We start from the raw sequence: 115,343 nt of genomic DNA, 5'->3' as shown, positions 1-115,343 counted from the left end.
GTCAAGGGTGTGGAGTCGCCGGAACGTCTGCTCGACGAAACGTCACTGTTCCTGCACCGTGTGATCACGGAATTGCCCGTCGAAAAACAGAGGATGTTGGAGAAGCTCAACAGTTCCGACGAGGATCTGATTGGCAAGACCGCGCTCCTGGTCGACGACGACGCCCGCAACATCTTCGCGCTGTCGAGCGTGCTGGAGCGGCGAGGTATGAAGGTGTTGACTGCGACAACAGGTCACGAGGCGATATCGCTGGTCGAGTCCAATCCGAAGATCGCGATCGTGCTGATGGACATCATGATGCCGCAGATGGACGGTTACCAGACCGTCGGCGCTATCCGGCAAAATCCGGCCTTTGCGCGGCTACCGATCATCGCGCTGACCGCAAAAGCGATGAAAGGCGACCGCGAGAAATGCCTGGAGGCAGGCGCATCCGACTATCTGGCGAAACCCGTGAACACAGAGCAACTGCTGCTGGCGATCCGCATGTGGCTGCACCGCTGATCGGTGATCGAACATGATGGACCATGAAAAGGTGAACATCCTTCTGGTCGATGACCAGCCGGCCAAGCTGCTGGCTTATGAGGTCATCCTGAAGGAGCTCGGCGAGACGCTGGTCGCCGCCTCGTCGGGCCGCGAGGCGCTCGAGTTCCTGCTCAAGAACGAAGTCGCGGTCATCCTGGTCGATGTCTGCATGCCCGAGCTCGACGGTTTCGAGCTCGCGGCGATGATCCGCGAGCATCCACGCTTCCAGAAGACCGCGATGATCTTCATCTCGGCAATCCAGGTCAGCGATATCGACCGGCTGCGCGGCTACGAGATGGGCGCGGTCGATTACGTCCCGGTGCCTGTCGTGCCCGAGGTCTTGCGCGCAAAGATACGCGTGTTCGCCGAGCTCTACCGTAAGACACGGCAACTTGAGCGCCTCAATGCCGAGCTCGAGGACCGCGTGCGCGCGCGCACCGCCGAGCTTGAGCAGTCGACCACGCGGCTGGTGGAAAGCGAGGCGCGCCGCAGCATGGCGATCGCCGCGGGCAAGATGGGCTCGTGGGACTGGGACTGGGTCAACGGCGACTGGATGTGGGACGAGGGGCAATACAAGATCTTCGGCGTCGACCCGAAATCCTTCAAGCTCACGTCGGACAATATCCAGGCTCTGTTTCATCCCGACGATGTCGAGCAACTCCGCCAGGGCTGGACCGGCTTCGGCAACGGCCAAACCTCCTATGAGGCTGAATTCCGTGTGGTGCGGCCGGACGGCGAGATCCGCTGGTGCGTCGGCACGGCTGCGGCGACCAGCGACAGGAGCGGCAGGGTGGTGCGGGTCAGCGGCGTCACCGTCGACATCACCGATCGCAAGAAGGCCGAGGAACGGCAGAGCCTCTTGACCCGCGAGGTCGATCATCGCGCCAAGAACGCGCTCGCGCTGGCGCAGTCGATCGTGCGGCTGACGCGCGCCCAGAACGTCACCGCCTATGTGCGCGCGGTCGAGGGCCGCATCACGGCGCTGGCGCGCGTTCACACCGTGCTGTCGCTGTCGAGCTGGCAGGGCGCCGAGATCCGGCGGCTGGTGACCGAGGAGATCGCGCCCTATTCCGAGGCCGGGCAGATCCAGATCGATGGCGCGGAAGTGCAGTTGCAGCCCGCGACGGCGCAGACGCTGGCGCTGGCGCTGCACGAGCTCGTCACCAACTCCGCCAAATACGGCAGCCTGTCGGTGCTGTCAGGCCGTCTCGCGATCACCTGGGAGGTGCATGACGATGCGCTAATCCTAGCTTGGGTGGAATCCGGCGGGCCTGCGGTGACCAAACCGAAGCAGAAGGGCTTCGGCACACGAAGTGTCATCGCCAGCATCGAGACCCAACTAGGCGGACGGGCCGATTTCGATTGGCGTGCCGAGGGCCTGATCTGCCGGCTCACGGTTCCGCTCAAGGCGCCGGTTGGAGAGGCGGCGGCTTACCGCGATCTGTCGGCGGCCGAGCGCAAGCCCATGGTCGGTTCTAGGGCCGTGTAGCGCGTCCTCCGAAACAGGAACCAAGCGCCGGACGCTGCGGTTAACGAGGGACAATCGCTTCCGTTCGTAGCCTGAGGTGCTGCCGTGGATGCCCAAACCCGAGAGCGCGGGCCGTCCGTGGAGGAGCCGCGGCAGCTTGAGCGCGCCCAAGAACAACAGTCGCGGCCCGAGCATTCGTCTTCACCGCAACAGGAGACTGACCGCAAGCCGCCGGTGCGCGACCGGTTGCGCGAGCACTGGATGCTTGCGACGGCCGGCGCTTGTCTGCTCCTGATTGCGCTGGTCGGCGGCGTGGCCTACTGGCTCAATGTCCGCCACTATGAATCGACCGACGACGCGTTCATCGCGGCGCGCAGCTTTGCCGTGGCCTCGAAGGTCGGCGGCTATGTCGTCGAGGTCCCCGTCACCGACAACCAGCACGTCAATGCCGGAGATCTGCTCGCGCGGATCGACGAGCGCGACTACAAGATCGCGGTCGATCAGGCCGGCGCGCAAGTCGCGGCTGCCCAGGCCAATGTTGCCAATGTCCAGGCGCAGATCGACAGTCAGCAGGAGCAGATCAAGCAAGCCAAGGCGCAGCAGCAGCAAGCCGAGGCGCAACTGAAGTTCGCGCAGGAGGAGGCCGCGCGGGCCCAAGACCTCGTGGAGAAGGGCGCTGGCACGGTGCAGCGGCAGCAGCAGACGCGCTCCGACCTCGACGCCCAACAGGCCAATACCAGCCGGACCAGAACGGCGGTCACCGCGGCCGAACTCGGCGTCAAGACGCTCGAGGCACAGCTCAGGAGCAGCAACGCATCGCTGGAGCAGGCGCAGACGCAGCTCGATCAGGCCAATCTGAACCTGCAATATACCCGCATTGTTGCGGCCCAGTCCGGACGCGTCGTCAAACTGAGCGGCGCGGTCGGCACCTTTGTGGCGCCGGCGCAGAGCGTCATGATGCTGGTTCCCGACGATATCTGGATCACCGCCAACTACAAGGAAACCCAGCTGACCGACATGCGGCCGGGCCAGCCGGTCGAGGTCAGGATCGATGCTTATCCGGGGCGCAAGCTCGCCGGCCACGTGGCTTCGGTTCAGCCTGGCTCGGGCACCGCGTTCAGCCTGCTGCCGGCGGAGAACGCGACCGGCAATTTCGTCAAGGTCGTGCAGCGCGTCCCCGTGAAGATCGTGGTCGACAACTGGCCGGCGGATGTGCCGGTCGGGCCGGGCATGTCGGTCGTGCCCTGGACCAAAGTGCGATGAGCGACGTCGCCGCAGGCGGCGGCGCATCGTGGTCGCCGGAGCGGTCGGCTGCCGGCGGGCATAATCCGTATCTGATCGCCTTCGTCGTCTCAATCGCAACGTTCATGGAAGTGCTCGACACCACGATCGCCAATGTGGCGCTACGCCATATCGCGGGTGGCCTCGCCGTCGGCCTCGACGAAAGCACCTATGTCATCACCAGCTATCTCGTCGCCAACGCCATCGTACTGTCGATCTCGGGCTGGCTCTCGACCGTGATCGGGCGCAAGCGCTTCTACATGATCTGCGTCGGCACGTTCGCATTCGCCTCGCTGCTGTGCGGATTGGCCTGGAGCCTGGAAGCACTGGTCCTGTTCCGGATCATCCAGGGCCTCGGCGGCGGCGGGATGGCGACCAGCGAGCAGGCGATCCTCGCCGACTCCTTTCCGCCGGCCAAGCGTGGCCAGGCGTTTGCGATCTACGGCGTGGCGGTCGTGGTGGCCCCTGTGATCGGGCCGACCCTCGGCGGCTGGATCACCGACACCTATACCTGGCACTGGATCTTCCTGATCAACGTGCCGATGGGCTTGATCTCGCTGTTCCTGGTCGGGACGCTGGTCAAGGAGCCGTCCGGCGCCGAAGAGGAGCGCAAGGAACTGCTCAAGGGCGGCCTGCGCGTCGACTACGTCGGATTCGTGCTGGTCGCGATCGGGCTCGGCTCGCTCGAATTCGTGCTCGACGAAGGCCAGCGCAAGGACTGGTTCGGCTCCGACATGATCACGGGCTTCGCATTGGCTTCGGCGGTTTGCCTGATTGCGCTGATCCCATGGGAGCTGACGCGTGAGGAGCCGATCGTCGATCTTCGCCTGCTGGGACGGCGCCAGTTCGGATCGTGCTTTCTGGTGATGCTGTGCACCGGCGCGGTGCTGATCGCTTCGACGCAGATCTTGCCCCAGTTGTTGCAGACCGAGCTGAATTATACCGCGCTGCTGGCGGGGCTCGCGTTGTCGCCCGGCGGCATCGTCACGCTGATCCTGATGCCGGTGGTCGGAAATCTCGTCAGTCGTGTCCAGCCGAAATACCTGATCGCGATCGGCGGCTGCATCGTCGCGTTCTCGATGTGGCACCTGACGGGACTGAACGGCGACATCACCTATGGCTACGCCGCGCTGGCCCGCATCTTCCTCTCCGCAGGACTGCCGTTCCTGTTTCTGCCGGTCACGACGGCGTCCTACGATGGCGTGCCGCCGGACAAGACCAACCAGGCGTCGGCGCTGATCAATGTCGCGCGCAACATCGGCGGGTCGATGGGCGTTGCGCTGGCCCAGACCGCGCTGGCGCAACGCCAGCAATTCCACCAGAGCCGGCTCATCGAGCATGCCGCGCCCTCCGATCTCGGGTATCAGCAGACCATCGATACGATGACGCGCTACTTCCAGTCGCAGGGATCGAATGCATCGGACGCCGCATCTCAGGCGATCGCCTGGGTAGGCCAGACCTTGCAGCGGCAGGTTGATCTTCTCGCCTATATCGATGTGTTCTGGCTGCTCTCGCTCATCGGCCTTGCGATGGTTCCACTCGCTTTGATCATCAAGCCGGTCGACCTGACGTCGTCGCCCAGAGGACATTGAGGGAGATTAGAGCAGACGACATTGTGAACTCAGCTAGCGGTCGAACCGCGCTATGACCTGCATAGCCGGAAACGGACACCAGGCGAGGAGCACATGCTGAAGACCAAGCTTGCCGGTGTGACTCTGACAGTTGTCGTCCTCGCAGCGACCGGTATCACCCGGTCGGCCGCCGAGCCTGTGCTGAAAGGCGCCGAGGCGTTTGGTGACTGGCAGCGCGACAGGCCGGGCACGGTGCGTCTCATCGCACCGCGGGACTTGCCCAAGCCAGGCGCCACAGCTTCCAGCAGCAATTCGTCACGCGTCGTGCCGCGCCCCGCATCGGCGATGCCGCAGGTGCCGGCAGGCTTCAAGATCGAGCTGTTTGCGAGCGGGTTGAGCGGTCCGCGTATTGTCCGGACCGCGCCCAATGGCGATATCTTCGTCGTCGAAACCGGCTCCGGCCGCATCCGCGTCTTGCGCAGCCCCGACGGTGCCACCAGGCCGGCGACCAACGAGGTCTACACAACCGGACTGAACCGGCCGTTCGGCATCGCGTTCTTTCCAGGCGGCGACAATCCGCAATGGCTCTATGTCGCCAACACCGACAGCGTCGTGCGCTTCGCCTATCGCAACGGCGATCTCAACCCGTCGGGAAAGCCCGAGACCATTGTCGCAAACCTTCCTCACGGCTACGGCCATTCCACGCGTGACATCGTGTTCACGTCTGACGGCAAGCGCATGCTGGTGTCGGTCGGCTCCGCCGGGAACGCGGGCGAGGGGCTGGGCAGACCTCCGGAGGGCATCGAGGCCTGGAGCCGCGATCACGCGCTTGGCGCTGCCTGGGGATCGGAAACCAACCGCGCGGCCGTGCTGGCCTTCGATCCCGACGGCAAGAACCAGAAACTGTTCGCCACCGGTATCCGCAACTGCGTCGGACTTGCGATCCAGCCCGGAAGTGGCACGCCCTGGTGCTCCACCAACGAGCGCGACGGCCGCGGTGACAATCTCGTCCCCGATTATGTGACGCGGATCCGCGAGGGCGCGTTCTACGGCTGGCCCTGGTACTATATCGGCGCCAACGAAGACCCCGCGCATGCCGGCGCGCGGCCCGACCTCAAGGACAAGGTGACCATTCCCGACGTGCTGTTGCAGGCGCACTCGGCCTCGCTCGGCCTCACCTTCTACACTGGCAGCAGTTTTCCGGCCGAATATCGCGGCGATGCGTTTGCAGCCGAACATGGTTCGTGGAATCGCGCGAAGCGCACCGGCTATAAGGTCATTCGTATCAGATTGAAGGACGGCGTGCCGACCGGCGAGTACGAGGACTTCGTCACCGGCTTCGTCGTCGGCGACAATGAGGTCTGGGGCCGCCCGGTGGGTGTCACCGTAGCGCGAGACGGCGCGCTGCTGGTCTCCGAAGACGGCAACGGCACGATCTGGCGCGTCAGCCACGACTAGAGCGTTTCCCACCGAAGTGGACACCGGTTCGCGCGAAGAAAACGCGTCAAAACAAGAATCCAGAGCTTCGGTTCTGCTTCAATCAGAAGCGAAAATGCCCTAGCCGTTGGTCGACGGCTGCTAGCCTAGTCCGTCCTTGAGGCCGTATTCCTCGTAGATGGTCAGGGGATCGGTATCGGGAAACAACCGGCACTTGGCTTGCGCAAGATGCAGCGTGACGGCTCCGGCCTCACATCTCGCGGTCAGGATCTTCCGGACATCCTCCATATGGGCGCGGGGCTGATGCTTCGACGGCAACTGTTCGAGTGCGACCAGCGCGGTGGCCAGAGCTTCCGTGACCACCCATTCGTCGTGTCCGGTAATTCCCTTTCGCGGCATCACCACACCCTCCGTCGCTCCGGCTGCAACATTGTAGCGCGAGAAGGGTGGGGGCTGTCATCAACCAACATGGCCAAGGCGGCCAGGAACCGGTTGGCACGGCCCTACCACGATGCGTCGCAGGGAACCAGCGTGGCGGCGGCGCGCGGTTGGCTCGCGATCGATCCCAAGCATCTCGTCGGCGAGCGAGGTTTCGACTACGCCAACATCTTCACCAATCCGGATCTTGCCGATCTGGCACGGCCGGTCGCGACCGAACCCGGACGTTTTGCGCGGCGTCTCGACATCGTCGTGCAAGCAGCGAGGCTGGATCGTCGGCGCCTGCTGTCATGGATCGTCGCCTGGACCGGCTTGTCGGCAGCATTGTTGCTCGGCGATGACGATCTGCTCGCCGAAATCAACCTGCAGATCGCAAACCTTGCTACGGCCGAGCTCGACCGGATGGCATAGGCGCGCAGCCGCTACGCCGCGGCGGCGCTGGCTCCGCTCAGCGATACACTCAGGATTCGCCACTTCGATATATCGAAGAAATAGGCAGCCTTGATGCGTGCGGACGCGGGATCCGGCGCCTGAATCGCCGTGTGGAATTTCCGCTCCCCATCGCTCAACGAAATCCGGAATGTCTGCATTGCTCGAACCTCCACGCGCGGATGCTGCGGCAGCGACGGTTAACATCCGGTTTGCTGGTAGCGGTCCGGCGCGGCGCACGCGCGTCTTGTGCGCCGCCGCTCTCATATGAAGCCTACGGCAGCCGCACCATCGTGTCCTCTGCACCAACGACGCGTCCATCCTGCGCTCGCAGCTCGAGCCGGCGCACCGGCAGTCCATTCTTTCGATCAACCAGCAGCACATGCGACTCGTCGGGCTCGAAGAAGAAATCCTCGCCCCACTGCCGGAGCGCGACGAGGAGCGGGAAGAGCCCGCGTCCCTTTTCGGTCAGCACATAGTCCTGATACGGGCTGCCGTCCGCTGCCGGCACGGCCTCCATGATCCCATGCGCCAAGAGATTGCGGAGCCGCGCGGCGAGGATGTTCTTGGCAAGCCCGAGGCTCTTCTGAAACTCGCCGAACCGGCGCTTTCCGTCGAAGGCATCGCGGACGATCAGCAGCGACCACCAGTCGCCGATCGCATCCAGAGGCCGCGCCACACCGCACATCGAGTCCCTGTGGCTCACTCTCTTGGCCATCGCGGTCACCTGTCGTTCCTCACGCCACGCACTGATCGGAGGGGCGGCCCGAAGGACCGCCCGGTCGTGGGTCCGATATACTGGTTGCAAAGTAAAACCTCAAGCGATACACCATGGTTTCAAATTAAAACCATGCAGGCCAAGCCATGATCCAGCCCGACGCCGCCTTTGACGGCACCTTTCCGTTCACACCGCATTTCAGCACGGCGCCGGGCTTCCGGATGCACTATCTCGACGAAGGCCCGCGGGACGGGGAGGTGGTGCTGTGCCTCCACGGCGAACCGACCTGGGGCTATCTGTTTCGCCATCTGGTGCCGGCGCTCAGCATCACCCACCGCGTGGTCGTTCCGGATCACATGGGGTTCGGCAAGAGCGCGACGCCGGCAGAGCGCAGCTACTGGCTGCAGGACCATGTCGACAATCTCGAAGCGCTGGTGCTTGCGCTCGATCTCTCCGACATTACGCTGGTCATGCATGACTTCGGCGGCCCGGTCGGCATGGGGTTCGCATCGAGGCATCCGGATCGGATCCGCCGCATCATCTCGGCCAACGGGCCGACGCCGTTCGGGCAAAGCGACCTGTTCGAGCGCGTCACCGCCAATGCGCTGACTTCGCCGTGGTTTCAATGGATCGTAAAAGCCGAAGCCAATGGTGAGCTCGAGCCAGTGCTCGGCCAACTCGGCTACAACATCCTGAGCACGCTCAAGCTCAACGGCTTCGAGAACAACGCCGTCATCACCGATGCCTGGCTAGCCGCCTACGGTGCCCCCTTCGCTCGTCCGGCCGATTGCCTCGGTGCGATCGGATGGGCCAAAGGCTTTGCGACCGGCGCGCACAGGTTCGAGGCGCCGGATCCCGCAGCCGACCGCGCGATCCGCGGCAAGGCTGCGCTCGCCATCTGGGGCGAGGCGGATCGCACGCTGCACGCAGAGCATTTCCTGCCGCTGTTTTCCGCGATCTTCCCGGCGGCACCGATCAGGCGTCTTGCCGGCGTCGGGCATTACTGTTTTGAGGATGCTCGGGAAGAAATCGTCCGATTGATCGCGGAATTTATCCGGCAGACCTGACTGCAATGCCCTGTCGCATGCGACGGGCAGGGCGCTCACGTCGCCAAATCTCGATTGGCGTGTGCGTGGTTCAGCTCGCGCCTGCGAGAATGACGAGGTTGTTGATGACGGGCGTTGCGCAGAACGCCGCCACAAGGGCAATCTTGGAAAGGCTTTCGCTGCGCCAAAGCAGCGCGATGACGAGGTACGTCAAACCCAGTTTCGGGATCAGCCACCAGGCACCGAGCCAGGCCTGCGCCATCTCCATGAACGGGTTCGCCTCGCCGAATCCAAGCTCCAAAATCCTGTTGGTGGTCGCAAGGTCCGCGCATCCAAGGAGCAGTACGGAAAGCAGCAGCAGTGCCTTGACCCAATTCATTTCAGCCTCTCGGTGCCAAGCGCCAGACCGGTGATGATCCCGCCATTTTAAGCTGATTCGTTAATTGTCTGTTCCGGCAGGAGATTCAACCGCGGCAGCAGGATGAGCGCCCGGCCATTTGGCATGGCCGCTGCTCCGGTCACAGCCTTGCATTTGCTCTAAGCGACTCCAGCGACCCTGACCAACCCCGGCTCGGCTCGCGCAAATCGTCGCTGCGCGAAATTGATCAGCGGAGACTCGATCGTACGCCAGGTGATTTCCGCCAGGATGCAGACGACCGGAAGCGCAAGGCACCCTGCCAGCGGGCGGCCGAGGTCAAAGAACACGTCGTAGACGACCATGTGGAATAGATAGAGCGAATAGCATCTGCGTCCCGGCCACACGAACGGACGGAGCAGCTCTGTCCGTTCCATGTTGGCGCCAAGCCAGACAATCGCGCAGCAAGCCCATGCTGCGATGGAGAGAAAGCCGAAGGGGGCAACCATGACGGCATACGCCACATCGCAGAGCGGCGGCACGCAGGCCAGCACCATCCACAAAATGCGGGAGCGGCAGTAGCCGCGCATGAAGCAGGCGAGAAGGACGCCGCCGAACAGTTCGTCGAGGCGGCCGGGCAGCAGAAACTGCCAGGAATGGTCCGGCAGATAGGCGTGAAACAGCCAGCGCCAGACCGGCGCCAGCAGCACGCCTATCCAAATGGTGCGGATCAGCCATCGGCGCGGCAGCCAGTAAATCAGGATCGGCAGGATCAGGTAGAACTGCTCTTCGATGGCGAGCGTCCAGGTGACGAAGGTCAAATCGGACTGCGGGTAGCCGAACTCCAGCCACGGGATGGCCTGGATGAAGAACAAATAGTAGCCCCAGTGATCCGGCGGCACGAGCGCCAGCAGCAGCCAATAGAGCGGCAGGATCCGAAACGCTCTCCGCCCATAGAAGGACGAGAAATAGCCGGGCTGTTCGCGACTATCCAGCAGGATGCCGCCGATCAGAAATCCGCTGAGGACGAAGAACAGATCAACGCCCAGCATGCCATATTTGAAGCCGAAATAGTGCCGGGCGATGACCATCGAAATGGCCAGCCCCCTCAGCGCATCGAGCGGTTCGGAACGGTCGGACTGAGCTTTGCGTTCCGTGCTCATTGATCGCCGATGGCAGCAATATCCATCTTGCCCCGCCTTCAGGAGGAGCAGAAAGGCTCCCGCACCCGAGAGCGAAGGGCAACCCGGGACTCTACGGAGCTTCCCGGTCGTTGCCGAGCAGTCGCGACCGTCGCTGTGATTTGGCGGAAGGGGTGGGATTCGAACCCACGGTACCCTTGCGGGCACGCCGGTTTTCAAGACCGGTGCCTTAAACCACTCGGCCACCCTTCCAAACCAACAGTTTCAAGTGCTTAGCGGCAGACTCGAAGAGCACGAACCGCGAAATTGGCACCCGATTTGGGCAGCTAACGCGCCAGCATCGCATGGATCGCCGCCGCCTTGCCGTCGTCGTTCCTAAACAAGTGGACGTAGACGCGCAAGGTGATGTCCGGCCTCACATGCCCAAAGCGCATTGAGACAGTAACGTATTACGCTGGCATCGATCAGCTCGGATGCACGGATTGCCGGAGGTTGTGGAACCCGCGTTGGGCTGGGAAGTCGCTCCGGGCCATTCTTTGCCGTAGCGCTTCTTGATCGGCGTGCGTGTCCGCTGCGAACTGGCCGGCGAATTGCGGCCGGATCGATCGGCTTTCGCGTGAGGGGCATGACCTGAGCTTACGCGCAACAATGCCGCCAGACTTAAAATGCTCGCTGGCGGCGTTGATCCTGGCCCCCGGGAAGGATGTGCAAAATCCCGACATATGAGGGGGGTCGGCACAAGGCGTGCCAGGGTTCGCCTCGCAAAACGGGTTACTACCGAAGGGGTATGTGGTGTCGTCTTATACGAACAGATCCGTCCTGGGTGATGTGTCCCCACGGGTCATAAACTTCAGCAGCTCGATTGCGAAACGCTCTTCGGATAAGCGCTGCTCGATGAAGTGAGTCTCGACTTCGCTAAGTCTGGTGCGAAGCAACCCTCGGTAATGCTCGATGTTTTGCTCATGCACGCGCAACATCGCAATCTTTCGTTCGTCCATTTACGCCCCCTGTGTCTCGGAGGCGCTTTCGCGCCGGTTACCGTCATCACTCTACAAGCAAGAATCGACGCCACGATGACTGTCGGTTCGCAGCGACCGTCAAATTCGGAGTATGTGCACATCGGGGATTTCTCACGAAACTGCGATGCCGCCGACGGTGGTTTCGGTCGGGCGTAGCGGGCGCGCGACCAATTGATTTCCAGCAGCGGCTTTTGAACGCCGCCGCCAGCTGAGGTAGCTTTCACCCGGGCAGTATTTTTCCCGGTATCGGTTCCTCCTGGAAGCGCTCTATTCCTCAGCTACGATACGGATGTAGGTGAGGAAATATGTCCTTTGAGCCGATGGCCGCAGCGATCGATTGGCCGGACGCCTATTGATGGCCTTCTGGAAAGAGCGTTTGGACGACTGCGTTCCGTCCGGGCTGAGCGATCTCAAGCCAGTCCTGAACGGGACGTCGATATCGTTCGTACACCGCGTGGAGCGACGACTGCGAATATGGAATTCGATGCAGAGGGCAAGATTGCTTACATGGAGTGGGGCGCTTCAGGCGCGCCACACGGAGATCGCCGATCGATTTGACGATAAGCCGCTTCGAGGAGTTGTTAGGTGCAAGTCATACGGAATGGATTTCTATCGCTTCTGGCCTTGGGAGCGTTGACCTTGGAAGGTCACGCGCAAACGCTGGTCGCATCATTGGAGTGCGATTTTCCGCTTGCCTCTACCGATGATTGGACCATGGCCGCATCGACCCTCCAGTACTACGTCGATACAGCAACGGGCTGGCGAGTGAACCCAGATTCCTTCTCATTCGATGGCCCGACAGACATTACCATCGGTGGAAAGGATCACACGGCTTCGCTTTCGATCACTATTTCCCGGCAGTCAGGCAAGGCTACCAAAACCCTGTCGACGGAACGGAAATCCCTCACAGTCAGCGGGGAATGCAAAAAGATGGACTCCTCCGGACGTAAGTTTTAGGCGTACCCGTCGCCTCGAATGCTCGAGCGTGCGCCATGATTCTGCGAGCAGCGCTCGCTGGAACGGCCCAGGAGCGTTCCTCCCTTCATTTTCGTCATCGTTCGCGATCGCTCGCCCGGCCACCAGGTCGACGGAGGGGTCGTGCTGGCTGACGCCATCCGAGGGGCTATCCGTCGGCCTGCTTTGCGATCGACCTAAGCTGGCCGTCTCAGTTGCCCCAACTCCGACTGCGGGAGATTGCATGCGGCCTCGATGCGCCCTGCGTCGAGGCCGTTTTTATTGCGGTGGCGTCAGAGGTGGACGACGACAAACGCTGCGCTCGCGCGCATGCTTGGGCTACGGGCGGAGTTGATTCGGCCATGATGCTGGAAGCCGTCGTGCCGCTGATGGGACTGGGCGCCTGCGCCTTGCTGCTCATCGCCTTCTGGGGACTTACGTTGCGGTAATAGTGCGACGCAGGACATGGGCTGCCGGATGCGCCCTGCGGGGTACCCCGTGAGACCTCGGCAAGCACGCTCCGACGTCGAGTACAATTCGGGCTGCCGCGGATGTACCGGCGCTCTGCTGAATCGAGGCGGCCTACTGACTGGCGCCCGCGCCCCCAGCAGACGGAATGACGGCCTCAGCAATCCCCATGCTGAGGCCGTTTTCCGTTACGCGGCCACCCTTCCGGATCATTCGGATCGGGCGCCGCCGAACCAACGCGAACGTGGCGAGAACGTCGGAGCGAAGTGGGCCGTCTGCTCGGTCCGCCAGCGGCGAACCGACCGCGTGTGAGCGCGACGACAAGTTGGCCTGCACGCACCACGGTTGACCGCAACCACCGCCATTGGCCATCATGATGTCCATGAAGCGCATCCTCTTCCTTTGCACCGGCAACTACTACCGCAGTCGATACGCAGAGGAGTTGTTCAATCATCTTGCGCGCGGCGAAAACCTGCCGTGGCGCGCCTCATCGAGAGGCGCCGCCGAACGGGGCTCGCCCGACAATGTCGGCGCCATGTCGGTGTTTGCTGATGACCGGCTTCGCGCCAACGGCATCGTTCCGGAGGGCGCGGCGCGCTATCCGCAGCCATGTTCATTGGCTGATTTCGACGGCGTGGACCTGGTGATCGCGCTCAAGGAGGCCGAGCATCGTCCGCTCATCGAGCGGCGGTTCCCCGAGGTCGCCGACAAGGTAACCTACTGGCATGTGCACGATATCGACGTTGCCCAGCCCGCGGTCGCGCTGCCGATGATCGACGATCTCGTCCGCGGCCTGGTTTCATCGCTCAGGTAGTCGGTTCGCGCTTCAGGAAGATCGCCAGCGCATATTCCGCCGGCCGTGCGAGCCTGCCGCTGATGCGCTCGAGGCCACCCACGGCCACGATCTCGAGGCGGCCTTCAGTGACCTTCAACCGGTCGATCGGCACGTCCCGCGCAAGGAATACCTCGCCGCGAAGGGTGCCGCCCGGCGTCGAATGATCCGGTCCGAAATAGCGACCGATCAGCTCAAAACGCTCGGGCGGCAGGTAATAGCCGATCTCCTCGTGGATCTCGCGCACCACGCATTCCAGGAAGGTCTCGCTGCCCTCCCGCCGGCCGCCAAACAGGCTGATCTTGCCGGGATCGGTAACGTGGGGAAGGTCGTCGCGCAATTGCATCAGCAGCCGGCCATCCGTGCTGACGAGCAGGGCGGACGTTCCCTCTCTTACCGAGTCGGTCATTCGCGAATGCTCTCCTGGGAGGTGGAGGGTGCATCAGGACTGACGCTGGGAAAGACCACGGATCTGTGCTGTGGAGATCGGACCGCCCGGCACGTGCTGGGCCGCAATCGCCAGCACTCGAAGACTGAAGCCAAGGTTCGATCGGCGCGCTATGAGGTGAGGGTGGTCAAGGCCGTGTCGCATGGGCGCAGACGGCGCCCACGGCATCATTGGTTCAACCGAAAGCGAAGGCCAGCAGGCTCGAGCACAGCAGCACGAGGCTTGCTGCGGTCAGGGTCAGAAATCCGTCGGAGACCAAATCGTGACTACGCATGATACACCTGCCTTCAACCGATGCTCATCCGAATTGATTAAAGCTTTCCGAACATTCACTCCTGGAAAGAGGTGACGCGTCTTTCCGCCTTCAACGGACTGTCAGGCCCGGTACCGATAGCCTTCCACAGCGTGCGCCAAGAAGATCGCCGCACTCACCAGGCCCATCACCGCTGTAACCGTCTCGATCATCGCAAACTTCCTTTGCGCCCCACGTCCGAGAGAAAACGATTGCAGCCTTGCACAGTCAAAAAGATTCAATTGTTGGAATTGAAGAAGCGCCCCGACTGATGATTTGCTGCAACAGTGTGTCTGATAGCGGGACAGGCGAGGGCGTTTTGGGCGGTTCGGTCTCCGTAGAACAACTGAGGCGACGCAACAGGCAATTTACCAAGGTGCCATAGCGTTAAGGCTCACCCCATTTCCGCCGTGTTCCGGTTGCGATATCTTCACCATCCGGTGCGGAGGTGGGCCGCACAGTGACAGAATCGATCCCGACGCCTCGCAGCAGGCGCGGGTCCGCGCAGAATGGTACTTGGGGCAGATGGGGATTAGACGGCCAGATTCGATGATCCGGACGGCGCGCGGCGCCGTTGCGGTGGCCTCGTGCCTTGTGCTTGCCAATTGCGCCTCCTCGAACCAGCTCAGCAGCCGGATCGATCCCAAATATGGCGTCTCCTCGAGCCCGCGCGTCGTGGCGCTCGGTGACCCCGTGCCGAAGGGCGGCGGCACCTACCGCATCGGCAAGCCCTATGTCGTCGCCGGCCGCACCTATGTGCCGGAGGAGAACGAGAACTATCGCGCCGAGGGCATGGCGTCCTGGTACGGCGATGATTTCCATGGCCGGCTGACGGCCAACGGCGAGGTGTTCGACATGGGCTCGCTCACGGCCGCCCATCCGACCTTGCCGATGCCTAGCTACGCCCGCGTCACCAATCTGAGCAACGGCAAATCGCTCGTCGTTCGCGTCAACGACCGCGGCCCGTACCACGGCAATCGCCTCATAGACGTCTCGAACAAAGCCGCGGAACTGCTTGAATTCAAAGGCAATGGCGTCGCACGCGTGCGGGTCGAATATGTCGGCCGGGCACCGCTCGAAGGTTCCGACGACCGCCAGCTGATAGCGACCCTGCGCACCGGTACGCCGGCGCCGTCCCCGTCGATGGTCCGGGTCGCCTCGGCCCGGCCGTTCGTGCCCGAGATGTCGTCCTCGTCGGGCCGGCTCCGCGGCGACGTTCCGCTGCCAGAGGGGCGGCCCTACAGCCTCGGCAACACCCAGGCCGACTACGCCTCGGTCAACGCCACCTCGGAAATGTCGGCCTCGAGCCGGTCGCACCGCCGTGTGGCGAACAATCCGCGCGAAGTCTCCTACGAGGGTGACGCCCGCTACGCTGCAGCCCCGAGCCCGGCCGCAGCCTATGTGCCGATCGACGCGCGTGGGCCGGCTGAAGTGCTGAGCGGGCGCGGGCTCTACTGAACAAAGCCGCTTACTGGATCAAGTCGTTGCGAATCAGGCTTTTGGCCTGATCACTTCAGAAATGCGATCAGCGCCGCATTGACCTCGTCGGGGCGCTCCTGCTGGATCCAGTGGCCGGCGCCCTCGATGATCAGCTTCTGCCGCAGGTTCGGCAGCACACGTTCCATGTCCGCGACGCGCTTCGCACCGATCAGCCCGGTAATCACCGAATCGTTCGAGCCGGCGATGAACAGCGACGGCTGATGGATCTGGGCGTCCTGCCAGGGCGCGGTCAGCTCCCAATTGCGATCGAGATTGCGGTACCAGTTCAGGCCGCCGCGAAAGCCGGACTCCCGGTAGCCTTCAGCGAATTCGGCGATGTCGGCCTCGGTCAGCCAGGCCGGCAGCGGCATTCCGGCCGGCAGCTTGCCGAGGAAGCCCTTGGCTTCGTCGACGAACATCGAGCTCGGATCGGAGACACCGCGCCCGAGCACCAGCCGCATGGTTTGGGCGATGTCGCGCTCGAATTCGGCCTCGGCCACGCCGGGCGGTTGGAAGTACTGCCAATAGAAATTCGTGACGCCGTTCTCGCGCAGGGTTTCCAACGGACGGCCGCGGCCTCGGAACGGCGGCGGCACGCTGAGGCCGGCGACCTTGGTGAAGATGTCAGGGCGGAACATGGCCGCGTGCCAGGCCACCGGCGCGCCCCAATCGTGGCCGACGACCATCGCCTGCTGCTCGCCGAGCGCAGCCACAAGTGCGACGATGTCGCCGACGGTATCGAAGATCGTATAGGCGCCGACATCGGCCAGGGCGGTGGTCCGGCCGAAGCCGCGCATGTCGGGGGCGACGACCCGAAAGCCTGCCGCGGCGAGTGCTGCGATCTGGTGCCGCCACGAGTAGGACAGCTCCGGCCAGCCATGGCAGAGCACGACCAGTGGGCCTTGCCCGGCCTCGCGCACGAATATGTCGATGCCGTTGGCGGAAATGATGCGGGAGGATGACATTCGCGTTTCCGCCTTGTTTGCCGGTTCTGCTGTCGCTAGCTGGTTCCAAAGATGACGAACAAGGATACGGGCGTTCAGCGCAGCCGGCAATCCAGCCGACCGTGCACAAGCGGCGAAACCTCAGTTGTTTGCGATACTTCCAACTGTTAGAACGCAGTCTTTCAGGACATCGCCGATGGCAGCCCAGACCGCAATTCCCCGCACGTTGTCAGCTCGCGCCGGGCAGTGCTGGCGTGGCCTGGTCGCGGCTGCGGTCGCGCTGGCGATCGGCTGCGGCGGGTTGGTCTATGCCGCCAACCAGAGCGTCCAGGGCGCCAAGAAGGAAGAAGGCGGATTCGACGGCGATGCGCCGACCGCGATCCTGGTCGAGGCATCCTCGGGCAGCGTGCTGTTCGAGAAGAACGCCGACGAGCTGCGCGCGCCCTCCAGCATGATGAAGCTGATGACCGCCGAGGTGGTGTTCGACGCCATCAAGAAGGGCGACATCAAGCTCACCGATGAGTACCGGATCAGCGAGAACGCCTGGCGGCGGGGTGGGGCGCCGTCCGGGACCTCGACGATGTTCGCGGCGATCAACAGCAAGGTCTCGGTCGACGACCTCCTGCACGGCGCGATCATCCCGAGCGGCAACGACGCCTGCATCGCGCTCGCCGAAGGCATCGCCGGTAACGAGCATACCTTTGCGACCGACTTCATGACCAAGCGCGCCCGCGAGCTCGGCATGACCAAGTCGACCTTCGGCAATTCCAACGGACTGCCGGACCCGACCAACAAGATGACGGTGCGGGAACTCGCCGTGCTGGCGCGTCACATCATCCTGACCTACCCGGACCGCTACAAGCTGTTCGGCGAGAAGGAGTTCACCTGGAACAAGATCCGCCAGCAGAACCGCAATCCGCTGTTGAACGCCTTGCCCGGCGCCGATGGCCTGAAGACCGGCTACACCAAGGAAGGCGGCTACGGCATGGTCGGCTCGGCCGTGCAGAACGACACGCGGCTGATCGTCGTGGTCAACGGCCTCGAGGATTCCGAAGACCGCGCCACCGAAGCCAAGAAGATGCTGGAATGGGGGTTCCGCAGCTTCGAGACCCGGGTCCTGATCGCGGCCAACCAGCCGGTCGGCTATGCCCGGGTGTTCGGCGGCGAGAGCCGCTCGGTCAAGCTGGTCAGCCCCGATCCGATCAAGGTGATGGTGTCGAAGAACGGCAACGACAAGCTGCTCGCGCGCGTCATCTATAGCGGACCGGTCAAGGCCCCGATCACCGCCGGTCAGCAGATCGGCGTCGTCCGGGTCTGGCGCGGCGGCAATGTCGCGATGGAGACTCCGGTATTCGCGGCCGATGCCGTCGGCACCGGATCGACGATGCGCCGCGCGCTCGACGGTGCCCAGGAGCTCGTGATCGGAATGTTCCGCGCAGGGGTCGAGAAGCTCTGAGATGGCGGAAGCAGCAGTCCAACGGCCGAGCTTGCGCGGTCGCTTCATCACCTTTGAAGGCGGCGAGGGATCGGGGAAATCGACCCAGATCCGCAAGCTCGCCGAACGGCTCGACGTCGCCAAACTACGCGTGATCGTGACCCGCGAGCCCGGCGGCTCGCCCGGCGCCGAGATCATCCGCCACCTCGTGCTGTCGGGGATGGGCAAACTGCTGGGACCGGAGGCCGAGACGCTGCTGTTTGCCGCCGCGCGCGACGACCATGTCCGTACCGTGATCCTGCCGGCGCTCAACCAGGGCATCTGGGTGCTGTGCGATCGCTTCTTCGATTCCACGCGCGCCTATCAAGGCCAGCTCGGGCAGGTGCCGGCCGGCCTCGTCAATGCCATGCAGCGCGTCACCATCGGCGATCTGAAGCCCGATCTCACGTTCATCCTCGATGTGCCGGTCGAAGTCGGACTGCAACGCGCCGCCATGCGCCGCGGCAATGCCACGGCGGATCGTTTCGAAGCCGAGGGCATCAAGTTCCATCAGGATTTGCGTGACGCCTACCGCCGGATCGCGGCCGAAGACCCGGAGCGCTGCGTGCTGATCGATGCGACGGCGGATCAGGACGTGGTCGCGGCGAGGATATGGGCCGCGCTGCGCGAGCATCTGCGCGCAACGCTCACGGCAGACACACCGGCATGAGCGCACGCAAGGTCGAACAGGAGAGCCCCGCTCGCAACCCGCGCGAAACCGCCGATCTGTTCGGGCATCGCGAGGCGGAGACCGCCTTGCTCGATGCCTATCGCAGCGGACGAATTCCGCATGCCTGGCTGATCGGCGGCGCGCAGGGCATCGGCAAGGCGACGTTGGCCTACCGCATGGCGCGGTTTGTGCTCGCATTCCGCAATCCGAAGTCATCGCAGGTCCAGGCAGCGCCGACGCTGCGGGTCGATCCGTCCGATCCGGTGGCGCGGCAGATTGCCGCCGGTGCGCACGGCGGTCTGCTGGTGCTGGAGCGCGGCCTCAACGACCGCGGCGTGATGCGCACTGTGATTACGGTCGACGAGACGCGCGAGACGATCTCGTTCTTCGGCTCGACCGCCGCAGTGGATGGTTGGCGCGTCTGCATCGTCGACACCGTCGACGAGCTCAATCCCAATGCCGCGAACGCGCTGCTGAAAATCCTCGAGGAGCCGCCGCAGCAGTCGCTGTTCCTCTTGGTCAGCCACGCGCCGTCACGGGTGCTGCCGACCATCCTGTCCCGCTGCCGCAAATTGCTGCTGCGGCCGCTGGAGACGGGCGATGTGTTGCGCGCGGCCGCGGCCGCAACCGACATGGCCCCTGATGATCCTGCGCTGGCTGACGCCGCGGCCGCCTCGGAAGGCAGCGTGGGGCGGGCACTATCGTTGCTCGGTGGCGACGCGCTCAAGCTGCAACAGCGCACCGCCGCGCTGCTGGCGACGCTGCCGAGCGTCGATCCGCGTGAGCTGCATGCACTGGGTGATGCGCTCGGTACCAGCGATCGCGTCGCGCTTGCCGCTTTCATCGACGGCATCGATCGCTGGATGAGCGAGCGCATGCGCACCGGCGACGCCAACGCCAATCTGCCGCGCCTTGCACGGCTGGCGGAGGTATGGGAAAAGATCGTCCGCGCCGCGCGCGATACCGAAGCCTACAATCTGGAGCGCAAGCCGCTGGTTTTCTCGGTGTTTTCGATGCTCGCGGACGCGACCCGATAGACGCCAAGTCTGAAAGCGCACTCGTCCGAAAACTTACTCGTCCGAAGACACATCCGCCTGACAACACTCCCGACAATCTCGTTTCGATCTGCAAAGGATTCCGTGGTGGCGACTGCTAAGAAGACATCGTCGACAAAAGCCAAGAAGACGAAGAAGGCATCGCCCGCTCGCGCGACCAGGAAAGCCACGGCGAAGTCGCGCGCTGCCAAGACCAAGAAGGGTGTGCGCGTCACCAAGAAGGCGAAGAAGGTCGCCAAGTCCAAGACGGGCGCCAAGGGCGTGAAGAAATCTGCGGCCAAGAAGGTCGCAAAAAAGGCCGTCAAGAAGGTTGCCGCGAAGGCCCGCAAGGCGCCGCCGAAGAAGCCAGCCGCTGCAGCCGTGGCTTCGTCCGCAAAGAAGCCTGCGGCGCCGAGAGCTCCGGCTGCCGAGAAGGCTCCCAAGGCGGCAACGGTTCGCGCGCCCAAGCAACCGAAACCCGCAGCGACTCCGCGCGCGTCCGTCCCGGCACCTGCTGCGGACCGCAGCAACGTCTACTACATCACGACCGCGATCGCCTACCCGAACGGCCAACCTCACATCGGTCACGCCTATGAGGCGATCGCGACCGATGCACTGGCGCGCTTCCAGCGGCTCGACGGCAAGGACGTGTTCTTCCTGACCGGCACCGACGAGCACGGGCAGAAGATGATCCAGACCGCGGCCGGCGAGGGCATGACGCCGCACGACCTTGCGACCCGCAACGCTGCCCGCTTCAAGGAGATGGACGAGCGGCTCAACGTCTCGTTCAACCGATTCATCCGCACCTCGGAAGAACAGCACCACCGCTCCAGCCAGGCAATCTGGCAGCGTATGGCTGACAACGGCGACATCTATATCGACACCTATGCAGGCTGGTACTCGGTCCGCGACGAAGCCTATTACGCCGAGGATGAGACCACGGTCGGCGAGGACAATGTCCGCCGCGGTCCGCAGGGCACGCCGGTCGACTGGGTCGAGGAGAAAAGCTATTTCTTCAAGCTCTCGGCCTATCAGGACAAGCTGTTGCACCTCTACGAGAGACAGCCCGATTTCATCGGCCCGGATTCGCGCCGCAACGAGGTGATGAGCTTCGTGCGCGGCGGGCTGAAGGACCTCTCCATCTCACGCACCACCTTCGACTGGGGCGTCAAGGTCCCAGATGATCCCGAGCACGTGATGTATGTCTGGGTCGACGCGCTGACTAACTACATCACCGGCGTCGGCTTTCCCGACGAGAGCGACAAGCACTGGCGCTATTGGCCTGCCGACGTCCACATCATCGGCAAGGATATCATCCGCTTCCACGCGGTGTACTGGCCGGCCTTCCTGATGTCGGCGGGCATTCCCGTGCAGAAGCGCGTCTATGCGCACGGCTTCCTGTTCAACAGGGGCGAGAAGATGTCGAAGTCGGTCGGCAACGTGGTCGATCCCTTCAACCTGGCCGATCAGTACGGCGTCGACCAGGTGCGCTATTTCTTCCTGCGCGAGGTGCCGTTCGGCCAGGACGGCAACTACAACCACGAGGCTATCGTCGCGCGCATCAATGCCGACCTCGCCAATGATTTCGGCAATCTGGCGCAGCGTTCGCTGTCGATGATCGCCAAGCAGCTCGGCGGCGTGCTGCCGGAGCCGGGCGGGTTCAGCGACAACGACAAGGCGATCCTGGCGCAAGCCGACGCCATGCTGGAGACGTCACGGACCGCGATGGCGACGCAGCAGATCCATCAATGGCTCAACACGGTGTGGGCGGTGGTCGCCGAGGCCAACCGCTACTTTGCCGGCGAGGCGCCGTGGGCCTTGGCGAAGACCGATCCGGCGCGCCAGAAGACGGTGCTGTATGTCACCGCTGAAGTGGTGCGCCAGATCGCGATCATGGCGCAGGCCGTGATGCCGGAGTCCTGCGGCAAGATGCTCGACAGCCTCGGCGTCCCTGCCGATGCGCGCAACTTCGCGGCCATCGCGGAGCGGATCAAGCCGGGCACGGTTCTGCCGGCGCCGGTCGGCGTGTTTCCGCGCTACGTGGAACCGAAGACCGAATGAGTGGTTCGAAATTCATGCTGGTCGACAGTCACTGCCATCTCGATTTCCCCGATTTCGCCGACGATCTCGACGGGATCGTCGGCCGCGCCGCAGCGGCCGGCGTCGGCCGCATGGTCACGATCTCGACCCGGGTGAGGCGGCTCGGCGGTTTGCTTGCGATCACGGAGCGGTTTCCCGACGTCTACTGTTCGGTCGGCACCCATCCGCACCATGCCGACGAAGAGGACGGCATTCCCGCGAGCGAACTGATCGAGCTGACCAGGCATCCCAAGGTCGTGGCGCTCGGCGAGGCGGGGCTCGATTATTTCTACGAGCACGGCTCGCGCGAGGCCCAGGAGCGCGGCTTTCGCGCGCATATCGCGGCGGCGCGCGAAACCGGTCTGCCGCTCGTCATCCACACCCGGGAGGCCGATGAGGATTGCGGCCGCATCCTGGAGGACGAAGTCGCGAAGGGCCCGTTCAAGGCCGTGCTGCACTGCTACACCGGCGGTCGCGAGCTCGCCATGAAGGCGATCGCGCTCGGACTGTCGATCTCGTTCACGGGCATCCTGACCTTCAAGAAGTCGGACGCCCTGCGCGCACTTGCTGCCGAGCTGCCGGCCGATCGCATCATGGTCGAGACCGACGCGCCGTATCTTGCGCCCGGCAAGTTCCGCGGCAAGCGCAACGAGCCGTCCTACGTCGTCGAGGTCGCCAAGGTGCTCGCCGAAACCCGCGGTGTCTCGCTCGAGCAGATCTCGCGGCAGACCACCGAAAACTTCTTCCGGCTGTTCTCCAAGGTGCCGGCGCCGAAGGTTGCTGCATGACGCTGACACTGACCATCCTGGGCTGCGGCTCATCCGCCGGCGTGCCGCGCCCGGCGCTCGGCTGGGGCGCCTGCGATCCGAGCAATCCCAAAAACCGCCGCCGCCGCTGCTCGATCATGGCCGAGCGCACCATGGAGCACGGCACCACGCGGGTCGTGATCGATACGGCGCCCGACCTGCGCGAGCAGTTGATCGACGCCAATGTCGAGCATATCGACGCGGTGTTCCTGACGCATGAGCATGCCGACCAGACCCACGGCATCGACGATCTGCGCTCCGTGGTTTTGCATCAGCGCCGCCGCATCCCAGTCTACTTCAACCAGTCGACCGCCAAGGACATCATGGCGCGGTTCTCATATTGCTTCATCTCGCCGGAAGGCAGCGACTATCCGCCGATCCTGACCCGGCATTCGATCGAGGCCGGCGAGAGCCACGCGGTGCAGGGGAAGGGCGGTCCGCTGGAACTCGAGGCCTTCCTGGTGCAGCATGGCAGGATCCCCGCGCTCGGCTATCGCATCGGCGATGCCGCCTACACGCCCGATCTGCACGACATTCCCAAGGAGAGCTGGCCGGCGCTCGAAGGACTCGAGCTCTGGATCGTCGACGGCTTGCGCTATGCGCCGCATCCCAGCCATTTCAGCGTTGCCGACGCGCTGTCGTGGATCGAGCGCTTCAAGCCGAAGCGCGCGGTGATCACCAACATGCATTCCGACCTCGACTACGAGGTGCTGCGGCAGAGCCTGCCGGCCGGCGTGATCCCGGCCTATGACGGCATGCGCCTGACGCTCGATCGGGCAGGCTGAAACTCAGGCCGAGATCGCCTTGGCCGATCCGACCGTGTTGCGCAGCAGGAACTTCTGGATCTTGCCGGTGGATGTCTTCGGGATCACGCCGAACACCACTGACTTCGGCGTCTTGAAGCCCGGCATATGCTCGCGGCAATAGGCGATGATCTCGGCTTCGGTCGCCTTGGCGCCGTCCTTCAGCTCGATGAAGGCGCAGGGCACTTCGCCCCATTTCGGATCCGGTTTTGCCACCACCGCTGCGAACAGCACCGCGGGGTGCTTGTAGAGGATATCCTCGACCTCGACGGACGACACGTTCTCGCCGCCGGAGATGATGATGTCCTTGGAGCGGTCCTTGATGATGACGTAGCCGTGCGCGTCGAGCACGCCGAGATCGCCGGTATGAAACCAGCCGCCGGCAAAGGCTTCCTGCGTCGCCTTCTCGTTCTTCAGATAGCCCTTCATCACGATGTTGCCGCGGAACATGACCTCGCCGATGGTCTCGCCATCGCGCGGCACCTCGCGCATCGTCTCGGGATCGAGCACCGTGACGCCTTCCTGCAGCGGATAGGCCACGCCCTGGCGGCGCTTCAGCTGCGCACGGGCATCGGCCGAGAGTTCATCCCAGCCGGGCTGCTCGGCGCAGACCGAGGCGGGGCCGTAGACCTCGGTCAGCCCATAGACATGGGTCAGCTTGATGCCGATGCGCTCGGCGCCTTCGAGCACGGCAACCGGCGGTGCCGCGCCCGCGATCAGGCCGACGACGGGTTTTGCCTTGCCGCCCTTCGGCGCATCGGGCGCATTGATCAGCGTGTTGTAGACGATCGGCGCGCCGCACATGTGGGTTACGCCGTGCTTCGGGATCAGCTCGAAGATCTTCGCCGGGTCCACCTTGCGCAGGCAGACATTGACGCCGGCGGTCGCCGCGATGGTCCACGGGAAGCACCAGCCGTTGCAGTGGAACATCGGCAGCGTCCAGAGATAGACCGGATGCTGGCCGAGATTGCCGGCGAGAATGTTGCTGACGGCGTTCAGATACGCGCCGCGGTGATGGGTCACGACGCCCTTCGGATTGCCTGTCGTGCCCGACGTGTAGCTCAGCGCGATCGCGTCCCATTCGTCGGCCGGCGGCCGCTCGGCGAAAGCCGGATCGCCTTGCGCAACCGCGGCCTCATACTCGATCTCGCCGATCCGCTTGCCGCCGGCGAAGGTGGCATCGTCGACGTCGATCACGAACGGCTTTGCGCCCTGCATCAGCGTCAACGCCTCCGCGATCACGCCGGAGAATTCGGGATCGACCAGGATGATCCTGGCGCCGCCATGGTCGAGTTGGAACGCGATCGACGCCGCGTCGAGGCGGATATTCAGCGCGTTGAGCACCGCGCCGGTCATCGGCACCGCGAAGTGCAGCTCGTTCATCGCCGGGATGTTCGGCAGCATCGCCGCGACCGTGTCGCCGTGGCCGATGCCGCGGCCCGCAAGATAGGACGCGAAGCGCTTGCAGCGCTCGTAGGTCCGTTTCCAGGTGAAGCTGCGGCCCTCATAGACCGCGCTGACGTGGTCGGGATAGACCGCGGCCGAGCGCGCCAGGAAGCTCAGCGGCGTCAGCGGCACGTAGTTGGCGGGCGTCTTGTCGAGCCCGATCGAGTACTGGTTCTGGGCTGCACTCATGGCTCTATCCCATCCGCAAGGTGCTTTAAAGGAAACCGATCGATATCCAGGGGAAGATGGCAACGATGATCAGGCCGATCAACAGCGCCAGCATGTAACCCCAGATCGGCCTTATACCCTCGGCCGGATCGACGCGCCCGATAGCGCAGGCGGCATAGTAACCGACGCCGAACGGCGGCGCGAACAGTCCGATGCCCATCGCCAGGATGATGATCATGGCGTAGTGCACCTCGTGGACGCCGACCTGGCGCGCAATCGGAAACAGCAGCGGCCCGAACAGCACGATCGCCGGAATGCCCTCCAGCACGCTGCCGAGGATCACGAAAGCCAGGATCGAGACCGCGATGAAGGCTGCCGAACCGCCCGGCAGCCCGGTCATCGCCGCCGCCAGCGCCCGCGAGAAGCCGGACTGGGTCAGGCCCCATGCCATGCCGGTCGCCGTGCCGATGATGAAGAGGATCGCGCCCGACAGGCACGCGGTGTCGATCAGCATCGGCACCAGCCGCCGCCAGTTGAACTTGCGGTAGATCAGAAGGCCGATGAGGAAGGCATAGACGATGCCGATGGTGGAGACTTCGGTGGCGGTCGCGATACCTTCGACCACGGCGTAGCGGATCACGAAGGGCAGCGCCAATGCGGGCAGGGCGAACACCAGCGCCTTGCCGATCTCGCCGCCGGAGGCGCGCTGGACGTGGCTGAGGTCTTCGCCGCGGTAGCGCCACCACACCAGCGCCGACAGCGTGATCGCCAGCACCACGCCCGGCAGCAGGCCGCCGGTGAACAGCGCCGAGATCGAGACGCCGGTGACCGAGCCGATCGTGATCAGCACGAGGCTCGGCGGAATGGTTTCGGTCTGGGCGCCGGTCGCGGCGAGCAGAGCGACCAGATCGCCTGGCCTTGCGCCGCGCTGCTTCATTTCGGGGAACAGCACGGGCGCGACGGCGGCCATGTCGGCGGCCTTCGATCCGGAGATGCCGGAGACCAGGTACATGGCGCCGACCAGCACGTAATGCAGGCCGCCACGGACATGGCCGAGCAGGCTCGCCAGGAACGCGACCATCGCGCGTGCCATGCCGGTCATCTCGATCAGGAGGCCGAGGAAGACGAACAGCGGCACCGACAGCAGGATCAGATGGCTCATGCCCTCGTCCATCCGGCCGACCAAGACCATCAGCGGCGTCCGTGTCGTCAGGGCCAGATAGCCGAAGATCGCCATGCCGAACGCAAAGCCGATCGGCACGCCGGCGAACACGCAGAAGCCGACCACGCCGACGAAGAAGATGATCAAATTGAGATTGCCGAGCGGCCGCAGCATCGGCTGCGCCAGCCAGAACACGCCGATCAGCGCGGCCACCGTCAGCGCGGCCAGCAGGAAGGTCTTGAAATCGCCGACCCGCGCCAGCCGCAGCAGCGCGAACAGCCCCATCAGACAGGTGCCGACCGGCAGCGCCGCCGCGCGCCAGGTGTTGGAGATCTGCAGCGCCGGCGTCGTGATGAAGCTCTCTTCGTAGGCGTATTCATAGGCCGGCCGCACGATCAGGATCAGGAACGCCAGCGCGGCGCAGGTCGCGACCACGTCGAGATAGGCCCACAACTTCGGCCCGGCGCTTGCGACCAATGCTGTCATCCGCATGTGCTCGCCGCGGCGGAACGCGACCGCCGATCCCAGCATCGCGAGCCACAGGAACAGGATCGACGCCAGCTCGTCGGACCAGATCAGCGGCGCATGCAGCACGTAACGCGACACCACGCCGGCGAACAGGATCACGACCTCGGCGACGACGAGGATCGCCGCCGGGATTTCGACCACCCAGCCGAGCGTAGCGTCGATGGAACCGAGAACGGAGCGGCGGCGAGGGGGCTGTGACGCCGCCTCGCCGGCCACGGCCGGCGTCATCTCGACATGAGCCATGGCAATCCTCCTGGCAAGCCTCCCGCGTGATCGATCAGGACAGTTTGCCGACTGACTTCTCGAGCAGATCCCAGGCCTTCTCGCCGTACTTGCTCTTCCACTCGGCGTAGAAGCCGGCAGCGCGGAGCTTGTCGCGGAACGGTCCGACCTCGGGCTGGTTGAACACGAGGCCCTTGCCGGTGAGCTCCTGCTTCACGGTGGCGTTGAGCTTCTCGGTGTCCTCGCGCTCCTTGACGGCGGCCGCGTTGACGTTCTTGGCGACGATGGCCTTGATATCGTCCGGCAGCGCCGCCCAGGCCCGGCGGTTCATCAGGAACCAGAAGCCGTCCCACATGTGGTTGGTCAGCGAGCAGTACTTCTGCACCTCGTACAGCTTCGCCGCCGAGATCAGCGCCAGCGGGTTTTCCTGGCCTTCGACGATCTTGGTCTGCAGCGCCGAATAGACCTCGCTGAAATTGATCGAGGCGGGCGATGCATCGAACGCCTTGAACATCGAGGTCCACAGCGGCGACACCGGTACGCGGATCTTGAAGCCCTTGAGGTCGTCAGGACCGGTGATCGGCTTGGTCGACGACGTGGTCTGGCGGAAGCCGTTGTCCCAGATCTTGTCCATGACCTCGAGGCCGGCCTTGTTGATTTCGCCGCGCACATAGGCGCCGAGCTCGCCATCCATGGCCTTCCAGACCGTGGGATAGTCCGGGAATGCGAAGCCGATGCCGTTGATCGAGGCGGCTGGCACCAGGGTCGCCAGGATCAGGCCGGACAGCGTGAAGAACTCGACGCCGCCCGAGCGCACCTGGCTCAGCATGTCGGTATCGGAGCCGAGCTGGCTGTTCGGAAACACCTGCAGGTCGAACCGGCCGTTGGTCTCGGTCTTGATCGCCGCGGCCATCTCCCGGGCGCGCGCCACGAACGGATGCGACTCCGGCAGGTTGTTGGCGAACTTGTACGAGAACTCGGCCGACTGGGCGCGCGCGACATACGGCGCGCCAATTCCGCCCAGGACGGCGGAAGCGGCGGAGACCTTCAGCAGCGTGCGTCGTGAAAAGCTCATTGGGTTTGCTCCCTCGAGAGGCTTGTTGTTGTTCTGAGATGCCAATCCTATACGGACCTGATGCCGCGGGGTCACCAGCGATCTCTGCACAGCTGGCGCTTATTGCAGCGTCCGTACGTCGCGGCAATATCGGCTTTCTGCCGAGACGCGTGGGCGTGGATTGCTATCGCGGCTGGACCAGCCGGAGCAGCGATCGAGACAAGCCCGGACAGCCGCCAAGCTGCGGGCTGGTGCGAAGATTTCGCACTAAATATCTGATCTAATTGGAGATATAAATATTCCATAATATACCTTATGCGAATTATGGATATGGGAGCGGCCGCCAAGCGCCCGGCCGCTATCCCATTGCTTCGCTCTGGCTCGACCTGATGGATTTTGTGACTCGGACCTGAGCTGATCGATCGTGTCAGACCTGCTCCGGCCGCCCGTACCCCGTGACGCATCGGATCGACCGCTCGAGCAGAACCCCGATCGCCGATCCCACGACGACGTCACTGGCCCAATGCGCCAGCAACAGCACGCGCGTCGATATGAGACAAGCGCCGAGCGCCCGGACGATCCCGCGCTGGCCCTCGGGAAGCTGGCTCGCCGCCGAGCTGATGGCGCCGACCTGAATTGCATGCCCTGACGGAAACGAGTCCTCGGCCCTGCCGGAGATTGGAATGCCGTGTAAATGACCAACGACGGTGAGCCGGTCCGGCCGCTTCTGGTTGAAGACCAATTTGAGCAGATGCGGAACCAGGGATGCGGTCAACGCCGTGACCAGAAGATGGTCACTCGCCCGGCGCCGCGGCTCTGGCTTGCCCCGACACCATAGCCACCATCCAAGTGCCACGGCGCAGACGATATGCTCGTCCGCGGCCCACGTCAGGATTGACGCGGCGCGTTCTGTTGGCGGGGTTGTGCTCCGCGCGATAGCGCGCGCAATGGCAATATCGGGCTGGGTCGGTCGGACCGTGATCGGCATGCATGCCCTCGCTTAACGTCGACGACGGCAACTCTTCAACGTTTCCCATTCGCACCCGTTCCAAACCACGCAAAGCAAAAGGCCCCGCTCAAGCGGGGCCCCGAATGCCGCAGCGGTCACCATTTCTGGCGGCTGTACCAATCATTCACTTCCTTCGTGGCTTGATCCTTGGCATAGCCGTAGCGCTGCTGCAGACGGCCTTCGAGTTGATCCTGCTTGCCGGCAATGACATCGAGGTCGTCATCGGTCAGCTTGCCCCACTGCTCCTTGACCTTGCCCTTGACCTGCTTCCAGTTGCCTTCGACACGATTCCAATCCATCGCGGTTCTCCGTTGAAAGTTGAGACTGTCCAACAGACGCGCCGACGCTTCGTTCCTTGAAAGGCTTGCGGCAAAGCTACGCAATCGATCCGCGGGTGAACCGTCGCAGATAGGAACGAGGTTGCAGAGTGCCTGTTGTTGGGTACGGATCACCCAAACTCACGGAGCCACCAATGTCGGAGAAAGACCTCAGCGCCCTCTTCCTCGATACCCTCAAGGACATCTACTACGCCGAAAAGCAGATCCTCAAGGCGCTGCCACGCATGGCCAAGGCCGCCGGGTCGGACCAGCTGCGTGCCGCATTCGAGAAGCATCATGACGAGACCGAAGGGCAGATCGATCGGCTGGAGCAGATCTTCGATCTGATGGGCAAGCCGGCGCGTGGCAAGAAATGCGACGCCATCGAGGGTATCCTCGACGAAGGCAAGGAGATCATGGAGGAGTACGCCGACACTCCAGCGCTCGATCCGGGCCTGGTCTCCGCGGCGCAGGCGGTCGAGCATTACGAGATCGCACGTTACGGCACACTGAAGGCATGGGCCACCAAGCTCAGCATGAAGGATGCCGTCAAGCTCATCGACCAGACGTTGGCCGAAGAAAAGAAGACGGATGAAGCCCTCACCAAGCTCGCCGTCAGCGCCATCAACGCCGAAGCGGCCTGAGGACATTCGCGATGAAGCGAGCCGTTCTGGCAGCGGCCCTCGACTGTGTGCTGTCCGAGCCAGCGCTGGGCCGCCGACTGCGTTGGCCTATGCCGGCAGCACGATCACCTTGGTCTTCAGCGGCGTTCGCGAATAGAGGTCGATCATGTCCTGACTGAGGAGACCGGTGCAGCCGCTCGTAATGCCGTTGCCGATGGTCTCGGGGTCGCTGGTGCTATAGATCGTGTAAAGCGTGTACGCCCCGTTCTGATAGAGATAGAGCACGCGGGCACCGAGTGGATTGTCGAGACCTCCCGGCATGCCGCGAGCATATTTGCCCGCTTCCGGCTGGCGCGCGATCATCTCCTTGGGCGGCGTCCAGGTAGGCCATTCGGCTTTGCGCCCGACATAAGCCTCGCCGCTCCAGCGGAAGCCATCGCGGCCGACATTGGCGCCATAGCGGGTCGCGTTGCCCTCGCCTTCGATGCGGTAAACATAGTACTTGCCGGGATCGATGATGATCGTACCGGCAGCCTCGGCGCTGTCGTAGCGCACTGTCTTGCGAAAATATTGCGGTTTGACCTTGCTGACATCGACCGCAGGGATCGGGAATTTCTCGTCAGGCACGGGCCCGTAGACTTTCTCAGCCTCGGCCAGGCTCATGTAGTCCGATGCACAACCGGTCAGGCCGAATGCGGCAAGACCGGCAGCGGAGCCGAATAGAAACGCCCGGCGGTTGAGGAACCGCGACCGAAGCCCAGGCAGAGCGCCCTTGCCCATCGCGTCGGCATCGGCAATTCCAGGGTCCATGATCATGATTTCGGATTTTCCAAGCTTCTTCGGAAGGCGTGGCAATCTTATGTGAGAAACACCCCGTTCCGGCACTCTTATGGGGGATTTCGCGCTTTTTTGTGAGCGGAACCTTTCCAGAAAAACCTTAAGAACTCCATCTTGTGTGCCGGTCTTATGCGGGAATCCGCAACGGCCAATGGCTTTGCCTGTTAGTCTGTCCCCGACTCTCGCTCCTTGGAGGCTTGCCGACGATGGCCCGACGTACCGGCAGCGCCGATCTGCCTCTCCATGGTGGCCGCGTGCCGCCATGGCTGGCGGAGCGCATGGCGACCCTGGGCGCGATCATCACGCAGGCGGTGGTCCATCACTACGGCCGCGACGCATTCCTGCAGCGGCTCTCACATCCGTTCTGGTTCCAGTCGTTCGGCGCCGTGATGGGCATGGACTGGCATTCGTCGGGGATCACCACGAGCGTGATTGGCGCGCTGAAGCGCGGGCTCGCGCCAATGCAGGACGAGCTCGGCATCTATGTCTGCGGCGGCCGCGGCAAGCATTCGCGGCGCACGCCGGACGAGCTGACGGCGCTGGGCGAGCGGACCGGCTTCGATGGGGTTGCCCTCACCCGCGCCAGCCGTCTGGTCGCCAAGGTCGACAGCGCCGCGGTCCAGGATGGTTTCGAGCTCTATCTGCACGGTTTCTTCGTCACCGTGGACGGCAAATGGACCGTGGTCCAGCAAGGCATGAGCGACAGCAAGCGGCAAGCGCGGCGCTATCACTGGCATTCCGAGGGGCTGCGCAGCTTCGTCGACGAGCCGCACAGCGCGATCGACGGTCCATCGCAGGGCGAGATCTTCAATCTGACCGACCACCGCGCCGATGCCTCGCGCCAGGCCCAGCTCGATCTGCTCGCCGGCCTCGGTCCCGACGGCATCGCGCGTGAGTATGCCGAACTGACCGAGCAGGTCGAGGCGCAAGGCGACCTGTTGCACCTGATCATGCCCGCCCATCACGACGTGCGCTCGAGCGATGTCTTCATCCGCCGCCTGCACGGCACCCTCGCCGCGGCCGCGGAGCGCGGACCGCTGGACTTCCCCGAACTGCTGCTGACGCCCGGCGTCGGCGCCCGCCACCGTGGAGTCGCTCGCGATGGTCGCCGAGGTCGTCCACGGCACGCCGTACCGTTTCCGCGATCCGGCACGCTTCTCGCTGGCGCATGGCGGCAAGGACCGTCATCCGTTTCCGGTGCCGATCAAGGTCTATGACGAGACCATCGGAGTGCTGAAATCGGCAGTGATGCAGGCCAAGCTCGGCCGCGACGAGGAGCTGCAGGCGCTGAAGCGCCTGGATGACCAGGCCCGCAGGCTCGAGCGCACTGCGACGGGCCCGTCCTTCGACGCCTACGTCGCCAGCGAGCGCGCGCGTTCGCCTGATCTCGACGGCCGCTCGGTGTTCGGCTGGGAGGCCGACCTCGCCGGCCGTGATCGCATCACCAAGCGCTAGGCGCACCCGTTAGCGTCCCCTTAGGCACGGCTTTCGGCCAGAATTATCGGCGTGCTGTTCGAGGGGATTGCGTTGATGTCGCTGGAACGAGAGCCTACTGCTGCGGCGGGAGACTCAGAATGTAGTCTTTGCCTCGCATAATAGCCCCCTGCACGTTTTCTTCACCACCGTTAGCAAGGTCGAAGCCGGCCTTAGATGCCGCAACTCTCTCTTCCGGCGTGCCATGGTGCTGTTTATTAGTGAAGTTGCTATCACCGATCCGATGGAAGGTATCGCCGGACGACCAGAGGCTGATCGAAGAGTTACGCTTCTTCAGGAGGCCGAGATACCAACCTGACAGATAGTCGGCATGGAGTTCTATACGACGAACAGTGCGCTCCGATCCTTGCAGAGCACCCGATAGATTTTGTTGGAATTGACAAATGTGTCCAAATTCATGCGCGGCGATTGCAAGTACCGAAACGCCCTGATCATTGTATCGACGAAACTGATCTTGAAAAAGAGTTCGACCGAATACAACAGATCCGTGCGTTCCAGCAGTATTTGTATCCGGCGATGCATAAGCGTTTGGCGAATTATCATCCGCAAAGAAAGCAAAACTCGGGTTTACTTTGAAGGCGCTTGAAATGCGCGCAAGTGCTCGACCTAGCGCACGATCAAGGTTCTTGTCTCCGGACGTGTTTGTCATATCATCTGAATTGGGAAGCGCACCGAAATCCTTTTCCCCCAGACCAAGAAGCGAAGTTTCACCGGGCAGGAGCCAGCAGCCCGCGATCTCGGAAACTGAGCGAGCGGCACCAAGAGTCGGACAACAACACGCGGCTATAGTGCCTGAAAGGATTGCTCGTCGCGTTAGCATCTATTCGTCCTTGGCGATGGATATCCGAACGCGCTGCTTCTTGGGGTCGGACTTCACGTAGAACTCGACGCCATTCAGGCGGTGGAAAAAGTGAATGCCAGTTTTCGTCGGTTGCCCTCCGCTCGTGCTGGCGGATGGGTAACACCCCTTGATTCCATCGGCGAAAGTCTTTGCTTGGGCATCTGGATCGTCACTAAAAGCAAGCTGCCATTCGCAATTGTAAGAAGAGTCATCTTGGTCGATGTAGCACTCCGAGGCTCCTGGCAGGGAAACAGACGTCCTATATCCACCAGTGCCATCGTCTTCCCCGCGGAATTTCTTGAAACCCTTAGTCGTTTCGTTCGCGACAGCGGTCAAGGTTGAACAAAAATCCGCAGCATTGCTTATGCCGCTCGACATCACGACCGTTACGAATAACGCCAAGCGAGTCACTTTGTGTGCGATCATTGTTGAGGCACAATCATTCCGTTGATGAAACCTGGCGGGACCGGAACGTTACAATAGCAAGGTGTACCAGGAGCCCCTGATTGGAATAGACGGCACCAAAGGGCTGGAGTTTGGCAAATATTGCTCGCCATCGTTTGCTGCGGCTGCGGCAATCGTGGGGGAGGCGATGGTTGATTTGTTGTGTCCGGTGTCGGTCGAGACGGCGGCGGTGATCCGGTGCCGCATTCACCAAAATAACACCCATCCCCACCGGTAGCGGCATTTCCCGGGGTATAAGCGCCAAATTTTTTCTCGGTTGGTTGACTGGCGTTCGGGCTTCCGGCTCCCGGCCATTGAGCGAACGCCGCACCCGAAAACACCAAAACCAACCAAAAAGCCGCAATAGTAATTCTTAGCATTGCTCCCCCAAGCAAGCAGAACGGTCTCATTGTTCGATCAAATGCCAGATTTGTCAATCATAAGTTGCACGAACGAGATCGCCCCGTAATGCTCCTACTGTCCCCTGAAGCGCGGCTTGCGCCGCCCGAGGAATGCTGCGACGCCTTCCTTGTGGTCGTCGGTCAGGCTCGCCAGCGCGAACTGGTCGAGATCCATGTGGCTGGCGAGATCGTCGAGCGCATGCGCCAGCCGGTTGACGGTCAGCTTGGTCATCGCGACCGAAATCGGCGGCTGGGCCGCGACCTTGGCCGCGAGCGCCATCGCGGCCTCAAAGGATTTGCCTGTTTCAGCCACCTGCTCCACCAGGCCCCATTCGTAGGCTTGCTCGGCCGAAATCCGGTCGTCGGCCAGGATCACGGCCTGCTTGGTGCGCGCCGGGCCGATCAGATGCAGCATGCGCGGCACGCTCTGCCAGCTCATGCTCATGCCGAGTGCGATCTCCGGCACGCGTAGATGCGCATCGCGTGCCATGACACGGAAATCCAGCGCGACCGCGAGCGCCAAGCCGCCACCAACGCAAAAGCCCTCGATCGCGCCGATCGTCACTTGCTCCATCTCCTGCCAGGCGCGCGTCAGTCGTGGCCCGAGTTTCAGGTGACGACGCAGCGTGCCAATGTCCATGGTCGCGCGCGAACGGCCTTCGGCATCCTTGAGGTCGAAGCCGGCGCTGAACGATTTGGTGCCGCCGGTCAGTACCACCACCGAAGTGTCGCCATCGTCCTCGAAACTGCGTGCCGCATCGGTCAGTTGCCGCAGCGCTGCCGGCGACAGCGCGTTGATACCGTCGCCGCGGTCGAACCGCACCACGGCGATGCGCCCCTCCGGTCCGAGGCCCTTCTCGATCGTCACATCGTCAACCACGCATACCTCCCTGCTCGCATTGTTGTGTACGGCTTGCCTCGACATAGCACGGCGGTTTCGCCTATTCTCTGGGCATGAGCGAACATGATCATCACCACCACGATCACGACCATTCCGAACTGTCGGAGACCGAACTGCGCGTGCGCGCGCTGGAATCGATCCTGACCGAAAAAGGTTATGTCGAGGCTGCGGCGCTCGACGCCATCGTGCAGGCCTATGAGACGAAGATCGGCCCGCATAACGGCGCCCGGGTCGTCGCCAAGGCCTGGACCGATCCCGCCTTCAAGAAGGCGCTGCTCGAGGACGCCAGCAAGGCGGTCGGAACCCTCGGCCATGTCAGCCGGGTCGGCGACCATCTGGTCGCGATCGAGAACACGCCCGGCCGTCACAACATGGTCGTCTGCACCCTATGCTCCTGTTACCCCTGGGAGATGCTTGGTCTGCCGCCGGTCTGGTACAAGGCCTCGCCGTATCGCTCGCGCGCGGTCAAGGATCCGCGCGGCGTGCTGGCCGATTTCGGCGTCAGCCTGCCGAAGGAGACGGAAATCCGGGTCTGGGATTCGACGGCTGAAACACGCTTCCTGGTGCTGCCGATGCGGCCCGCAGGCACCGAGGGCTGGAGCGAAGAACAGCTCGCCGACCTCGTGACGCGCGATTCCATGATCGGCACCGGCTTCCCGAAGACCCCGGGAGCCCCATCGTGAACGGCGTCCACGACATGGGCGGCATGGACGGGTTCGGCAAGGTCGAGCCCGAGCCGAACGAGCCGATGTTCCATCAGGAATGGGAATCGCGGGTGCTTGCCATGGTCCGCGCGATGGGCGCCGCCGGCGCCTTCAACATCGACGCCTCGCGCTTCTATCGCGAGACCCTCCCCCCGCAGGTCTATCTGTCGAGCTCCTATTACAGGAAATGGCTGCTCGGGCTGGAAGCGCTGCTGCTCGACAAGGGCTATATCTCCAAGGACGACATCGCGGCCGGTCATTCCGTGGCGCCGGCGAAATCGCTCAAGCACGGCAAGTTTTCGATTCCCGATGTCGAGCGCATCATGGTGCGCGGCAAGTTCGGCCGCCCCGCATCGGCGCCCGCGAAATTCAAGGCCGGCGATCGCGTGCGGGCGAAGAACATCCATCCCGCCACCCACACGCGGCTGCCGCGCTACGTCCGAGGGCATGTCGGCGTGGTCGAGCGCGATCATGGCTGTCACGTGTTCCCCGATACGGTGGCCAACGATGCCGGCGAGCATCCGCAATGGCTGTACACCGTCGTGTTCGATGGACGCGAATTGTGGGGATTGGACTCTGACCCAACCATCAAGGTTTCGATCGACGCGTTCGAACCGTATCTGGAGGCGGTCTGATGGATGCCGGCGCCGCCGCGCGCGCGACCAGCGCCGTGTCCAGCATTCCCCGCGATCAGGACGGCCCGGTGTTCCGCGCGCCGTGGGAGGCGCAGGCCTTCGCCATGGCATTGACGCTGCATGACCGCGGCGTGTTCACCTGGCCCGAATGGGCTGCGGCGCTTGCCGATCAGATCAAGCGTGCACAGGCGGCCGGCGATCCCGACACCGGCGAGACGTACTACCAGCATTGGCTGGCGACGCTCGAGCACCTCGTCGCCGCCAAAGGCGTCACGACGCATGAGGCGCTGCACCGCTACCGCAACGCCTGGGACCACGCCGCCGACCGTACCCCGCACGGCCAGCCGATCGTGCTGACGGCCAAGGATTTCGAGTAGCGGTTCAATGTGGTACGGGGGCTCTTTCCCCTTCGCCGGGACGACACTGAATTTGCTACATCGCCATTTTCGGAATAATAGAAGATTACTGCTGAGTTGCCCGACGTGTCAAGTCACCCGCTACGGACAGTCACCCGCGTCGAACGCCGGCAGCCCCCGGCTACTGTGCATGGGGTTGTTTTCGATATTTTGCCGACGCGCCCCTGCGGACGGCGATCGGCCCACGGTTACGGGCTGCCCTGCGCGACGTACTCCCGCCAGCCCTTGGCCCGCAGGCTGCACGCGGGGCATTCGCCGCAGCCATAACCCCAATCGTGCTGCGCGCCGCGTTCGCCGAGATAGCATGTGTGCGAATGCTCGCGGATCAGATCGACCAGCCCTGCCCCGCCGAGTTCATGCGCGAGCCGCCAGGTCGCGGCCTTGTCGAGCCACATCAGCGGCGTGTGCAGTTCGAAGTCCCTCGCCATGCCGAGGCTGAGCGCGGATTGCAGCGCCTTGATGGTCTCGTCGCGGCAATCCGGATAGCCGGAATAATCGGTCTCGCACATGCCGCCGATGATGTGGCGGATGCCGCGCCGATAGGCCAGTGCCCCGGCGAAGGTGAGGAACACGAGGTTGCGGCCGGGCACGAAGGTGTTGGGCAGGCCGTCGGCGCCCATTTCGATGGCGACGTCGCGGGTCAGCGCGGTGTCTGATATCTCCGACAGCGTGGGGATCGCGAGTGTATGGCTGTCGCCGAGCTTTGCTGCCCAGTCCGGCCGCAGCGCCCTGATGCCGTCCAGCAACCGGTCGCGGCAATCGAGCTCGATCGCATGGCGCTGGCCGTAGGTGAAGCCGAGCATTTCGACGCGCGCGAAGCGGTCCAACGCCCAGGCAAGGCAGGTGGTGGAATCCTGGCCGCCGGAAAACAGCACCAGCGCGGTGTCGGAATTGGTCTGATCGGTCATGGAACGCGATTTAGCACCTGATGATGCCGCGGCCAATCCGTGGACAGTGCCCTGTTTCCGGCGTGTTTTGCTGGGATCAGCGGCGACGTTTTGGCATAAACCCAAAACCCCACTCGTGCTGGTGTCCCATGACCCCTTCCCGCGACATTTCCCGCCTGATCGAGATCATGGCCGCGCTGCGCACGCCGGTGACCGGCTGCCCCTGGGATCTCATCCAGAACTTTGAGACCATTGCGCCCTACACCATCGAGGAAGCCTATGAGGTTGCCGATGCGATCACGCGCGGCGATCTCGACGATCTGCGCGAGGAGCTCGGCGACCTGCTGCTGCAGGTGGTTTATCACGCCAGGATGGCCGAAGAGCAGAACGCCTTTGCGTTTGGCGACGTGGTCGAGGCGATCACGAAGAAGATGATCCGCCGCCATCCGCACGTCTTTGCCGACAAGGATGGCAACATCCAGCCGGCCGGCGTCAAGAGCGCCTGGGAGCGTATCAAAGCCGAGGAAAAGGCCGAGCGCGCTGCGCGGCGGACGCCGGAGGAGACCGCGCACACATCCCTGCTGGCCAGCGTGAAGGCAGGCCTTCCAGCCCTGACGCGTGCGATGGAGCTGCAGCGCAAGGCGTCCACGGTCGGCTTCGATTGGAACGACCCGCGCGCCGTGCTCGCCAAGATCCGCGAGGAAGCCGACGAGATCGAGGCCGCGCTCGACCGCAACGACAAGGCGGAGATTGCGGAAGAGACCGGCGACCTGATGTTCGCACTGGTCAACCTCGCCCGCCACGTCGATGCCGATCCGGAAACTGCGCTGCGCGCGACCAACGCCAAGTTCGAGCTGCGGTTTGCGTACATCGAGCAGGCGCTGGCTGCGAAGGGACGTTCACTCGACGACGCGTCGCTGGAAGAGATGGACGCGCTGTGGAATGAGGCAAAGACCGCCGCCGCCGCTGTCGTCCCTGCGAAAGCAGGGACCCATACCGTGTGATCTATCGATAGGTTGACGATATCAGGACCGCGCCAGTCATCGACCGGCGAAGCCCTCGCCTCACAACAACGTCCCGCGCAAAATGACTGCCGCTACGCCGAAATAGATCAGAAGGCCGGTGACGTCGACCAGCGTCGCAACGAACGGCGCGGAGGCGCTGGCCGGATCGAAGCCGATGCGCTTGAGGATGAACGGCAGCATCGAGCCGCACAGCGATCCAAAGGTGACGATGCCGATCAGGGCGCCGCCGACGGTAGCGGCCACCAGCGCCCAATGTGGTCCGTAGTCGAACAGGCCGAGGGTCTGCCAGAGCGTGATCCTGATGATGCCGATCAGGCCGAGAATGGAGCCGAGCATGATGCCGGTCGGCAGTTCGCGGATGGCGACGCGCCACCAGTCGCGCAGCCGCACCTCGTGGAGCGCCAGCGAACGGATCAGCAGCGAGGTTGCCTGCGAGCCTGAGTTGCCGCCGGAGCTCATGATCAGCGGGATGAACAGCGTCAGCACGATCGCCTTCTCGAGCTCGCTCTGGTACGACTGCATCGCAGTTGCGGTCAGCATTTCCGACAGGAACAGCGCACACAACCAGCCGGCGCGCTTCTTGATCATCTCGCCGAAACCGATCCGCAAGTATGGCTCGTCGATCGCTTCCATGCCGCCGAACTTCTGGGCGTCCTCGGTCGATTCCTCGACGATGGCGTCGATGACGTCGTCCACCGTGACGATGCCGAGGATATGGCCGGGGCCGTCGACGACAGCGACCGCGAGCAGGTCGTAGCGCGAGATCAACCGCGCCGCCTCCATGCGGTCGGCCTCGGGCGCGATCATCAGCGGCTTCCGTGCCGGCGCCGCGGTCAGCACATTGGCGTGCGGATCGGCCGAAATCAGGCGGCGCAACGGCACGGCCTGGATCAGGGTCTTCTTGACCGGGTCGATCACGAAGATCGAGTAGACGGTCTCGCGGGTGCGCTCGACCATCCGGATGTGATGCAGCACCTCGGCGATGGTCCAGTTCGACGGCACGCTCACGAACTCGGTGGTCATGATGCTGCCGGCGCTGCGCTCGGGATAGGCCAACAGCCCGGAGATGACGTTGCGGGTATCCGGATTGAGGCCGTTCAGCAGCGTGGTGCGCAGCGGCTCGACCAGTTCCTTGAAGATGTCGGCGGCGCGGTCGTCGGAGACGCCTGACAGCAGCGACACGGCCGCGTCCGGCGGCAACTCGGCGAGGATCTCGCAGGTGTTGTCGAGCCCGGGCAGGTCGAGCACCTCGATCGCCTTCTCGGCCGGCAGCGATTGCAGCAGCTTCGCCGCATCCGCCGGCTCCCGGGCATTGAGGGCATCGACGATCTCCGGCGCCCGGGCGTGAGCGAGATCCCCGTCCCGGCCGGCGATCGTGTCGTGGGTGATGGTTTCGGTGTCCTGCATCGATCGGCCTCGGCTTTGCGTCCGGCAGCGCAATGAACCAAGGCGGCGCAGATTTCAAACGGAAAGTGCGGCGGCACGTCGCAGGCGCGGTCGAGTGCGGTCGCGTCACGGCATCGTCACATTTCGGGAGATCGCGAGGTGCCGTGCCGGCCGGTCAGGCCCGGCTGAACAGTTTCGCGGCGTCGTCCACTGCCTGGCGCGCGGCGGCGATATCCGGGATTTCGTTGTCGTCGTTGAAGCCGAAATAATCGTTTTCGCCGACCGGCTGCACGACGATGCCGTCGCGCCGGCCGAGGACGCTGAGGTTACGGTAGAAGACGCCGTAATTGACATCCGGCTGGGGAATGAGCCAGGCGATCTGGCCGCGCACCGGAACGATGCTCTCGTCATGAAACAACGCACGGGCACCATAGCCGGTACAGTTGACGATGACGGTTTCGCGGATCTTCGAAAGTTCGGACGGGGTGTGCAACTCGATCGGTACGAACACCCCGCCGGCGCGCTGAAACTCCGCTTCGAGCTGACGGTAGAGATCCGTGACATTGTAGGTGAGCGAGGCGCTCTTCCAGGCGTATGGCGCGGGAAACGGATTTGATCCGGCGGCCAGCAACTCCCATCGCGGCGTGAGCGACCTGATCCGGCCGCGCAGCTCGAGGAATTTCTTCTGACCCTCCCCGGCGGCATGCTGACGCCGGTGCGGACGGCCATCGGTGTCCGGCGCATCGTCGGAGAGCAGATAGCGATCGGTCCATTCGATCGGATTGCCGGCAAGGCCCAGATAGCTTTGGTGGGTGGCAAAGGTCGCGCGCGCCATCCGCTCCCAGCGGTCGGCAAAATCGGGCGCGACGTCCGCTTCCATCGCGATCCGCGAGTCCGGCGACCAGTCCCCGGTCGCACGTGCCGAGCGCACCTGGGGGAAGCGCTCCCTGGCGTAGATCGTGACGGTCGCGCCCATCCTCTGGGCCGTGATCGCGGTCGTCAGACCGATCGCGCCGGCGCCGAGCACGGCGATGTTGCGCGCGCTCAATTGCAGGGCGAGCGGCACGGCCTCTTGCGCGGCGCCCCAGGACAGCGACCAGCCGCTGCCGCCGTGGCCGTAGTTGTGCACGACATATTTACTGTCGATCCATTCCGCTTCGATGCGCGGACCCGAGGCGCGGAACGGACGCAGGCATACGGTGACACGAAACATCCGGTCCGGACGCGCAAGGACCGGCCGCAGCGCGGGTGCATCGAGGAATGCGGCGTTGTCGGCAACCCCACGCGTTGAAATCCCTGCGACCGCAGCGCTCGCCAGGCCACCGCCGAGCAATGTTCGACGGTTGAACATCGATCCCCCTTCGATTCCCCTGCCGCCACGGATGTCCGGGACGTTTACGTCCCGTGCGGCAGAGCATCGAATCGTGACATGACGATGTCGCGCTTGGTCTCGTCGACCCGCACCGTCATGTCGAAGCGCTCGCCCTTGAGCTCCTTGTTCAGGACCTCGGCGTTGCGATGCAGCCAGCTGATCCCGGCGCCGTCGGAGGCGTCGATCGAAAGATTGAGCGTGATGCGCTTGGCCGCGAGGCGATCCTCGATCGCGGTCAGGAGCTCCTCGATCCCCTCGCCAGTAACGGCCGAAACCAGGAAGCACGGCCGCTCCGGCGGCCGGCGCGCGGCGATGTTGCGCAGATTGTCACGCTCCTCGGGGTCGAAGCGGTCGATCTTGTTCCAGACCTCGATGATGCGCTCGCCGCCATCGGCGTCGGGATCGATGCCGAGCTGGTGCAGCACCGCCTCGACGTCGCGCTCCTGCGCCTCCGCATCCTCGTGGGAGATGTCGCGGACATGCAGGATGATGTCGGCTTCCAGCACCTCCTCCAGCGTGGCGCGAAACGCAGCTACCAGCTGGGTCGGCAGATTGGAGATGAAGCCGACCGTGTCCGACAGCATCGCCTTGCCGCCATGCGGCAGGTTGAGCGCGCGCAGGGTGGGGTCGAGCGTCGCAAACAGCATGTCGGCAGCCTGCACGTCGGCGCGCGTCAGGCGATTGAACAGGGTCGATTTGCCGGCATTGGTGTAGCCGACCAGCGCCACCACGCGGTACGGCACGCGCTGGCGTCCGGCGCGATGCAACCGCCGCGTCGCCTGCACCTTCTTCAACTCGCCTTCGAGCTTGGTGATGCGTTCGCTGATCAGGCGGCGGTCGGCCTCGATCTGGGTTTCGCCGGGGCCGCCCATGAAGCCGAAGCCGCCGCGCTGGCGCTCGAGATGGGTCCACGACCGCACCAGTCGGCTGCGCTGGTAATTGAGATGGGCGAGCTCGACCTGTAGCGCGCCTTCCTTGGTCTTGGCGCGGCGGCCGAAGATTTCCAGGATCAGGCCGGTGCGGTCGAGCACCTTGGTGCTCCAGGCCTTCTCGAGATTGCGCTGCTGGATCGGCGACAGCGCGCAATCCATCACCACGAGCTCGACCTTGTCGCCGGCGACGAGGCCGTTGATTTCCTCGACCTTGCCCTTGCCGAGATAGGTTGCCGGCCGGATCTGGCTGATCGGTGCGACGACGGATTCCACCACGATGAGGTCGATTGCACCGGCGAGGCCTGCGGCCTCCTCGATCCGCGCTTCATAGTCGCGGACAGACGAATCCGTTTGCGCACCGCCGTCGTCACGGCGCGTGCGCATGTACGGGCCGATGACGATCACCCGCCCGGTGCTCAAGTCCCCCGCCGACCCAGGCCTAGACTTGGTCCGGTCGGCGCCCCCTTCACGATTGAAGGGTTCCAATCAGTTCACTCTCAAGCCGGTGCGTCCTCGCCACCTTCGAACAGCTGAATCGGAGCTCCCGGCATGATGGTCGAGATCGCGTGCTTGTAGACAAGCTGCGAGTGACCGTCGCGCCGCAGCAGCAAGCAGAAATTGTCGAACCATGTGACAATGCCTTGCAGCTTTACCCCGTTGACCAGAAATATCGTCAGTGGCGTCTTTGTTTTACGAACGTGATTAAGGAAGGTGTCTTGTAGATTTTGTGCGCGGTCTGCCGCCATTGTTTTTGTCCCGCAAGCTTGTGCTTCTTTTTATTGAACCGGTTGCGGCTCTCTGACGGAGCCTCCTCCGGCTGCCCGCCTGCCCTGAGATCCCCCTCTGGCAGGCGTAGCGGTAGGATTAGAGGCCACGCGCGCTTTTTAGGCAAGCCGGTTCGCGGTGCAGTCGGTAGGAACACGGTGGCAATTCTAAGAAAGTGCAGGGAAAGAGACGAATATTCTCGTGGAGAGTGGATAAATCCCCCGGTTGTACCGGCCCTGCCCTACCTCGCTGGCCGGCTCAACTGTCCTTTTTTCCCGGCGGGGTGACCGCCGGGGCTTCGCGCCGAGCCGCCGGCAATTGCCGGCCCAGGTATATCAGCGTCAGCCGACCCCGAGCGCTTTCAATTTGCGGTGCAGCGCAGAGCGCTCCATGCCGACGAACTCGGCTGTACGCGAAATGTTGCCGGAGAAGCGGCTGATCTGGGCGATCAGGTAATCGCGCTCGAACACCTCGCGCGCCTCGCGCAACGGCAGCCCCATGATGTGCTCGCCGTTGTTGGAGGTCGGCATCGCCGGCACCATGGAGCCGACGTCCTGCGGCAGCATGTCGGCGGTGATGATCGCCTCAGGGCCGCCGCCGGCCAGGATCATCACCCGCTCGACGTTATTGCGGAGCTGGCGGACGTTGCCCGGCCAGACATGCGACTGCAGCACCGCCATCGCGTCCTGCCCGATCTGACGCTTGGGCAGGCCGGTGGCGGCCGAGATCTGATCCATGAAGTAGTCAATCAGCTCGGGGATATCCTCGCGGCGCTCCGACAGCGGCGGCACCCGGATCGGCACCACCGAGAGGCGATGATAGAGGTCCTCGCGGAAACGGCCCGCGGCGATCTCTTCCTCCAGATTGCGCGCGGTCGAAGAGATGATGCGGACGTCAACATGCACCTTGCTGGTGCCGCCCTGGCGCTGGAAGGTCTGATCGACCAGCACGCGCAGGATCTTGTTCTGGGTCTCGCGCGGCATGTCCGCGATCTCGTCGATGAACAGCGTGCCGCCATGCGCCTCCTCGAGCGCGCCGGCCTTGCGCTGCTGTTCGCCGTTCGATCCCTCGATGCCGAACAGCTCGATCTCCATGCGCTCCGGCGTGATCGCGGCCGCGTTGATCACCACGAACGGTCCTTCGGCGCGTCCCGATGCATGATGCAGCGTGCGCGCGGCGAGTTCCTTGCCGGCGCCGGAGGGTCCGACGATCAGGATGCGGCTGTTGGCCTTGGCGGCGCGGTCGATGGTCTGGCGCAGCTGGTTCATGCAGGCCGAGCGCCCGGTCAGGACGCTGGCCGCCGGCGCCAATTGCTTGAGCTCCTTGACCTCGCGCTTCAGCCGCGAGGTCTCCAGCGCCCGTGTCGCGACCAGGATCAGCCGGTCCGACTTGAACGGCTTCTCGATGAAGTCATAGGCGCCGCGCTTGATCGCGGCGACGGCGGTTTCGATGTTGCCGTGGCCGGAGATCATCACGACCGGCAGATCGGCGTTGTCCTTCTTGATCTGCTCGAGCAGCTGCAGGCCGTCGAGCTTGGAGCCCTGCAGCCAGATGTCGAGGAAGACCAGGTTCGGGCGGCGGTTGGCGATCTCGGCAAGCGCCGAATCGCTGTCGCGCGCGGTGCGCGTGGAGAATCCCTCATCGTCCAGGATACCCGCAACGAGGTCACGAATGTCAGCTTCGTCGTCGACAATCAGAATGTCACTTGCCATGGGTTACACCTGCGTTGTCAGTCGCCCGTCGCGGCTTTGATTTTTGGCTCTTGGCTTGTTGGCTCTTGCGCATTTGGCTCTTGGTTATTTGGTTCTTGCTGATCGGATTTTGGCTCATTGTTGGTCGCCTGTGCCGGGCCGTTGGTCGGCTCTTGCAGTGGATTTTTTTCACTGTCGGGGTCGGATGAAGGCACGTCCGGCCTTTGTTCCTTGTGCTCCGGTTTGTTCTCAGGCTTGGCCGCCTGGCCCGTGACGGCAAAGCGCAGCCGCATCCAGGCACCGCGCTGGCCCTCGCGGAAATCGGACGCGTCCTTGAGCTCGATGCGGCCGCCATGGTCCTCCAGAACGCGGCCGACGATCGCAAGGCCGAGGCCGGTCCCCTTCGCCCGCGTCGTGACGTAGGGCTCGAGCAGACGCGCGCGGGCGACCTTCGGCAGGCCGATGCCGTTATCGACGACATCGATGAGGATGTCGTCGCCTTCGCGCTGAGCCACGACGTCGATGCGGCCTTTGCCGAGCTCCTCGCGCGGCACCTGCTCGATCGCCTCGGTCGCGTTCTTGATGATGTTGGTCAGCGCCTGCGAGATCAGCCTGCGATCGAACTGCGCCGGCAGCGGCGACTGCTTGATGTCGGCCTCGATGTCGAGGTCGGGATGGGCGACCTTCATCAGGAACACCGCCTGGCGCACCACGTCGGCGACGTCCTCGCCTTCCATCACGGGCTTCGGCATCCGGGCAAAGCGCGAGAACTCGTCGACCATGCGCCTGATGTCGTCGACCTGCCGCACGATGGTGTCGGTGCATTGCTCGAAGATCGACTTGTCCTTTTCCTCGGTGATGGTCTTGCCGAACTTGCGGCGAATCCGCTCGGCGGACAGCTGGATCGGCGTCAGCGGGTTCTTGATCTCGTGGGCGATGCGGCGGGCGACGTCGCCCCAGGCCGAAGTGCGCTGCGCGGAGACCAATTCGGTGATGTCGTCGAGGGTGATGATGTAGCTATCGCGCGACTGGCTGGTCTGCTCTGCCGAGACGCGAACCGACAGATTGCGCTCATTGCCGTCGCGCAGGATCGTGACCTGCCCCTGCACCAGGCGCTGCGTGCCCTCGCGCGCCGTCTTCATCATCTCGTCGAGCTCGGGCAGCACGTCCGAGAGCGGATGGCCGAGCGTCTCCGACTCGGCATGCCCGATCAGCTTCTCCGCCGAGCGGTTGAGAATGCCGACGCTGCCGGAGGCATCGACCCCGATGATCCCTGCGCTGGCCGACGACAGCACCGCTTCGATGAAGCGGCGGCGGCTGTCGATGGTCTCGCTGGCGTCGACCAGCTCGTTGCGCTGGGTGCGCAGCTCCTGGGTCATCTTGTTGAAGATCTCGCCGAGCAGCGCGAGGTCGCTCGCCGATTTGTGGACCGGCACCTGGACATTGAGGTTGCCGGTCGAGACCTCACTCGCCGCCCCCATCAGCTGGCGGATCGGCGATACCAGCCCGTTGGCGAAGTTGAGGCCGATCAGCACCGAGGCCATCAGGATGGTCAGCGCGATCACGGCGAACATCAGCGCGAACGCCACCTGGATGCCGAGCCGGCGGGTCTCGAGCTGGGCGTATTCGGCCGCGCTGGTCTGGGTCTGCTTGAGCTGGGCTACGACAGCCGGATCGAGCAGCCGCGCCACGTACAGGAACATGTCGTCATAGGCCCGCAGGCGGACCACGGAGGCGACGTAGTTCTCGGGGAAGACCGAGATCTTCGGCTCGGTCTCGTTGATGTCCTTGAGGATGTCCGGCGGCGGCGCTTCATAGTTCAGGCGGACGCCGGTTTCGGCGCTGGCGACGATCTTGCCGTCCTTGTCCATCAGCACAGCGACCGGCAGGTTGCGCGCCTCGGCGCCGGCCGTCATCAGCTGCAGGAACGTCATGCGATCCTGGTCGTAGAGCGGCCGCGCATGGGCGAGATCGTTGGCCATCGCCAGCGTGTCGCCGTTGATGAGTTGCGCGTGCTCCTGCATGTAGGCGCTGGCAATCGTCAGGGAGTTCTGGATCACCTGCTTGGTGGGGCCGGAGAACAGCCGGTCGAGGCCGCGCTCGATGGTGACGTTGGCGACGATCGACACCAGCACGGCCGGCAAGACCGCGATCACCGAGAACAGGCCGACGATCTGGACGTGCAGCCTTGCCGCCGCCCGGCCCCGCCGCCTCGCCTGCACCATCTGCCAGACTTCCCGGACGATGATGCCGACCAGCAGCAGGATGGTGGCGGCGTTGATCATCAGGAAGGAGCGGACAACCTCGGAAGTCGGTTCGATCGGGGTCAGGCCGGTCAGCACCACGAAGGTCAGGAAGGCCGATAACAGCGCGATCGCAACGGCGAACGGCGCCAGCCAGCGCCGCAGCGGGAAGCCCCGCGCCTCTGCTGTGGGCTCGGCCGTAGACGCGTGTAACGTTGAAGCGGTGGTCTCTGCGCTGGTCATACCGGCAATTGAGCTGAGTGCGATCGCCCGCGGGAATTGCGAACTGATGCAATCATATCACAATGTTGCCGAATTGCGACATTTCCGCGGCGCAAACCGCGGTGCAGCGATGTGTCCTCAAAACCATTTGTGACTAGTCAATGACGGTGGCGAGGCTTGCGCCTGGCCCCGCCAGCCTAGCCGCCGCTGCGGTAGACCTGGATATCGAGGTCGCGGATCTTCTTGCGCAGCGTATTGCGGTTCAACCCGAGCAGGTCGGCGGCCCGGATCTGGTTGCCACGGGTCGCCGCGAGGGCTGCGGTCAGCAGCGGGATCTCGATCTCCTTGAGGATGCGGTGATAGAGACCCGGCGGCGGCACGCCGTTCGGGAAGCCGGAGAAGTGCGAGGACAGATAGGCCTCGACGGCGCCGCCGAGATTGTCGACGCCGACGGTCGCGGTGCTGCCCGAGGTGACGGCCGGCGGCGCTAGCTCGCCGTCGATGACCGAGGCGGTGATGACGTCCTGCGGATAGAGCGCGGCGAGCCGCCGGGCGAGGTTTTCCAGCTCGCGGACGTTGCCCGGCCAGCGGTGCTGCTTCAGCCGCTCCAGCGCCTGGGTGTCGAGCTTCTTCGGCGGCAGCCCGTCCTTCTCGGCGAGCGAGAAGAAGTGGCGGATCAGGTCGGGCAGATCCTCGATGCGTTCGCGCAGCGGCGGCAGCCGGAGCGGCACCACGTTGAGGCGGAAGAACAGATCCTCGCGGAACAGGCCCTGCTGGATCAGGATGCGCAGATCCTTGTTGGAGGCCGCGACGATGCGCACGTCGGTCTTGATCGGAGTGCGGCCGCCGACGGTGGTGTATTCGCCCTGCTGCAGCACGCGGAGCAGACGGGTCTGCGCTTCCATCGGCATGTCGCCGATCTCGTCGAGGAACAGGGTGCCGCCCTCGGCCTGCTCGAAGCGGCCGGAGGCGCGGGTGTTGGCGCCGGTGAACGCACCGCGCTCATGGCCGAACAATTCGGATTCGATCAGGTCGCGCGGGATCGCCGCCATGTTGACTGCGACGAACGGGCCGTTGCGGCGCCGGCCATAATCGTGCAGCGCGCGGGCGACCAGCTCCTTACCGGTGCCTGACTCGCCCGAGATCATCACGGTGAGGTCGGTCTGCATCAGCCGCGCCAGCACGCGGTAGATCTCCTGCATCGCCGGCGAGCGGCCGACCAGCGGGATCGAGTCGAACTCGCCATCGTCGGCGGGACTGGAGACCCGCTCCTTCGGCTCGGCCAGCGCGCGGCCGACGATGGTGATCAGTTCCTTCAGGTCGAACGGCTTCGGCAGATATTCATAGGCGCCGCGCTCGGAGGCGCGGATCGCGGTCATGAAGGTGTTCTGCGCGCTCATCACGATGACAGGCAGATTCGGCCGCATTTTCTTGATGCGCGGCAGCAGGTCGAACGCGTTCTCGTCCGGCATCACCACGTCGGTGATGACGAGATCGCCCTCGCCCTGGCTGACCCAGCGCCACAGCGTGGCAGCGTTGCCAGTCAGACGCACCTCGTAGCCGGCGCGTGACAGCGCCTGGTTCAGGACGGTCCGGATGGCGGTGTCGTCGTCAGCGACAAGTATGCTACCTGCAGGCATTGGTGTTCCTCATCGTATATCCTGAGAGGCAGGCGAGGACGTACCCGGAACGTCATCGCGGTTGCTTTGGTCGTGGTGTTTGGCGGCGTTGTACATCGGCATCAGCACGCGGAAGGTGGTCTTGCGCGGCTGCGACTCGCATTCGATGATGCCGCCGTGATCGCCGACGATCTTGGCGACCAGCGCAAGGCCGAGCCCGCTTCCGGTCTGCTTGGTGGTGACGAAGGGATCGAACAGGTTCGGCAGCAGATCTTCCGGCACGCCTGAGCCGTTGTCCTTGACGCAGAATTCCAGCGGCAGCGAGACCCGCGATTTTTTGCCGGGCACCGACAGCCGCACGCCCGGCCGGAACGCCGTAGTGAGGTGGATCTCGGCATCGGTGCCGAGATCGGCGACCGCTTCGGCCGCGTTCTTCACGAGGTTGAGGAACACCTGGATCAGCTGGTCCTGATTGGCCAGCACCGGCGGCAGCGACGGATCGTAATCCTCGATGAAGCGGACGTTGCGGGCGAAACCGGACTGCGCCAGCCGCTTCACATGGTCGAGCACGGAATGGATGTTGACCGGGCCGCGCGCCACCGGACGGTCGTCGCCGAACACTTCCATGCGGTCGACCAGCGTCACGATACGGTCCGCCTCGTCGCAGATCAGCCGCGTCAGCAGCCGGTCCTCGGAGGACGCCTGCTGCTCCAGCAGCTGCGCGGCGCCGCGGATGCCCGACAGCGGGTTCTTGATCTCGTGTGCGAGCATCGCCGCCAGCGCGATCACCGAGCGCGCCGCGCTGCGATGGGTGAGCTGGCGGTCCATCTTGTCGGCGATGGTGCGCTCCTGCAGCATCACCACGATATGCCCGGGCCGCTCGGTCAGCGGCGCGACGTGCAGATCAACCTGACGATCGCCGCCGATCCGCGGCGTGCCGAGATCGACCTTGTATTCGTTGACCGGCGAGCCGCTCGCCCGCACCTGCTCGATCAGCGCGAGCAGCGGGCTGCCGAACGGCACCAGCTCCTTCAGCGACTGCCGGCGTAAGAACTGCGTCGAGATCTCGAAGAAGGATTCGGCGGCGATGTTGGCGTCGACGATCCGTCCGTCGGGTGCAACCAGCAGCACCGGATTGGGCAGTGCGTTGAGGATGGCCTCGCCATCAGTAGGCACGGGCCGGCGGAATTCCATGGCTGACGTCATGCGGCAGCACTCCAGGCAAAATCGTCGTAGGCGTCCTCGAGCGCGCGATGCACACTGGACGGCTGCTCCGAGGTCAGGATCGCCTGCCGCCAGGTCTTCAGCGTTGCCGCCGGCGCGCAGCTATAGGTCGCAGCGGTCTCCAGCGCCCAGCCCAGATGCTTGCGCGCATGCCTGAGTCCGATGCGCAGGCCATAATGGCTGCAGACCTCGTCATAAAGCGCGCGAACATGCTCGAGCTGCTCGGCGAGCGACGGCGCGGCCTCGGCGACCCCTGTCTCGAGGCGGCGGCCGATCTGGCCGGGCAGCCAGGGCTGGCCCTGCGCGCCGCGCCCGATCATGACGGCGTCGGCGCCCGATATCTCCAGCGCGGCGACGGCCTTGTCGAACGAGGTGATATCGCCATTGACCACGACCGGAATCGTGACGGCATCCTTGACCGCGCGTACCGCGTTCCAGTCGGCCTCGCCCTTGTAGAACTGGCAGCGGGTGCGGCCATGCACGGTGATCATCTGGACGCCTGATGCCTCGGCGCGGCGTGCCAGTTCGGGCGCATTGAGCGAACGATCGTCCCAGCCGAGCCGCATCTTCAGCGTCACCGGCACATTGACTGCGACGATGGTCGCCTCGATCAACGCGACGGCGTGGTCGACGTCGCGCATCAAGGCCGATCCGGACTGGCCTCCGGTCACGTGGCGTGCCGGGCAACCCATGTTGATATCGATGATGTCGGCGCCGGCGCCCTCGGCGATCCGCGCGCCCTCCGCCATCCAATGGGTCTCGCAGCCGGCCAGCTGGACCACATGCGGCCCGATCCCGGCTGCCTCACAACGCAGCTTCGACATCGGCTTGCCGTTCACCAGATCGTCGCTGGCGGTCATCTCGGAGACCACCAGGCCCGCCCCCAGATTGGCGGCGAGTCGCCGGAAGGGCGCGTCGGTGATGCCGGACATGGGCGCGAGGAGAACCCGGTTGCCGACAGCAATATCGCCTATCTTCAATGGGTTACGAGGAGTAGTTTGCACGCCGGTCACAGCCGTCTCGTCGTTCTGTCAGCCACGCCATTGCAGCCGACCTCGCCTATTCTGCGCACAATTCTTGTGCAGTCAAGGCTCATGCCTACGGTTTAGACATTCCTACCACCACTGCAAGTGCACTGCAACAAAATCTGCTTTTCCCACAGTCATCGGCGAACGCTCTGTTTTTGCGCAGCGGTCATGCTAAGGGCTGTGCGCGGTGGTCTCCCGCCGTCCCCCTCAATCCCGATTCGTCTGTCACTGGTTCAACATGCCGAAGCCTGAGCGTACCGCAGCCATCCTTGTCGCAGCCGGCCGTGGACTGCGCGCCGGCGCGGGCGGACCAAAGCAGTACCGGATGATCGGCGGACAGACCGTGATCTACCGCGCCATGGAGGCGTTCTCCGGACATCGCGACGTGTTCGCGGTGCAGCCGGTGGTCAATCCTGACGATGCCGCGCTGTTCGATGAAGCGGTCGCAGGCCTCCGCCATCAACCGCCAACACCGGGCGGCGCGACACGGCAAGCCTCGGTCCATGCCGGGCTCGAGGCGCTCGCCAGCGCGAAGCCTGACATCGTGCTGATCCACGATGCCGCGCGCCCCTTCGTCACCGCAGCCGTGATCTCCCGCGCGATCGCCGCGGCTGGCCGCACCGGCGCCGCGATCCCTGTCATTCCCGTCACCGACACGATCAAGCTCACCGGCGATACCGGCGATGTCGAGGCGACGCCGGAGCGTGCCCGCCTGCGGATCGCGCAGACGCCACAGGCATTTCGTTTCGACGTAATATTGGAGGCGCATCGTCGTGCGGCGCGCGAGGGCCGCAGCGATTTCACCGACGATGCCGCGCTTGCTGAATGGGCGGGATTGACCGTTGCGACGTTTGAAGGCGATGCTGCCAACATGAAACTCACCACCCCCGAAGATTTCGTGCGCGAGGAAGCGCGGCTCGCAAGCCAGCTCGGCGACATCAGGACCGGCACCGGCTACGACGTGCACGCCTTTGGCGACGGCGACCATGTCATGATCTGCGGCGTGCGCGTGCCGCACACCAAGGGATTCCTGGCCCATTCCGACGGCGATGTCGGGCTGCATGCGCTGGTCGACGCGATCCTCGGCGCGCTGGCCGACGGCGACATCGGCTCGCATTTCCCGCCGAGCGACGCCAAGTGGAAGGGCGCCTCCTCCGACCAATTCCTGAAATACGCCGTTGAGCGCGTCACTGCGCGCGGCGGACGGATCGCCAATCTCGAGGTGACGCTGATTTGCGAGCGGCCGAAGATCGGACCGCTGCGCGACACCATGCGGGCGAAGATCGCGGAGATCTCCGGCGTCCACATCTCGCGCGTGGCGGTCAAGGCGACCACCAGCGAGCGGCTCGGCTTCACCGGCCGTGAGGAAGGCATCGCGGCGACCGCGAGCGCCACGGTTCGCTTGCCCTGGGATGAAAAAGGCTGGAGTGCCTGACATGGGCGGCAGCGACGCTCGTGCCCTCTCCCGCGCGCTGCTCGACCTGTGCCGGATGCGCAAGCTGACGATCGCAACCGCCGAATCCTGTACCGGCGGCCTGGTCGCCGGCGCACTCACCGACATTCCCGGATCGTCCGACGTTATCGACCGCGGCTTCGTCACCTATTCCAACGAGGCCAAGCGGGTGATGCTCGGCGTCAAAGCGGCGACGCTGGAGACGTTCGGCGCCGTCAGCAAGGAAACGGCAACCGCGATGGCGATCGGCGCGCTGGAAAAGGCCGGCGTCGACCTGGCGGTCTCGATCACGGGGATCGCTGGCCCGGGCGGTGCGACGCCGGGCAAGCCGGTCGGCCTGGTGCACTTTGCCGTCGCCGCGCGCGACGGCCGCATCCTTCATCGTGAGCAGCGATTTGGCGCGATCGGCCGCAGCACGGTGCGGCAGCGCTCGGTGGTCGAGGCGCTACGCATGCTGATGGAGCTCGCGCGCCCGCCGCAGGCGGCAAAGCCCCCCCGCCGCGAAGCCGCCAGCCGGTTGCGGCCGCGGGTGGCGCGATCGCCACGAAGCCACGCCGCGAAACGCCGGCGGCCGCCGCGCGGATAGGCACAAGTCGAGTCGCGCGAAGGCAAACCTCACACTACCCTGTGTCAACTGCGACCCAGTGCCGCCAATCCCAGGCGGAACTGCGACGTCGGTTCGCCGTTTTCTATGGTTCCAACTCTGCTGTTTGAATTGTTTTTCCAAGCAGCAAAATTTCACAACAAGGAGAAAATGATGAAGTTGGGAACTTTGGTCGTGGCCGCAATCGCCTCGGGCGCCATGACGCTGTCGACTGTTGCCCCCTCGTTCGCCGCACCGCTCGCGCCCGCGCGGTTGCAGGACCGGCCGACCTCCGTCGAGCACGTGCAGTACCGTCACTGGCATGGCGGCCCGCGATACGGCTATCGCGGCGGCGGTTACTACGGTCATCGTCATTATCACGGCGGCGGCAATGCCGGCGCAGTCATCGGTGGGCTAGCAGCGGGCGCGATCATCGGCGGTGCCATCGCGGCAAGTCAGGCCAAGGCCAACAACGACGCCTATTGCTCGCAGCGTTTCCGCTCCTACGACCCGGCTTCGGGCACCTACATCGCAAAGGGCGGTGTGCGTCGTTCCTGCCCGTAATGGCGACGAACGCACCCATATTATCGTTCATGCCCGGCCCCGCGCCGGGCATTTGCGTTCTGGAGATTCAAACGAGACGGCTTCGCTATGCCGACAGCTGAGGCTTGCCGTAAACCTGGTCGGCGCGCTTCTCGAACGCGGCGGCAAAGCGCGAGAACGCGGCGTCGAACATCGAGCCCATCAGCATCGCCAGCATTCGGCTCTTGAATTCGTAGTTCAGGAAGAAGCCGACATCGCATTCGGTCTCCGACTTCGGCTCGAAGCTCCAGCGATTCTCCAGGTTGCTGAACGGGCCGCGCAGATATTCGACCAGGATCTTCAGGTTGGGCCGGTCGAGCGTCACTCTGCTGGTGAAGGTTTCGCGCACCAGCTTGAACGAGACCGTCATGTCGGCCACCACGATCTCGGTGCCGTCGTCCTTTGGCGTGCGCTGGCGGATCTTGAGCGCCTGGCACAGCGGCACGAATTCCGGATAGCGCTCGACGTCGGCGACCAGATCGAACATTTGAGGTGCGGTGTGGCGGACCCGCCGCTTGCTTGAGAATCGTGGCATCAGTGAATACTCGCACGGTTTTGCTCGCGTGCGACGCTCTCCAGATAATGGTCCGCTTGCACCCGATCGGTGAAGCAGACCAGCGCTTGATCGGCGCGCAATCCCTTGAAATATTCGAGCAGCTTCGGCCGCTGCTGCTGGCGATAGGTCCAGACGTAGCGGAAGAATTCCAGATCGATCTTCTCCGGGCAGCCTTCGGCCATCTCGGGGCGAACCTGGCCATAGCTGCCGGCAATGCGCCTGAAGATGCCCAGCATGCAGGCCGATCGAGGCAGGTCGAACCAGATGATCGTATCGGAGCGCTCGCGGCGCAGCTCACCTGCGCCATATCGCGTGTAATTCCCGTCCATGATCCAGCGCGGCTCGCGCGCAGCCGCGATCATGCTGTGCTCGAATTCGCTCTTGTCGGATTCGATCCAGCCCGGCTTCCAGTACAGCGCATCGATCGACACGGTCGGGATGCCCGTCGTGGCGGACAGCCGCCGCGCAAAGGTCGACTTGCCGGACCCCGACGATCCCATCACCAGAACGCGTTGCATTGGTCCCGTCCAGACTCGGTCAAGGCTCGATCAGGCAGCGGCGCGTGTTGGCGCCGGCCTCCTGCCGTTCAAAAACTAGCGGCCGCGGGCCGAGCGAGCCGCCTGCAGCTTCGCAAAATCCTCGCCGGCATGGTGCGACGAGCGTGTCAGCGGGCTCGCCGACACCATCAGAAAACCCTTGGTATAGGCGACGCGCTCGTAGCCGGCGAACTCGTCCGGCGTCACGTAGCGCATCACGGCGTGATGCTTGCGCGTCGGCTGCAAATACTGGCCGATGGTCAGGAAATCGACCTCGGCCGAGCGCAGATCGTCCATCACCTGCAACACCTCGTGCCGCTCCTCGCCGAGGCCGACCATGATGCCGGACTTGGTGAAGATGGTCGGGTCCATTTCCTTGACCCGCTGCAAGAGCCGGATCGAATGGAAATAGCGGGCACCGGGACGGACCGTCAGATAGCGCGACGGCACGGTTTCCAGATTGTGGTTGAAGACGTCGGGCTTGGCCGCGACCACGCGCTCGAGCGCACCATCCTTGCGCAGGAAGTCCGGTGTCAGGATCTCGATCGTGGTGGTCGGGCAGCGGGCACGGATGGCGCGGATGGTCGCTGCAAAATGCTCGGCGCCGCCGTCGGCGAGATCGTCGCGGTCGACCGAGGTCACCACGACATGGGTGAGCCCGAGCTTGGCGGTCGCCTCGGCGACATAGTCCGGCTCGCTCGCCTCGAGCGCGCCAGGCATGCCGGTCTTGACGTTGCAGAACGCGCAGGCGCGCGTGCAGGTGTCACCCATGATCATGAAGGTGGCGTGCTTCTTGTCCCAGCACTCACCAATGTTGGGGCAGCCCGCCTCCTCGCACACCGTGACGAGGCCGTTCTCCTTCACGATGCGGCGCGTATCCGCATAGCCGCGCGTGTTCGGCGCGCGAACACGGATCCAATCCGGCTTCGGCGGCGACACGGCATCCGGCCGGTTCACCTTTTCGGGGTGACGCGGGCGGAGCTGAGCGGTGGAGATGGTGTCGACGATGGTGACCATTTGTGCCTGCAAGTCGCGAGAGGCCATAGCTAATCCGTGTTGGCACGGCTCGCAACCCGGCCTATGCGACCCTAGCAGACCAGCCAATATATTGGCAGTGTCGAGGGTCCGTTCCGTCCGATTCCCACCTCAAAATGGCTCAAAAACCCCGATCGACCACGACGCCCGCGCCGCACCTCGGCAAGGCGCTGAAACGCTCCTTCTTCGACCGCAGCGTCCACGAGGTCGCGCCCGACCTGATCGGCGCAACCTTCCTGGTCGGCGGCGTCGGCGGGATCATCACCGAGGTCGAGGCCTACCATCACACCGAGCCGGCTGCGCACTCGTTCAACGGCCCGACCCCGCGCAACCAGGTGATGTTCGGCCCGCCGGGCTTCTCCTACGTCTACCGCTCCTACGGCATCCATTGGTGCGTCAATTTCGTCTGCGAGGCGCCAGGCTCGGCCAGCGCCGTGCTGATCCGCGCGATCGAGCCGACCCATGGGCTCGCCGCGATGCGCCGGCGGCGCGGGCTCGAGGACGAACGCGCGCTGTGCTCTGGGCCGGGCAAGCTGTGCGAGGCGATGGGCATCACCATCGCCCATAGCGAACTGCCGCTCGATCGACCCCCGATCGCGCTCCACGCACGGCCGGAGATGCCCGACATCGTCACCGGTGTGCGGATTGGCATCACCAAGGCCGTCGAGCTGCCCTGGCGCTATGGGCTGAAGGGATCGAAATTCCTCAGCAAGCGGTTCTGAGCGTTACCCGTGCTGCCCGTTATGACGCCTTCTTCAACAGCTCGATCGCCTCGAGGATCTTGGCCCGACGCTCCTGCGCCGCCGCGCGCTTTTCCTTCTCTTCCTCGACGAGCTCTTCCGGCGCGTTGGCGACGAACTTCTCGTTGGAGAGTTTTGCGTCGACCCGCTTGATGTCGGCGTCGGCCTTGCCGAGCTCCTTCTCCAGCCGCGCCCGTTCGGCCGCGAGATCGATCACGCCCTTTAGCGGCAGCGCGACGACTTCGCCGCGCACGAGCAGCTGCATGGCGCCCTCCGGGGCGGCGTCCGCGAAGGAAATGTCCGACAATCGCGCGAGGCGCTTGATGGTTTCGTTCCAGCGCTGGGCGCGGTCGCGCGTCTCGTCGGAAGTGGTCACGATCACCAGCGGCGTCAGCGTCGACGGCGGGATGTTCATCTCGGCCTTCACCGACCGCATCGCCGTGACGAGATCGACCACCCAGCCGATCTCGGCTTCCGCCGCGGGATCGCTGAACTCGTCGGCGTCAAGCGCGGCAATGACCGGCGGAATGATCGGATCGACGACCGGACCTGCGGTCGCGATCGCGGCGAGCTGCTCGCCGGTCACGCCCGGCTTGCGTGGCCAGGGCGCCAGCACCAGAAGACCGTCGCGCTTTGCCGTCACGGCCCACAGCTCCTCCGTGATGAAGGGCATGAACGGATGCAGCAGCTTGAGGATCTCGTCGCGCGCCCAAGCGATCATGGCGCGGGTCTCGGCCTTGGCCGCGCCCTCCTCGCCCATCAGCACCGGCTTTGCTAGCTCGAGATACCAGTCGCAGAACACGTTCCAGACGAAACGGTAGATCGCACCGGCCGCATCGTTGAAGCGATGATCCTCGATCGTCTCGGTCACCTCGCGGGTGACGCGCGAAGTCTCGTGCGCGATCCAGCGGTTCAACGTCTCCTTGGCGCCCTTCGGATCGAAGCTGTCCGGCTTCACGCACTCGTTCATCTCGGCGAAGCGGCACGCGTTCCAGAACTTGGTCGCGAAGTTGCGGTTGGTCTCGACCAGATGCGGCGACAGACGGATGTCGTGGCCCTGCGCCGCCTCGCGGGTCAGCGCGAAGCGCAGCGCGTCGGCGCCGAAATCGTCGATCACGCCGAGCGGGTCGATGACGTTGCCCTTCGACTTCGACATCTTCGCGCCCTTCTCGTCACGGACGAGACGGTGGATGTAGACGGTCGAGAACGGTGCCTGCTTCATGAAATGAAGGCCCATCATCATCATGCGGGCGACCCAGAAGAAGATGATGTCGAAGCCCGTGACCAGCGTGTTGGTCGGGTAGTAGCGCGCGACCTCCGGCGTGTCGTCCGGCCAGCCCAGCGTCGAGAACGGCCACAGCGCCGACGAGAACCAGGTGTCGAGCACATCTTCGTCGCGCGTGATGAAGCCTTCGCGCTTGGCGGGATCGACCGCCATATCGTGGCCCTGCTCCGGCGTGATGACTTCCTGCTCGACGTAATAGCCGAGCGCGTTGCCGACCGCCTCTTCCTCGGTCTCGGCGACGAACACCTTGCCGTCCGGCCCGTACCACGCGGGAATCTGATGGCCCCACCAGAGCTGGCGCGAGATGCACCAGGGCTGGATGTTCTCCATCCACTCGAAATAGGTCTTTTCCCAGTTCTTCGGCACGAACGTAGTCTCGCCCGAGCGCACCGCCGCGATCGCCGGCTGCGCCAGCGTCTTGGCGTCGACATACCACTGGTCGGTGAGATACGGCTCGATCACGACGCCGGAGCGGTCGCCATGCGGCACCATGTGGGTGTTGGGCTCGATGCGCTCGAGGAAGCCGAACTCCTCCAGTCTTGCGACGATCTTCTTGCGCGCGGCGAAGCGTTCGATCTTGTCGAACTCGGCGGCGAACTCGTCGGCGCCAACAGGCAGGCCGCGCAGATAGTCCTCGTTGCCGATCAGGCTGAGGCAGCCTTCCTGGTCGAGCACGCTGATCTGCGGCAGGCCGTGGCGCTTGCCGATCTCGAAGTCGTTGAAGTCGTGCGCCGGCGTCACCTTGACGGCGCCCGAGCCCTTCTCGGGATCGGAATAGTCGTCGGCGACGATCGGAATCTTGCGGCCGACCAGCGGCAGGATCACGTGCTGGCCGACCAGATCGGTGTAGCGCCCATCGTCCGGATGAACTGCGACCGCGGTGTCGCCGAGCATGGTCTCCGGACGCGTCGTCGCGACCACGATGAACGATTTGGGATCGTCGGGACTGAAGCTGCGGCCCTCGATCGGATAACGAAGGTACCAGAGATGGCCCTTGACCTCGACCTGCTGCACTTCGAGATCTGAGATCGCGGTGAGCAGCTTCGGGTCCCAGTTGACCAGCCGCTTGTCCTTGTAGATCAGCCCTTCTCGGTGCAGCTCGACGAACACCTTGACGACGGCGCGCGACAGGCCCTCGTCCATGGTGAAGCGCTCGCGCGACCAGTCGCAGGAGGCGCCGAGACGCTTGAGCTGGTTGACGATGGTGCCGCCGCTCTCGGCCTTCCACTGCCAGACCCGCTCGAGGAACTTGGCGCGGCCCATATCGCGCCGGCCCGGCTCCCGCCGTTCCATCAACTGTCGCTCGACCACCATCTGGGTGGCAATGCCGGCATGGTCGGTGCCGGGCTGCCACAGCACATCACGGCCGCGCATCCGCTCGAACCGGCACAGGATGTCCTGCAGCGTGTTGTTGAGCGCATGGCCCATGTGCAGCGAGCCGGTCACGTTTGGCGGCGGGATCACGATGGTGAAGGGCGCGGCGTCCTTGCGCTCGGGCCGGCCGGCCTTGAACGCACCGCTCTCCTCCCAGAGCTGGGCCATCCGGAGCTCGATATCGGCAGGCTGGTAGTTTTTCTCGATCATGACAATGCGCTGTGGACCATGGGGAAAGGGTAGAAAGCCGCCAGATCGCACCAAGTCAACCGGACCGGCACGTCAAAACGGCGTTTGGCGCGTTTTCGGGCGAATAAGGACGCTGGAGGTTCGGTTCTGATTCAATCGGAACCGACACATTGGAGCATTTGGGGGCTGAATAGAGCGCTGCCAAGCCCCCTGCAGCAGGAGCTACTGCCCGCGCCGGAGCTATCGCCCGCGCGAAACCCGCTCGATCTCGGCCTTGACGATCCGCTCGACCAGCCCCGGCAGGTTGTCGTCCAGCCAGGACTTCAGCATCGGCCGCAGCATCTCCTTGACCAGATCCTCCAGCGTCCGAGCATTGTTGCTCAGCACGGTGTTGGCCAGCGAGTTGAAGGCGGATTCGACCGCCCGCATCGTGGTTCCTGAGATGATCTGCTGCATCGGCGCGGTTTCGATGGCCGGCGGTTCTCGCTCTCGAGCCGGTTCTCGCATCGGCTCCGGCGCCCGCGTGCGGGCTTCCGTGAACACGACATCGTCCTGCGGCTCGACCTTGCGGAACGACGGTGTGGCCGCCGGCTCCGGCAGCGCCATGTCGTCGGTGAGCTCGAATACGTCGGCTTCGGGCTGCGGCGACGGCCGGATGTCGGCCGCGGGCGTCGCCTCGTCGAGGCTGGCGAGCAGTGAGTCGATGTCGTCCTGACTGTTGCTGGCCGGCGCTGGCGCAGGCGGCGGTGATCTTGGCGCTGACGCTGCGGCCTTCGCGGCCGGGGGCGCTGCGGGCGGCGGGCTTTTCATTGCGGGCTTGGCTGCTGGTGGCGGCTCGACTTTCGGCGGCGGTGCAGCGGCAGAAGCAGGTTTCTCGGCCGCGGCTGGCTTCGCCTCGTCATCGGCGATGATGCGACGGATCGACGCCAGAATCTCCTCCATCGAGGGCTCTTGGACCTTCGCAGGTTGCGTCATCTCCGACTCCACATCGAAACTTATTTTACATCAAGCCCGAGAGGATTCGCCGGTTCCGAAGAAGCGCGCGGAGATTTTCATTGCTCCCGCCCGACTTGTCCCCAGATCAAGCCCGCCCGAGGCCTTGTGCAAGCTTCGTGTCGCCTAATGCAGCGTGGTTACAGGTGGCCTCGCACCTGTCATCACGCCATGCCGGCTCGCCGCGAATCGCCTTGCTGCCCGATAAAACGGTATGTCAGGCCATTTATCGATTGCAAGCAAACGCGCCAGTCTGTGGTCCTGATTAGCTCAGAACCACAAACATGGCGCGACAGGCGACGATGACGTGAAGTGTTTAGCGACCGTCGGGCGTGCGTACGCCGGCCCAGTTGTCGCGCACCTGCTGATAATGCACGGTGGGATCATAGACGTTGGTCGAAAGACCCATCACCTGCGGTGACAGCCGGCCAACGGCTGCCAGCACGTTATACGACGCAACAACACGGTCGTGCTGCGCGGTCACTAGCGCGTTGCGCGCGTTGACGAGCGCCTGCTGCGCGTTCAGCACGTCGAGCGTGGTGCGCTGACCGGCCTTGGCCTCTTCGCGCACGCCGTTCAGCGCGATTTCGGACGCGGTCACCTGCGCCTGCGCCGACGCGACCTGCGACTTGCCGGCGACCAGCTGGCCCCATGCGGTGACGACATTGGCGCGTGCCTGATCCCTGGTCTGTTCCAGCACCAGACGCTGCTGCGCCAGCGATTCCTTCGACTGCCGGATCAGCGAATACTCAGCGCCGCCCTGATAGATCGGCACCGACACCTGAACTTGGGCTCCCGCATTGAACAGGCGGTTCACCGACAATTGTTGCTGGTAGCCTTCGGTCACCGACGCCTGCAACCCGACCGTCGGCAGCAGCGCGCCTTCGGCAACCTTGGTCTGCAGGAAGTTGACGTCGACACCGTACATCGCGGACGTGACGTTCGGATTCTGGGTCAGGCTGAGCTCGACCGCGGCCGCAAGCGTCGTCGGCAAGAAGCGATCGACCGGCGAGCCGGGCGCGAGATTCTGCGGCTCGTTGCCGATGATGCGGCGGAAATTCGACCGCGTCGTCGTCAGGTTCGATTCCGCGGTGAGCTGCTGGGTGCGGCCGGCAGCAAGCTGCGCTTCGGATTGCGCGACGTCGGTCCGGGTGACCTCACCGACATTGAAGCGGTCCTGGGTCTGCTTCAGCGTCTGCTCCAGTACGCGCGTGTTGCTGCGCTGAACCTCGACGATCGCCGCATCGCGGAGATAGTCCATATAGATCGTGGCGGCGTTCAGGATTACGGTCTGTTCGAGCACGCGCAGACCTTCGCGTGCCGACGACACCTGGCTTTCGGCCGCGCGCACCTTATGCGGGGTCTGCGCATTGTACAGCGACTGGTTCACCGTCAGACCCGCGCTGGCCGGAGTTTGGGTGCCGTGGATCGAATCCTTGATGCCCGTCGGCTGCTGGTCGGAGTACTGATATCCGCCACTTACGGTTAGTGCGGCCCGCGGACGATAGCCCGAGAGCGCCTGGGGAACGTTTTCGTCGGTCGCCCTCACCAGCGCGCGCTGCGCATTGAGCTGGGGGTTATTCTGGTAGGACCGCACCAGCGCGGCCTCGATAGTATCGGCGAGCGCGGGCACGGGGCCCATCTCTGCCAACAGAAGGACGGCAGTCGCAGCCGCGGTGATAGCCTTCACCCCACGCATCCCCGGTAATCCAATCATTGTAGTCGCCGTCTCCACACGCAAGTCAGTTCCGGCGGTCGCTTCAGACGAAGTGAGTCCCGCCTCACCTTAGTCCGCAGCTAAGGGCAACGGAACTACCCCGCAACGGAACACGGCGGAAACTCTTCACATGGGGCAAACGGGCCACACTTCTGATTCGGAACGGGATTTTATCAGGCGGTGCAGCGCGGTGGCGGTCAGAAGACGAAGGCCGGAACCCGCTCGAGCCCGGGCAGCACGGGGGCGGTGGCGTCGAACAGCTCGCGATGTCCGAAATCCCCATGGGAGCGGGTCACGATGGTCGCGCGCGGCGGTGGCGTCAGGCCGAATACCCCGACCAACCGGCCCCCCTCCGTGAGCTGGCCGAACAGTCCGGTCGGGATAATCTCGGTCGCGCCGTTGAGGACGATGACGTCATACGGCGCGCCGGCGGTATCACCGTCGGCAGCGGCTGCGGTCTTGACGGTCACGTTCTGGATGCCGAGCTGGACGAACACGGCCGAGGCCTTCCCGGCAAGGGCCGGATCGCTCTCGGTGGCGCTGACCTCTGCGGCAAAGCGAGCTACGATGGCGGCTGCGTAGCCGGTCGCGCAGCCGACGAGCAGAACGCGGTCGGTCGCCTTGATCTCGGCGGCTTGCAGCATCTTGGCGAGCAGCGCCGGCGTGATAAGGCAGCGCCTGTCCGCGCCGCCCTCGGTGACGTCGAGATCGAGGTCCAGATAGGCCAGCGCCTGCTTGCTGGCCGGCACGAACACCTCGCGCGGCACCGTCAGCATGGCTTCGAGAATACGATCATCGGTCACGTCGCTCGGACGCACCTGACCATCCACCATGTACTGGCGCGCAGTCGAAAAACCGGTCATTGGCGGGACCCTGCAAGTCGCGGCATTGCCGCTGGAGAAGCTAGAACAGGGCCATCTTTTGGAACAAGCTCCGCCAAAACGCAACATGGCGTTGGCGTGCAAGATGCGCTCGCAACGCGTTCTATTCGATCGTGACTGCAAGCCGGCCGATCAGGCGGGCCACTTCATCGAGATGCTCGGAATCGTGCTCCTCGACGGCCCTTGCGAGCCGGCGGACACACTCATCGTCGCTGATGTCGGGAGCATCGCTCGGAACAAGCGTCGGCTGTGGCATCGACAGGTCGATCAGGTTAATGGCCATCAGAATCACCTCTCAAGACCCGGCACAACAAAGTGTCCGCGGTTATTGAGTCGATTTGACGACGACTTTTGTCTGCCCGTTACGGGCCACAGGCTTGTGATGGGTGATGATGGAGCCAGAACTGGCTCCCCGGGCTGGATTCGAACCAGCGACCATTCGATTAACAGTCGAATGCTCTACCGCTGAGCTACCGAGGAATAGGCGAACAAAGCGTTCGCGCGCGGGCAGCGTATAACAAAGCCTTTCGGCCTTGCAAAGAACCAAATGGGTCTCCGGCGAAACTTTAGCGGGGGACGGTAAACCCCTGCGGTACAAGGCTTTGCCGGCGTTCCAAGGCGATGCAGGCCTGTCCCGGCTGTCCCGCTACCGGCGCTGCGGGCGTCCGGAAACACCGCCGACGCCGCCATTTCGCCGCGCCGCCGATTCTTCCGCGGCCCCCGCCCAGCCTCTGACGTCAATTCCGGGACGAACGAGGTGGTCTTGGTACCGGGGTCGTACGCAATACAGGCAGTGCCGGCATAGACTTCATTGAAAATCTCCAGGCAGTCAGCCGCACATCGGCGTGCGGCGTCACCTCCTTAGCGATCGTGCTGCGCGAGTACAGATCGTGCACAAACTGCGAAGCATTTTCGTTCAGAAGCGCGATCGCGCGGCGATGGCGACAATGAACAGCGCCGTCGCCGCAAGCGAGGCGATGGTCCGCACGTGGTTCCAGAAGGTCCAGTCCGTCAGATAGCGCGCCCAGACCCGGGCGGCCGCGGTGCTCGCGGGATCTGTGGCCGCAAGCTGATCGTTCAGCGGCACGTTGAAGACGGCCGTGACGACGAACATCCCGACGACATAGACGATGCCGCCGCAGATCATCGCAAGCGCGCCCGGCTCCTGCCATCGCAGCCCGCCGAGCACGACCAGCCCGCCGCAAGACAGCGTGGTGCCGAGGAAGACCGGCATGAACAGCGAGCGGACGATGTCGACATCGATCGCGTTCATCGCCGAGATGCCGGCCGCCTGATCGATGCGGCCGAGCGCGGTCATGACGAACGCCGAGAACGCGAAATAGACGCCGGCAAGCAGGCCGCAGCCCAGCGCGGAGAACCACAGCAACCCCGAGGTCAGGATATTGCGCATCGCCCCTCCTCGAAAAGCGAGAGATACTCGCATTTGTAAAATGCGATAAACACTCATATTTGAAACGTCAACCCCGGCTGCGGAGGAGAACGATGGCGAGACGAAAGGCCCGGCCCGGGGCAGCGGAAAGCGCCGCGCCCGAGGCGGCGGCTGGGGCCGCGCCCGGGGTGAAAGCCCCCCTGCCCAGGTTGGCGCGGCTTGCTCCGACGCAACAGCGCAGCCGCGAGCGGTTCGAGCGCATCCTCGCCTGCGCGACCGAGATCATGACGGAGAAAGGCAGCGAGGCCTTCCGCATGAGCGACATCGTCGAGCGCAGCGGCGTCGCATTCGGCTCGCTCTATCAATACTTCCCCGACAAGGCCGCGATCATCGGCACGCTGGCTGAACGGCATAACGCCGTCGGCCGCGATTGCGTCAGGCGCGATCTGGCCGCGGTCTCGTCCGCGCGCGACCTGCACCCGGCGCTATGCCGGATCGTCGACAGTTACTACGAGATGTTCATGCGCGAGCCTGTCATGCGCGACATCTGGCAGGCGACGCAGGCCGACCGCGCCCTGCAAAAGCTCGATGCAGACGATACGGCCGTGCTCTCCGGCCTGTTGTCCGACGCGGTCAGGCGGGTTGCGCCCAACATGCCGTCCGCCACCCTCGCCACCTTCTCGGGGCTGACGATGACGCTGATCGCGGCCGCCGTGCGTCACGCGATCACGCTGCCGCCACGGAAAGCGCGGCAGGTGCTGACGCAATTCAAGACGATGCTGCCGGGCGACCTCGCAGGATGGGCATGACCAGGATGGCACCGGCGGACCGACGCGTGCGCTGTCACGCCTCTCTAAAATTCCTGCGATATTTGCCCCCTATGAATACTGCCCGGAATTCCGGAAAGAGTTTTTCGCGTTGTGATTTGCCTCACACGAGGTGCGGCCGTACCGACCTAGGTTCCCGAGGAGAATAGCGATCTATTAACCAAAGCGGGCGCCATCGTTCTTTTCATAAAATTCGAACGAATCGCTCAATCCGGACCGAAGACAGTTTTGCGACCATGGCGCTCTCGAACCTCGGAGAGCGCGATGAGTGAAGTCGAATTTGATCTGTTGCTGGACGCCGTGCGTACGGCGATCGCGCCTATTGCTCAGGAGGATTTCGTGGCCCAGCCCTCGCCCCGCATTCAGCCGCCGCCGCGCGCCGCCAATGACAACCAGGCGCCGTGGCCGCTGATTCCGTTTCCTGAAGGCTGGTACGCCGCGAGCTAATGCGGCTTCTCACGTATTGGCTGCAAGCCATTGATGAGATGAGTGGAGGCCACGACCAGAATTGAACTGGTGTACACGGTTTTGCAGACCGTTGCGTAACCACTCCGCCACGTGGCCCCTTGCGGCGCACTTCATATACGCCCTCTCTTCGATAGGCAACCAATCGCGCAGCTAACGCCGGCGCCTCCGGAAGTCCCGCTTCTTCGGTTTTGGCGCCAATTCCGGCATTTTGGCCTGCACTTCGCGGAATTTCGCCAGCATCCGCTCGAAACTATCAGTTAACGTTGTGGCGATGTCCGGCCGCTTTTCCAGCCCGGCCAGCAGGATCGCGGCCGCCTCGATGGTGGACAGGCCGTCGCGCCGGGGTTCCCGGCGCAGCTTGCCGTAGCGCGAGGGCTGCTTCGGTCCGAGAATCACCCGCTGGCACTTCAGCATCCAGGCATTGCGCCACCACAGCGCCTTGGCCTGGCTCCAGGTGCCGTCAAGCAGCACGATGCCCTCGATGTCGGAGAGGATGGCGCGCTGGTGCGGCTCCAACTCACCCTTGCGGTTGATCGCGACGATCTCGGCGTCGGTTTCGAGATCCTCGACCTTGGCCGAGCCGAGATAGAGCACCGCCCAGCGCGACGGATCTGGCACCGGCCGGCCGAGTGCGTTGGCAAGGCTCGGCCAGGACAGCCCGATCCGCACCACGGCGTTCTCGAAATGCCGTGCCAGCAGCCGCGCGGTGCCGAGCGCCCTGTCCTGCTCCTGCGGATGGATCAGGATCAGCAGCTGGATCCGGCTTTTGATCGGCGTGACGCTGTCGCAGATGCACAACGGCATCGGCTTGCCGCAATGCGGGCACTCTGGGATCTCGCTGACGAGGTCGGTCTTTGTTTCGGTCGGTTCGGCCATCGCTTCGCTATACGCGTGCGGAGCCGTTCAATCCAACCTATTCCGCCGGAGCGTGCACGCCTGATGGTGCCGGGCCCTGGCGCAACCGGTCGATCAACAGATAGATCACCGGGGTGGTGTAGAGCGTGAGGATCTGCGACACGAACAGGCCGCCGATGATGGTGATGCCGAGCGGCCGCCGCAGCTCGGTGCCCGGGCCGGTTGCGATGACAAGCGGAATGCCCGCGAACAGCGCGGCCATTGTCGTCATCAGGATAGGACGGAAGCGCGCCCGGCAGGCCTCGAAGATCGCATCCCGCGACGACAGGCCCTGATGCCGCTCGGCCTCGAGCGCGAAGTCGACCATCATGATGCCGTTCTTCTTGACGATGCCGATCAACAGGATGATGCCGACAAAGGCGATCACGGTCAGCGGCGTGTTGGTCACCTGCAACGCCAGCAAGGCGCCGAGGCCGGCCGACGGCAAGGTCGAGATGATCGTGATCGGATGCGCCAGGCTCTCATAGAGTACGCCGAGCACGATGTACATCGCAACCAGCGCGCCGAGGATCAAAAGCGGCTGCCGTCCGCTGGTCTTGTTGAAGTCGCCGGCATTGCCGTCGAAGCTGCCGCGAATGCCCTCGGGCATGTGCAGCTCGTTGACCGCCTGCTGGATGTTCGTGGTGGCGACCTCCAGCGGTACGTCCGGCAGCAGGTTGAACGACACTGTGGTCGAGGGGAAGCCGCCGGAGTGAAACACCGCCAGCGCCGACAGACCGCGCTGGTAGTGCACGAGCGCCGACAGCGGCACCTGCACGTCGTTGGCGCCCGCGACGTAGATGCGCTCGAGGTTCGACGGGTCGCTCTGGAATTTCGGGTCGATCTCGAGCACCACCACGTACTGGTTGCGCTGGGTGTAGATGTACGAGATCTGGCGCTGCGAGAACGCGTTGTTGAGCGCGTTGTCGATATCCTGGACCCGGACGCCGAGGCTGGAGGCGATCTTGCGGTCGATCACGAGGTTGAGCTGCAGGCCGCCGGGATCGCGGTCGGCGGAGACATCCGTGATGCCCTCCACCGTCTCCATGCGCTTGGCGACGAGCGGCGCCCATTTCTGCAACAGATCGAGATCGGTCGAGGCGAGCGTGTACTGGTAGTCGGAATCGCTCTGCCGGCCGCCGGTGCGGATGTCCTGGGCAGCGAACATGAACAGGCGGATGCCCGGCACCATGAACAGGTTGCGGCGCAGCCGGTCGATCACCTGCGCGGTCGACAGGCCTCCCCGCTCCTCCGGGGACTTCAGGCTGATGAACATGGTGCCGCGGTTGGAGGTGGCGCCGCCCGGGCCGCCGCCGGAGCCGACCGAGGAGCCGATGCCGGCGACCGCGGGGTCTGCCATCACGATATCGGCGAGCCGCTGCTGAAGCTGGAGCATCGACTGGAACGAGATATCCGCCGAGGCCCGGGTCGCGCCGATCACGAAGCCGCTGTCGTCGGTCGGGAAATAGCCCTTCGGCGTCTTGATGTAGAGCGTCACCGTGAGCGCGACGGTGGCAAAGAACACCACAAGTGTCAGGAACGGATAGCCGAGCACGATCCGCAGGGTCGACGCATAGAACGCCACGACCCGCGATAGCGTGCCCTCGAGGACGCGATCGTACCAGGTGGCGCGATCCGAGGTCGCCTCCTTGATGTAGTGCGCGCAAATCATCGGGGTGATCGTCACCGACACCAGGGTCGACACGATGATCGCAAACGTCAGCGTCAACGAGAACTCGCGCAGCAGGCGGCCGACGATCCCGTCCATGAAGATCAGCGGCGTGAAGGCCGCGATCAGCGACAGCGAGATCGACAGCACCGTGAAGCCGATCTGCTTGGCGCCTTCGACCGCGGCCGGATACGGCGCCATGCCCTGCTCGAGATTGCGGTACATGTTCTCGATCATCACGATGGCGTCGTCGACCACGAAGCCGACCGAGATCGCGAGCGCCATCAGCGACAGATTGTCGATCGAGAAGCCGGCGAGCCACATCCCAGCGCAGGTTCCGGCCAGCGCCAGCGGCACCGAGACGCCGGCGGCGATCGTCGGCACGATCCGGCGCAGGAACACGAACACCACGACCATCACAAGTCCGGCGGTCGCCAGCAGCGTGAACTGCATGTCCTGGACGCTGGCGCGGATCGTTCCGGTACGATCGACAAGGGTCGAGATCTCGACGCCGGCCGGAATCCACTGCTTCAGTTCCGGCAGCATCCTGCGCACGCCGTCGACGGTATCGATGACGTTGGCGTCGCCCTGCTTGGTGATCTGGATCAGCACCGCCGGCTGCTTGTTGAACCAGGCGATCGAGCGCGAGTTGCGGACCGAGTCCTCGACCTCCGCAACGTCCGAGAGGCGGACGAAATTGCCGTTCGAGCTCTTGATGATGATGTCGCGGAACTCGGCCGCGGTGCGCATCTGCTTGTTGATCGAAAGCGTCTCGCTCAGCCGGTCGCCGTTGAAGATGCCGACCGGGCCCAGCGGATTGGCATTGATAATCGCTAGACGGACGTCGTCGGTTGCGATCCCGGCGTTAGCCAGCGACACCGGATTGAGCGCGATCCGCACCGCCGGCTGGTCGGCGCCGCTGACCGTCACCTCGCCGACCCCCGGCACCTGCGAGATCCGCTGCGCCAGCACGGTGTCGGCAACGTCGTACATCGCGCTGGTCGAGATCGTCTTCGAGGTCAACGCCAGCACGAACACCGGCGCCGCGGCCGGATTGGACTTGCGGAACTTGGGTAGCGACGGCAGGTCGCTCGGCAAGTCCGCGAGCGAGGCGTTGATCGCGGCCTGCACGTCGCGCGCGGCGCGGTCGATGTCGCGGCCGATCGAGAACTGCACCTGGATGCTGGTGGTGCCGAGCGAGCTCGTCGAGGTGATCTGGTCGACGCCCGAAATGGTGCCGAGCTTGCGCTCCAGCGGCGCGGCGACGGTCGCGGCCATCACCGAGGGATCGGCACCGGGCCGTGACGCCGAGACCCGGATGGTCGGGAAGTCGACATTCGGCACCGACGACACCGGCAAGAACTCGTAGGCGACGATCCCGACCAGGAACAGCCCGATCGCCAGCAAGGTGGTGCCCACCGGCCGGCGGATGAAGGGCTCGGAGATCGAGATCACTGCATGCCCTCGGTGGCGCCGGCGATCGGCGGGCCGCTGCGGCCCGCCTGCGGCACGGCCCGCTCGATCCGGCGGTTGAGCCGGTCGAGCGCGAGATAGATCACCGGCGTCGTGTACAGCGTCAGCAGCTGGCTCAGCAGCAGGCCGCCGATGATCGAGATGCCGAGCGGGAAGCGCAGCTCGGCGCCGGTGCCGCTTTCGATCGCGAGCGGCAGCGCGCCGAACAGCGCCGCCAGCGTCGTCATCATGATCGGCCGGAACCGCAGCAGGCAGGCCTGCACGATGGCGTCATAGGACGACATGCCCTGGTGCCGCTCGGCCTCCAGTGCGAAGTCGATCATCATGATCGCGTTCTTCTTGACGATGCCCATCAACAGGATGATGCCGATCAGGCCGATCACCGAGAGGTCCTGCCCGCACAGCATCAAGGCCAGGATGGCGCCGACGCCGGCCGAGGGCAGCGTCGACAGAATGGTGATCGGATGGATGTAGCTCTCGTAGAGCACGCCGAGCACGATGTAGATCGTGATGATCGCCGCCAGGATCAGCCACGGCTGTCCGGCCAGCGAGCGCGCGAATTCGGCAGCATCGCCGGAATAGATGCCGACGATGCTGCCGGGCATTCCGATCCGCGTTTCGATCGCCTTGACCGCCTCGACGGCGTCGCCCAACGCCTCGCCCGGCGCCAGGTTGAAGCTGAGCGAAACCGACGGGAATTGCGCCTGGTGCGAGATCGCGAGCGGCGCCGTGGTGCGGACCAGCGTCGCCACCGCGGACAGCGGCACCTGTGCGCCGTTGGCGCCCGGCAGATAGAGCTTGTCGAGGATCGAGGGGTCGCGCTGATACATCGGCATCGCCTCGAGCACCACGCGATACTGGTTGGCCTGGCCGTAGATCGTCGAGATCTGCCGCTGGGCGAAGGCGTCGTTCAACGTGTCCGTGACGCCCTGCAGACTGACGCCGAGCTGGCCGGCACGCTGCCGGTTGACGTCGAGCGCCGCGCGCAAACCTCCGGCCTGCGCTTCCGAGGAAACATCGCGGAAAATGGGGTCGCGCCGCATCTCGGCGACCAGCTTCTGCGACCATTGCGAGACCTCGGCGGCATCGGTCGCGGTCAGCGTGTATTGGTATTGCGAGCGGCTCGACTGGGTCGAGATCTGCACGTCCTGCACCGGCTGGAAGTAGACGGTCATACCGGGGACCGTCGCGATTTTCTGCTTGAGCCGCTCGATCACCTTGGCGACGCCGTCGCGCCGTTGGTCGAGCGGCTTCAGCGTCATCACCAGGCGGCCGACATTGGTGGTCGGATTGACCGAGCCGGCGCCGATCACCGAGATCACACCGACGACATCCGGATCGGCCTTGATGATGTCGGAGACCGCGCTCTGCCGCCGCTGCATCTCGGCAAACGAGACGTCGGGGCCGGCCTCGGTCACCGCCGTGATCGAGGACGTGTCCTGCAGCGGCAGAAAACCCTTCGGCGCCAGCACATACATGATGAGCGTCAGCGCGATGGTCGCGAACGTCACCAGCAGCGTCGCGCGCTGGCGCTGCAGCACCCAAAGCAGCGTGCGATGGTAGAACTCGACCATGCGGTCGATGAAGCGGCTGACCGCGGCAAGACCCGGGACCGCCATCTCCTCGTGGATGTTCTTCAGCAGCCGCGAGCACATCATCGGCGTCAGCGTCAGCGAGACGACCGCCGAGGTCACGACCGCAATCGTCAAGGTCAGCGCGAATTCGCGGAACATGCGGCCGACCAGGCCGGACATGAACAACAGCGGAATGAACACCGCGATCAGCGACACTGTCAGCGAGATCACCGTAAAGCCGATCTCACTGGCGCCCTTCAGCGAGGCCTCCATGACGGTCTCGCCGTCCTCCACGTGGCGGACGATGTTCTCGATCATCACGATGGCGTCGTCGACCACGAAGCCGGTTCCGATAGTCAGCGCCATCAGCGACAGATTGTCGAGGCTGAAGCCGGCGAAATACATGATGCCGAAGCTCGTGATCAGCGACAGCGGCAACGCAACGCCGGCGATCAGGGTCGCACGCAGCGATCGCAGGAACAACAGCACCACCAGCGTCACCAGCACCACACTCAGGATCAGCGTGAACTGCACGTCGTGGACCGAGGCGCGGATCGTCACGGTGCGGTCCGAGACCACGGTCAGTTTGACGCCGGCCGGGACCGCCCGCTGCAGCCGCGGGATTTCGTCACGGATCTGCTTGACGACATCGATGACGTTGGCGCCGGGCTGGCGCTGGATATCGATGATGACGGCCGGCGTGCCCTGGTACCAGCCGCCGGTGCGGTCGTTCTCGAGCCCGTCGACGATCTGCGCAACGTCGCCGATCGTGACCGGCGAGCCGTTGCGATAGGCGATGATGATCGGCCGGTACGCGTCGGCGGCGGCAATCTGGTCGTTGGCAGCGATGGTATAGGATTGCTGGGCGCCGTCGAGCGAACCCTTCGGCCCCGACACGTTGGCACCCGCAATCGCGTTACGCAGGTCCTCCATCGCGATGCCATAGGCCGCAAGCCGCGCCAGGTCGGCCTGCACCCGCACCGCGGGCTTCAAGCCGCCGAGGATCGAGACCCGGCCGACGCCGGAAATCTGGCTCAGGCGTTGCCCGAGGATGGTATCGGCGAGATCGCTCATCGCCCGCAGCGAGATCGTGTCCGAGGTCAGCGCCAAGGTCATGACCGGCGCGTCCGCCGGGTTCACCTTGGCGTAGACGGGTGGGTATGGCAGTGTCTTCGGCAGAATGCCCGCCGCGGCATTGATCGCCGCCTGGACATCCTGGGTCGCGCCGTCGATGTCGCGGTTGAGGTCGAACTGCAGCGAGATCTGGCTGACGCCGAAGGAGCTAGTCGAATTCATCGACGACAGCGACGGGATCTGGCCGAGTTGCCGCTCCAGCGGCGCCGTGATCAGCGAGGCCACCACGTCGGGGCTCGCGCCCGGCAGTTGCGTCGACACCTGCACGGTTGGGAAATCGACCTGCGGCAGTGCCGAGACCGGCAACGCCCAATAGCCCAGCGCGCCGCCGATCATCAGGGCGATGCCGAGCAGCGAGGTAGCGATCGGCCGGCGGATGAACGGTTCTGAGACGCTCATGGTTGCGTGCTCGCTCTTGGGTCGGACATTACGAGGTCAGGATGTCGGTCATGGCCGCGCCTTCGGCGCGCCGCCCGACGCTTCGCCCCCTGCCCCTGCCGCCGGCGTAGGCGCCGGTTCGGTCTGCCCCTTCTGATCGCTATCGCTGTGCTCGTGCCGGCCGCGATGCTCGCCGCCCTGCCCGTCTTGCTTGGCTTCCTTGCTCTGATCCTTGGTCTGGTCCTTGCTCTGACCGTCGCGTTGCGCCCCGCGCTTGCCGTCGGGAGCGCGGCTGCGCTTGCGCGGCGCCAGATCGGCCGCCGGCGGCCCGTCGTCCTTGCCGACGACGACTTTGGAGCCGTCGGCGAGATTGGCAAAGCCGGTCGTCACGACCCGATCCGACGTGGTCAGGCCGTCCGCGATGACGGCTTCATGCTCGTTCTGCTGTGTGACCGTGACCGGCTTGGCGGTGACGGTATTGTCCGCGCCGATCACATAGCTGAAGGTCCCGGCCGGACCGCGCTGCACGGCCGACGTCGGCACCACGATCGCCTGCGGCAAGGTCTCAACCTTGAGGCGCACATTGACGAACTGGCCAGGCCAGAGCTGGTAGCTGGCATTCGGCAGTTCGGCCTTCAGCTTCAGTGTGCCAGTGGTCGGATCGACCTGGTTGTCGATGCCGGTCAGCTTGCCGGTATCGATTACGGTGACGCCGTCATTGCCGAACACATCGACCGCGAGCTGGCCCTTTGCTGCCGCGGCGTTGACCCGCATGATCTGCTGTTGCGGCAGGCTGAACCACACCGCGATCGGCTGCAACTGGGTCAGAATCACGAGCCCGGTGGTGTCGGAGGCGTGGATGATGTTGCCCTGGTCGACCTGGCGCAGGCCTGCCCGTCCGGCGATCGGCGCGACGATCTTGGTGTAGCCGAGCGTGGTGCGCGCATTGTCGATTTGGGCCTGGTCGGCCTTGATGATGGCCTCCTGCTGCGCGACCAGCGCACGCTGCGTGTCGGCCTGCTGCTTGGAGCCGGCATTGCTGGCGGCCAACTGCTCATAGCGGACGAGGTCGATCTTCTGATTGGCGAGCAGCGCCTCGTCCTTGGCCTTCGTGGCCACCGCCTGATCGTATTGCGCCTGATAGATCGCAGGATCGATCTCGCCCAGCACGTCGTCCTTCTTGACGTCCTGGCCCTCGACGAAGTTCACCTTGAGCAGCTTGCCATCCACCTGCGAGCGCACGGTGACGGTGTTGAGCGCCTTCACCGAGCCGACGCCGTCGAGATAGACCGGCACGTCCTGCACCTGCGGCGTGGCCGCAAGCACCGGCACCGGCAGGTCGGGCCGCGCACCCGCGCCGCGCCCGCCGCCGCCATTTTGCTTTGGCTGGAGAGCGAGCCAGCCGAGATAGCCGAGCCCACCGAGGATCACGAGCGTGATCAGCAGCGACACCATGCGTCCGAGCAGGCGCGAGATCAGGCTCCGCTTGCGCGGTGCAGTGCTTTTCTCGTCGTCCGTCGAGTCGGGCTTAAAGAGCATCGACCGGTCTTTCCATCTTCGGTTCCCAGCCGCCCCCCAAGGCCTGATACAGGCTCACGATCGCCAATAGCCGGGCCAGCTGGGCCTGCGAATAAGCGTCTTCCGCCTGGAACAGGGTCAGCTGCGTGTTTAGCACAGTTACGATGTCGGCGGTGCCGGCCTTGAGCTGCTGCTCGGCCAGGTCGAAGGCGCGCCGCGACGACGACAGCACGTCGCGCTGCAGCTGCAGCCGCCGCGTGGTCTCACGGATCGCGACCAGCGCGTTGTCGACATCGGTGAAGGACTGCACGACCGTCTTTCGGTAGGTCTGCAGCAGCTCGTCCTGCCTAGCCTTCGCGTTCTCGAAATTGCCGAGAATCCGTCCGCCGTCGAAGATCGGCTGGGTCATGCTGCCGACCAGGTTGAAGAAGGCCGCATGCGGCTGGAACAGCGAGACCAGCGCCTGGCTCTGGTAGCCGCCCGTCCCCGTCAGCTGAATGCTCGGGAAGAACTGCGCGCGCGCGCTGCCGACATTGGCGGTCGCGGATGCAAGCTGCGCCTCCTGCCGGCGGATATCGGGACGTTGGGTCAGCAATTCGGACGGCAGGCCCGGCGTGACACGCGGGATCGTAACTGAATTCAGCGAACCGCCGGCGACACGCACGCTCTCGGGCGGACGCGACACCAGCACCGCGAGAGCGTTGATGTTCTGGTCGAGCGTTTGCCGCAGCGGCGGCACCAGCGCGCGCTGGTTGGCGAGCACGCTTTCCTGCTGCGCGACGTCGAGATCGGAGCCGGTGCCAGCCTTGAAGCGGTCCTTGATCGCGTTGAGGATGCGCTCGGCACTCGCGATATTGCGCTGTGCGGTGCGGATCCGGTCCTGGGTGGCAAGCACCGTGAAATAGGCGTTGGCGACGCTGGTCAGCGTGGTCAGCGCCACCACCTCGCGGTCGAACCGGTTGGCGACGGCGGTCTCCTCCGCCGCCTGCGCGGCATCGCGGTTCTGGCCCCAGAAATCGAGCTGGTAGCTGGCGCTCAGCGAGGCACTGTAGTTCACCACCTCGCGCCCGCCATTGGTCAGGCCGCTGGCGCTGGAGCCCGAGGTCCGTGAATAGGTCTCCGAGCCGTTGAGATTGAGGGTCGGCAGCAGCGCCGCGCCGGCCTGCCGCGCCAGTGCGTCGGCCTGGCGGAAGCGCGCCACGGCCGCGGCGATGTCGAGGTTGACGGTCTGCGCCTCCTCCATCAGCTGCGTCAGCTCCCTGGAGCGGAAGCCCCGCCACCAATCGAGCGTCGGAACCGCGTCGCCCGGCCGGCCAATCTGCGCCGCCTTGTAGCCCTGCGGCACGTCAAGCGCGGGATCGGGGATGTCCTGGGTCAGGATGCAGCCGGCCGAACCCACGACGAGGCCGAGCGCGACGAGTGAGCGTCCTGCGAGCCGTCGCATGCGGACGGCGAGACCGAAGCGGCCTCCGGGCACCATCACGGACGCGGGCTGGGTCACACCCGTTCTCCGCCGAAGCCAGACCTCGCCCGTGGCGTACGAATGACGCGATCAACAGTGGTCTGGGTGACGTGCACGGAGTGAATCTTCCAATGGAACCTGACTGTCCCATCCTACCCTTGGGACGATAGGGCGGACAGCCCTGTCACGGCAGCGCGACGTCGCATCCACTGCGATTCGCCACCACCCGGACGGGCGACTTTTCCCCATTTTTGCAGGGTTTCCTCGCGCCGGAAGCAGGTACCGGGCGCCCGGATTCTAACAAAGATTTCATGGGGATTTCTCCGCCCTGTTGCACCGAATCCGCAGCTTGCTGTCCCCGACCGGCGCCTGGATGATCCAGGCGCCGCGATCTGTCGTTACCTCATTGAGAGCTGCGCCTTGCGACACGGTGGCGTTCAACCTTCGGGCCCCGACATGACCTATCTCTACGCCTACCTGTCGACACTCATCGTATTTTTGCTCTGCGACATGGCCTGGCTTGGGACGATGGCGAGCCGATTGTATCGCCCGACACTCGGCGACATCTTGTCGACGGAGGTCAACCTGCCTCCGGCGATCGCCTTCTATCTGATCTACCCGATCGGGCTCGTGGTGTTCGCGGTGCTTCCGGCCATAAGGTCCGAAAGCCTGGCCCAGGCAGCGCTCAGCGGCGCGCTCTTCGGCTTCTTCAGCTACATGACGTATGATTTGACCAACCAGGCGACTGTGCGGAACTGGACCTTCCAGCTCACACTGCTCGATTTGACCTGGGGAACGCTGCTTGGCGCCATGTCCGCCACCGCCGCTTGCCTCATTACGGCAAGGCTAGCTGCCTGAAGTCAGCTTCGGAAATGGAAAGAACGGCCGGGTCCGCGCCTGAAGGTCACGGAATTGCGGGCCGCGCGAGCGCAGCATGTGCTGTTCGAGCGGCGGCACGCCGGACACATGGACCAGGACCCAATACATGCAGGCCGGCGCCAGCAGCGTGATCCAGCCGAGCGGATACGAGGCGTCGATCGCGATCAATGGATACGCCAGCCAGCAGAGCCATTCGAAGAAATAGTTCGGATGGCGCGACCACTTCCATAATCCAGCCTCGCAAATCCGCTGTCGATTGGCAGGATCCGAGCGGAACTTGCTGAGCTGCGCGTCGGATAATGCTTCCCCGATCAGGCCAGTCAGCAGCAGCGCCGCACCGAGCAAGTCCGCAACTCCGAGTGCGGGTCGCGGGTTATGCGCCGCGAGCGCAACGCAGATCGCCAGGATGAGCCCAACCGCCGCCTGAGCCTGGAGTTGGAGGAACATCCGCCGCTCGGCCGTGTCGCCCCATTGATCGATCAGGTCGCGATAGCGCGGATCATCGCCGGCTTTCCAGGTCCGCGACAGAAGATGACTGCCGAGCCGCAGCGACCAGATCGCAGCCAGCAGCGCGACCATGAACTGCCGCGCGCTCGGCACGCCGCCTTCCGGGACCGGAACGAGGCTGGCTATGCAAGCAACCAAGCCGGTGCCGAATGTCCAGCAGACATCGATCCATCCGGTAGCGCCGGTCCGTCGCTGGATCTGCCAGGCGGTCGCCATGATCGCAGACAGCGCAAGGGCCATGATTGCGAGTTGAGATATCGGCTGGAGCAGGCTCATGGAGCATCTCCCAGGAGCGGCCGTCACATGCGGATCAACGGCTGCAACAAACGGCCGATCATTCCGTTGAGCTTCAAATCTCCCTGCATTGCGACCAGGCAGATGCAGTCTTCCGTCGAGTTGATCCTGACGTCATGATCCACCGACCCGTCGCCAAAGTCGAAGTCTCCGGGCCCGAAATGGCCGCCGGCGTGGACGAAACTCCCTGACAGCACGCAGGTCATTTCAAGCCCGGTGTGGGTATGTTCGATCATCCTCGTTCCCGGGCTGGATTTCAGGAGAAAGACGCGTGTCGCACTCGGCTCGGGCAAGCGGATCGGCCGCAAATGCACCTTTGGTGCGATCCACCTCCACGGACTATCGGGATAGCTGTTCAGAAAGTCTGGCAAACCCGGTACGTCGCGGAATGCCGGTCCCCGGCGCCGCTCCGGGATGGAGGTCCGCGAGGTCTCGTCCAGCCTGCGCTCCATCGCCTCGAGCGCTCCGTCCGACATCGCGGTCGGCGGCAATCCGGTCAGCATCGCGCCGCCGACATGCTCCATCGCGCGTACCACTGCACGGCACTTCGGACAGCCGACCAGATGGGTGGCAACGCCAATATGCTGGCCGAGGTCGAGCGTGCCAGCTGCGAACATCGCCAACAGCTCGTCCGGCGGATGATGATGGACGGTCATGAGAAGTCATCCAGCAAGCTGCGCAGCCGGGCCATCGCCAGCCGCAAGCGTGATTTGACGGTGCCGAGCGGAATATCGAGCATCTTTGCGATCTCCGCATGGGCGGTTTCGTGAAAGAAAGATAGCTCGATCACCCGCATCTGCTCATCCGGCAGCGCAGACAGCGCATCGCGGACCCGCGCCTCGATTTCAGATGCCGCCACCCCGGCGTCGGGCAACGGCCCCTCATCCCGCTGAAACTCGAGTTCCGTCTCGGACGTATCGCTCGTTGGGGTACGTTTCTGACGACGGAGCGCGTCGATGCGCAAGTTTCGCGCGATCGTGAATATCCAGGCTGCGGCACCCGCGCTGCCAGGATCGAACAGGCTTGCCTTCGACCACACGGCGAACAAGGCCTCCTGCGCCAGTTCGTCGGCAAGCTGCTCGCTTGCACCGGAGCGCTTCATGAACGTCTTGATGCGCGGCGCAAAATGCCGAAACAACGCCGCGAAGGCCTCGCGATCCCTGCGGACAGCAACGGCTTCGATCAGCCGGGCCCATCTGGCGGCATCCGACGTCTCATTGTCGGGAGTTTCACTCAGCATGCCCCGCGGGCACTCCCCATCACTGACGGCTCTGCGACCGCAGTACCGGATCGCGCCGGGCCTGACCAGACCGATGACCCCGGAAAGATGTCGAGCGGCGGCTTGCATGCATCAGGAACGTCACCCGGCTGCGGTTGGATCACTGCCGGTGATCCAACCGGCAACATTCGTCGTTTCGTTCCATGACGCCGACTGCGCGATCGGCCGGCCCATCGTACCGCCGAGGGATTGTTGTTGAGCAGCGACGGCAGATTGAACATAGCCGTGATCGGAACCGGCATTTCCGGCCTTTCGGCTGCCTGGCTGCTCAGCCAGCGGCACGATGTGACCGTCTACGAGAAGTCCGATCGGATCGGCGGGCACTCCAACACTGTGATGGCGACCGTCGGTCACGAGCGCGTTGCCGTGGATACCGGCTTCATCGTTTTCAACCGGAAGACCTACCCTAATCTCGCTGCGCTGTTCCGGCATCTCGACATCCCCACGCAAGCGTCGGAGATGTCGCTATCGGTCTCGCTCGACCGCGGCAATCTCGAATATTCCGGGACCGGCCTCTCGGGTCTGCTGGCGCAGCCCGGCAACCTCCTGCGCCCGCGTTTCTGGTCGATGCTGCGCGACCTCGTCCGATTCTATGATCGCGCGACACGCGACGCCGCTCGGCTGAGCGACGAGAGGATCAGCCTCGGCGATTATCTCATGCAAGGGGGTTATGGCTCAGCTTTCCGCGACGACCACCTGCTGCCGATGGCGAGCGCCATCTGGTCGGCGCCTCCGGATGAAATTCTCGCCTTTCCGGCGGCAACGTTCATTCGCTTCCACCACAATCACGGGCTGCTCCAATTGACGGGACGGCCGCCATGGGAAACCGTGATCGGCGGCAGCCGGGTCTACGTACAGCGGCTGGTCCAACCGTTCGCGGACCGGATCAGGCTCGACTGCGGCGTGGTCGGGATACGCCGATCGTCCGGCCGCGTCATGGTCACGGATGTCCGCGGGGAAACGCAGCCGTACGATCACGTCGTGCTGGCAACACACGCAAATCAGGCATTATCGGCTATCGACGACCCGACGCCCGATGAGGCCGAATTGCTCGGCGCGTTCCGCTATAGCCGCAATCTTGCGGTGCTCCACTCCGATCCCAGATTCATGCCCCGACGTAGACCGGCCTGGTCGAGCTGGAATTATGTCGGCTCGCGCGATAAGGCCGCCACGGCGGTCGGCGTCACCTATTGGATGAACCGGCTCCAGGGCATTCCCCAGCATTTGCCGCTCTTCGTCACGCTCAATCCGGCGCATCCGCCACACAGCGACACGCTGCATCACACGGAGGTGTACGAGCATCCGATTTTCGATGCCGCCGCGATCGCCGCACAGCAAGGGCTCTGGTCGCTGCAAGGCCGGAAGAACACCTGGTTCTGCGGCGCGCATTTTGGTGCCGGCTTCCACGAAGACGGGCTGCAATCAGGGCTTGCCGTAGCCGAGCAGCTTGCAGGCGTGCGGCGGCCGTGGACCGTGCCGGACGAATCCGGACGCATCGCGCTCGCCGCAAGCGCGAGGTCGTTGCCCGAACCGGAGCTGCAGCCATGACGCTTCGCTCCTGCCTCTATCGTGGCAACATCATGCATCGGCGGCTGCGGCCCACCACGCACCGCTTCCGCTATCGTGCATTCTGGCTGCTGCTCGATCTCGACGAGATGCACCTGCTCGCTTCCCGTTTGCGGCTGTTCTCCTGCAACAGATTCAACCTTTTTGCATTTCACGATGCCGATCATGGCGACGGCAGCGCGACGCCACTCCGCCTGCAGGCCGAACGCTGCCTGATGCAGGCAGGGATCGATATCGCCGGAGGGCCGATCCAGCTCTTCTGCATGCCTCGAACCCTCGGCTACGACTTCAATCCGCTCAGCCTCTATTTCTGCCACCGGCACGACGGCCAGCTCGCCGCGGTCATCTATGAGGTTCACAACACGTTCGGCGAACGCCACGCCTATGTGGCCTCGGTCGCGGCCGATACTGGCACCATCCGGCATGACTGCGGCAAGGCCTTCTACGTGTCCCCCTTCATGAGCATGGACCTGTCCTATCACTTCCGGCTGAACCAACCGGACGAGCATTTTGGGCTCGGCATCAGCGCAAGCTCGGGCGGAGAGACGGTGCTCGGCGCATGCCTGACGGCGTCACGCCACGAGCTCAGCGACCAAGAGCTGTTGTCCAGTTTCGCCGCCATTCCCCTGGTTACGATCAAGGTGATCCTTGCGATTCATTGGGAAGCGTTGCGGCTCTGGTTGAAGGGCTTGCGGTTACACGGGCGCCCGCAATGCTCCCCTCACACGATCACGACCGTGCCCCCATCGCCCCAGCACCGGATTGACTCGCATGCACTCTGACCACCCGCAGACCGTCCCCTGCCCGCATCCCGTCGAATGGCCGCCGGTGCTGCGAGCGACTGTCGGGACGCTGCTGCGGCGGCTGTTTCGCCGTATCGATTGCGGCGAAATCCTGATCCAGACCCCGAGCGGACGCGGCGTCGCGATCTCCGGGATGCGTAGCGAAGAGCAAGCGCATATCAGGATCCATGATTGGAAATGCTTGCTTCGGCTGCTGATCGGCGGCGATCTGGGTTTTGCCGAAGGCTTCCTTGCCGGTGAATGGTCCACGCCCGACATATACTCGTTCCTGAGCGCAGCTGCACCGCGTTCGGCATACGCCCCATCCTTCGAACGGCTGAAGCCGCCGCAGCCTCTGAATCGGCTTCGTCACGCCCTGCTCAATCGCAATACCAGGCGCGGCAGCCGGCGCAACATTCGCGCCCATTACGATCTCGGTAATGATTTCTACCGCCTCTGGCTCGACCCGAGCATGACCTATTCATCGGCGATCTTCACCTCGCCACACCAGACGCTCGCGCAGGCCCAGCAGAACAAGCTCGATCGGGTCGCCGAGCTGCTCGATCTCAGCGGCGGCGAGAGGGTTCTCGAGATCGGTTGCGGCTGGGGCGCGCTGGCACAGCGTCTTGTCGAACGGAATGTCTGTCACGTCACGGGCCTGACACTGTCGACCGAACAGCTTGGCTACGCATGCGAGCAGCTCGCCGAACAGGGTCTCGCCGACAGGGCCAATCTGCGGCTCGAGGACTATCGCGACACCAAGGGCACCTATGATCGCGTCGTCTCGATCGAGATGCTGGAGGCGGTCGGCGAGGCGTACTGGCCGCTGTTTTTCGACAATCTGCGACAGCGGCTCGATATCGGCGGCATCGCGGTGCTGCAGGTGATCACGATCGACGAACGTCGCTTCGAGAACTATCGCAGGCGGCCGGAATTCATCCAGCGATACGTATTTCCGGGCGGAATGTTGCCGACGGTCGAGATCGTCGAACGACTGGTCGACAGTTCCGGACTTCGGCTGGTTTCGACCGAGTTCTTCGCTGCCAGCTATGCGCGCACGCTGGCCGATTGGCGCGACCGGTTCGTCAACGCCTGGCCATCGATCGAAGCCCTCGGCTTCGATGTCCGTTTCAAGCGGATGTGGGAGTATTATCTGGCCTATTGCCGGCTCGGCTTTGAAATCGGCGCTCTCAATGTGGGGCTGTACAAGATCGAACGACCGTCTCGACCGAACCGTGTCGGGCGAATCTGACGCAGCGCGCCGATTTGCAGTGGGATTTGGCCGGATCGCAGCGCATTTTCAAAACGATCTTTCCGGCTGTGTCATCCCCGCACGGTCAACTGGCTAACGCAGAGCCCCGCGCGAAATTCGCCGCACTGCAAAAGCCTTCCCCTTTTGCCATCGGCACACTAGTTTCCGGCCAGAGCAAAACACGGACCGAAGATTACCCCGACATGGCATTCAACAAAGACGTCATTGAAGCGATCGGCAACACCCCCCTCATCAAGCTGCAACGCGCGTCCGAACTGACCGGGTGCACCATCCTCGGCAAGGCCGAATTCATGAATCCCGGCCAATCGGTCAAGGATCGCGCCGGCAAGGGGATGATCCTGGAGGCCGAAAAGCGCGGCGACCTGAAGCCCGGCGGGCTGGTGGTCGAATCGACTGCGGGCAATACCGGCATCGGGCTCGCGGTCGTGGCGAGTGCGCGGGGCTACCGCACCCTGATCGTCATTCCGGAGACGCAGAGCCAGGAAAAGAAGGACATGCTGCGGCTGTGCGGGGCCGAGCTGGTCGAAGCGCCGGCACTGCCCTACTCCAATCCGAACAACTATCAGCATCTCGGCAAGCGCCTCGCCGAGCAGCTGCGCAAGACCGAGCCGAACGGTGTGCTGTTCGCCGACCAGTGGAACAACCTCGACAATCCCAAGGCGCATTACGACTCGACCGGACCGGAGATCTGGCAGCAGACCAGCGGCAAGGTGGATGCCTTCATCTGCTCGGTCGGCACCGGCGGCACGCTCGCCGGCATCAGCCGCTACTTGAAGGAAAAGAACAAGGACATCGTCACCGCTTGCGCCGATCCGCACGGTTTTGCGATGTACGAGCTGTTCAAGAACGGCCAGGTCAAATCGACGCCGGGCGACTCGATCACCGAAGGCATCGGCCTCGGACGCAAGACACCGGTGATCGAGACCGCGAACGTAGACGATGCGTTCCTGGTCTCCGACGAGGAAGCCGTGACCATCATCTACGAGCTGCTGGAGCACGAAGGCCTGTGCCTCGGCGGCTCGACCGGCGTCAACATCGCGGGCGCGATCCAGCTCGCCAAGCAGCTCGGCCCCGGCAAGACCATCGTCACCATTCTCTGCGACTCCGGCAACCGTTATCAGTCCAAGCTGTTCAACCCGGCCTTCATGCGGTCGAAGAATCTGCCGGTCCCGGAATGGCTGGAAAAGCGCAGCAAGATCGAGCTGCCGTTCGTCTGACGAACGAAATCCCCGCAGACGTCATTGCGAGGAGCTATTGCGACGAAGCAATCCATGCTTCCGATGCGGACGATTGGATTGCTTCGCTCCGCTCGCAATGACAGCGGAAATCACCGCAAGATCTGGCTCAGGAACAGCTTCGACCGCGCATGCTGCGGGTTGGCGAAGAATTCCTGCGGCGTGTTCGACTCGATGATCTGACCGGCGTCCATGAACACGACGCGGTTGGCGACCTCGCGGGCAAAGCCCATCTCGTGGGTCACGACCAGCATGGTCATGCCCTCCCTCGCGAGATCGACCATGGTGTCGAGCACTTCCTTGACCATCTCCGGGTCGAGCGCCGAGGTCGGCTCGTCGAACAGCATCACCTTCGGGTTCATGGTCAGTGCGCGGGCGATCGCGACGCGTTGCTGCTGACCGCCCGACATCTGGCCGGGAAACTTGTTGGCCTGATGCGGGATCTTGACCCGCTCGAGGAACTTCATCGCGGTCGCCTCGGCATCCTTCTTCGGGATGTTGCGCACCCAGATCGGCGCCAGCGTGCAATTGTCGAGCACGGTCAGATGCGGGAACAGGTTGAAGCTCTGGAACACCATGCCGACTTCGCGGCGGACCTCGTCGACCCGGCGCAAATTCGGGCCGAGCTCGATGCCGTCGACCACGATCTCGCCTTCCTGGAATTCCTCCAGCGCGTTGATGCAGCGGATCAGCGTCGACTTGCCGGAGCCCGACGGGCCGCAGATCACGATGCGCTCACCCTTGCCGACCTCAAGGTTGATGTCGCGCAACACGTGGAAGTCGCCGTACCATTTGTTGAGCGTGGAAATGTTGACGATCGGGGTTGTGGACATGGTGACCTTGTTCAGTGGCGGCGGTGAGCGTTGAGCCGGTTTTCGACGAACAGCGAGTAGCGCGACATTCCAAAGCAGAACACGAAATAGATCATTCCTGCAAAGGCAAAGCCGGTAAAGGCCGTGGTCGGCGTCGACCAGTTCGGATCGGAGAACGATGCCCTCAGGGAACCCAACAGATCGAACAGCGCCACGATCGACACCAGCGAGGTATCCTTGAACAGCGAGATGAAGCTGTTGACGATGCCGGGAATGACGTAGCGCAGCGCCTGCGGCAGTACGATCAGCGACGTCGTCTTCCACCAGGACAGGCCGAGCGCCGATGCGGCCTCCGCCTGGCCGCGCGCTACCGCCGCCAGCCCGCCCCTGATCACCTCAGCCATATAGGCGCCGGTAAAGATCGCGACGCCGATCAGGGCACGCAACAGGCCGTCGACGGCGAAATTGCCCGGCACGAACAGCGGCAGCATGTAGGTCGCGAAGAACAGCACCGTGATCAGCGGCACGCCGCGCCAGAATTCGATGAAGGCGATCGAGAAGATCCGGATCAGCGGGATGCTGGAGCGGCGGCCGAGCGCGAGCGCAATCCCGATCGGCATCGAGGCGACGATGCCGGTGATCGCGATCACCAGCGTCACCAGCAGGCCGCCCCACAGTCGCGTATCGACGATGGGAAAGCCGCCGCGATCGAGCCCCATCAGCTTGATGGCCGCGGCGATCCCGGCAAACGTCAGCAGGCTGCCGATCAATGCCCTGCGGCCGGTCTGCACACCGCTTCCGAGCACGAACAGCACGGCGGAGACGATCACGGCGGTGACCAGGAAATCGCACCAGACTGGCAGCGACGAGAGCTGCAACTGGTCGCGCAGCCAGGTCAGCGGAAAGATCAGCCAATGGATCAGAAGGCCGACAAGGACGAGCAGCTTGCCCAGCACCCACGGCAGCGGCGCGATCGCCGAACTCTTGCTGAGATTGACCAGGAGATCGCCGGCGCCGCCGATGCTCTGCTCGAACAGCTGCAACACGCCGGCGGTCCAGCTCACGCCGAAGCCGGCGATGCCGCCGCCATGCAGCAGGAAGAACGCCACCACCGGAAAGGCGAAGAAGAACAGGCCGGAGTTGATGCCCTTGGCCGGCAGGCGTGGCATCAGCAGCGGCAGCAACAACGCGGCGCCAAGCCCATAGGTCAGATTGACCCGCCAGCGCTGGGCTTCCGGATAGAAGCCATAGATCAGCTGCGTCAGCTTGGCCTGAATATAGGGCCAGCAGGCGCCGACCTCGTGCCCCGCCTTTTCGGTGAGGCAAGCGGTGCGATCCTTGCCGGACCAGACCGCGTCGACCAGCAGGAACTTGAACGTCGGGACAACGATGTACCAGGCCAGCAACAGCCCGAGCACCGTGAGCAGGATGTTGCCGGGCGAATTCAGCAGCCGCGTTCGCAGGAAGCCGATGAGGCCGGCGGTCTTGGCCGGCGCTGCACGCTCGGCGACCAGATCCTGCCGGACAAAGGACGAGGCGGACAGATCGGTCATGCCGCCATGCTCCGGTTGATGCGCCAGCCATAGACGCTCATCAGCGCGCTCGTCGTCAGCGAGAGCAGCAAATAGACGCCCATCGTCATGGCGATGATCTCGATCGCCTGCCCGGTCTGACTCACCGCGGTGCCGGCGAACACCGAGACCAGGTCCGGATAGCCGATCGCCACCGCCAGCGACGAATTCTTGGTGAGATTGAGGTACTGGCTGGTCAGCGGCGGGACGATGACCCGCATCGCTTGCGGCACCACGATCAGCCGCAGCGTCGCGGCGCGGCTGAGGCCGAGCGAGGAGCCCGCCTCCATCTGTCCCTTGTGGACCGACATGACGCCGGCGCGGACGATTTCGGCGATGAAGGCCGCCGTGTAGGTCGACAACGCAACCGTCAGCGCAACGAATTCGGGGATGATCCGCGCACCGCCGGCGAAGTTGAAGCCTTTCAGCTGCGGCAACTCGAACTTCAACGGCCCGCCGAAGATCAGCACCGAGACCAGCGGCAGACCGACCAGGCCACCCAGCACATAGGGCCAGATCCGGATCATCTGCCCGCGCTGGAACAAGGCCCGCCGCGCGTAGTGCCGCAAGCCCAGCGCCGCGACGATGCCGACCGCGAGCACGGCCAGGAACGGGTAGAGGCCGGGCTCGCTGACGGGTTGCGGCACGATCAGGCCGCGATTGTTGAGGAAGAACATACCGAAGATCGAGATGCTCTGCCGCGGCGCCGGCAGCGCCGCGAGCACTGCGAGGTACCAGAACAGGATCTGGAACAAGACCGGCAAGTTCCTGATGATCTCGACATAGATGCCGCCGATCCGCGACAGCAGCCAGTTCGGCGACAGCCGGCACAGCGCCACGACGAAGCCGATCACGGTGGCGAACACGATGCCGATCACCGAGACCAGAATCGTGTTCAACAAGCCGACGAAGAACACCCGCCAGTAGGTGTCGGAATTGTTGTAGGCGATCAGGCTCAGATTGACGTCAAAGCCCGCATTGTAGTTGAGGAAGCCGAAGCCCGACGCAATGTGCTGGGTCTCCAGGTTGGTCCGCGCATTCGCCACGATCTCGTAGGCGATCCAGGCCAGGATCGCGGCGAAAGCAATCTGGGCGGCCAACCCGTTCCAGCCGGTCTTGCCGCCAAGCGCACGCTTCAGCCTGAGGGCAAATTGCAGCGGTGGTTTGCGGGGCGCGATGCTCATCGCGGCAGCCGGACCGATCAGCGGATCGGCGGCGCGTACTGGATTCCACCCTTGTTCCAGAGATTGTTGACGCCGCGGGCGATGCCGAGCGGCGAGCCGGTGCCGACATTGCGCTCGAAAGCCTCGCCGTAATTGCCGACCGCCTTGACGATGCGAACGACCCAGTCCTTGGTCAGGCCGAGCTGTTCGCCCAGATTGCCGTCGGTGCCGAGCACCCGCTTCATCTCCGGCTTGTCGGATTTGAGCATCGTGTCGACATTCTTCTGGGTGATGCCGAGTTCCTCGGCATTGATCATCGCAAACAGCGTCCACTTCACGATGTCGAACCACTGGTCGTCGCCGTGGCGCACCATCGGCCCCAGCGGCTCCTTGGAAATGATTTCCGGGAGCACGATGTGGTCGGCGGGGTTCGCGAGCTTCAGGCGGCTGGCATAGAGCCCGGAGGCATCGTCGGTGAAGACGTCGCAGCGCCCGGATTCATAGGCTTTGACAGCTTCGTCGATGCTGCCGAATGCGATCACCTCGTACTTCATGTTGTTGCCCTTGAAGAAGTCGGCGAGGTTCTGCTCCGTCGTGGTGCCAGTCTGCACGCAGACCGACGCGCTGTTCAATTCGAGCGCCGAATTGACCTTGAGCGACTTCTTCACCATGAAGCCCTGCCCGTCATAATAGGTCACGCCGGTGAAGTTGGCGCCGAGCGAGGTGTCGCGTGATACCGTCCAGGTGGTGTTGCGCGACAGCACGTCGATCTCGCCGGACTGCAGCGCCGTGAAGCGATCCTTGGCCGACAGCGGCACGAACTTGACCTTGGTCGGGTCGTCGAGCACCACCGCGGCAATGGCTCGGCACACGTCGACGTCGATCCCGGTCCAGTTCCCCTTGTCGTCCGGCGATGAAAAGCCAGGCAGGCCCTGGCTGACGCCGCAGGACAGCTGGCCGCGGTCCTTGACCGTCTTGAGGGTTTGCGCCGAGGCCGACTGGACCGACAAGGCAGCGGCAGCGGCAAGGATGACAGCCAGGGATACGCGTTTCATGGGGCAGGCCTTTCAGGGTCGTCCGTTGGACGTTTGCTTTGTGATCGCCTCGCATTCACGGGCCATCCCAATGATCCCCTGCAGCAAAAAATGCTGATCTGACCGTCAGTTCGACGTGCAAACCGGCCAGGCAACGGATCTTAGGTCGCGGCAGGCCCCTCAACGTGCGGCGACTGGTAGTTGCGCCGCATCACATAGTGACTGACGAGCCGGGTCAAGGGGTTGACGCATGTCTTCTACCTCTTGTTAGTAACACCTCCCGGCGTAGCCCTGCTTCCCGACGCGCTACGACTGCGGCAAAAAGTCTAAAGTCCAACGGCAGCAAACCATGACCTCCTCCGACGGCTCCACGTCCTCCCACCCGCAAGATGCCGCAACCCGCCTGGTCACGGCCGGCCGCGACACCAAGGCCCAGAAGGGCTTCGTCAATCCGCCGGTCTTCCACGGCTCGACGGTGCTCTATCCGACCGCCGAGGACCTCCACGCCCATCGCGCCGAATTTACCTATGGCCGCCATGGCAGCCCGACCACGCGGGCGCTCCAGGACGCGCTGATGGCGCTGGAAGGCCCGCAATGCGCCGGCGTCGGTCTCGCCCCGTCGGGGCTGGCTGCGATCAGCACCACGCTGCTCGCCGTGCTGAAGGCCGGCGATCACCTGCTGGTGTGCGACAACGCCTATCGGCCGACCCGCAATTTCTGCGACAACATGCTGAAGCGCTACGGCATCGAGACCAGCTATTTCGATCCGCTGATCGGCGCCGGCATCGAGACGCTGTTCAAGTCGAACACCCGCGCGGTGCTGGTCGAGGCGCCCGGTTCGCAATCCTTCGAGATGCCCGACATCCGCGCGATATCGGCCGTGGCGCACGCCCGCGGCGCGCTGGTGATCGACGACAACACCTGGGCGACCGCGCTCTATCACCGCTCGCTCGAACAGGGCGTCGACATCAGCATGCAGGCGGGCACCAAGTATATCGGCGGCCACTCCGACATCATGTTCGGCACCATCGCGGCCAATTCCAAGGCCTGGCCGCTGGTTCAGGAGGCGATCCGCCTGCTCGGCGTCTGCGCCGGCCCGGACGACGTCTATCTCGCGCTCCGCGGTGTCCGGACGTTGTCGGTGCGGCTGGCGCAGCACCACCGTTCCGGGCTCGAGATCGCGCGCTGGCTTGGCGCGCGGCCGGAGGTCGCTCGCGTCCTGCACCCTGGCCTGGAGACCGATCCCGGGCATGCGATCTGGAAGCGCGACTTCACCGGCGCCTCCGGCCTGTTCAGCATCGTGCTGAAGCCGGTGCCGCAGACTGCGGTCGATGCGATGCTCAACGCGCTCCGTCTGTTCGGCATGGGGTTTTCCTGGGGCGGCTTCGAAAGCCTCGCCATCCCGTTCGACTGCAGCGGCTATCGCAGCGCGACCAAATGGTCGCCGGGCGGGCCGACACTGCGGCTGCATATCGGGCTCGAGAATGTCGACGACCTCAAGGCCGATCTCGATCGCGGTTTTGCCGCGTTGATGGCCGCGCTCTGATCCCTCCCCGTGGCCCTGTGCATTAGGCAACATTAACCACGACCGACCGGGCAAGACGCTACGCAGCCGCGCTGCGACCAATGTCGCACGCGCTGCGCACGCACGATCTCCGGGATTCTGCGGAGATGCGGCGGCGATGATAACCCGCCGTTCACCATCCCCACCAATCCCTTAATTGTCCGGACCTTCCATCAAGTTCCCTTATACTTTTGCGGCCGTAGTGATGCTCCCGGGAAGGGCTGTCAGTGCCGCAAGGACGTGACTGCCCTGCGTTAAGGGCATTCAGACAGCAGCATGAAGACGGCACGCATCGTGGTCCTCGGCATCGCCGGCGTCGCAGGCCTCGCGGCCATGTATCTGGCGAGCGTTGGCGATCGCAAACCGGCGCCGGTCGCGCCGCCAGTGGTAGAGCTGCCGACAGTCGAGGTGCTGGTGGCGAAGTCCGACATCGGGCTCGGTCAGTCGGTCAAGCCTGAAGACGTGCAGTGGCAGCGCTGGCCGGCCGAGACCGCGAGCAGCGCGTTCATCCGCCACGACACCAATGCCGACGCCATGAACGACGTCATCGGTTCGATCGCACGCGCTCCCTTCATCGTCGGCGAGCCGATCCGCGAGCAAAAGCTGGTCAAGGCCAATGGCAGCGGCTTCATGGCCGCGATCCTGCCCTCCGGCATGCGCGCGATCTCCACCGAAATCTCGCCGGAGACCGGCGCCGGCGGCTTCATCCTGCCGAACGACCGCGTCGACGTGATCCTGTCACGACGCGACAAGAATCCCGATCAGCAGCAGGGCAGCCGCGACATCATCACCACCGAAATCCTGCTGTCCAACGTCCGCGTGCTGGCGATCGACCAGGCGCCGAAGGAGAAGGACGGCAACAACTCCCTCATCGGCAAGACCGTGACCCTCGAACTCAAGCCCGAACAGGCCGAGACGCTGGCGCGGGCCCGGCAGAGCGGCACGCTGGCGCTGGCGCTGCGCAGCATCGCGGACGTCAACGAGAAAACCGACGAGACCAGAGACCAGGCCCCGAAGCGGGGCGAGAGCATAAAGGTGGTGCGCTTCGGCATCCCGAGTTCTCAGACGACACAGAAGTGATGGGGGCTTCGATATGACAATTGGCGCGAAACAACTGGCGAGGCGGTCCACACTGGTCCGCTCGCTGTCATTCTCGGCGGTCACCGCCCTGATGCTGATCCCTGCCCTCGCCAGCGCGACCGATCCCGACAAGAACGCGGACGTCGCGGTGACGAGCAGCATCGCCGCCAAGACGCGCTTCGTCTCGCTCGGCGTCGGCAAGTCGGTGGTGGTCGACCTGCCGCGCGAGGCCAAGGACGTCCTAGTCGCCGATCCCAAGATCGCCAACGCCGTGATCCGCTCGGCGCAGCGCGCCTATATCATCGGCGCGGCGGTCGGCCAGACCAACGTGGTGTTCTTCGACGCCGACGGCAACCAGGTCGCTTCCTACGACATCGCGATCAAGCGCGATCTCAACGGCATGCGTGCCGCACTGAAGCAGATGCTGCCCGGCGTCCAGATCGAGGGCGTCGGCGAGAGCGTGGTGCTGACCGGCACGGTGGCAAGCCCGGTCGAGGCCCAGCAGGCCGGCGACATCGCCGCCAAGCTCGTCGGCAGCCCCGACAAGGTCGTCAACTCCATCGTGGTGCGCGGCCGCGACCAGGTGATGCTGAAGGTCACCGTCGCCGAAGTGCGGCGCGACGTCGTGAAGCAGCTCGGCGTCGATCTCAGCGCCAACATGAATTACGGCACCGCCGCAGTGGTCTTCAATAACGCCAACGCCTTCACCGCCAACAACGGACCGCTCGCCAGCAACAACGGGCTGACCGGTGCGGCCTTGAACAAGCTCGGCATGCCGACCGTCACCGCGACGCTGCGCGCGATGGAAAGCGCGGGCGTCGTGAAGACGCTGGCTGAGCCCAATCTCACGGCGATCTCCGGCGAGTCCGCGACCTTCGTGTCAGGCGGCGAGTTTCCAATTCCGACCGGAGTCACCTGTCAGACGACGACGTCGGGCACGATCGGCAATTGCGTCCAGACCGTCAGCTTCAAGAAGTTCGGCATCTCGCTCAACTTCACTCCGGTGGTACTGTCCGAGGGGCGCATCAGCCTGAAGGTGATGACCGAGGTCTCCGAAGTCTCTATGGACAACGCGCTGACCGGCGGCCAGGGCGGCACGACCATTCCCTCGATCAAGACCCGCCGCGCCGACACCACGCTGGAAGTACCCTCCGGCGGCTCGATCGCGATGGCCGGATTGATCCAGGAGCAGACCAAGCAGGCCATCAACGGAATGCCTGGCGTCGATCAGATCCCGGTTCTCGGACAGCTGTTCAGGAGCCAGGACTTCGTCAACAACGAGACCGAGCTCATGGTCATCGTGACGCCCTATGTGGTGCGCGCGGTTGCACAGAAGGAACTGTCCCGTCCCGATGACGGGTTCGCCCCGGCCTCCGACGCGCAGTCGGCGCTGCTGGCCCGAGTCAACCGAATCTACGGCGTTGCCGCCCGTGCCGAGCCGATCGGCGCCACGCCGGTTAATTTCGGCTTCATCATCGACTGAGGCGCTGAAGGGTTTGGGGGATACCATGATGACACGCAACACACGAGCCGGTCATGCGAGGACGCTGTCGCTGTCCGGCGCCCTCCTCGCCACCGCGATCGCGGTTGGCGGCTGCAACCTGACCGGCGACAATATTGCCACCGGCACGGTACCCGACGACTACCGGCAACGGCATCCGATCGCGGTCACCGAGGGTGAGCAGTCGATCGTCGTGTTCGTGGGCCGCGCCCGCGGCAATCTCACCGAAGCGCAGCGCGACGACGTGATGGGACTGGCCCGCACCTGGCGCCGCGAGGGCACCGGCGCGATCGCGATCGACGTGCCGGCCGACACTTCGAACGCACGCTCGGCGCAGGCGGTGTATCAGGAGATCCGGGGCGCGCTGGCCTCGATGGGCGTGCCTGCCCACGCCATCGTCAGGCGCTCCTATCGCGTCGACGATCCGCGCGCGCTGCCGACGATTCGCCTCAGCTATCCGAAGATGGCCGCGGTCGCCGGGCCCTGTGGCCTGTGGCCGAGCGACCTTGGTCCCTCGATCTACAATCCCAGCTACAACGAGAACAAGCAGTGGGACAATTTCGGCTGTGCCACGCAGCACAACCTTGCCGCGATGGTCGCCAATCCGTCCGACCTCGAGCAGCCGCGGACCGAAACCGCAGCCTACACGCCGCGCCGGTCGGTCGCGTTCCAGAAATACGGCAAGGGCGAGTCGACCGCGACCACCTACCCTGAAGCCGATAGAGCCAAGCTGAGCGACGCCGGGAAATGACCGAACAACGAGACGAGCCACAGCACGCCAACGACCACATCGCGCCGGCGCCACGGATTTCCGTGCAGGCCTTCTGCGCCAGCGTCGCGACCGCCACGACGGCGCGTGCCGCCGCCGAGGACCGCCGGCTCGCCAAGGCTCACCTCTCAGTTCATATGGGCGGCATCGCCGCCGCCGTCGACGCCTATCACAAGGCGCCGACGCCCAACGTCATCATGCTGGAGAGCGAGCCCGATATCGATTTGCTCGCCGGTCTCGACGAGCTCGCCACGGTCTGCGATCCCGGCACCCGCGTCGTCGTGCTCGGCGCGCCCGGCGAGACCGCACCATATCGCGAATTGGTCCGGCGCGGCGTCAACGACTACGTCATCGGACCGGTCAAGGTGCTCGACATCGTGCGCTCGATCTGCGGCCTGTTCTCGTCCTCGGAAGCAGTCTCCGTGGGTCGCCTGATCGCGGTCGCGGGTGCCAAGGGCGGCGTCGGCGCCTCGACCATTGCTCACAATGTCGCCTGGACCATCGCGCGCGACCTGGGGCTGGATTCGGTCGTTGTCGATCTCGATCTCGCCTTCGGCACCGCCGGCCTCGACTACAATCAGGATCCGACGCAGGGCATTGCCAACGCGGTGTTCTCGCCCGAGCGCCCGGACAGCGCCTTCATGGAGCGCCTGCTGGCAAAATGCGGCGATCACCTGAGCCTGCTGGCGGCACCGGCCACGCTCGATCAGGTCTACGATTTCGGCGCCGAAGCCTTCGATGCCATCTTCGATACGATGCGCATGACCACGTCCTGCATCGTGCTCGACGTTCCCCATCAATGGACCGCCTGGACCAAACGCGTGCTGGTCGGCGCCGACGACATCCTGATCGTCGCCGAGCCCGACCTCGCCAACATGCGCAACACCAAGAACATGATGAACCTGTTGAAGGCCGCGCGTCCGAACGACCGCCCGCCGCTCTACTGCCTGAACCAGGTCGGCATGTCGAAGCGCCCCGAGATCGAGGTCAAGGAATTTGCCAAGACGATCGAGAGCCAGCCGATCGCGACCATCCCGTTCGATTGCAGGCTGTTCGGTGAAGCCGCCAACAACGGCCAGATGATCGCGGAAGTCTCCGCGCGTCATCGCACCACCAGGACCTTCCTGCAGATCGCGCAACGCCTGACCGGCCGCCCCGATCTCGCCGAATTGCGCGGGTCGTTCCTGTCGCCGATCCTCCGGAAGCTGCGGTCGCGCCGGAACGATGGACGCCGCGCCGCCGGCTAGCAGCCGTGATTGGGGGGCTGATGGATCTAGTCGCGGCGGCTGGCCGCGACCGGGATCTTGTCGGTATCGGTACGGCTCGCATCCCTGCGCGCCAACAGCCGCTTCAACGCGGCGACATTAGCTGAGCCCTGATCGGGCGGCAGATCGGCCTTCATGATGGTTTCAGCTTCGGCCTGGCGGCCCTGCAGGCCGACCACGACGGCGAGATTGGTGCGCACCCGCATGTCGCCGGTCGCGCGATCCCGGGCCCGGCGCAACGTTTCCTCGGCCTTCGGCAGGTCTTTCGACAGCAGATAGGACAGGCCTAGATTCGAGAGCACCGACGCATCATCGGGCACGATCTTCAGGGCGCTCGCGTAATACTGGCGGGCCTCGTCGTGGCGCTCGAGCTGATCGAGCACGGCGCCCTGCGCCGACAGGATGCGCCAGTCCGGGTCCTCCGGGGTGTGTGCGCGCCCGAGCACGTCGAATGCCTGCTGGAAATTGCCGTTGTCGGCGAGCGCCCGTCCGTAGCCGGCGAGCAGCGCCTTGTTGCTGGGTTGCGCCAGCACCGCCTGCTCCATGACGGCAACCGCCTGCGCCCGCTGGCCGGTGGCGCGCAGCGCCCGGGCGTATTTCAGCGCGGCGTCGGTGTCTTTCGGATTGGCGCGAACCCGCTCGTGGTAGGTCGCAATATCACGCCGCGGATCGGCCGGCGCCGGCGTAGACTCCGCCGTATCGCCCAATGACCCAGTGATATCTGATGGCCCCGACGTCTGACAGGCGGACAGCCCGATCAGCAGGAGCGCGGCAGATACCGAGCTGGCGAGACGGTGCATGCGGCCTGAAGGTCGGGGTAATTTGTCGGACATCAACGAGACTCGGAACAGCGAAGGTTCCGGGATGCTCACAGCTTAACCCTAAGTTCCGGTTAAGGATGCCATCATCTCGCCGTCATCCGGCCCAGAAGCGGTGCCGGATGCGGCGCGAACCGCCAACCTGGCGGCTGGATCAGTCGACGAACTGGGCGCCGAATTCGTGCCCGATCCGCCAGGCCAGGCGGCACTGGCGCGGACTGCCGCTCGACAGGATGATGGTGAATTCCGGCGGAATCTCCAGATATTCAGCGATCACCTTGACGCCGCCGGCCGAGATATCGGTGATCATGCAGTCGCGCGGCAACGACCCTGCGCCCAATTGAATTTTGGCGACGCTCCGGCACTCACGGCGTTCGCTCTTGCGGCGATTGACAAACATCCTGATCCCCAAGCCCTTTTCTGGATAGCTTCTCGGCTGGACAGCTCTCTCGTTCCTACCGTCATAACGAGGAAAGATTGGAAACTGCCTAGCGGAACCAATCGCAATTGATCGGTCATGTTCGAGATTTATTTACCGGGCGCGCCTCGTCGTCGTCGAACCATGAAGCCGGGCCCAGGTTGCCACTGACCCCGGCGCCTCAATCGGGACCTCCTTCGTTACCGGCCTCTCCACCAGCCAGTTCCAAACGTGAACAAAAAGGGGTTGATCCCAGGTCATTTGGCGATAGCGTGACCCCTTCGACTCGAATTTGCCGGGATATCAGAGAAGTATGGGAAGTCTTGTTCTGCTTGATCTGATGGGGGGCGTCGCACTCCTGCTATGGGGCCTGCACATGGTCCACAGCGGGATTCTGCGGGCCTTCGGGCCCGATTTGCGCCTGTTGCTCGCGAGGGCGCTGAACAACCGCTTCACCGCCCTTGGCGCCGGCCTCGGCCTGACTGCCCTGCTGCAGAGCTCGACCGCGACCGCCCTGATCACCAGTTCCTTCGCCGCCGAGGAGATCGTCAGCCTGGTGCCGGCGCTTGCGATCATGCTCGGCGCCAATATCGGCACCACACTGATCGTGCAGGTGCTGTCGTTCAACGTCGCAGCCGTGGCGCCGGTGCTGTTCATCACAGGCCTCGTCGCATTCCGCAGCGGGCCGCGCTCTCGGATCAAGGATCTCGGCCGCGTCTCGATCGGCCTCGGCCTGATGCTGCTCGCGCTGCATATCCTGCTCGACACCATGGTGCCGGCCGAGAATGCCCCAGGCGTGCGGGTATTCCTGAACGCGATCACCGGCGATCCCGTGCTCTGCATCGTGATCGGCGCAGTCGTGACCTGGCTGGTCCATTCCAGCGTCGCCAGCGTGCTGCTGGTGATGTCGCTCGCCTATTCGCAGTTCGTCTCGCCCTATGCCGCGTTCGCGCTCGTGCTCGGCGCCAATCTCGGCAGCGCCATCAATCCGCTGATGGAGGGTGCGCGACGCGACAATCCGGCGAGCTACCGGCTGCCGGTCGGCAACCTCGTCAACCGTGTCGTCGGCATCCTGCTGGTGGTGCCGTTCCTGCGCCCGATCACCGAGCAGATTTACGCCTGGCAGCCCGACCTCGCCAAGGCGACCGCGCTGTTCCACATCACCTTCAACGTTGCGACCGCGCTGCTGTTCATCGGCGCGCTCGACCACATGGCGCGTCTGCTCGAGCGCCTGTTGCCCAAGCGTGCGCAGGAGACCGATCCGTCGCGGCCACGCTATCTCGACGAGAGCGCGCTGGAGACGCCTTCGCTCGCGCTCGCCGATGCCGCGCGCGAGGTGCTGCACATGGGCGACCACACCGAGGCCATGTTGCGCAAGGTGATGGCAGCGATGCTGACCAACGATCGCGCGCTGGTCGACCAGGTGTCGAAGATGGACAACACCGTCGACCGGCTGAACGAGGCGATCAAGCTTTACGTCACGAAGCTCACCCGGGGCAGCCTGGACGAGCGCGAGGGTCAGCGCGCCATGGAGATCGTCGCGTTCGCGATCAATCTCGAGCATATCGGCGACATCGTCGACAAGAATCTGAGCGAGCTCGCGACCAAGAAGATCAAGCACCGCGTGCAATTCTCGGCCGAAGGCGGCGAAGAGCTGTCGGCATTCCACAAACGAACGATCGACTCGCTGCGGATCGCGTTCGGCGTGTTCATGTCGGGCGACGCTGCCGAAGCGCGTAAATTGCTGACCGAGAAGGCGGCGCTGCGCGCGGCCGAACTTGCCGCCGTCGAGCGCCATCTGGAGCGCTTGCGCGAAGGCCGGCCCGAGACCATCGAGACCACCTCGCTGCATCTCGACGTGCTGCGCGACCTTCGCCGCATCCATTCGCACATCTGCTCGGTCGCTTATCCCGTGCTCGACGCCGCGGGCGAGACTGTCGCCGATCGTGAGAATGCGGTCGACGCAGCGGAACTTCCGGCGCCCGGGCGGCCGTGATCAAACTTGCGTTCGAGACTACGTCGGCGGCCGGTGGTCGGAGCCAGGCTGCGGATGCGGAAGGGCCGAGACAGCGGCAAGCTGGTTGATGCTGTCGCGCTGGCGGTCGAAAGCCCCGAGCAGATCGCCTTGCAGCAGCCGGCCGCCTGACAATTTCATCCGCAGCGGATCGACGTTGCGGCCGTTGATCCGCACCTCGTAATAGAGATGCGGTCCGGTCGAGAGCCCCGTCGATCCGACATAGGCAATCGTCTCGCCCTGACGAACCCGGTCTCCGATCTTGAGCCCCGGTGGGATGTTCGCGATGTGGGCATAGGTGGTCTCGTAGCCGCGATCGTGACGCACGCGGATATATCTCCCGTAGCCGCGTTCGTAGCCTTCGGTCTCGACGACGCCGGCGCCCGCGGCCGCGATCGGCGAGCCATATGGCGCCGCATAATCCACGCCCTCATGGAAGCGGCGGTCGCCGAGGATCGGATGGATGCGCCAGCCAAAGCCGTCGCCGAGGCGCCCGCTGACGACCGGCTTGCGCAGCAGGAATTTGGTGACGGATTGGCCGTCCTCGTCATAGAAATCCGAACTGCCGTCGTCCGGCGCCGTGAAGCGATAGTAGCGGCGCGCCTGCCCGCCGGCCGTCAATTCGATGAAGACCAGCTCCGGCTGGCCAATGTCGTTGGGAGCATAGATGAGGTTGGCCACGTCGGCCTCGCCGAGCGGCACGTCGAGATCGAAATCGCGGCCGCAAAGCCGCATCAGCTCAGCAACGATACCCTCGTCGACGTGGTTGGAGCGTGCAAGCGCGCTAAGGCCATCACGCAGCGTCTCGCCTGGAGCGGCGTGGGTGTTGATCGACTGACGCAACAACCTCCCGTTCGAGGAGGCGACATCCGGCTGTTCCGGCACGATCGCCTGGTACTGGCCGCCATCAGTGCGACCGACGGCGGACACGCTGGAATCCGCTCTTTCGATTGACACTCTGGCGACCCGGCCGCGCGGCGACCCGGCCTCTTCGCCCTGTTCGATGATCGTGATCTTCTCGCCGCCGGACAGCGTTTCCTGACCGCGAGGCGACGGGAAAGCGGCAAGGATCGCCGGTGCATCTTCCGCAGCCGCGGTGAGTGCCCGCAGAATGGCCAACAGCGTGTCACCGGCTCTGGCGATGATGACGTGCCGATGGCGATGCGACGTCCAAGGAGACTTCGGAAGGCGGGTAACGTTGACCGCCTCACCGATCGGAGAAGGCTGGTGCGGCACGTCCTCATCCGCAGCATAGGCGCTGGTGCCGCCGGGCAGCTCGGGGCGCAATGGACCCGCCCGTATGATGGCTGGCAACTCCAGCGGCGAACTCGCGCGCTGATCGTCCTTACCGTCTCCCTGAGCTTCGGCACGACGGTCCTGTTGCGGCCCGGGATCGATCTCCGCAAGCCGCGCAGACACGCGGGTGAATCGACGGACCGAGCCGGCATCGCTGAGCTGCTCGATCTTGACAGCGGTTGCATTGCCTTGCTCGCCAAGCCTCCGATCCAGGCGGTCGCCGCGCCGCGCTTCGTCGACCACCTGCCCCGTGAAACGTGGCAGTGAGACGACCGGCGAGACAGCGAATTGGGCGTGATCGCCAAATGCGCCGCGAAGTGCGCCAGCAAGCAAGGCGATGGCGGCGGCCCCGATCAGAATCGTCCCCGCCATCCAGCGGATACTGATTGCGCGCCGGTCCGGCAGTTCGTGCTCGCCGGTCAGCGGCGGCTGGTCGAACAGCGGGACGTCGCGGACGCTCGATCGATAACCACCCTTCGTCGCTTCGCCACCGCCGTTCATCGACGCCCCTCATCCCCTTGGGGCACGGACTCGGAATGCCGCCACGCCCACGGCGGACCGTAGATGCCATATGCCTTGGGGCGATTGTTTGACCTTGGCCCGGATTCGGTCGCGATTGATGCTGGGCCGAGCCCAATGCTGGAATCGGTCTAGATCGCGCGGAGGCCGATCATACCGCTCGCCGCACGATGATCACGACGCTCGGTTGTCGATCGTCTTCGACGCCCGTCCGCGGTTCTTCATGATCAGCATGATGTTGCGGATGTAGATCAGCGTCGCGAGCCCCTGCCCGATGATGATGACCGGCTCGCGCTTGGCGAGCCCGTAGATCAGCGTCATCAAGCCGCCGCCCATCGAGAAGAACCAGAACGCCATCGGCACCACGCTCTGGCCGGCGCGCTCGCTGGAAATCCACTGCACAAGAAAGCGCGCGGTGAAGAGCAATTGCGCGATGAGGCCGAACGCCAGCCAGAAGTCGAACTTGGCGACGAACACTTCGTAGAAATAGGCGCTGAGTGCCTGGCCGAACTGAATCAGCATCACTTCACCTCGGTCACGACCGGCACTTCGGTGCCTGTCACTTCAGTGACGACCGGAGTCGGCTTTTTGCGGCGGATCAGCCACCACACGCCGGCGAGATCCATGATCCCGATCCAGAGCCGGTCGAAGAAACCATAGTTCGACACGCCGGAATGGCGCGGGCGGTCGACGACATCAACATAGGCGATTGCGAGCCCCTCGCGGCGGACCAGCGCCGGAAGGAAACGATGCAGCCCGTCGAAATAAGGCATCGCCAGAAACACCTCGCGCGGAAACGCTTTCAGGCCGCACCCGGTGTCGCGGGTGCCGTCGCGCAGGATGATGCCGCGCACGGCGTTGGCGATCCGCGATTGCAGCCTCTTGAAGCCGGTGTCCTTGCGTCCGACGCGCTGGCCCGCAGCGAGGCCTACCCGGCCATGGCCGCTCTCGATCGCCGCGATCAGGTTCGGCAGGAAGGCCGGATCGTTCTGGCCGTCACCATCGAGCGTAGCCACGATCGCCCCGCGCGCGGCGCGCACGCCGCTGCGCACGGCGGCCGACTGGCCCGATGAGACCGCGTGGCGGAGCTGCCGGAGATTGGGCCGCTGCGCCATGATCGCGCTCAGCCGTTCGCCGGTTGCGTCCGTCGAGCCGTCATTGACATAGACGATCTCGTAGGCCCAGCGTCCGTCGAGGGCGGCTGCGATCTCGGCGATCAGCGGCGCGATATTGTCCGCCTCGTTGCGCACGGGCACGACGATGGAAACGGCGACCGGCGTCTGGTCGGAAACAGGCAATTCGGCACTCGTGGTTGATGTGGGGTTCGGCGGCTGGAACCCGCCCGATCCGGCCGCCGGGCGATCGCTTTTATGGGGCGAAAGCGCTCCCCGCAACCCTTTTGAGGCGGCCTTCCGACGGTCCTGACAGCGCCAACACGGTGCCATCGCGATCAATGGCGAAACCAAGGCGGCGGGCCGCGAACCAGTAACGCACGGCCATTGCGCCGATCACGCCGACCAGCGCGCCAGCCACCACGTCGCTCGGATGATGAGCCAGCAGCACGAGCCGCGTCGCGATGATGATCAGCGCATAGACCAGCATCGCGCCCCGTGCGCGTGGCCAGACCGCCGACACGGCGAAGGCCAGCGCGAATGCCGTGATCGAGTGTCCTGACGGAAAGCTCGAATAGGCCTCCGTGCCGGCGAAATGCTGGAAGTTGAACGCATTGGCCTTGCCGCCGACAAAAGGCCGCCCGCGGCCGACGATCCACTTGATCAGTTCACCGACCGCCACCGACAGCGCGACCGACAGGAACAGGTATTGCAGCCGCGTCCCAAAGCCGAGCAAAATCGCACGCGGTACACCACGCAGCGCGGGCGCCGCCAATGCGACCGCAACGAGCAGCAGGCCAAGCGCGCTCAGCACATACTCGTCCTTGCCGAAATCGGTGAGTATCTTCACCCACCAGAGACCCGGCGTGCCGCGTGGCGGCATCAGGCTGATCTCGGCGACATCGACCGCATACATCAGGGTGATGATTACGGCGCCAACGGCGACGACGAGCAGGAGTGCGTGGCGCGCGGAGCGTCGCGCTGCCTCGGCCCGGCGCGAATGCGATGGGGCACGCACGAGCTGGGCAAAGGACAGCCAGACCAGCGTCAGCAATCGTCCGAAATAGTTGGCGGATTCCGCGGTGGCTGGCGGCGCCGGCATGTCACTCCGTCCCTTCGGAACGGAAGATCGCGATCGAAACCGCCTTGCCCTGCGAGATGTTGTAGCCCTCGATCCGCACCGGCGCGTTGTAGCGCAGGCCGATCGCCTCGGCGCGCTGCACGAAGGCGCGCTCGGAGCGCTGTTCGACCAGCGCGAAGCGGCAGGAGCCCTGCCCCAGGAAATCCGCAGCGCCGGATCCGTCGGTAAGCAGCGTCGACGTATCGGTCATGAACACGAGGCTCGGTTCATGGAAGCCGGCCGCCGCCGCCTTCGGGCCGACGCAGGTCACGTTGCGCAAGGCGCGCGCGACCTCCTGGCTCGGAAACACGGTGGTGAGCCGCGGCAGCACCACGCCGTAGGTGGCGCCTGCCATCAACGCCGCGGCGATCACCGCATTGAGCAGCGAGCGCTCGGCGCGGCTATCCTCGAACATCCACCACGCGATCAGGCCGAACACCATCGCCACGGCGAACAACGGCCAAGCCGGAAACACCGGTTGATGGATCGCCTTGATGGCGCCGACGATCACGAGCACGGCGCCGAACGCGGGGATAGCGAACCACCATGCGGCGCCGCGCAACAGCCAGGGAGAGCGCGACAGCACACGCCGCTCGAGCGCGCCGACGGTCAGGATCGCAACCGCCGGATAGAGCGGCAGCACGTAATGCGGCAGCTTGGTCAGCACCGCCTCGAACACGATCCAGGACGGGATCAGCCAGGCCAGCAGGAACTGCGCGCCGGGCTCGCGCCGCGCGCGCCAGACTGCCGGCGCCGCAAGGCCTGCGAGCGGTGCGCCGGGCCAGAAGGTTATCCAGAACAACAGCAGATAGAGCCCGGGCGGCGCGCCGTGCGACTCCTGTGCGCCGAGTTTGCTCAGCATGTCGCCGCCGACCGAGTCGGCAAAGAAGGTTTCGCCGGCGCGCAGGAAGATCAGCACGAACCACGGCAGCACCAGCACCAAGGTCCACATCAGGCCCCAGACCGGACGCATGCGCCAGAACCAGGCCGCCGAGCGATCGAGGATCGCAAGCCCGGCCATCGCAAGGCCGACGAACATCAGAATCAGCGGGCCCTTGATCAGGATGCCGACCGCGAGCGCCGTCCAGAAGATCGCAGGCGGGGCCCATGATGGATGCGCCGGGTCCTCGCCACGTTGCCAGGACAGATACACCCGCGCCATCGCGCCCATCGCCGCGGTGACCGTCAGCAGCAGCATGGCGTCGGTCTTGGCGAGCCGTGCTTCGACGCCAAGCAGCACACAGCTTGCCATCATCAAGGCAGCCAGCACCGCCCCCTGTCGCGTCACGAAGGCAAGCGCCGTCCAATAGGTCAGCAAAACGGCGCCGATGGCGCCGATCAGGGACGGCAGGCGGTAGACCCAGATGCGGACCTGGGCGCGCGGCACCCCGAGCGCGGAGATCGTCTTCAGCGCCGCCGCCTGCATCCAGTAGATTCCGACCGGCTTCTTGTAGCGAACGTCGTCCTGGAAGCGGATGTCGACGAAGTCGCCGCTCTCGACCATCTGCTTGGTCGCCTGGGCAAAGCGAACCTCGTCGCGGTCGATCGGCGGGATGGTAAAGAAGCCCGGCAGGAGCAGCACCAGGCAGGTCAGCGTCAGGAACAGGATCGAACGCCATTGGCTGGCCGTCGCGAACTCGAACGCCATGAACAGCCTGCGGCTTGAATGCGCAGGTTTTACAGACTGTTGCCCTGCTCCGAAGCGCCGGGGTTGGAGGCTATCCACCATGGGTTTCGCATACGATGAAACCGTAGCGCAAACAACCGTGCTGTTCCGCTTTCCAACCCTGCTGTTCCGCTTTCCCGCGCGATCATTGCACGCGGATCACAACGGTATCCGCTGCCCCCGTGGCGTCGATCACGGTGAGCCGCGTGAAACCCGGCCCAGGTGGGTCGATCAGGCGCTGCCGACGGCCGTCGATGTCCCCGGCTGAGACACCGTTCACGAGTACCGTCAACGGCAGCACCCCGCCGGCGACCTTGAACGGCATTGCCGCAAGACGGCCGCCCTCGGACTGATCGACATCGATGCGTGAGCCGTTCAACGGAAACTGGATGTGCGGCGCTTGGTCGTTGCCGCTGCGGACCAGTTCGCCGAGCGGCCGGAACCGACGCAACGGCGGCGGCAGTTTCGCATTGGTGGCGACCAGCACGCCGCGCGGCGGCCTCGGCAACGCCGCCGGGATTTTTCCGGTGCGCGCAAAGGCATCGAACAGGATCGGCGCCGCCGCCGTGCGCCCAACCAGGCCCGGCACCGGTGCGCCATCGGGGCGGCCGACCCAAACGCCGATGGTGATGCGGCCGTCGAAGCCGACCGACCAGGCATCGCGATAGCCATAGCTGGTGCCGGTCTTGAACGCGATCCGGTTGTGCACGCCGTTCTCCGGCGGCGGCGTGCCGAGCAAGACATTGCCGACCTGCCAGGCGGCAGCCTGATCCATCAGCCGCATCGTGTCGCGGCTGTCATTGTCCTGCATGAGCTCGCGCAGCGGCTTGGTCGCGCCGAGGCGCGCCAAACCGGAATAGAGCTGGGCAAGATCCTGCAGCGTGACGCCGACGCCGCCGAGGCCCATTGCGAGTCCCGGCGCCTCGTCCTTCGGCAGCACCAGGCTGGTGCCGGCCTGCTTCAGCCGCGACGACAGCCGGCTCGCGCCGACCCGGTCCAGCAGCGCGATCGCCGGCACGTTCAGCGACAATTGCAGCGCCTTGCGGATCGGCACCGTGCCCTGGAACGTCATGTCGAAGTTTTCCGGCGCATAGGAGCCGAACCGGATCGGCCGATCCTCGATCAAACTGTCGGGATGAACAAAGCCGTCTTCGAAGGCGAGGCCGTAGATGAACGGCTTCAAGGTCGAGCCCGGCGAGCGCACCGCGCGCGTCATGTCGACCTGACCGGCCCGCCGATCGTCGAAATAATCCGCCGAGCCGACGCGTGCGAGCACGTCGTTCGTCTCGTTGTCGACCACCACGATCGCGACCGAGACGTCGGGCCCCTGCGCGATGGCGCGGTCGCGCGCCAGCGCCTCCAGGTTCTGTTGCAGCGAGGCATCGAGCGTCAGCTTGATGACAGGCGCGTCCTTCATCGTCGCGATTGCCTGATCGGACGAATGCGGCGCCAGGATCGGGATCTGCTTTCGCAGCTTCGGCACCGCCGCAGCCCTCGCCTGCGCGGCATCGTCCTTCGGCACCACGCCCTCCTCGACCATGCGGTCGAGCACGCGGTCGCGCGCGGCATGGGCGGCTTCCGGATAACGATCGAGCCGCCGGCGTTCCGGCGATTGCGGCAGCGCCACCAGCAGTGCGGCTTCCGCGAGCGAGAGCCGCTTCGGCTCCTTGCCGAAATAGGCGATCGAGGCGGCGCGCACGCCTTCGAGGTTGCCGCCGAACGGGGCCAGTGCGAGATAGAGATCGAGGATCTGGTCCTTGGAGAACTGCCGCTCCAGTTCAACAGCGCGCACCATCTGCCGTAGCTTTGCATACACCGAGCGCTGGTGCCGCGGCTCGATCAGCCGCGCCAACTGCATCGTGATCGTAGAGCCGCCGGAGACGATGTGCCCGCTTGTGAGCAGTTGGAAGCCGGCGCGCGACAGCGCCAGCGGATCGATGCCGTGGTGCTCGTAGAAGCGCTTGTCCTCATAGGCGAACAGCAGCTTCAGGTAGCCGGGGTCGACCGATGTCTTGGCGTCAACCGGCAGTCGCCAGCGCCCATCCGCCATCGCATAGGCACGCAACAGCTTTCCGTTGCGGTCGATGACCGTGGTCGAGACCTGCTGCGCGCTATCGAGCGGCAGCGGCCCGAGGGACACGACCCAGCCAGCGAACGCGGCGGCTGCGACTAGCGTCGCGGCCGTGCAGATCGTCAAGACCGTCCTGATCCGCCGCCAGCGCGATGGTCGTACCGGTGCTGTGCTCAACGTTGCACTCATTTCGCCGGCTTCACCTCGACAGCACCAGTACCGCTGCGGCCGTAGCGCGAGGGGTTGTACATGTCCTCGACATAGGCCTGCGGCAGCACGTATTTGCCCGGCGAAACTGCGCGCACGACATAGGCGACGGTGAACACCGACTTGTCATTGGCGCCCCGATCGATCGCCGCGGTGAAGCGGTCATCGCGGAACTCGGCGTTTTTCGGCTCGACACCATCTTCGATCCACTCGAGCGTGCCGGAATCGCCTGACGACACCAGGTTGGGGTTGTCGATCTCGAGCCCGGCCGGCAGATAATCGGCCACCATGATGTGACCGAATTCCGGCTTGGCCTCCGTCACCTTCAGGACAACCGCAAAGCGGTCGTTCTGTTTCGCCTTGGTGACATCGGCCGGCTTGCCGTCGAGCGTGAAATAGCTGCGCTCGATCTTGAACCCATTGGACGCCGCCGGCTCCGGCGTCACCGGCGAGCCCGAGACCGAGATCACCGCCTGCACCGGTGCGTCGCCGGTGTTGGTGATCTTGAGCGGCTGGCCCGTCATCTCCTCGGCCTTGTAGCTGCGGTAGACCGCGGTCTTGACCGCCTGGCCGTTGATGTCGAGCGCCAGCGTCTCCTTGGCGAGCGCGCGTGCCGCCAGCACCATCCACGCATTCTCCTGCGTCGAGGTGTAGGGCGACAGCCCGCGCGCCGCTTCCACCCGCAGCACGGCCTGCGTCAGCGTGGTGCGCGGCGCATTGCCCTCGCCCGCAAGCGAGACCAGCGCCGCCGCATCGCGCAGCGCCGAGCCATAATCGACCCGGCCGAACTCGATCACGGGTTTGGGGTTCAGCGCGTCGAGCGCGGCACCATAGACCCGCTCGGCCCGCGCCTTGTCGCCGACCAGCGCCAGCGCCGCGGCGAGCTGCGCCTTCGAAATCGGCGTCGCCAGATTGTTCAGCTTGGTGTCGGCGAGATAGCGCAGATCGCCGATCGGCGCGGCGCCGTTGCGCGCGAGCACGTAGAGGCCGTAGGCCAGATCGCGGCCGCCGTCCTTCTCCGGCTCGTTGGCATTGACCACCGAGTTCCTGACGCGATCGAGCGCGCTCTTGAACAGCACGTCCGGCACCGCGAAGCCCTTTTCACGGGCCCGGGTCAGGAAGTCAGTGACGTAGGCATCGAGCCAGGCGTCGTCGCCGCCCGCCGACCACAGGCCGAACGAACCATTGGAGCCTTGCCGCGCGAGGAGCCGTTCAATCGCGTCGCGGATGCGTTGGTCGACCGCAGTGTCCATCGCGAGATGGGCGCCGGCGGCGAGATCGTTGACATAGAGCAGCGGCAGCGCGCGGCTCGTGATCTGCTCGGAGCAGCCGTAGGGATAGCGGTCGAGTGCCTTCAGGATGCTGGCGGCATCGAGCGCGGTCGACAGGCTCGCCGAGATCGAGACGCTTCCGGTGCCCGGCACCAGATCGGAGAACATGTCCGAGGTCAGCGTCAGGCTCTCGCCCTTCGCCAGCGTGCGGATCGAGCGGCGCGCCAGCACCTGGGTCGCCGGCTTGACGTCGAGCGCGTAATGCCGCGCCAACGTCATGCCGTTCGGCCCTGAAATGTCGACGTCGAATGCGGCGCGACCCGCGCCGCCGGCCTCGAGGCCAAGCGACAGCGACGTGCGCTGCTTGGCTGCAAGCTTTGCGGTCGTGGTCGGATTGCCCGAAGCCTTGATCGGGCCGCTCGCCTTCACGCTGACGACGTAATCGCCGGCGGCGCCTTCGACATTGTCGATCTCCATGCTGATGGTGCCCTTGTCACCGGTCAGCAGGAAACGCGGCAATGTTGCCGTTAACACCACGGGATCGCGCACGATCACGTCAACATTGGCGCGGCCGAGCTTGGTGGCGCTCCACGCCACCGCCATCACCCGCGCTGTGCCGGCGAATTCGGGGATGTCGAAACTCACCTCGGCGGTGCCGTCAGGGCCGACCGTGACGATACCGGAATACAGGGCCAGCGGCTTCTGCGTCGGCGGCGAGCCCTGCAGCTCGGCGCCGGCGGCGTCACCGCCGCTGCGGATCTGGCCGCGCGTGCCCTGCATGCCGTCGATCAGCTGGCCGTAGAGGTCGCGGATCTCGGCGGTCAGACGGCGCTGGCCGAGATAATAGTCATCCGGCGCCGGCGGCTTATAGTTGGTCAAATTGAGGATGCCGACATCGACCGCGGCCAGCACCACCTTGGCGTCCTCGCCGGGATTGAGCCCGCCGAGCTTGACCGGGATCTTCAGCGCCGCGCCGGGCCGCACCAAGGCGGGCGGCGACAGCTCGACGGCCAGCGTGCGCGTCTTCTTGTCGATGCCGAACCATTTCAGCCCGATCGCGCGGCCCGGCATGCGCCCGGCGGCGGCATCGAGCGGACGGCGCAGCGTGGTCATTACGTAGGCTCCGGTGCCCCAGTCCTTGCCCACCGGGAGCTTGACCTGCTGGGTGCCCTCCTTGACGTCGACGCTTTGGGTCGTCAGCAGGCGGTCGCCGAGCACATAGACGGTCAGCTTGCCCGCGGTGCGCGCATTGACCGACACCGTCATGGTGTCGCCGGATTGGTATTCCGGCTTGTCGATTGAGGTTTCGAGCAGATCGGGCGTGTCGGCGCTGCCGTCGGAATACCAGCCGACATCGAACTGCACCGAGGTCACCGGACCGTCGGCATCGGTCGATTTCACATCGAGCCGGTAGCGGCCGGGCTGCGGCTGGAAGGTCAGTCGCATCGCCTTGTCGGCCGCGAGATTGACGTCGCCGTCGGCGACGCGGCGGGTCGACTTGACCGGCTCATACTGCCAGGACGAATTTTGGCGATACCATTGATAACGCGACTCCAGTTTCAACAGCTCGTAGCGCAGCCCGTTGCGCGACAGCTGCTTGCCGTCGGGGGCGACGAACACGACGTCGAACTGGGCCTTGTCGCCCTCGGCTACGCTCTTGTCGCCGAACAGCGGCTTGACGCCGATCAGCGAGGCGCCAGGGGCCACCGGCAGCACGATCTTGCGCTCGACCGAACGGCCGCCGGTCTCCGCCATGCGGATGAAGATCTGGGCTTCCTGCGGCCGGGTCGAGCCCGGCACCTTGTCGAGCTTCACCGGGAAGGTCGCCGCGCCATTGGCGTCGGCCTCCGGCAGGTCCTCGATCGCTGTCCGCTCGTTGCTCGGGGTCTGCTCGTCGTCGACGCCGAACTGGTAGCCGGCGTAGCCGGGCCGGCCGCCCGCCGCGGGCGCGACCAGCATGTCGCCCTCCAGCTGCAGGCCCGAGGCTGGTGCGCCATAAAGGAAATGGCCGGAAACCTGAAGTTCCACTGGAACTTCAGCTTTGATCACCTTCTCGTTGCTAGTCAGGTCGAATTCAATCCGCTCGGGGATGTAATCCTCGACCATGAAGGTGGTCTCGCCAACCGACGAGCCCTTGGGGTCGGTGAAGACACGGGCGCGCCAGGTGCCGGTCGGCACCGCGGAGTTCAGCGCCACCGCAAGCATCCGGCCGCCGGCGCCCTGGTCGGGCAGCACGGCGCGGCGGAATTCGACGCCGTCGGGCCGCTCGATCACCATGGTGAGCGGCGTCCCGGTCAGGGCGTTGCCCTGTCCGTCGCGCAGCAGCGCGGTCAAATAGACGGTCTCGTTGGAGCGGTAGACGCCGCGCTCGGCATACACAAAAGCGTCCGCGCCGGCCGGGATCGCGCGCCCCGCGACGCCGCGGTCGGTGAGGTCGAAGGCGTTGGTCTTCAGGCTCAGGAAGGCATAGTCCGCCTTCTCGCCCGTCACCGTCAGCAGTGCCGGCGACAGTCCGCCCTCGCCGCGCGCCAGCCCCTGCTCGAACAGCACATGGCCGGCGGCATCGGTCTTGCGGGTGGCCAGGATCTCGTTGTTGCGGGCGACCAGCTTCACTTCGGCATTGGCGACCGCTTCGGTCGAGGCGAGCGAATTGACGAAGACGTGGATACCGTCATTGCCAGAGAATGCCGAGAGGCCCATGTCTGAGACGATGAACCATTGCGTCGCCAGCGTGCCGTCGTCATCGCTGCCCGGCCCCTTGGCCGCGGCTGTCATCACATAGACACCCGGCTGCAGGTCGCCGAGCGCCTGGTCGACCGGAAATGCGGTGACGACGTCCTGGTTCAGCGTGGTGGCGGTGGCGAGCTCGCCGGACCACACCTTGACGCCGCGCTGATCGCCGAGATCGGAGAGCTGATATCGGCTCAGCGTACTCTGAAAGTCGCTGTCGATCACGGTGTTGATCAGGTTGCGGTCGCCGATCCGGAATACGTTGACCGTGACCGCCGGCGTGTTGACGCTGACCACCGGGATACCGCGCTGGCCGGTCCGCGGCAGCACATAAGCGCGCCCGGTGAACCGCACGAACGGCTTGCGGTCGCGGACATAGATGTTGAACTCGGCGGATTTCGGCAGGGTCTCCTTGACGGTCGACGGCAGGCCGGCGCGCAGATTGATGTTGTAGCGCTCGCCGTGCTTCAGCCCGTCGACGCAGAGCTGCTGGCCTTCCGCCGACAAGGCCGGCTTGTCGGTGCCGGCCAGTGCGAGATACGGCGCAAAGTCGACCCGCTTGGCGAGCTCCTCGGAGAACTGGAAGCAAGCCCGCGGCGAGGCCGCGTCGGAATCGACGGTATAATCGAGCAGCCGGAAGCCGTGCTCGTCGCGCATCTTCTCATACTGGCCCCGCACATCGGCGACCTCGCGCTTTTCGAGCGACAGCCGCAGCGCGTCGAGCGCCGGACGCCACAGCTTGCGCTCCGCGAGTGCCTTGCCGAGCACGGCCAACGAGTCGGCCTCCTCGCCCGCATTGCCCGCGCGCTGATAGGCGATGTAGGCGGCGGTGGAGGCGCGTTCCATCAGGAAGGTCTGTTCGCTGGAGCTGGCGGAGCGGATCTGGAACACGGTTTTGGCAAGCCGCAGCCAGTTGGCGCCGTCCTCGGGCGCGGTTGCCGCGATCTGGCCGAGGATCGTGAGCCCGCCGCGGAAATCATTGCGCCTGAAGGCGGCGTCCGCGTCGGTGCGCAAGGTCGCAGCCGACTTGTTGACGGCGCCCGCCTCGCTCTTGATCTGGGCCTCCAGCTTGATCGCGGAATCGGCGAGATCGTCGCGCCTGAAGGCCTTGTCCGCGGCTTGGGCGCTCATTTGGGCGCTCACTAGGCCGAGCGCCAGCGTGGCGCAAAATGCGGCCGCACGAACCAATCCGATCATGATGGAGCTCCTGAACGCCCCGCGGTCGATCGCCGCGTTGGGATTAAAAAATGCGCGAAAGGTGACGGAGTGAAGGCGCCGACACGAACGGACGAAAACGTCGCAGATGGCATTGCCGACATTCCTTCGACCGGCCCCGGCGGCGGCACCATCGTGCCGGCTCGGTGGGCTGGTCTGGCCAACGCAGGGCGGGACCCCTGCTCGCCTTTGTCGTCCGACCACAAAAATCGGTTCGGACGGACTTGGCGGAAAGGCGGATTTTTCATATTGCGGATGCTACAAGGCGGCCACGGTCCCGTAGCTCAACTGGATAGAGTAGCGGATTTCTACTCCGCGGGTTGCAGGTTCGAATCCTGCCGGGATCGCCACGCCACTCCCCTTCGATGAAGCCATTTTCCGCAAGCCGCGAAGCCGGCCGGAAACAAAGCCGGGTTAGTGTCCCCTCATTGCACCAAAAGGGGATTCGGTCATGTGGGATTTCATCAACGAATTGTATCGGGATTTCTGCCTGGCTCGCCTGCAGGAGATGCGGAAGCTGGAGCATCATCTCTGACCGGGCGCGGAGCATGGACAACGACAGGCCCTTGGCCGGAGCCGTCCTGACAGCGGCGGTGATCGCCGCAGTGGTTTGGGTTACGATCGGACCTCCGCCGGGGCACAAGAAGGTCAGCAGCCAACACCAGACCGTCGCGAGACGCTGACACCCGCATGAATACGGGTTACTCGAACCTTGGCGCCGGTCCCGCAGACAGAACATGACTGGGATTGCGGGCCCAGATTGAAACAGGTCGCCGCCGGGACAATCCATTTCGAGCCCGGCGGCGTAATTTCGTTGGCCACCCCAATTCTAAGAATCCCTTAACCACCAGCGAAGGCCGCACGCGAAAGCGTGGACCGATTGCACTTGCTTCGCGTTGTACTGCGCCATGCGTACAGCGGGTCATTGGTTCATCGTTGCGGTGTGTGGCGCGGCCGTTCTCGCCACGCCCATCGCAACCGCCGAGGCACAACAGGTGCAGGCCGGAACGCTCGCGTGTCGTGGCGGCCCCGATACCGGATTCATCCTGGGCCCGGTGACCAATCTCGATTGCGTGCTGCACGCCGACGGCGCACCGGACAGTCGCTACGTCGCAGCGATTCCCAACCTCGGCATTTTCATCGGCGAGGAGGAGGTCGCGCTGACCTGGAAGGTGATGGCGCCGGTGCCGTGGCTCGGGCTCGACCAGCTCGCCGGCAGTTACACCCACGAAAGCGGCATGGCCGACAATGTCCTCGCCGGCGGCATGGATACCCCGATCACGATGCATCCGCTGAACGAGGATGCTTTCCCGATTCCGCGGGTCAAGATCGAGAGCCTGGAAATTCGGTCGATGGATCGCTGATCGACACCGCACGCCGGCTGCCAAAACGCACAACGCCGCCCGCTTGAAATATACGCGGACGGCGCTGCTTCTAGCCCCAGGAAGGTGATGCAAAATCCTGACGCTCCAAGTCTGCACGTTGTGTGCCAACGATCATGGCCCATATGGGCTATTTGCCTGCAGAGAAACGAAGGTAGGCTAAGCACCGAGGCACTGGTGACGGTGCCTCACGACCAAAGTGTCAACTTGGCCTCAGCGTGGCCCACGCGCTGAGGTCATTCTTTTAGATGTTCACGGTCTGCTCTGAAATCGCGTCTTGTTCTTTATCACTCAGCGCACGCAACGCTTCCGTAGTTCTCCGTGCGTGAACAAAGTTCCGACGGGGATTGAGATGCCGAACGGATTCTGTTCGTCACGTTGCAGGTTCCGATTCTCGCAGCGATCGTCGGTGGCGAGCTTCGTGATTTCTTAATCTGGAACTGGTTCCTCAAAGCGATCGCCAGCGCTTTCATTGTTCGTCGGTATTGTAGGATCGCTATGGAAGATTCCGTCCAGATCCGTTGCACACGCTGCAAGAACGTCTTTCGTGATCGCGCCAAGCGGCTGCAGAACGGTTACTCGCGCCAGTGCCCGAGCTGCGAGATCGTCCTCTTCTTCGACGAGGACTCGCATGATTCAAACATCAAGCGCGCGATGCGAACCGCGCGGCGCGTAACGAACGAACTGCGTGACAGCGAAGGCGTGATCACGAGAAGGGCCGCGGGCGCTCTCCGGCAGTACGGCGGCCGCTCGGCTTCGAACGCGCGGGGCAATGAAGAAGCGGACGACGATTGAGTTTGGCGTCGCCGGCCGCTCGACTAACCGCCCAGGCCGACATAGGACGAGGCACGGTCGAGCCACTGGCGCGTCGACTCGTCACTCCAGCCAGGAACGGCGAAGCGCGGCGCCGGCGTTGCAGCCGCGGGCGAGCGAACAGTTGCGGGTCGGGTTGTGTGGGAATGACGCCGCGTTGCGGCGCTCGCAGACACGCACAGGATGAGCAACAGGCCAAGTGCCAAGACACAACGCATCGCATTTGCTCCTGACCATTATCGCGACCGCGCCGAGAGAACGATCACCTCGCCTGTTTGTTCGGCGACGCCGTGCAACGGACCACATGGTGTGCGGCCGGGTCAAGAATTTCGTCAGGAATGACCATGTATGGAAGACACGTCCGACGCCCGGAGAGAGACGACATGCGGAATCTGAATACTGTGCTGAGCAAGCTGAACGACCGCCTGCTGCGGCTGGAAGGTGAGATGTTCGTGCTGCGATCGATCGCGCGCGCCGCCCTGACCTCCGGCGACGAGTCCGCGGTCCGCACCCGCAAACTGCTCGAAGGCGCCAAGCTCGCGCTGGCGGACGAAGCCGAACGGCCACTGGACGCCGCGACCGGGAAATACGTTGCGGCCGCGATCGCCATGGTCGAAGAGCTGCTCGAGAATCCTCGGGAGGCGGCGCCGCTGTTCAGGGTGATCGACGGCGGCAAGCGCGACGATTAGACCGCGGTCAAGAATTCCGACCCGGCCTAGCTCGCGCTTTGCACGGCCCTGTCATACGCCTCGATTGTCACCTTTGCCCGGATGGCGACATCCGCGGCCGTCATGCCCGGCTTGTAGAGGCTGCTGCCGAGACCGAAGGCGCGAATGCCCACCTTCACATACTCCGCGAAGTTCTGGTCCGAGACGCCGCCGACGGCCGCGAGCGTCACAGCCGGCGGCAGCACGGCGCGGATCGCCGAGATGCCGGAAGCGCCGAGCACGCTTGCCGGAAAGAATTTCAGGCTCGAGGCGCCCGCGCGCGCGGCGAGCAGCGCTTCCGTCGGCGAGAACACGCCGGGCATCGTGATCATCGCGTGGTGCCGGGCGCGGGCCAGCACGTCGACATCGACGTTCGGCGACACCACCAGGCGCCCGCCCACATCATGGAGACGGTCGACATCTCCCGGGGTCAGCACCGTACCGGCGCCGATCAGGACGTCAGCAGGCGCCCGCTTCGCCGCGATCTCGATCGAACGGAACGGCTCGGGCGAGTTCAGAGGAATCTCGATCGCGGTCATATCAGCCTCGAGCAGCGCGCTCACGATGCCCAGGGCCTCATCCGGTTTGACGCCGCGCAGGATCGCGACCAGCGGACGCTTCATCGGAGGAAACGGAATGCTCATGCGTTGATCCCTCAATTGTTCCAGATCGCCGCCGCGGCGCCGGCGAGGCCGCGGCGAACCGCCTCCTCCGCATCCATTAGGTTGAGCGGAATCGAAAGGCCTTCGAGCGCGATCTGATAGAGCCGTTGCAGGCGCCCCGATGCAATCAGCGTCACCGGTGTTGCGCGCTCCCGCTCCGCAAGGCCGGCCGCCAACTCGCCACCGATCAACGTGCCCGAGATCGTCTCACGCGCCGCCTGCGTGCTGCCGCCGAACAGCAACTGCCGGGATCGCACCCGAAACAGCAAATTGGCCGACAGCGCCGGCGCCGCGAACGCCGCGACGACGGCCGAGCGGAACGCATCGGCGTCGACGGCCTCGTCCGCTCCGGCGATGGCGTGCGACAGAATGGTGTCGCGCGCAACCACGCTGAACAACTCGCCTGTCATGAAGGTCGCAAAGCGCTCGACCGTTCCACCGCGCAGGCGCACCCATTTGGAATGGGTTCCCGGCATGCAAACGAGGGCCTCACCCGGCGCATTCAGGCCGAGCGCGCCTAGCAACTGGGTTTCCTCGCCACGCATCACATCGGGGGCCGCAGCATCGCGCTGCGCAATCCCGGGCAGGATGCGGATATCGCGCGGCTGTCCGCCGACCACGACCGCGCTTTTTAGGATATCGGCGAGATGCGCCGGCGTGTCGACATAGCCGGCCTCGACCCAGCCCTGCCGCGCGCCGGCCATGCCGCAGATCACGACCGGCAGATCGGCC

100 protein-coding genes, 4 tRNA genes and 1 pseudogene (2 of these 105 only partly in view) are annotated in these 115,343 nt (G+C 64.5%); 43 read left to right on the top strand and 62 right to left on the bottom strand.

The genetic code is table 11. The features are described from left to right. The 5 genes from ACVISU_RS01225 to ACVISU_RS01205 all read left to right on the top strand — a co-directional run. Positions 1–501, top strand: partial view of a HAMP domain-containing protein gene (locus tag ACVISU_RS01225; protein ID WP_456705725.1) — the 3' portion only. The gene continues 5,784 nt to the left of window position 1, outside the view; only the last 501 of its 6,285 coding nucleotides appear in the window; its start codon lies beyond the left edge, outside the window; it ends in the stop codon at positions 499–501. Between the two features lie 16 nt (positions 502–517). Beyond that, positions 518–2,011, top strand: a complete 1,494-nt coding sequence (locus ACVISU_RS01220) for a sensor histidine kinase (protein ID WP_456710738.1) — start codon at positions 518–520, stop codon at positions 2,009–2,011. Between the two features lie 84 nt (positions 2,012–2,095). After that, the gene (locus tag ACVISU_RS01215; protein ID WP_456705724.1) at positions 2,096–3,253 is read left to right on the top strand and encodes an HlyD family secretion protein; all 1,158 of its coding nucleotides are present in this window, start codon (positions 2,096–2,098) and stop codon (positions 3,251–3,253) included. Continuing rightward, positions 3,250–4,863, top strand: coding sequence for a DHA2 family efflux MFS transporter permease subunit (locus tag ACVISU_RS01210; RefSeq protein WP_456705723.1), 1,614 nt, complete (start codon positions 3,250–3,252; stop codon positions 4,861–4,863). The genes ACVISU_RS01215 and ACVISU_RS01210 overlap by 4 nt, the downstream gene beginning before the upstream one ends. A 93-nt stretch (positions 4,864–4,956) precedes the next feature. After that, a complete protein-coding gene (locus ACVISU_RS01205; RefSeq protein ID WP_456705722.1) occupies positions 4,957–6,300 on the top strand; it encodes a PQQ-dependent sugar dehydrogenase in 1,344 nt (447 codons plus the stop codon). A gap of 120 nt (positions 6,301–6,420) precedes the next feature. Here ACVISU_RS01205 and ACVISU_RS01200 read toward each other — a convergent pair whose 3' ends face one another. Then, a complete protein-coding gene (locus ACVISU_RS01200) occupies positions 6,421–6,678 on the bottom strand; it encodes a hypothetical protein (RefSeq protein ID WP_028340659.1) in 258 nt (85 codons plus the stop codon). Here ACVISU_RS01200 and ACVISU_RS01195 point away from each other — a divergent pair. After that, positions 6,559–7,128 (top strand): aminoglycoside phosphotransferase family protein, encoded by a 570-nt coding sequence (locus ACVISU_RS01195; RefSeq protein WP_456710737.1) that lies wholly within the window; start codon positions 6,559–6,561, stop codon positions 7,126–7,128. The genes ACVISU_RS01200 and ACVISU_RS01195 overlap by 120 nt on opposite strands. Positions 7,129–7,139: 11 nt before the next feature. On the opposite strand, the gene ACVISU_RS01190 is transcribed toward ACVISU_RS01195, so the two are convergent. Further along, the gene (locus tag ACVISU_RS01190) at positions 7,140–7,307 is read right to left on the bottom strand and encodes a hypothetical protein (RefSeq protein ID WP_176531327.1); all 168 of its coding nucleotides are present in this window, start codon (positions 7,305–7,307) and stop codon (positions 7,140–7,142) included. Positions 7,308–7,420: 113 nt separating this feature from the next. Then, positions 7,421–7,864 carry a winged helix-turn-helix transcriptional regulator gene (locus tag ACVISU_RS01185; RefSeq protein ID WP_456705721.1) on the bottom strand — a complete coding sequence of 148 codons (444 nt, stop codon included), beginning with the start codon at positions 7,862–7,864 and terminating at the stop codon, positions 7,421–7,423. A 146-nt stretch (positions 7,865–8,010) separates the two neighbouring features. Here ACVISU_RS01185 and ACVISU_RS01180 point away from each other — a divergent pair, with 146 nt between their 5' ends. Further along, positions 8,011–8,931, top strand: coding sequence for an alpha/beta fold hydrolase (locus ACVISU_RS01180; protein WP_456705720.1), 921 nt, complete (start codon positions 8,011–8,013; stop codon positions 8,929–8,931). Between the two features lie 70 nt (positions 8,932–9,001). Here the strand turns inward: ACVISU_RS01180 and ACVISU_RS01175 are convergent, their stop codons facing one another. The 4 genes from ACVISU_RS01175 to ACVISU_RS01160 all read right to left on the bottom strand — a co-directional run bounded on the left by ACVISU_RS01175 (position 9,002) and on the right by ACVISU_RS01160 (position 11,405). Then, positions 9,002–9,289 carry a DUF5658 family protein gene (locus ACVISU_RS01175; protein WP_244522025.1) on the bottom strand — a complete coding sequence of 96 codons (288 nt, stop codon included), beginning with the start codon at positions 9,287–9,289 and terminating at the stop codon, positions 9,002–9,004. A 158-nt stretch (positions 9,290–9,447) separates the two neighbouring features. Next, the gene (locus ACVISU_RS01170; RefSeq protein WP_456705719.1) at positions 9,448–10,428 is read right to left on the bottom strand and encodes an acyltransferase family protein; all 981 of its coding nucleotides are present in this window, start codon (positions 10,426–10,428) and stop codon (positions 9,448–9,450) included. 141 nt (positions 10,429–10,569) lie between these two features. Beyond that, positions 10,570–10,659: transfer RNA gene (locus ACVISU_RS01165), tRNA-Ser, on the bottom strand. A gap of 548 nt (positions 10,660–11,207) precedes the next feature. Continuing rightward, positions 11,208–11,405 carry a hypothetical protein gene (locus ACVISU_RS01160; protein ID WP_456705718.1) on the bottom strand — a complete coding sequence of 66 codons (198 nt, stop codon included), beginning with the start codon at positions 11,403–11,405 and terminating at the stop codon, positions 11,208–11,210. Positions 11,406–12,011: 606 nt separating this feature from the next. Between ACVISU_RS01160 and ACVISU_RS01155 the strand changes: the two genes are divergently transcribed. After that, on the top strand, positions 12,012–12,383 hold the full coding sequence (locus tag ACVISU_RS01155) for a hypothetical protein (protein ID WP_157113467.1): 372 nt from the start codon (positions 12,012–12,014) through the stop codon (positions 12,381–12,383). Positions 12,384–13,221: 838 nt separating this feature from the next. After that, positions 13,222–13,662: an arsenate-mycothiol transferase ArsC gene (locus tag ACVISU_RS01150; protein ID WP_050404546.1), complete on the top strand. Its 441-nt coding sequence runs from the start codon at positions 13,222–13,224 to the stop codon at positions 13,660–13,662. Here ACVISU_RS01150 and ACVISU_RS01145 read toward each other — a convergent pair. After that, positions 13,655–14,089 (bottom strand): NUDIX domain-containing protein, encoded by a 435-nt coding sequence (locus ACVISU_RS01145; RefSeq protein WP_050404503.1) that lies wholly within the window; start codon positions 14,087–14,089, stop codon positions 13,655–13,657. The genes ACVISU_RS01150 and ACVISU_RS01145 overlap by 8 nt on opposite strands. 856 nt (positions 14,090–14,945) lie before the next feature. Here ACVISU_RS01145 and ACVISU_RS01140 point away from each other — a divergent pair. Continuing rightward, complete coding sequence (locus tag ACVISU_RS01140) at positions 14,946–15,878, top strand: septal ring lytic transglycosylase RlpA family protein (protein ID WP_456705717.1); 933 nt, start codon at positions 14,946–14,948, stop codon at positions 15,876–15,878. A 50-nt stretch (positions 15,879–15,928) separates the two neighbouring features. Here the strand turns inward: ACVISU_RS01140 and ACVISU_RS01135 are convergent, their stop codons facing one another. Next, complete coding sequence (locus ACVISU_RS01135) at positions 15,929–16,864, bottom strand: alpha/beta fold hydrolase (protein ID WP_456705716.1); 936 nt, start codon at positions 16,862–16,864, stop codon at positions 15,929–15,931. Positions 16,865–17,039: 175 nt separating this feature from the next. Between ACVISU_RS01135 and ACVISU_RS01130 the strand changes: the two genes are divergently transcribed. From ACVISU_RS01130 to ACVISU_RS01105, 6 genes are all read left to right on the top strand, one after another. After that, positions 17,040–18,299, top strand: a complete 1,260-nt coding sequence (locus ACVISU_RS01130; protein ID WP_456705715.1) for a D-alanyl-D-alanine carboxypeptidase family protein — start codon at positions 17,040–17,042, stop codon at positions 18,297–18,299. Between the two features lies 1 nt (position 18,300). Then, positions 18,301–18,987, top strand: coding sequence for a dTMP kinase (gene tmk / locus ACVISU_RS01125; protein WP_456705714.1), 687 nt, complete (start codon positions 18,301–18,303; stop codon positions 18,985–18,987). Continuing rightward, positions 18,984–20,024: a DNA polymerase III subunit delta' gene (locus ACVISU_RS01120; protein WP_456705713.1), complete on the top strand. Its 1,041-nt coding sequence runs from the start codon at positions 18,984–18,986 to the stop codon at positions 20,022–20,024. The genes tmk and ACVISU_RS01120 overlap by 4 nt, the downstream gene beginning before the upstream one ends. A gap of 102 nt (positions 20,025–20,126) precedes the next feature. After that, positions 20,127–22,082 (top strand): methionine--tRNA ligase, encoded by a 1,956-nt coding sequence (gene metG / locus ACVISU_RS01115; protein ID WP_456705712.1) that lies wholly within the window; start codon positions 20,127–20,129, stop codon positions 22,080–22,082. A 14-nt stretch (positions 22,083–22,096) separates the two neighbouring features. Next, positions 22,097–22,888: a TatD family hydrolase gene (locus ACVISU_RS01110; protein WP_456710736.1), complete on the top strand. Its 792-nt coding sequence runs from the start codon at positions 22,097–22,099 to the stop codon at positions 22,886–22,888. Then, positions 22,885–23,691 (top strand): MBL fold metallo-hydrolase, encoded by an 807-nt coding sequence (locus ACVISU_RS01105; RefSeq protein ID WP_050404509.1) that lies wholly within the window; start codon positions 22,885–22,887, stop codon positions 23,689–23,691. Before ACVISU_RS01110 ends, ACVISU_RS01105 begins: the two co-directional genes overlap by 4 nt. Before the next feature lie 3 nt (positions 23,692–23,694). Here ACVISU_RS01105 and ACVISU_RS01100 read toward each other — a convergent pair whose 3' ends face one another. The 5 genes from ACVISU_RS01100 to ACVISU_RS01080 form a co-directional block, all read right to left on the bottom strand. Beyond that, on the bottom strand, positions 23,695–25,344 hold the full coding sequence (locus ACVISU_RS01100) for an acyl-CoA synthetase (protein WP_456705711.1): 1,650 nt from the start codon (positions 25,342–25,344) through the stop codon (positions 23,695–23,697). A gap of 25 nt (positions 25,345–25,369) precedes the next feature. Continuing rightward, on the bottom strand, positions 25,370–27,256 hold the full coding sequence (locus tag ACVISU_RS01095; protein WP_456705710.1) for a TRAP transporter large permease: 1,887 nt from the start codon (positions 27,254–27,256) through the stop codon (positions 25,370–25,372). A 34-nt stretch (positions 27,257–27,290) separates the two neighbouring features. Beyond that, positions 27,291–28,310, bottom strand: a complete 1,020-nt coding sequence (locus ACVISU_RS01090) for a TRAP transporter substrate-binding protein (RefSeq protein ID WP_456705709.1) — start codon at positions 28,308–28,310, stop codon at positions 27,291–27,293. A 406-nt stretch (positions 28,311–28,716) separates the two neighbouring features. Next, positions 28,717–29,277, bottom strand: coding sequence for a phosphatase PAP2 family protein (locus tag ACVISU_RS01085; RefSeq protein WP_050404513.1), 561 nt, complete (start codon positions 29,275–29,277; stop codon positions 28,717–28,719). Between the two features lie 116 nt (positions 29,278–29,393). Continuing rightward, positions 29,394–29,597 (bottom strand): CsbD family protein, encoded by a 204-nt coding sequence (locus ACVISU_RS01080; protein ID WP_050404514.1) that lies wholly within the window; start codon positions 29,595–29,597, stop codon positions 29,394–29,396. A gap of 173 nt (positions 29,598–29,770) precedes the next feature. Here ACVISU_RS01080 and ACVISU_RS01075 point away from each other — a divergent pair, with 173 nt between their 5' ends. Further along, positions 29,771–30,259 (top strand): YciE/YciF ferroxidase family protein, encoded by a 489-nt coding sequence (locus ACVISU_RS01075; RefSeq protein WP_050404515.1) that lies wholly within the window; start codon positions 29,771–29,773, stop codon positions 30,257–30,259. An 87-nt stretch (positions 30,260–30,346) separates the two neighbouring features. Here ACVISU_RS01075 and ACVISU_RS01070 read toward each other — a convergent pair whose 3' ends face one another. Beyond that, positions 30,347–31,054 (bottom strand): L,D-transpeptidase, encoded by a 708-nt coding sequence (locus tag ACVISU_RS01070; RefSeq protein ID WP_050404516.1) that lies wholly within the window; start codon positions 31,052–31,054, stop codon positions 30,347–30,349. 227 nt (positions 31,055–31,281) lie between these two features. Between ACVISU_RS01070 and ACVISU_RS01065 the strand changes: the two are divergent. Beyond that, positions 31,282–32,530 (top strand): annotated as a pseudogene (locus ACVISU_RS01065) (DUF763 domain-containing protein). A 94-nt stretch (positions 32,531–32,624) separates the two neighbouring features. Here the strand turns inward: ACVISU_RS01065 and ACVISU_RS01060 are convergent. The 3 genes from ACVISU_RS01060 to ACVISU_RS01050 all read right to left on the bottom strand — a co-directional run bounded on the left by ACVISU_RS01060 (position 32,625) and on the right by ACVISU_RS01050 (position 35,135). Next, positions 32,625–33,389, bottom strand: coding sequence for a hypothetical protein (locus tag ACVISU_RS01060; RefSeq protein WP_456705708.1), 765 nt, complete (start codon positions 33,387–33,389; stop codon positions 32,625–32,627). Then, positions 33,390–33,836, bottom strand: coding sequence for a hypothetical protein (locus ACVISU_RS01055; RefSeq protein WP_456705707.1), 447 nt, complete (start codon positions 33,834–33,836; stop codon positions 33,390–33,392). Between the two features lie 492 nt (positions 33,837–34,328). Then, positions 34,329–35,135, bottom strand: coding sequence for an enoyl-CoA hydratase/isomerase family protein (locus ACVISU_RS01050; protein ID WP_456705706.1), 807 nt, complete (start codon positions 35,133–35,135; stop codon positions 34,329–34,331). A gap of 74 nt (positions 35,136–35,209) precedes the next feature. Here ACVISU_RS01050 and nthA point away from each other — a divergent pair, with 74 nt between their 5' ends. Genes nthA through ACVISU_RS01035 form a run of 3 tightly spaced genes read left to right on the top strand, consistent with a single transcriptional unit; the run spans position 35,210 to position 36,872 of the window. Beyond that, complete coding sequence (gene nthA, locus ACVISU_RS01045; RefSeq protein ID WP_173643615.1) at positions 35,210–35,839, top strand: nitrile hydratase subunit alpha; 630 nt, start codon at positions 35,210–35,212, stop codon at positions 35,837–35,839. Next, entirely contained in the window at positions 35,836–36,495 is a 660-nt protein-coding gene (nthB, locus tag ACVISU_RS01040) for a nitrile hydratase subunit beta (RefSeq protein ID WP_456705705.1), read from the top strand. Before nthA ends, nthB begins: the two co-directional genes overlap by 4 nt. Next, positions 36,495–36,872, top strand: a complete 378-nt coding sequence (locus ACVISU_RS01035; protein WP_456705704.1) for a nitrile hydratase accessory protein — start codon at positions 36,495–36,497, stop codon at positions 36,870–36,872. Before nthB ends, ACVISU_RS01035 begins: the two co-directional genes overlap by 1 nt. Before the next feature lie 227 nt (positions 36,873–37,099). Here ACVISU_RS01035 and queC read toward each other — a convergent pair whose 3' ends face one another. After that, positions 37,100–37,819 carry a 7-cyano-7-deazaguanine synthase QueC gene (gene queC / locus ACVISU_RS01030; RefSeq protein WP_456705703.1) on the bottom strand — a complete coding sequence of 240 codons (720 nt, stop codon included), beginning with the start codon at positions 37,817–37,819 and terminating at the stop codon, positions 37,100–37,102. 128 nt (positions 37,820–37,947) lie between these two features. Between queC and mazG the strand changes: the two genes are divergently transcribed. Further along, the gene (gene mazG / locus ACVISU_RS01025; RefSeq protein ID WP_050404522.1) at positions 37,948–38,802 is read left to right on the top strand and encodes a nucleoside triphosphate pyrophosphohydrolase; all 855 of its coding nucleotides are present in this window, start codon (positions 37,948–37,950) and stop codon (positions 38,800–38,802) included. Between the two features lie 60 nt (positions 38,803–38,862). On the opposite strand, the gene mgtE is transcribed toward mazG, so the two are convergent. From mgtE to dusB, 9 genes are all read right to left on the bottom strand, one after another. Next, the gene (gene mgtE / locus ACVISU_RS01020) at positions 38,863–40,230 is read right to left on the bottom strand and encodes a magnesium transporter (RefSeq protein ID WP_456705702.1); all 1,368 of its coding nucleotides are present in this window, start codon (positions 40,228–40,230) and stop codon (positions 38,863–38,865) included. 154 nt (positions 40,231–40,384) lie between these two features. Beyond that, complete coding sequence (locus tag ACVISU_RS01015) at positions 40,385–41,560, bottom strand: FAD-dependent oxidoreductase (protein WP_456705701.1); 1,176 nt, start codon at positions 41,558–41,560, stop codon at positions 40,385–40,387. A gap of 44 nt (positions 41,561–41,604) precedes the next feature. Continuing rightward, positions 41,605–42,999 carry a GTPase HflX gene (gene hflX, locus ACVISU_RS01010; protein WP_456705700.1) on the bottom strand — a complete coding sequence of 465 codons (1,395 nt, stop codon included), beginning with the start codon at positions 42,997–42,999 and terminating at the stop codon, positions 41,605–41,607. Between the two features lie 11 nt (positions 43,000–43,010). Beyond that, entirely contained in the window at positions 43,011–43,259 is a 249-nt protein-coding gene (hfq, locus tag ACVISU_RS01005) for an RNA chaperone Hfq (protein ID WP_006020546.1), read from the bottom strand. A 360-nt stretch (positions 43,260–43,619) separates the two neighbouring features. Further along, the gene (ntrX, locus tag ACVISU_RS01000) at positions 43,620–44,990 is read right to left on the bottom strand and encodes a nitrogen assimilation response regulator NtrX (protein WP_021079343.1); all 1,371 of its coding nucleotides are present in this window, start codon (positions 44,988–44,990) and stop codon (positions 43,620–43,622) included. A gap of 17 nt (positions 44,991–45,007) precedes the next feature. Further along, the gene (locus tag ACVISU_RS00995) at positions 45,008–47,455 is read right to left on the bottom strand and encodes an ATP-binding protein (protein WP_456705699.1); all 2,448 of its coding nucleotides are present in this window, start codon (positions 47,453–47,455) and stop codon (positions 45,008–45,010) included. A gap of 176 nt (positions 47,456–47,631) precedes the next feature. Continuing rightward, on the bottom strand, positions 47,632–49,074 hold the full coding sequence (gene ntrC / locus ACVISU_RS00990) for a nitrogen regulation protein NR(I) (RefSeq protein WP_029084144.1): 1,443 nt from the start codon (positions 49,072–49,074) through the stop codon (positions 47,632–47,634). A 9-nt stretch (positions 49,075–49,083) separates the two neighbouring features. Beyond that, complete coding sequence (locus ACVISU_RS00985) at positions 49,084–50,259, bottom strand: two-component system sensor histidine kinase NtrB (protein WP_456705698.1); 1,176 nt, start codon at positions 50,257–50,259, stop codon at positions 49,084–49,086. Beyond that, the gene (gene dusB / locus ACVISU_RS00980; RefSeq protein WP_456705697.1) at positions 50,256–51,257 is read right to left on the bottom strand and encodes a tRNA dihydrouridine synthase DusB; all 1,002 of its coding nucleotides are present in this window, start codon (positions 51,255–51,257) and stop codon (positions 50,256–50,258) included. The genes ACVISU_RS00985 and dusB overlap by 4 nt, the downstream gene beginning before the upstream one ends. A gap of 286 nt (positions 51,258–51,543) precedes the next feature. On the opposite strand from dusB, the gene ACVISU_RS00975 reads away from it, so the two are divergent. The 3 genes from ACVISU_RS00975 (at position 51,544) to ACVISU_RS00965 (ending at position 53,905) form a co-directional block, all read left to right on the top strand. Beyond that, a complete protein-coding gene (locus ACVISU_RS00975) occupies positions 51,544–52,740 on the top strand; it encodes a bifunctional 2-C-methyl-D-erythritol 4-phosphate cytidylyltransferase/2-C-methyl-D-erythritol 2,4-cyclodiphosphate synthase (protein ID WP_050404529.1) in 1,197 nt (398 codons plus the stop codon). Between the two features lies 1 nt (position 52,741). Next, complete coding sequence (locus ACVISU_RS00970) at positions 52,742–53,344, top strand: CinA family protein (RefSeq protein WP_050404530.1); 603 nt, start codon at positions 52,742–52,744, stop codon at positions 53,342–53,344. Between the two features lie 168 nt (positions 53,345–53,512). Continuing rightward, positions 53,513–53,905 (top strand): BA14K family protein, encoded by a 393-nt coding sequence (locus ACVISU_RS00965; RefSeq protein ID WP_456710735.1) that lies wholly within the window; start codon positions 53,513–53,515, stop codon positions 53,903–53,905. Positions 53,906–53,990: 85 nt separating this feature from the next. Here the strand turns inward: ACVISU_RS00965 and ACVISU_RS00960 are convergent, their stop codons facing one another. The 3 genes from ACVISU_RS00960 to lipA all read right to left on the bottom strand — a co-directional run bounded on the left by ACVISU_RS00960 (position 53,991) and on the right by lipA (position 56,032). Next, entirely contained in the window at positions 53,991–54,458 is a 468-nt protein-coding gene (locus tag ACVISU_RS00960; protein ID WP_050404532.1) for a type II toxin-antitoxin system RatA family toxin, read from the bottom strand. Beyond that, complete coding sequence (locus tag ACVISU_RS00955) at positions 54,458–54,997, bottom strand: DNA topology modulation protein (protein ID WP_456705696.1); 540 nt, start codon at positions 54,995–54,997, stop codon at positions 54,458–54,460. The genes ACVISU_RS00960 and ACVISU_RS00955 overlap by 1 nt, the downstream gene beginning before the upstream one ends. Positions 54,998–55,072: 75 nt before the next feature. Further along, on the bottom strand, positions 55,073–56,032 hold the full coding sequence (gene lipA, locus ACVISU_RS00950; RefSeq protein WP_456710734.1) for a lipoyl synthase: 960 nt from the start codon (positions 56,030–56,032) through the stop codon (positions 55,073–55,075). 134 nt (positions 56,033–56,166) lie between these two features. Between lipA and ACVISU_RS00945 the strand changes: the two genes are divergently transcribed. Beyond that, the gene (locus ACVISU_RS00945) at positions 56,167–56,772 is read left to right on the top strand and encodes a DNA-3-methyladenine glycosylase (RefSeq protein ID WP_456705695.1); all 606 of its coding nucleotides are present in this window, start codon (positions 56,167–56,169) and stop codon (positions 56,770–56,772) included. A 19-nt stretch (positions 56,773–56,791) separates the two neighbouring features. Here the strand turns inward: ACVISU_RS00945 and ACVISU_RS00940 are convergent, their stop codons facing one another. From ACVISU_RS00940 to ACVISU_RS00910, 7 genes are all read right to left on the bottom strand, one after another. Next, entirely contained in the window at positions 56,792–59,659 is a 2,868-nt protein-coding gene (locus ACVISU_RS00940) for a valine--tRNA ligase (RefSeq protein WP_456705694.1), read from the bottom strand. A gap of 219 nt (positions 59,660–59,878) precedes the next feature. Beyond that, on the bottom strand, positions 59,879–60,613 hold the full coding sequence (locus ACVISU_RS00935; protein WP_456705693.1) for a DUF2497 domain-containing protein: 735 nt from the start codon (positions 60,611–60,613) through the stop codon (positions 59,879–59,881). A 334-nt stretch (positions 60,614–60,947) separates the two neighbouring features. Then, the gene (locus ACVISU_RS00930; protein WP_050404538.1) at positions 60,948–62,330 is read right to left on the bottom strand and encodes a TolC family outer membrane protein; all 1,383 of its coding nucleotides are present in this window, start codon (positions 62,328–62,330) and stop codon (positions 60,948–60,950) included. Positions 62,331–62,545: 215 nt separating this feature from the next. Further along, on the bottom strand, positions 62,546–63,211 hold the full coding sequence (locus tag ACVISU_RS00925) for a protein-L-isoaspartate O-methyltransferase family protein (RefSeq protein ID WP_456705692.1): 666 nt from the start codon (positions 63,209–63,211) through the stop codon (positions 62,546–62,548). 121 nt (positions 63,212–63,332) lie between these two features. Then, positions 63,333–63,512 (bottom strand): hypothetical protein, encoded by a 180-nt coding sequence (locus tag ACVISU_RS00920; RefSeq protein WP_050404540.1) that lies wholly within the window; start codon positions 63,510–63,512, stop codon positions 63,333–63,335. Between the two features lie 122 nt (positions 63,513–63,634). Beyond that, positions 63,635–63,709, bottom strand: a tRNA-Asn gene (locus ACVISU_RS00915). Positions 63,710–64,145: 436 nt separating this feature from the next. After that, a complete protein-coding gene (locus ACVISU_RS00910) occupies positions 64,146–64,640 on the bottom strand; it encodes an anthrone oxygenase family protein (protein ID WP_456705691.1) in 495 nt (164 codons plus the stop codon). Positions 64,641–64,732: 92 nt separating this feature from the next. Here ACVISU_RS00910 and ACVISU_RS00905 point away from each other — a divergent pair, with 92 nt between their 5' ends. Together ACVISU_RS00905 and ACVISU_RS00900 are read left to right on the top strand one after the other, a co-directional pair. Further along, the gene (locus ACVISU_RS00905; protein WP_456705690.1) at positions 64,733–65,428 is read left to right on the top strand and encodes a TetR family transcriptional regulator; all 696 of its coding nucleotides are present in this window, start codon (positions 64,733–64,735) and stop codon (positions 65,426–65,428) included. Between the two features lie 282 nt (positions 65,429–65,710). After that, entirely contained in the window at positions 65,711–65,893 is a 183-nt protein-coding gene (locus tag ACVISU_RS00900) for a hypothetical protein (protein WP_024584196.1), read from the top strand. Between the two features lie 43 nt (positions 65,894–65,936). Here the strand turns inward: ACVISU_RS00900 and ACVISU_RS00895 are convergent. The 6 genes from ACVISU_RS00895 to ACVISU_RS00870 form a co-directional block, all read right to left on the bottom strand. Next, positions 65,937–66,010: transfer RNA gene (locus ACVISU_RS00895), tRNA-Cys, on the bottom strand. A gap of 54 nt (positions 66,011–66,064) precedes the next feature. Next, positions 66,065–66,790, bottom strand: coding sequence for a tRNA-uridine aminocarboxypropyltransferase (locus ACVISU_RS00890; RefSeq protein WP_456705689.1), 726 nt, complete (start codon positions 66,788–66,790; stop codon positions 66,065–66,067). Between the two features lie 37 nt (positions 66,791–66,827). After that, entirely contained in the window at positions 66,828–69,932 is a 3,105-nt protein-coding gene (locus ACVISU_RS00885; protein ID WP_456705688.1) for an efflux RND transporter permease subunit, read from the bottom strand. After that, positions 69,929–73,057, bottom strand: coding sequence for an efflux RND transporter permease subunit (locus ACVISU_RS00880; RefSeq protein WP_456705687.1), 3,129 nt, complete (start codon positions 73,055–73,057; stop codon positions 69,929–69,931). The genes ACVISU_RS00885 and ACVISU_RS00880 overlap by 4 nt, the downstream gene beginning before the upstream one ends. Positions 73,058–73,105: 48 nt before the next feature. Further along, positions 73,106–74,575, bottom strand: a complete 1,470-nt coding sequence (locus ACVISU_RS00875) for an efflux RND transporter periplasmic adaptor subunit (protein ID WP_456705686.1) — start codon at positions 74,573–74,575, stop codon at positions 73,106–73,108. Then, positions 74,565–76,034: an efflux transporter outer membrane subunit gene (locus ACVISU_RS00870; protein ID WP_063695431.1), complete on the bottom strand. Its 1,470-nt coding sequence runs from the start codon at positions 76,032–76,034 to the stop codon at positions 74,565–74,567. Before ACVISU_RS00870 ends, ACVISU_RS00875 begins: the two co-directional genes overlap by 11 nt. 438 nt (positions 76,035–76,472) lie before the next feature. Here ACVISU_RS00870 and ACVISU_RS00865 point away from each other — a divergent pair, with 438 nt between their 5' ends. Next, the gene (locus ACVISU_RS00865; protein WP_456705685.1) at positions 76,473–76,874 is read left to right on the top strand and encodes a DUF2177 family protein; all 402 of its coding nucleotides are present in this window, start codon (positions 76,473–76,475) and stop codon (positions 76,872–76,874) included. Here ACVISU_RS00865 and ACVISU_RS00860 read toward each other — a convergent pair. From ACVISU_RS00860 to ACVISU_RS00850, 3 genes are read right to left on the bottom strand one after another with little or no spacing between them, the layout of a single operon-like run. Next, positions 76,863–77,678, bottom strand: coding sequence for a DUF1295 domain-containing protein (locus ACVISU_RS00860; RefSeq protein WP_456705684.1), 816 nt, complete (start codon positions 77,676–77,678; stop codon positions 76,863–76,865). The genes ACVISU_RS00865 and ACVISU_RS00860 overlap by 12 nt on opposite strands. Before the next feature lie 23 nt (positions 77,679–77,701). Next, positions 77,702–78,352, bottom strand: coding sequence for a ChrR family anti-sigma-E factor (locus tag ACVISU_RS00855; protein WP_050405713.1), 651 nt, complete (start codon positions 78,350–78,352; stop codon positions 77,702–77,704). Further along, on the bottom strand, positions 78,349–79,044 hold the full coding sequence (locus tag ACVISU_RS00850) for a sigma-70 family RNA polymerase sigma factor (RefSeq protein ID WP_244522028.1): 696 nt from the start codon (positions 79,042–79,044) through the stop codon (positions 78,349–78,351). Before ACVISU_RS00850 ends, ACVISU_RS00855 begins: the two co-directional genes overlap by 4 nt. Before the next feature lie 144 nt (positions 79,045–79,188). Here ACVISU_RS00850 and ACVISU_RS00845 point away from each other — a divergent pair, with 144 nt between their 5' ends. The 4 genes from ACVISU_RS00845 to ACVISU_RS00830 all read left to right on the top strand — a co-directional run bounded on the left by ACVISU_RS00845 (position 79,189) and on the right by ACVISU_RS00830 (position 83,813). Beyond that, on the top strand, positions 79,189–80,523 hold the full coding sequence (locus ACVISU_RS00845; protein ID WP_456705683.1) for an NAD(P)/FAD-dependent oxidoreductase: 1,335 nt from the start codon (positions 79,189–79,191) through the stop codon (positions 80,521–80,523). Further along, entirely contained in the window at positions 80,520–81,323 is an 804-nt protein-coding gene (locus tag ACVISU_RS00840) for a DUF1365 domain-containing protein (protein ID WP_456705682.1), read from the top strand. The genes ACVISU_RS00845 and ACVISU_RS00840 overlap by 4 nt, the downstream gene beginning before the upstream one ends. After that, positions 81,313–82,575: a class I SAM-dependent methyltransferase gene (locus ACVISU_RS00835; protein WP_456705681.1), complete on the top strand. Its 1,263-nt coding sequence runs from the start codon at positions 81,313–81,315 to the stop codon at positions 82,573–82,575. The genes ACVISU_RS00840 and ACVISU_RS00835 overlap by 11 nt, the downstream gene beginning before the upstream one ends. A 203-nt stretch (positions 82,576–82,778) precedes the next feature. Beyond that, positions 82,779–83,813: a cysteine synthase A gene (locus ACVISU_RS00830; protein WP_456705680.1), complete on the top strand. Its 1,035-nt coding sequence runs from the start codon at positions 82,779–82,781 to the stop codon at positions 83,811–83,813. Between the two features lie 110 nt (positions 83,814–83,923). Here the strand turns inward: ACVISU_RS00830 and ACVISU_RS00825 are convergent, their stop codons facing one another. Genes ACVISU_RS00825 through ACVISU_RS00810 form a run of 4 tightly spaced genes read right to left on the bottom strand, consistent with a single transcriptional unit; the run spans position 83,924 to position 88,432 of the window. Next, positions 83,924–84,664, bottom strand: a complete 741-nt coding sequence (locus ACVISU_RS00825; RefSeq protein ID WP_050419681.1) for an amino acid ABC transporter ATP-binding protein — start codon at positions 84,662–84,664, stop codon at positions 83,924–83,926. Positions 84,665–84,675: 11 nt separating this feature from the next. Next, positions 84,676–86,196 (bottom strand): amino acid ABC transporter permease, encoded by a 1,521-nt coding sequence (locus tag ACVISU_RS00820; protein WP_456705679.1) that lies wholly within the window; start codon positions 86,194–86,196, stop codon positions 84,676–84,678. Continuing rightward, on the bottom strand, positions 86,193–87,398 hold the full coding sequence (locus ACVISU_RS00815; RefSeq protein ID WP_456705678.1) for an amino acid ABC transporter permease: 1,206 nt from the start codon (positions 87,396–87,398) through the stop codon (positions 86,193–86,195). The genes ACVISU_RS00820 and ACVISU_RS00815 overlap by 4 nt, the downstream gene beginning before the upstream one ends. Positions 87,399–87,415: 17 nt before the next feature. Next, positions 87,416–88,432 (bottom strand): amino acid ABC transporter substrate-binding protein, encoded by a 1,017-nt coding sequence (locus ACVISU_RS00810; RefSeq protein WP_050405706.1) that lies wholly within the window; start codon positions 88,430–88,432, stop codon positions 87,416–87,418. 328 nt (positions 88,433–88,760) lie between these two features. On the opposite strand from ACVISU_RS00810, the gene metC reads away from it, so the two are divergent. The 5 genes from metC to ACVISU_RS00785 all read left to right on the top strand — a co-directional run bounded on the left by metC (position 88,761) and on the right by ACVISU_RS00785 (position 94,572). Further along, positions 88,761–89,957 carry a cystathionine beta-lyase gene (gene metC, locus ACVISU_RS00805; RefSeq protein ID WP_456705677.1) on the top strand — a complete coding sequence of 399 codons (1,197 nt, stop codon included), beginning with the start codon at positions 88,761–88,763 and terminating at the stop codon, positions 89,955–89,957. Positions 89,958–90,251: 294 nt separating this feature from the next. Beyond that, positions 90,252–91,055 carry a Flp pilus assembly protein CpaB gene (gene cpaB / locus ACVISU_RS00800; RefSeq protein ID WP_050405704.1) on the top strand — a complete coding sequence of 268 codons (804 nt, stop codon included), beginning with the start codon at positions 90,252–90,254 and terminating at the stop codon, positions 91,053–91,055. 13 nt (positions 91,056–91,068) lie between these two features. Continuing rightward, positions 91,069–92,538 carry a type II and III secretion system protein family protein gene (locus tag ACVISU_RS00795; RefSeq protein ID WP_456705676.1) on the top strand — a complete coding sequence of 490 codons (1,470 nt, stop codon included), beginning with the start codon at positions 91,069–91,071 and terminating at the stop codon, positions 92,536–92,538. A 28-nt stretch (positions 92,539–92,566) separates the two neighbouring features. Next, complete coding sequence (locus tag ACVISU_RS00790; protein ID WP_050405717.1) at positions 92,567–93,307, top strand: CpaD family pilus assembly protein; 741 nt, start codon at positions 92,567–92,569, stop codon at positions 93,305–93,307. Further along, entirely contained in the window at positions 93,304–94,572 is a 1,269-nt protein-coding gene (locus ACVISU_RS00785; protein ID WP_456705675.1) for an AAA family ATPase, read from the top strand. Before ACVISU_RS00790 ends, ACVISU_RS00785 begins: the two co-directional genes overlap by 4 nt. Before the next feature lie 26 nt (positions 94,573–94,598). On the opposite strand, the gene ACVISU_RS00780 is transcribed toward ACVISU_RS00785, so the two are convergent. Beyond that, positions 94,599–95,423, bottom strand: a complete 825-nt coding sequence (locus tag ACVISU_RS00780) for a tetratricopeptide repeat protein (protein ID WP_456705674.1) — start codon at positions 95,421–95,423, stop codon at positions 94,599–94,601. 139 nt (positions 95,424–95,562) lie between these two features. Then, entirely contained in the window at positions 95,563–95,808 is a 246-nt protein-coding gene (locus tag ACVISU_RS00775; RefSeq protein WP_050405701.1) for a PilZ domain-containing protein, read from the bottom strand. A 331-nt stretch (positions 95,809–96,139) separates the two neighbouring features. Between ACVISU_RS00775 and ACVISU_RS00770 the strand changes: the two genes are divergently transcribed. Then, complete coding sequence (locus ACVISU_RS00770; protein WP_456705673.1) at positions 96,140–97,822, top strand: Na/Pi cotransporter family protein; 1,683 nt, start codon at positions 96,140–96,142, stop codon at positions 97,820–97,822. A gap of 18 nt (positions 97,823–97,840) precedes the next feature. Here ACVISU_RS00770 and ACVISU_RS00765 read toward each other — a convergent pair whose 3' ends face one another. The 7 genes from ACVISU_RS00765 to ACVISU_RS00735 form a co-directional block, all read right to left on the bottom strand. Beyond that, the gene (locus ACVISU_RS00765) at positions 97,841–99,637 is read right to left on the bottom strand and encodes a M23 family metallopeptidase (protein WP_456705672.1); all 1,797 of its coding nucleotides are present in this window, start codon (positions 99,635–99,637) and stop codon (positions 97,841–97,843) included. A 192-nt stretch (positions 99,638–99,829) separates the two neighbouring features. Then, complete coding sequence (locus ACVISU_RS00760) at positions 99,830–100,177, bottom strand: lipid-A-disaccharide synthase N-terminal domain-containing protein (RefSeq protein ID WP_050405698.1); 348 nt, start codon at positions 100,175–100,177, stop codon at positions 99,830–99,832. After that, positions 100,177–100,953: a glycosyltransferase family 2 protein gene (locus tag ACVISU_RS00755; protein ID WP_050405697.1), complete on the bottom strand. Its 777-nt coding sequence runs from the start codon at positions 100,951–100,953 to the stop codon at positions 100,177–100,179. Before ACVISU_RS00755 ends, ACVISU_RS00760 begins: the two co-directional genes overlap by 1 nt. A gap of 70 nt (positions 100,954–101,023) precedes the next feature. Beyond that, a complete protein-coding gene (locus tag ACVISU_RS00750; RefSeq protein WP_050405696.1) occupies positions 101,024–101,869 on the bottom strand; it encodes a phosphatase PAP2 family protein in 846 nt (281 codons plus the stop codon). Position 101,870: 1 nt separating this feature from the next. Beyond that, positions 101,871–103,616, bottom strand: coding sequence for an ArnT family glycosyltransferase (locus ACVISU_RS00745; RefSeq protein ID WP_050405695.1), 1,746 nt, complete (start codon positions 103,614–103,616; stop codon positions 101,871–101,873). Between the two features lie 82 nt (positions 103,617–103,698). Then, a complete protein-coding gene (gene pbpC, locus ACVISU_RS00740; protein WP_456705671.1) occupies positions 103,699–105,813 on the bottom strand; it encodes a penicillin-binding protein 1C in 2,115 nt (704 codons plus the stop codon). After that, positions 105,810–111,029, bottom strand: a complete 5,220-nt coding sequence (locus tag ACVISU_RS00735; protein WP_456705670.1) for an alpha-2-macroglobulin family protein — start codon at positions 111,027–111,029, stop codon at positions 105,810–105,812. Before ACVISU_RS00735 ends, pbpC begins: the two co-directional genes overlap by 4 nt. Before the next feature lie 291 nt (positions 111,030–111,320). Here ACVISU_RS00735 and ACVISU_RS00730 point away from each other — a divergent pair. From ACVISU_RS00730 to ACVISU_RS00715, 4 genes are all read left to right on the top strand, one after another. Next, a tRNA-Arg gene (locus ACVISU_RS00730) sits at positions 111,321–111,397 on the top strand. A gap of 558 nt (positions 111,398–111,955) precedes the next feature. Further along, entirely contained in the window at positions 111,956–112,411 is a 456-nt protein-coding gene (locus tag ACVISU_RS00725; protein WP_456705669.1) for a DUF992 domain-containing protein, read from the top strand. Positions 112,412–112,807: 396 nt separating this feature from the next. Then, on the top strand, positions 112,808–113,224 hold the full coding sequence (locus ACVISU_RS00720) for a hypothetical protein (protein WP_456705668.1): 417 nt from the start codon (positions 112,808–112,810) through the stop codon (positions 113,222–113,224). 401 nt (positions 113,225–113,625) lie between these two features. Continuing rightward, positions 113,626–113,931: a hypothetical protein gene (locus ACVISU_RS00715; protein WP_050402494.1), complete on the top strand. Its 306-nt coding sequence runs from the start codon at positions 113,626–113,628 to the stop codon at positions 113,929–113,931. Positions 113,932–113,957: 26 nt separating this feature from the next. Here ACVISU_RS00715 and ACVISU_RS00710 read toward each other — a convergent pair whose 3' ends face one another. Continuing rightward, entirely contained in the window at positions 113,958–114,593 is a 636-nt protein-coding gene (locus ACVISU_RS00710; RefSeq protein ID WP_456705667.1) for a 2-dehydro-3-deoxy-6-phosphogalactonate aldolase, read from the bottom strand. A gap of 11 nt (positions 114,594–114,604) precedes the next feature. Next, positions 114,605–115,343 carry the 3' portion of a 2-dehydro-3-deoxygalactonokinase gene (locus ACVISU_RS00705; protein ID WP_050402492.1) on the bottom strand. The gene runs 176 nt beyond the window's last position, so only the last 739 of its 915 coding nucleotides appear in the window; the start codon falls outside the window, past its right edge; its stop codon occupies positions 114,605–114,607.

It is taken from the genome of Bradyrhizobium sp. USDA 4452 (assembly GCF_054063575.1).
This window is presented reverse-complemented; position numbering and strand designations above follow the sequence as displayed.

Bases quoted from the DNA above. Each gene is read 5' to 3' on its own strand.
- ACVISU_RS01220 (WP_456710738.1), top strand. From the start codon at position 518: ATGGACCATGAAAAGGTGAACATCCTTCTGGTCGATGACCAGCCGGCC.
- ACVISU_RS01210 (WP_456705723.1), top strand. From the start codon at position 3,250: ATGAGCGACGTCGCCGCAGGCGGCGGCGCATCGTGGTCGCCGGAGCGG.
- ACVISU_RS01205 (WP_456705722.1), top strand. From the start codon at position 4,957: ATGCTGAAGACCAAGCTTGCCGGTGTGACTCTGACAGTTGTCGTCCTC.
- ACVISU_RS01200 (WP_028340659.1), bottom strand. From the start codon at position 6,678: ATGCCGCGAAAGGGAATTACCGGACACGACGAATGGGTGGTCACGGAA.
- ACVISU_RS01190 (WP_176531327.1), bottom strand. From the start codon at position 7,307: ATGCAGACATTCCGGATTTCGTTGAGCGATGGGGAGCGGAAATTCCAC.
- ACVISU_RS01185 (WP_456705721.1), bottom strand. From the start codon at position 7,864: ATGGCCAAGAGAGTGAGCCACAGGGACTCGATGTGCGGTGTGGCGCGG.
- ACVISU_RS01180 (WP_456705720.1), top strand. From the start codon at position 8,011: ATGATCCAGCCCGACGCCGCCTTTGACGGCACCTTTCCGTTCACACCG.
- ACVISU_RS01175 (WP_244522025.1), bottom strand. From the start codon at position 9,289: ATGAATTGGGTCAAGGCACTGCTGCTGCTTTCCGTACTGCTCCTTGGA.
- ACVISU_RS01170 (WP_456705719.1), bottom strand. From the start codon at position 10,428: ATGAGCACGGAACGCAAAGCTCAGTCCGACCGTTCCGAACCGCTCGAT.
- ACVISU_RS01160 (WP_456705718.1), bottom strand. From the start codon at position 11,405: ATGGACGAACGAAAGATTGCGATGTTGCGCGTGCATGAGCAAAACATC.
- ACVISU_RS01150 (WP_050404546.1), top strand. From the start codon at position 13,222: ATGATGTCCATGAAGCGCATCCTCTTCCTTTGCACCGGCAACTACTAC.
- ACVISU_RS01145 (WP_050404503.1), bottom strand. From the start codon at position 14,089: ATGACCGACTCGGTAAGAGAGGGAACGTCCGCCCTGCTCGTCAGCACG.
- ACVISU_RS01140 (WP_456705717.1), top strand. From the start codon at position 14,946: ATGGGGATTAGACGGCCAGATTCGATGATCCGGACGGCGCGCGGCGCC.
- ACVISU_RS01135 (WP_456705716.1), bottom strand. From the start codon at position 16,864: ATGTCATCCTCCCGCATCATTTCCGCCAACGGCATCGACATATTCGTG.
- ACVISU_RS01130 (WP_456705715.1), top strand. From the start codon at position 17,040: ATGGCAGCCCAGACCGCAATTCCCCGCACGTTGTCAGCTCGCGCCGGG.
- tmk (WP_456705714.1), top strand. From the start codon at position 18,301: ATGGCGGAAGCAGCAGTCCAACGGCCGAGCTTGCGCGGTCGCTTCATC.
- ACVISU_RS01120 (WP_456705713.1), top strand. From the start codon at position 18,984: ATGAGCGCACGCAAGGTCGAACAGGAGAGCCCCGCTCGCAACCCGCGC.
- ACVISU_RS01110 (WP_456710736.1), top strand. From the start codon at position 22,097: ATGCTGGTCGACAGTCACTGCCATCTCGATTTCCCCGATTTCGCCGAC.
- ACVISU_RS01105 (WP_050404509.1), top strand. From the start codon at position 22,885: ATGACGCTGACACTGACCATCCTGGGCTGCGGCTCATCCGCCGGCGTG.
- ACVISU_RS01100 (WP_456705711.1), bottom strand. From the start codon at position 25,344: ATGAGTGCAGCCCAGAACCAGTACTCGATCGGGCTCGACAAGACGCCC.
- ACVISU_RS01095 (WP_456705710.1), bottom strand. From the start codon at position 27,256: ATGGCTCATGTCGAGATGACGCCGGCCGTGGCCGGCGAGGCGGCGTCA.
- ACVISU_RS01090 (WP_456705709.1), bottom strand. From the start codon at position 28,310: ATGAGCTTTTCACGACGCACGCTGCTGAAGGTCTCCGCCGCTTCCGCC.
- ACVISU_RS01085 (WP_050404513.1), bottom strand. From the start codon at position 29,277: ATGCCGATCACGGTCCGACCGACCCAGCCCGATATTGCCATTGCGCGC.
- ACVISU_RS01080 (WP_050404514.1), bottom strand. From the start codon at position 29,597: ATGGATTGGAATCGTGTCGAAGGCAACTGGAAGCAGGTCAAGGGCAAG.
- ACVISU_RS01075 (WP_050404515.1), top strand. From the start codon at position 29,771: ATGTCGGAGAAAGACCTCAGCGCCCTCTTCCTCGATACCCTCAAGGAC.
- ACVISU_RS01070 (WP_050404516.1), bottom strand. From the start codon at position 31,054: ATGATCATGGACCCTGGAATTGCCGATGCCGACGCGATGGGCAAGGGC.
- ACVISU_RS01060 (WP_456705708.1), bottom strand. From the start codon at position 33,389: ATGCTAACGCGACGAGCAATCCTTTCAGGCACTATAGCCGCGTGTTGT.
- ACVISU_RS01055 (WP_456705707.1), bottom strand. From the start codon at position 33,836: ATGATCGCACACAAAGTGACTCGCTTGGCGTTATTCGTAACGGTCGTG.
- nthA (WP_173643615.1), top strand. From the start codon at position 35,210: ATGAGCGAACATGATCATCACCACCACGATCACGACCATTCCGAACTG.
- ACVISU_RS01035 (WP_456705704.1), top strand. From the start codon at position 36,495: ATGGATGCCGGCGCCGCCGCGCGCGCGACCAGCGCCGTGTCCAGCATT.
- queC (WP_456705703.1), bottom strand. From the start codon at position 37,819: ATGACCGATCAGACCAATTCCGACACCGCGCTGGTGCTGTTTTCCGGC.
- mazG (WP_050404522.1), top strand. From the start codon at position 37,948: ATGACCCCTTCCCGCGACATTTCCCGCCTGATCGAGATCATGGCCGCG.
- mgtE (WP_456705702.1), bottom strand. From the start codon at position 40,230: ATGCAGGACACCGAAACCATCACCCACGACACGATCGCCGGCCGGGAC.
- ACVISU_RS01015 (WP_456705701.1), bottom strand. From the start codon at position 41,560: ATGTTCAACCGTCGAACATTGCTCGGCGGTGGCCTGGCGAGCGCTGCG.
- hfq (WP_006020546.1), bottom strand. From the start codon at position 43,259: ATGGCGGCAGACCGCGCACAAAATCTACAAGACACCTTCCTTAATCAC.
- ntrX (WP_021079343.1), bottom strand. From the start codon at position 44,990: ATGGCAAGTGACATTCTGATTGTCGACGACGAAGCTGACATTCGTGAC.
- ACVISU_RS00995 (WP_456705699.1), bottom strand. From the start codon at position 47,455: ATGACCAGCGCAGAGACCACCGCTTCAACGTTACACGCGTCTACGGCC.
- ntrC (WP_029084144.1), bottom strand. From the start codon at position 49,074: ATGCCTGCAGGTAGCATACTTGTCGCTGACGACGACACCGCCATCCGG.
- ACVISU_RS00985 (WP_456705698.1), bottom strand. From the start codon at position 50,259: ATGACGTCAGCCATGGAATTCCGCCGGCCCGTGCCTACTGATGGCGAG.
- ACVISU_RS00975 (WP_050404529.1), top strand. From the start codon at position 51,544: ATGCCGAAGCCTGAGCGTACCGCAGCCATCCTTGTCGCAGCCGGCCGT.
- ACVISU_RS00970 (WP_050404530.1), top strand. From the start codon at position 52,742: ATGGGCGGCAGCGACGCTCGTGCCCTCTCCCGCGCGCTGCTCGACCTG.
- ACVISU_RS00965 (WP_456710735.1), top strand. From the start codon at position 53,513: ATGATGAAGTTGGGAACTTTGGTCGTGGCCGCAATCGCCTCGGGCGCC.
- ACVISU_RS00960 (WP_050404532.1), bottom strand. From the start codon at position 54,458: ATGCCACGATTCTCAAGCAAGCGGCGGGTCCGCCACACCGCACCTCAA.
- ACVISU_RS00955 (WP_456705696.1), bottom strand. From the start codon at position 54,997: ATGCAACGCGTTCTGGTGATGGGATCGTCGGGGTCCGGCAAGTCGACC.
- lipA (WP_456710734.1), bottom strand. From the start codon at position 56,032: ATGGTCACCATCGTCGACACCATCTCCACCGCTCAGCTCCGCCCGCGT.
- ACVISU_RS00945 (WP_456705695.1), top strand. From the start codon at position 56,167: ATGGCTCAAAAACCCCGATCGACCACGACGCCCGCGCCGCACCTCGGC.
- ACVISU_RS00940 (WP_456705694.1), bottom strand. From the start codon at position 59,659: ATGATCGAGAAAAACTACCAGCCTGCCGATATCGAGCTCCGGATGGCC.
- ACVISU_RS00935 (WP_456705693.1), bottom strand. From the start codon at position 60,613: ATGACGCAACCTGCGAAGGTCCAAGAGCCCTCGATGGAGGAGATTCTG.
- ACVISU_RS00930 (WP_050404538.1), bottom strand. From the start codon at position 62,330: ATGCGTGGGGTGAAGGCTATCACCGCGGCTGCGACTGCCGTCCTTCTG.
- ACVISU_RS00925 (WP_456705692.1), bottom strand. From the start codon at position 63,211: ATGACCGGTTTTTCGACTGCGCGCCAGTACATGGTGGATGGTCAGGTG.
- ACVISU_RS00920 (WP_050404540.1), bottom strand. From the start codon at position 63,512: ATGGCCATTAACCTGATCGACCTGTCGATGCCACAGCCGACGCTTGTT.
- ACVISU_RS00910 (WP_456705691.1), bottom strand. From the start codon at position 64,640: ATGCGCAATATCCTGACCTCGGGGTTGCTGTGGTTCTCCGCGCTGGGC.
- ACVISU_RS00905 (WP_456705690.1), top strand. From the start codon at position 64,733: ATGGCGAGACGAAAGGCCCGGCCCGGGGCAGCGGAAAGCGCCGCGCCC.
- ACVISU_RS00900 (WP_024584196.1), top strand. From the start codon at position 65,711: ATGAGTGAAGTCGAATTTGATCTGTTGCTGGACGCCGTGCGTACGGCG.
- ACVISU_RS00890 (WP_456705689.1), bottom strand. From the start codon at position 66,790: ATGGCCGAACCGACCGAAACAAAGACCGACCTCGTCAGCGAGATCCCA.
- ACVISU_RS00880 (WP_456705687.1), bottom strand. From the start codon at position 73,057: ATGAGCGTCTCAGAACCGTTCATCCGCCGGCCGATCGCTACCTCGCTG.
- ACVISU_RS00875 (WP_456705686.1), bottom strand. From the start codon at position 74,575: ATGCTCTTTAAGCCCGACTCGACGGACGACGAGAAAAGCACTGCACCG.
- ACVISU_RS00870 (WP_063695431.1), bottom strand. From the start codon at position 76,034: ATGGTGCCCGGAGGCCGCTTCGGTCTCGCCGTCCGCATGCGACGGCTC.
- ACVISU_RS00865 (WP_456705685.1), top strand. From the start codon at position 76,473: ATGACCTATCTCTACGCCTACCTGTCGACACTCATCGTATTTTTGCTC.
- ACVISU_RS00860 (WP_456705684.1), bottom strand. From the start codon at position 77,678: ATGAGCCTGCTCCAGCCGATATCTCAACTCGCAATCATGGCCCTTGCG.
- ACVISU_RS00855 (WP_050405713.1), bottom strand. From the start codon at position 78,352: ATGACCGTCCATCATCATCCGCCGGACGAGCTGTTGGCGATGTTCGCA.
- ACVISU_RS00850 (WP_244522028.1), bottom strand. From the start codon at position 79,044: ATGCAAGCCGCCGCTCGACATCTTTCCGGGGTCATCGGTCTGGTCAGG.
- ACVISU_RS00840 (WP_456705682.1), top strand. From the start codon at position 80,520: ATGACGCTTCGCTCCTGCCTCTATCGTGGCAACATCATGCATCGGCGG.
- ACVISU_RS00835 (WP_456705681.1), top strand. From the start codon at position 81,313: ATGCACTCTGACCACCCGCAGACCGTCCCCTGCCCGCATCCCGTCGAA.
- ACVISU_RS00830 (WP_456705680.1), top strand. From the start codon at position 82,779: ATGGCATTCAACAAAGACGTCATTGAAGCGATCGGCAACACCCCCCTC.
- ACVISU_RS00825 (WP_050419681.1), bottom strand. From the start codon at position 84,664: ATGTCCACAACCCCGATCGTCAACATTTCCACGCTCAACAAATGGTAC.
- ACVISU_RS00820 (WP_456705679.1), bottom strand. From the start codon at position 86,196: ATGACCGATCTGTCCGCCTCGTCCTTTGTCCGGCAGGATCTGGTCGCC.
- ACVISU_RS00815 (WP_456705678.1), bottom strand. From the start codon at position 87,398: ATGAGCATCGCGCCCCGCAAACCACCGCTGCAATTTGCCCTCAGGCTG.
- ACVISU_RS00810 (WP_050405706.1), bottom strand. From the start codon at position 88,432: ATGAAACGCGTATCCCTGGCTGTCATCCTTGCCGCTGCCGCTGCCTTG.
- metC (WP_456705677.1), top strand. From the start codon at position 88,761: ATGACCTCCTCCGACGGCTCCACGTCCTCCCACCCGCAAGATGCCGCA.
- cpaB (WP_050405704.1), top strand. From the start codon at position 90,252: ATGAAGACGGCACGCATCGTGGTCCTCGGCATCGCCGGCGTCGCAGGC.
- ACVISU_RS00795 (WP_456705676.1), top strand. From the start codon at position 91,069: ATGACAATTGGCGCGAAACAACTGGCGAGGCGGTCCACACTGGTCCGC.
- ACVISU_RS00790 (WP_050405717.1), top strand. From the start codon at position 92,567: ATGACACGCAACACACGAGCCGGTCATGCGAGGACGCTGTCGCTGTCC.
- ACVISU_RS00785 (WP_456705675.1), top strand. From the start codon at position 93,304: ATGACCGAACAACGAGACGAGCCACAGCACGCCAACGACCACATCGCG.
- ACVISU_RS00780 (WP_456705674.1), bottom strand. From the start codon at position 95,423: ATGTCCGACAAATTACCCCGACCTTCAGGCCGCATGCACCGTCTCGCC.
- ACVISU_RS00775 (WP_050405701.1), bottom strand. From the start codon at position 95,808: ATGTTTGTCAATCGCCGCAAGAGCGAACGCCGTGAGTGCCGGAGCGTC.
- ACVISU_RS00770 (WP_456705673.1), top strand. From the start codon at position 96,140: ATGGGAAGTCTTGTTCTGCTTGATCTGATGGGGGGCGTCGCACTCCTG.
- ACVISU_RS00765 (WP_456705672.1), bottom strand. From the start codon at position 99,637: ATGAACGGCGGTGGCGAAGCGACGAAGGGTGGTTATCGATCGAGCGTC.
- ACVISU_RS00760 (WP_050405698.1), bottom strand. From the start codon at position 100,177: ATGCTGATTCAGTTCGGCCAGGCACTCAGCGCCTATTTCTACGAAGTG.
- ACVISU_RS00750 (WP_050405696.1), bottom strand. From the start codon at position 101,869: ATGCCGGCGCCGCCAGCCACCGCGGAATCCGCCAACTATTTCGGACGA.
- ACVISU_RS00745 (WP_050405695.1), bottom strand. From the start codon at position 103,616: ATGGTGGATAGCCTCCAACCCCGGCGCTTCGGAGCAGGGCAACAGTCT.
- pbpC (WP_456705671.1), bottom strand. From the start codon at position 105,813: ATGAGTGCAACGTTGAGCACAGCACCGGTACGACCATCGCGCTGGCGG.
- ACVISU_RS00735 (WP_456705670.1), bottom strand. From the start codon at position 111,029: ATGATCGGATTGGTTCGTGCGGCCGCATTTTGCGCCACGCTGGCGCTC.
- ACVISU_RS00725 (WP_456705669.1), top strand. From the start codon at position 111,956: ATGCGTACAGCGGGTCATTGGTTCATCGTTGCGGTGTGTGGCGCGGCC.
- ACVISU_RS00715 (WP_050402494.1), top strand. From the start codon at position 113,626: ATGCGGAATCTGAATACTGTGCTGAGCAAGCTGAACGACCGCCTGCTG.
- ACVISU_RS00710 (WP_456705667.1), bottom strand. From the start codon at position 114,593: ATGAGCATTCCGTTTCCTCCGATGAAGCGTCCGCTGGTCGCGATCCTG.